At 72.1% G+C, this 82,955-nt stretch carries 66 protein-coding genes, 3 tRNA genes and 1 pseudogene; 24 read left to right on the plus strand and 46 right to left on the minus strand.

What is annotated here, in order from left to right:
• Positions 1 to 1,951 precede the first annotated feature (1,951 nt).
• The 3 genes from E6P78_RS24010 to E6P78_RS24020 all read right to left on the minus strand — a co-directional run bounded on the left by E6P78_RS24010 (position 1,952) and on the right by E6P78_RS24020 (position 2,342).
• Positions 1,952 to 2,025, minus strand: a tRNA-Ile gene (locus E6P78_RS24010).
• 166 nt (positions 2,026 to 2,191) lie between these two features.
• Positions 2,192 to 2,264: transfer RNA gene (locus tag E6P78_RS24015), tRNA-Asn, on the minus strand.
• Positions 2,265 to 2,269: 5 nt separating this feature from the next.
• Positions 2,270 to 2,342, minus strand: a tRNA-Asn gene (locus E6P78_RS24020).
• A gap of 181 nt (positions 2,343 to 2,523) precedes the next feature.
• On the opposite strand from E6P78_RS24020, the gene E6P78_RS24025 reads away from it, so the two are divergent.
• From E6P78_RS24025 to E6P78_RS24040, 4 genes are all read left to right on the plus strand, one after another.
• Entirely contained in the window at positions 2,524 to 2,823 is a 300-nt protein-coding gene (locus E6P78_RS24025) for a YtxH domain-containing protein (RefSeq protein ID WP_136205767.1), read from the plus strand.
• 68 nt (positions 2,824 to 2,891) lie between these two features.
• Positions 2,892 to 4,337 carry an FGGY family carbohydrate kinase gene (locus E6P78_RS24030; protein ID WP_136205714.1) on the plus strand — a complete coding sequence of 482 codons (1,446 nt, stop codon included), beginning with the start codon at positions 2,892 to 2,894 and terminating at the stop codon, positions 4,335 to 4,337.
• Positions 4,338 to 4,620: 283 nt separating this feature from the next.
• On the plus strand, positions 4,621 to 6,354 hold the full coding sequence (locus tag E6P78_RS24035; protein ID WP_136205715.1) for an ABC transporter ATP-binding protein: 1,734 nt from the start codon (positions 4,621 to 4,623) through the stop codon (positions 6,352 to 6,354).
• Positions 6,354 to 8,285 (plus strand): ABC transporter ATP-binding protein, encoded by a 1,932-nt coding sequence (locus tag E6P78_RS24040; RefSeq protein WP_136205716.1) that lies wholly within the window; start codon positions 6,354 to 6,356, stop codon positions 8,283 to 8,285. Before E6P78_RS24035 ends, E6P78_RS24040 begins: the two co-directional genes overlap by 1 nt.
• 46 nt (positions 8,286 to 8,331) lie before the next feature.
• Here E6P78_RS24040 and E6P78_RS24045 read toward each other — a convergent pair whose 3' ends face one another.
• The 5 genes from E6P78_RS24045 to E6P78_RS24065 form a co-directional block, all read right to left on the minus strand.
• Positions 8,332 to 9,453, minus strand: coding sequence for an RNA polymerase sigma factor (locus tag E6P78_RS24045; protein WP_136205717.1), 1,122 nt, complete (start codon positions 9,451 to 9,453; stop codon positions 8,332 to 8,334).
• Positions 9,454 to 9,643: 190 nt separating this feature from the next.
• Positions 9,644 to 11,548, minus strand: coding sequence for a DNA primase (gene dnaG, locus E6P78_RS24050; RefSeq protein ID WP_136205718.1), 1,905 nt, complete (start codon positions 11,546 to 11,548; stop codon positions 9,644 to 9,646).
• A 103-nt stretch (positions 11,549 to 11,651) separates the two neighbouring features.
• A complete protein-coding gene (locus E6P78_RS24055) occupies positions 11,652 to 12,911 on the minus strand; it encodes an FAD-dependent oxidoreductase (RefSeq protein ID WP_136205719.1) in 1,260 nt (419 codons plus the stop codon).
• 108 nt (positions 12,912 to 13,019) lie between these two features.
• Entirely contained in the window at positions 13,020 to 14,330 is a 1,311-nt protein-coding gene (locus E6P78_RS24060; RefSeq protein ID WP_136205720.1) for a deoxyguanosinetriphosphate triphosphohydrolase, read from the minus strand.
• 194 nt (positions 14,331 to 14,524) lie between these two features.
• A complete protein-coding gene (locus tag E6P78_RS24065; protein ID WP_136205768.1) occupies positions 14,525 to 15,364 on the minus strand; it encodes a Cof-type HAD-IIB family hydrolase in 840 nt (279 codons plus the stop codon).
• Positions 15,365 to 15,548: 184 nt separating this feature from the next.
• Between E6P78_RS24065 and E6P78_RS24070 the strand changes: the two are divergent.
• Positions 15,549 to 15,817, plus strand: a pseudogene (locus E6P78_RS24070) (hypothetical protein); the annotation flags it as partial.
• Between the two features lie 85 nt (positions 15,818 to 15,902).
• Here the strand turns inward: E6P78_RS24070 and cutA are convergent.
• Positions 15,903 to 16,241, minus strand: a complete 339-nt coding sequence (gene cutA, locus E6P78_RS24075) for a divalent-cation tolerance protein CutA (RefSeq protein ID WP_136205721.1) — start codon at positions 16,239 to 16,241, stop codon at positions 15,903 to 15,905.
• 69 nt (positions 16,242 to 16,310) lie between these two features.
• Positions 16,311 to 16,949: an NAD(P)H-dependent oxidoreductase gene (locus E6P78_RS24080; RefSeq protein WP_136205722.1), complete on the minus strand. Its 639-nt coding sequence runs from the start codon at positions 16,947 to 16,949 to the stop codon at positions 16,311 to 16,313.
• Positions 16,950 to 17,052: 103 nt separating this feature from the next.
• Here E6P78_RS24080 and E6P78_RS24085 point away from each other — a divergent pair, with 103 nt between their 5' ends.
• The 3 genes from E6P78_RS24085 (at position 17,053) to E6P78_RS24095 (ending at position 19,623) form a co-directional block, all read left to right on the plus strand.
• Complete coding sequence (locus tag E6P78_RS24085; RefSeq protein ID WP_136205723.1) at positions 17,053 to 17,547, plus strand: DUF5990 family protein; 495 nt, start codon at positions 17,053 to 17,055, stop codon at positions 17,545 to 17,547.
• Positions 17,548 to 17,920: 373 nt separating this feature from the next.
• A complete protein-coding gene (locus tag E6P78_RS24090; RefSeq protein ID WP_240799361.1) occupies positions 17,921 to 18,907 on the plus strand; it encodes a hypothetical protein in 987 nt (328 codons plus the stop codon).
• Positions 18,908 to 18,999: 92 nt separating this feature from the next.
• The gene (locus tag E6P78_RS24095) at positions 19,000 to 19,623 is read left to right on the plus strand and encodes a class F sortase (protein WP_136205724.1); all 624 of its coding nucleotides are present in this window, start codon (positions 19,000 to 19,002) and stop codon (positions 19,621 to 19,623) included.
• A gap of 9 nt (positions 19,624 to 19,632) precedes the next feature.
• Here the strand turns inward: E6P78_RS24095 and E6P78_RS24100 are convergent, their stop codons facing one another.
• On the minus strand, positions 19,633 to 20,421 hold the full coding sequence (locus E6P78_RS24100; RefSeq protein ID WP_136205725.1) for a TSUP family transporter: 789 nt from the start codon (positions 20,419 to 20,421) through the stop codon (positions 19,633 to 19,635).
• 254 nt (positions 20,422 to 20,675) lie between these two features.
• Here E6P78_RS24100 and E6P78_RS24105 point away from each other — a divergent pair, with 254 nt between their 5' ends.
• Positions 20,676 to 21,605: an oxidoreductase gene (locus E6P78_RS24105; protein WP_136205726.1), complete on the plus strand. Its 930-nt coding sequence runs from the start codon at positions 20,676 to 20,678 to the stop codon at positions 21,603 to 21,605.
• Between the two features lie 21 nt (positions 21,606 to 21,626).
• Here E6P78_RS24105 and E6P78_RS24110 read toward each other — a convergent pair whose 3' ends face one another.
• From E6P78_RS24110 to dusB, 4 genes are all read right to left on the minus strand, one after another.
• The gene (locus E6P78_RS24110; RefSeq protein WP_136205727.1) at positions 21,627 to 22,037 is read right to left on the minus strand and encodes a VOC family protein; all 411 of its coding nucleotides are present in this window, start codon (positions 22,035 to 22,037) and stop codon (positions 21,627 to 21,629) included.
• Between the two features lie 250 nt (positions 22,038 to 22,287).
• Entirely contained in the window at positions 22,288 to 23,292 is a 1,005-nt protein-coding gene (locus E6P78_RS24115) for a helix-turn-helix domain-containing protein (protein WP_206307895.1), read from the minus strand.
• A gap of 516 nt (positions 23,293 to 23,808) precedes the next feature.
• Positions 23,809 to 26,520: a pyruvate, phosphate dikinase gene (ppdK, locus tag E6P78_RS24120; RefSeq protein WP_136205728.1), complete on the minus strand. Its 2,712-nt coding sequence runs from the start codon at positions 26,518 to 26,520 to the stop codon at positions 23,809 to 23,811.
• A 551-nt stretch (positions 26,521 to 27,071) separates the two neighbouring features.
• Complete coding sequence (gene dusB / locus E6P78_RS24125) at positions 27,072 to 28,220, minus strand: tRNA dihydrouridine synthase DusB (protein ID WP_136205729.1); 1,149 nt, start codon at positions 28,218 to 28,220, stop codon at positions 27,072 to 27,074.
• A 140-nt stretch (positions 28,221 to 28,360) separates the two neighbouring features.
• Between dusB and bla the strand changes: the two genes are divergently transcribed.
• Positions 28,361 to 29,317, plus strand: coding sequence for a class A beta-lactamase (gene bla, locus E6P78_RS24130; protein WP_136205730.1), 957 nt, complete (start codon positions 28,361 to 28,363; stop codon positions 29,315 to 29,317).
• 15 nt (positions 29,318 to 29,332) lie between these two features.
• A complete protein-coding gene (locus E6P78_RS24135; protein ID WP_136205731.1) occupies positions 29,333 to 30,808 on the plus strand; it encodes an MFS transporter in 1,476 nt (491 codons plus the stop codon).
• Here E6P78_RS24135 and E6P78_RS24140 read toward each other — a convergent pair.
• A complete protein-coding gene (locus E6P78_RS24140; protein ID WP_206307896.1) occupies positions 30,778 to 31,659 on the minus strand; it encodes a helix-turn-helix domain-containing protein in 882 nt (293 codons plus the stop codon). The two genes, E6P78_RS24135 and E6P78_RS24140, sit on opposite strands and share 31 nt — an antisense overlap.
• Before the next feature lie 191 nt (positions 31,660 to 31,850).
• Here E6P78_RS24140 and E6P78_RS24145 point away from each other — a divergent pair, with 191 nt between their 5' ends.
• On the plus strand, positions 31,851 to 33,272 hold the full coding sequence (locus E6P78_RS24145; RefSeq protein ID WP_136205771.1) for an MFS transporter: 1,422 nt from the start codon (positions 31,851 to 31,853) through the stop codon (positions 33,270 to 33,272).
• 201 nt (positions 33,273 to 33,473) lie between these two features.
• Here the strand turns inward: E6P78_RS24145 and E6P78_RS24150 are convergent, their stop codons facing one another.
• On the minus strand, positions 33,474 to 33,734 hold the full coding sequence (locus E6P78_RS24150; protein WP_136205733.1) for a DUF6243 family protein: 261 nt from the start codon (positions 33,732 to 33,734) through the stop codon (positions 33,474 to 33,476).
• Positions 33,735 to 34,053: 319 nt separating this feature from the next.
• Between E6P78_RS24150 and E6P78_RS24155 the strand changes: the two genes are divergently transcribed.
• Complete coding sequence (locus E6P78_RS24155; RefSeq protein ID WP_136205734.1) at positions 34,054 to 35,067, plus strand: aldo/keto reductase; 1,014 nt, start codon at positions 34,054 to 34,056, stop codon at positions 35,065 to 35,067.
• Positions 35,068 to 35,156: 89 nt separating this feature from the next.
• Complete coding sequence (locus E6P78_RS24160) at positions 35,157 to 35,744, plus strand: TetR family transcriptional regulator (protein WP_136205735.1); 588 nt, start codon at positions 35,157 to 35,159, stop codon at positions 35,742 to 35,744.
• A gap of 380 nt (positions 35,745 to 36,124) precedes the next feature.
• Here the strand turns inward: E6P78_RS24160 and E6P78_RS24170 are convergent, their stop codons facing one another.
• Positions 36,125 to 37,507 carry a glycine--tRNA ligase gene (locus E6P78_RS24170; protein ID WP_136205736.1) on the minus strand — a complete coding sequence of 461 codons (1,383 nt, stop codon included), beginning with the start codon at positions 37,505 to 37,507 and terminating at the stop codon, positions 36,125 to 36,127.
• Positions 37,508 to 37,739: 232 nt separating this feature from the next.
• On the opposite strand from E6P78_RS24170, the gene E6P78_RS24175 reads away from it, so the two are divergent.
• From E6P78_RS24175 to E6P78_RS24190, 4 genes are all read left to right on the plus strand, one after another.
• A complete protein-coding gene (locus tag E6P78_RS24175; RefSeq protein ID WP_136205737.1) occupies positions 37,740 to 38,708 on the plus strand; it encodes a metal ABC transporter substrate-binding protein in 969 nt (322 codons plus the stop codon).
• Positions 38,709 to 38,761: 53 nt separating this feature from the next.
• Entirely contained in the window at positions 38,762 to 39,544 is a 783-nt protein-coding gene (locus tag E6P78_RS24180) for a metal ABC transporter ATP-binding protein (RefSeq protein ID WP_136205738.1), read from the plus strand.
• A 2-nt stretch (positions 39,545 to 39,546) separates the two neighbouring features.
• The gene (locus tag E6P78_RS24185) at positions 39,547 to 40,440 is read left to right on the plus strand and encodes a metal ABC transporter permease (RefSeq protein ID WP_136205739.1); all 894 of its coding nucleotides are present in this window, start codon (positions 39,547 to 39,549) and stop codon (positions 40,438 to 40,440) included.
• 65 nt (positions 40,441 to 40,505) lie between these two features.
• Complete coding sequence (locus tag E6P78_RS24190; RefSeq protein WP_136205740.1) at positions 40,506 to 40,940, plus strand: Fur family transcriptional regulator; 435 nt, start codon at positions 40,506 to 40,508, stop codon at positions 40,938 to 40,940.
• Between the two features lie 54 nt (positions 40,941 to 40,994).
• On the opposite strand, the gene E6P78_RS24195 is transcribed toward E6P78_RS24190, so the two are convergent.
• The 8 genes from E6P78_RS24195 to leuA all read right to left on the minus strand — a co-directional run bounded on the left by E6P78_RS24195 (position 40,995) and on the right by leuA (position 50,602).
• Positions 40,995 to 41,813, minus strand: coding sequence for an isoprenyl transferase (locus E6P78_RS24195; RefSeq protein ID WP_136205741.1), 819 nt, complete (start codon positions 41,811 to 41,813; stop codon positions 40,995 to 40,997).
• 21 nt (positions 41,814 to 41,834) lie between these two features.
• Complete coding sequence (gene recO, locus E6P78_RS24200) at positions 41,835 to 42,581, minus strand: DNA repair protein RecO (protein ID WP_136205742.1); 747 nt, start codon at positions 42,579 to 42,581, stop codon at positions 41,835 to 41,837.
• Positions 42,582 to 42,638: 57 nt separating this feature from the next.
• Positions 42,639 to 43,322 (minus strand): response regulator transcription factor, encoded by a 684-nt coding sequence (locus E6P78_RS24205; protein ID WP_136205743.1) that lies wholly within the window; start codon positions 43,320 to 43,322, stop codon positions 42,639 to 42,641.
• Positions 43,319 to 44,749, minus strand: coding sequence for a sensor histidine kinase (locus E6P78_RS24210; protein WP_240799356.1), 1,431 nt, complete (start codon positions 44,747 to 44,749; stop codon positions 43,319 to 43,321). The genes E6P78_RS24205 and E6P78_RS24210 overlap by 4 nt, the downstream gene beginning before the upstream one ends.
• A gap of 32 nt (positions 44,750 to 44,781) precedes the next feature.
• On the minus strand, positions 44,782 to 46,821 hold the full coding sequence (locus tag E6P78_RS24215) for an MMPL family transporter (protein ID WP_136205772.1): 2,040 nt from the start codon (positions 46,819 to 46,821) through the stop codon (positions 44,782 to 44,784).
• Positions 46,822 to 47,020: 199 nt separating this feature from the next.
• Entirely contained in the window at positions 47,021 to 47,818 is a 798-nt protein-coding gene (locus E6P78_RS24220) for a hypothetical protein (protein ID WP_240799357.1), read from the minus strand.
• Between the two features lie 77 nt (positions 47,819 to 47,895).
• Positions 47,896 to 48,573, minus strand: coding sequence for a TerB family tellurite resistance protein (locus E6P78_RS24225; protein WP_136205744.1), 678 nt, complete (start codon positions 48,571 to 48,573; stop codon positions 47,896 to 47,898).
• 241 nt (positions 48,574 to 48,814) lie between these two features.
• Positions 48,815 to 50,602, minus strand: coding sequence for a 2-isopropylmalate synthase (gene leuA, locus E6P78_RS24230; protein ID WP_136205745.1), 1,788 nt, complete (start codon positions 50,600 to 50,602; stop codon positions 48,815 to 48,817).
• Positions 50,603 to 50,895: 293 nt separating this feature from the next.
• Between leuA and E6P78_RS24235 the strand changes: the two genes are divergently transcribed.
• Both E6P78_RS24235 and E6P78_RS24240 read left to right on the plus strand, forming a co-directional pair.
• A complete protein-coding gene (locus E6P78_RS24235) occupies positions 50,896 to 51,972 on the plus strand; it encodes a M4 family metallopeptidase (RefSeq protein WP_136205746.1) in 1,077 nt (358 codons plus the stop codon).
• 40 nt (positions 51,973 to 52,012) lie between these two features.
• Complete coding sequence (locus E6P78_RS24240) at positions 52,013 to 52,279, plus strand: protealysin inhibitor emfourin (RefSeq protein ID WP_136205747.1); 267 nt, start codon at positions 52,013 to 52,015, stop codon at positions 52,277 to 52,279.
• Positions 52,280 to 52,496: 217 nt separating this feature from the next.
• Here E6P78_RS24240 and era read toward each other — a convergent pair whose 3' ends face one another.
• The 9 genes from era to E6P78_RS24285 all read right to left on the minus strand — a co-directional run bounded on the left by era (position 52,497) and on the right by E6P78_RS24285 (position 62,171).
• Positions 52,497 to 53,471, minus strand: a complete 975-nt coding sequence (gene era, locus E6P78_RS24245) for a GTPase Era (protein WP_206307898.1) — start codon at positions 53,469 to 53,471, stop codon at positions 52,497 to 52,499.
• Between the two features lie 61 nt (positions 53,472 to 53,532).
• Positions 53,533 to 54,477, minus strand: coding sequence for a DUF916 domain-containing protein (locus E6P78_RS24250; RefSeq protein ID WP_168712692.1), 945 nt, complete (start codon positions 54,475 to 54,477; stop codon positions 53,533 to 53,535).
• 107 nt (positions 54,478 to 54,584) lie between these two features.
• Positions 54,585 to 56,027, minus strand: coding sequence for a WxL domain-containing protein (locus E6P78_RS24255; RefSeq protein WP_240799358.1), 1,443 nt, complete (start codon positions 56,025 to 56,027; stop codon positions 54,585 to 54,587).
• A 193-nt stretch (positions 56,028 to 56,220) separates the two neighbouring features.
• A complete protein-coding gene (locus tag E6P78_RS24260; RefSeq protein WP_136205749.1) occupies positions 56,221 to 56,574 on the minus strand; it encodes a cytidine deaminase in 354 nt (117 codons plus the stop codon).
• Between the two features lie 88 nt (positions 56,575 to 56,662).
• Positions 56,663 to 57,016 (minus strand): MmcQ/YjbR family DNA-binding protein, encoded by a 354-nt coding sequence (locus E6P78_RS24265; protein WP_136205750.1) that lies wholly within the window; start codon positions 57,014 to 57,016, stop codon positions 56,663 to 56,665.
• Complete coding sequence (locus E6P78_RS24270; protein WP_136205751.1) at positions 57,013 to 58,305, minus strand: hemolysin family protein; 1,293 nt, start codon at positions 58,303 to 58,305, stop codon at positions 57,013 to 57,015. The genes E6P78_RS24265 and E6P78_RS24270 overlap by 4 nt, the downstream gene beginning before the upstream one ends.
• Complete coding sequence (ybeY, locus tag E6P78_RS24275) at positions 58,302 to 58,799, minus strand: rRNA maturation RNase YbeY (RefSeq protein ID WP_136205752.1); 498 nt, start codon at positions 58,797 to 58,799, stop codon at positions 58,302 to 58,304. The genes E6P78_RS24270 and ybeY overlap by 4 nt, the downstream gene beginning before the upstream one ends.
• Before the next feature lie 9 nt (positions 58,800 to 58,808).
• A complete protein-coding gene (locus E6P78_RS24280; RefSeq protein WP_136205753.1) occupies positions 58,809 to 60,938 on the minus strand; it encodes a PhoH family protein in 2,130 nt (709 codons plus the stop codon).
• Between the two features lie 126 nt (positions 60,939 to 61,064).
• Positions 61,065 to 62,171 (minus strand): PfkB family carbohydrate kinase, encoded by a 1,107-nt coding sequence (locus tag E6P78_RS24285; RefSeq protein ID WP_136205754.1) that lies wholly within the window; start codon positions 62,169 to 62,171, stop codon positions 61,065 to 61,067.
• A 347-nt stretch (positions 62,172 to 62,518) separates the two neighbouring features.
• Here E6P78_RS24285 and E6P78_RS24290 point away from each other — a divergent pair, with 347 nt between their 5' ends.
• Positions 62,519 to 63,874, plus strand: a complete 1,356-nt coding sequence (locus E6P78_RS24290; protein WP_136205755.1) for an MFS transporter — start codon at positions 62,519 to 62,521, stop codon at positions 63,872 to 63,874.
• Here E6P78_RS24290 and E6P78_RS24295 read toward each other — a convergent pair.
• The 9 genes from E6P78_RS24295 to hrcA all read right to left on the minus strand — a co-directional run bounded on the left by E6P78_RS24295 (position 63,838) and on the right by hrcA (position 74,464).
• Positions 63,838 to 64,830 carry an adenosine deaminase gene (locus E6P78_RS24295; RefSeq protein WP_136205756.1) on the minus strand — a complete coding sequence of 331 codons (993 nt, stop codon included), beginning with the start codon at positions 64,828 to 64,830 and terminating at the stop codon, positions 63,838 to 63,840. The genes E6P78_RS24290 and E6P78_RS24295 overlap by 37 nt on opposite strands.
• 76 nt (positions 64,831 to 64,906) lie before the next feature.
• Positions 64,907 to 65,815: a ribonuclease Z gene (locus tag E6P78_RS24300; protein WP_136205757.1), complete on the minus strand. Its 909-nt coding sequence runs from the start codon at positions 65,813 to 65,815 to the stop codon at positions 64,907 to 64,909.
• On the minus strand, positions 65,816 to 66,175 hold the full coding sequence (locus tag E6P78_RS24305; RefSeq protein WP_136205758.1) for a histidine triad nucleotide-binding protein: 360 nt from the start codon (positions 66,173 to 66,175) through the stop codon (positions 65,816 to 65,818).
• Positions 66,176 to 66,415: 240 nt separating this feature from the next.
• Positions 66,416 to 69,637, minus strand: coding sequence for a S41 family peptidase (locus E6P78_RS24310; RefSeq protein ID WP_206307899.1), 3,222 nt, complete (start codon positions 69,635 to 69,637; stop codon positions 66,416 to 66,418).
• 126 nt (positions 69,638 to 69,763) lie between these two features.
• The gene (locus tag E6P78_RS24315; RefSeq protein WP_240799359.1) at positions 69,764 to 70,309 is read right to left on the minus strand and encodes a hypothetical protein; all 546 of its coding nucleotides are present in this window, start codon (positions 70,307 to 70,309) and stop codon (positions 69,764 to 69,766) included.
• 72 nt (positions 70,310 to 70,381) lie between these two features.
• The gene (locus tag E6P78_RS24320) at positions 70,382 to 71,128 is read right to left on the minus strand and encodes a 16S rRNA (uracil(1498)-N(3))-methyltransferase (protein WP_136205759.1); all 747 of its coding nucleotides are present in this window, start codon (positions 71,126 to 71,128) and stop codon (positions 70,382 to 70,384) included.
• Positions 71,125 to 72,198: a nitronate monooxygenase gene (locus tag E6P78_RS24325; RefSeq protein WP_136205760.1), complete on the minus strand. Its 1,074-nt coding sequence runs from the start codon at positions 72,196 to 72,198 to the stop codon at positions 71,125 to 71,127. The genes E6P78_RS24320 and E6P78_RS24325 overlap by 4 nt, the downstream gene beginning before the upstream one ends.
• 112 nt (positions 72,199 to 72,310) lie before the next feature.
• Positions 72,311 to 73,447: a molecular chaperone DnaJ gene (gene dnaJ / locus E6P78_RS24330; RefSeq protein WP_136205761.1), complete on the minus strand. Its 1,137-nt coding sequence runs from the start codon at positions 73,445 to 73,447 to the stop codon at positions 72,311 to 72,313.
• A complete protein-coding gene (gene hrcA, locus E6P78_RS24335; RefSeq protein ID WP_136205762.1) occupies positions 73,448 to 74,464 on the minus strand; it encodes a heat-inducible transcriptional repressor HrcA in 1,017 nt (338 codons plus the stop codon). It lies immediately after the preceding gene.
• 184 nt (positions 74,465 to 74,648) lie between these two features.
• On the opposite strand from hrcA, the gene E6P78_RS24340 reads away from it, so the two are divergent.
• The 3 genes from E6P78_RS24340 (at position 74,649) to E6P78_RS24350 (ending at position 79,251) form a co-directional block, all read left to right on the plus strand.
• The gene (locus E6P78_RS24340) at positions 74,649 to 75,377 is read left to right on the plus strand and encodes an MBL fold metallo-hydrolase (RefSeq protein WP_136205763.1); all 729 of its coding nucleotides are present in this window, start codon (positions 74,649 to 74,651) and stop codon (positions 75,375 to 75,377) included.
• A 60-nt stretch (positions 75,378 to 75,437) separates the two neighbouring features.
• Positions 75,438 to 76,256, plus strand: a complete 819-nt coding sequence (locus E6P78_RS24345; RefSeq protein WP_136205764.1) for a DUF3097 domain-containing protein — start codon at positions 75,438 to 75,440, stop codon at positions 76,254 to 76,256.
• A 121-nt stretch (positions 76,257 to 76,377) separates the two neighbouring features.
• Positions 76,378 to 79,251, plus strand: a complete 2,874-nt coding sequence (locus E6P78_RS24350; RefSeq protein ID WP_136205765.1) for a hypothetical protein — start codon at positions 76,378 to 76,380, stop codon at positions 79,249 to 79,251.
• 15 nt (positions 79,252 to 79,266) lie between these two features.
• On the opposite strand, the gene hemW is transcribed toward E6P78_RS24350, so the two are convergent.
• Positions 79,267 to 80,508 (minus strand): radical SAM family heme chaperone HemW, encoded by a 1,242-nt coding sequence (gene hemW / locus E6P78_RS24355; RefSeq protein WP_136205766.1) that lies wholly within the window; start codon positions 80,506 to 80,508, stop codon positions 79,267 to 79,269.
• Positions 80,509 to 80,598: 90 nt separating this feature from the next.
• The gene (locus E6P78_RS24360) at positions 80,599 to 82,593 is read right to left on the minus strand and encodes an ATP-binding SpoIIE family protein phosphatase (protein WP_240799360.1); all 1,995 of its coding nucleotides are present in this window, start codon (positions 82,591 to 82,593) and stop codon (positions 80,599 to 80,601) included.
• Positions 82,594 to 82,955: the final 362 nt, after the last annotated feature.

The following is an 82,955-nucleotide window of genomic DNA, read 5'->3' on the forward strand; positions in this document are numbered from 1 at the left end:
CATCTCGGAAGTGCCTTGCTGATCGTGCGTGCTGGAAGCCTGAAGAACTCCCATCATCGCAGGTCACAAGGCACTTTCTCGTTCCAAGAAAAGTTATCCACAGGCATCGATTCGGCGGATCAAGGCTAAGTCCGTGTCCTATGTGGTGAGTCGGAGGAGTCGTTCGGTGTCGTCGGTCCTGCGGGGCCACGTTGGGCTCAGCAATGGCCGGGCCGATGTGAACGCTGCAGCACGAAACGACGGTGCCCTCCTCGTCCGAGACGAGGAGGCTCGTCGGTCCTGCAGGGCACCGGGGTCTCAAGTGGGTGTGCCGCCACATGCCGCCCTCGCCCCGAGCCCGACCGAGGCGATCGAGACTATTCAAGCCGAGGCATTCGTGATTCTCGACGACCGCCGACACGCAGCATCACTCCGGGAAGCACAAGTGACGACGTGAACGTCCAAGTCCTCACCTATCCGTTGGGGAGGCAGTTGTGGGCGCCCCCGCCCTGCCCTGGACAGTTCACGGGCAGACCGCCACACAGACCCATGAGAGCATCGACACGCTCGCCGACGAGCCGAACTGTTGGGCGAACAGGAAGCACCAGAAAGTCAGCCACCCCATCCACATCCCCTTCCGAGGCCGCCGACTCAAACGGTGCAAGCGTCCACGCAACAGTGATCACGTCAAGGTCCGCTGCCTGGGCCAGCAAGCCCACGGCTGTTCTGAAGATCTGGCAGCTCCGCCGTGGCACCAACTGCACCATCACGGTCGTGGCGGTCCAGCCCCGCGCGGAGGAGTTCGCGCGCGGTATGGAACGGGCTGCCCCACCGCGCTACGGCGCAATTGGCGGATTCAGTCGGTATTGACCTCCTGAGGCCCCGTTCCAGCCTCGGCGGGGATGGGCGCCGTCGTCGCTGCGGGCAGCTTGGCGTACTGACAGAAGTTGAAGGCGCCAGCGCCTATACGCCGCGGCCCATCCCTCCGTTTGTGCGCCCGTACTTGCTGGCTGCCGCCCCGCTGTCCGTACCGACCCTGACCGTTTCCTGCACGAACAGCTCGGCATACGGGCCCATCACGACAGCGTCGCCGCCTGCGCGTCAGTCCCCGCACCGGACTCAGGCGTTTCTACGCTGCTCTCGGGCGTTGGCGCAGGGTTGGCGCCGGTTCTGCGGGTGCGCAGCGAGTTGTGGAGCATGGTCCCGCCCACGCCAACGCCGGCGCCGATGATGGCGCCCTGTTGGCGGCCCACCATCTGACCGATCTTGATGCCCTGTTGGCGGCCCGCCAACTGGTAGGCGGCTCCCAGGGCTGCGGGGCCTGCCCCGCCTCGCGGCTTCCGCGGAGAGTTTTGCGTAGTCCCACATCTTGGGGCACCTCGGTTCGTGTCACTGGTCGGGACGGATCAATGATCTCAAGGCGGCGTGACACGGGTGGGCAAGTTCGCAACTTCTCGTCGTCGGCAGCTGCTCCCCCTACCGATGGTGATGTCGAGGTCGCGTGTGCTCCGCAAGCTGCACAGCCTGCCCCGAACGAAGACCAGCGCGCTCAGCGACCCTGCGATGAGTGGATGCGCAAGAGCGTCCAGAAGAACTGTGCCCTGGGGTGAGATGTGGACCGCGGGTGCGGCATGCACCAGGTGCGCCGCCGCATCGCACCGGGGCAAACAAGAGCCTGCCACGCCGGCCTCGCCGATGCAGACGGTGTCTCCTGACTGCCCGGACACAGCACGGAAGCAGAGACGTCATGCGATGTGGCGGAGCGCGACGCTTCCCTCGACGGCCGTGGGACCGCGCCACAACGCTCCCTCGGGCAAGCGCCGCAAAAGGCCAGGTCAGACACCTCTGAAGTGCGCTGACACGCTGCGACAACGGGTCAGTACCGCACGGTGCGCGGCTAGTACCGCACGGAAAAACGCCACCAAATCCACGTTTTCCCCAGGTCAGAACGATTCTGCCCGGGGACGCTCGGTGGGGCGGGTGGGACTCGAACCCACGGCCGACGGATTATGAGTCCGCTGCTCTAACCGGCTGAGCTACCGCCCCGTTTCGGCGTGGCGCGTACATGTGTGCGCACCGTCTGCCGCAGCATAGCCGGTCATACGATCTCCCGCTGCGGATGCCCGGCTGCTGATGACCATGAAGACGGCGCTGCTCGTCGCCCGGTTCCGGGCATACGAAAAAGGACCCCAGCGGGGCCCTCTTCCGATCGCTCCCCCGACTGGACTCGAACCAGTAACCCTCCGGTTAACAGCCGAATGCTCTGCCAATTGAGCTACAGGGGATCGCGCTCCCCCGACTGGACTCGAACCAGTAACCTGCCGGTTAACAGCCGGCTGCTCTGCCAATTGAGCTACAGGGGATTGCTGCTGTGCCTCGAAACGTACCTGCCTGGCGGATGCCGGGCGGCGCGTGCTCGCTGCGACACATACATTAGCGCAAGCAGGGGGGTGCTTCGCCAATCGGTATCGGCCGGGGTGATCTCGGGCGTCTGCGGGTAGGCGGGCAGCACACGTCGCACGGAGCGAAGGAAGGGTGGCAGCCATGCGGTACCGGCTCACGTTCATCGCCGGAGTGGCCCTCGGTTACGTGCTCGGCACGCGAGCCGGGCGCGAGCGTTACGAGCAGCTGAAGAAGTCCGCACGCCAGTTCGCCCAGAACCCGGCCGTGCGCAACACCTGCGAAACCGCGGCCCAGAGCGGCCGGGAGTTCGCGGGGAAGGCGTACCACGCGGTCGGGGAGAAGGTCGGCGACAAGGTGCCGGCGTCCGTGACGGACCGGGTGCGGTCCTTGCGCGGGCGCGGGGCGAGCGGAGCGGACGACTGGGGGACCACCAACACCTGAGTCGGCCGGAACCACGTCTGCCGCGCCACCGGTACGGGAAACCTCCGGTGGTGCGGCAGAATCTGTGTATGGGCATAGTCGCCGGCTTGGACAGTTCTTCCGCGTTCACACACATCGTGGTCTGCGATACGGACACGGGCGCCGTACTGCGGCAGGGGTACGCCGCGCATCCCGTCGAGGCGAAGGCCACCGAGGTCGACCCGCAGGCGTGGCTGCTCTCCCTCGGTGAGGCCGCCACCGGCGGGCTGCTCGAAGGGGTGCAGGCGATCGGCGTTTCCGCGCAGCAGCACGGGCTCGTCCCGCTGGACCACCAGGGCAACCTCGTGCGGCCGGCGCTGCTCGGCAACGACAAGCGGGCGCAGGCCGCGGCGGCCGATCTCATCGACGGGCTCGGCGGGCGGCAGGCCTGGGCCGAGGCGGTCGGGGCGGTGCCGCAGGCCGCGCAGCCCGTGTCGAAGCTGCGCTGGCTGGCGCGGACCGAGCCGGAGCAGGCGCAGCGGGTCGCAGCGGTGATGCAGCCGCACGACTGGCTGGTGTGGCAGCTGCTGGGCCGGCCGGCCCGGCGGACCACCGACCGGGGCGCCGCGTCCGGCACCGGGTACTGGTCGGCGGGTGCGGAGTCCTACCGGCCGGAGCTGGTGGAGCTGGCGCTCGGGCACCAGGCGGCGCTGCCGGAGGTGCTCGGGCCGTCCGAGGCCGCCGGGACGACGCCGGAGGGGCTGCTGATCTCCGCCGGGACCGGCGAGACCATGGCTGCGGCCTTCGGGCTGGGGGTCGGGGTCGGGGACGCGGTCGTCTCGCTGGGGGCCTCGGGCTCGGTGATGGCCGTGCATCACGAGGCGCTGGCCGATCCGACCGGGATGATCACCTCGTTCGCCGACGCGACGGGCATGCACCTGCCGGTGGTCCACACGTCGAACGCGGTACGCGCCCTGCGCGGCACGGCCGAGATGCTGGACGTGGAAGGGCTCGACGCGCTCTCCGCTCTGGCGCTGAAGTCGACGTCCGGCTCCTCGGGGCTCGTACTCCTGCCGTATCTGGAGGGTGAGCGCACCCCGCAGCTGCCGCACACCGCCGGGACCTTGTGCGGGCTGCGCCGGGAGTCGATGAAGCCGGAGCACCTGGCGCGGGCCGCGTTCGAGGGGATGCTCTGCTCGCTGGCCGACGCGCTCGACGTGCTGCGCGGCCGGGGTGTGGAGGTGCGGCGGGTGTTCCTGCTGGGGGCGGCGGCCGAGCTGCCGGCCGTGCGGCAGCTGGCGCCCGCGCTGCTGGGTACGCAGGTCGTCGTCCCGCAGCCCGCGCAGTACGCGGCGCTCGGCGCGGCCCGGCAGGCGGCCTGGGCGCTGGGTGTCTCGCAGGGGGCGCTCGACGGGCGCACTCCGCCGGCCTGGCAGGGCGCCGCGGCGCAGGTGCTGGAGCCGGGCGAGGAGCTGCCCGTGGGGCAGGCCGTGCGTCAGCAGTACGTCGCGACGCGGGACCAGATCCACCCGGGAGCGTTCGACCCGGCGCGGTGAACAAGGGCGCGCGGTGAGGGAGAGCGCGCGGTGAGGGAGAGCGCGCGGTGAGTGGGAGCGCGCAGCGAGCGGGAGCGCGCAGCGAGGCAGAGCGCGCGGTGAGTGGGAGCGCGCGGTGAGTGGGAGCGCGCGCGGTGAGTGAGGGCGGGGGCGCGGAATTGCGGAATTATGGACCGAGTCCGGTTTTTGACCGGGACTTGAACAAAACCGTTCGCGGTCCCGGTGAGCGGTGCCGGAAGATGGGTCGGCTGCCCCCGACCTACGCCGACTCCGAGAGACACGCGTGCTCATAAAACTCCTGCGGGCCTATCTCGCTCCGTACAAGAAACCGCTCGCGGTGCTGGTCGTCTTCCAGCTGTTGCAGACCTGCGCCACCCTCTACCTCCCGACCCTCAACGCCGACATCATCGACAACGGTGTCGTCGAGGGGGACACGGGCTACATCCTCCAGTACGGCGGCGTGATGATCGTCGTCAGCATCGCCCAGGTGGTCTGCAACATCGGGGCGGTCTACATCGGCGCCCGAACCGCCTCGGCACTCGGGCGCGATGTGCGGGCTTCGGTCTTCGACCAGGTGCAGTCGTTCTCCGCGCGCGAGGTCGGCCGGTTCGGTGCTCCCTCGCTGATCACCCGTACGACCAATGACGTCCAGCAGATCCAGATGCTGGTCCTGATGACGTTCACGCTGATGGTGTCGGCCCCGATCATGTGTGTCGGCGGCATCATCATGGCGCTCGGCCAGGACGTCCCGCTGTCGGCGGTGCTGCTCGCCGTGGTGCCGGTCCTCGGGATCGCGGTCAGCCTCATCGTGCGGAAGATGCGCCCGCTGTTCCGGCTGATGCAGAAGCGGCTCGACACGGTGAACCGGGTGCTGCGCGAGCAGATCACCGGCAACCGGGTCATCCGCGCCTTCGTCCGCGACGAGTACGAAGAGGGCCGCTTCCGGGGCGCGAACACCGAGCTGACGGACGTGGCGCTGTCCACGGGTCGGCTGATGGCCCTGATGTTCCCGACCGTGATGACCGTCGTGAACCTGTCCTCGATCGCCGTCGTCTGGTTCGGCGCGCACCGCATCGACAGCGGCGGGATGGAGATCGGCGCGCTGACCGCGTTCCTCGCCTATCTGATGCAGATCGTCATGTCGGTGATGATGGCCACCTTCATGTTCATGATGGTGCCGCGCGCCGAGGTATGCGCCGAGCGCGTCCAGGAGGTCCTGGAGACCGACTCCAGCGTCGTCCCGCCGGTCGAGCCGGTACGGGAGCTGCGCGCCCACGGACACCTGGAGGTGCGCGGCGCGGACTTCCGCTACCCGGGCGCCGAGGAGCCCGTGCTGCGGTCGGTGGACCTGGTGGCGCGGCCGGGCGAGACGACCGCGATCATCGGGTCGACGGGCAGCGGGAAGTCGACGCTGCTCGGGCTCGCACCCCGGCTGTTCGATGTGACGGACGGCCAGGTGCTGGTCGACGGGACGGACGTGCGGACGCTGGAGCCGGCGCTGCTGGCGAAGACCGTGAGCCTGGTCCCGCAGAAGCCGTACCTGTTCTCCGGGACGGTCGCGACGAATCTGCGGTACGGGAACCCGGACGCGACCGACGAGGAGCTGTGGCACGCGCTGGAGGTCGCCCAGGCCAAGGGGTTCGTCGAGGGCCTGGAGCACGGGCTCGACGCGCCGATCGCGCAGGGCGGCACCAATGTCTCCGGGGGGCAGCGGCAGCGGCTCTCGATCGCGCGGACGCTGGTGCAGCAGCCGGAGATCTACCTCTTCGACGACTCGTTCTCGGCGCTGGACTACGCCACGGACGCCGCGCTGCGTGCGGCGCTGCTGCGGGAGACCGCGCGGGCGACCGTGGTGATCGTGGCCCAGCGGGTCTCCACGATCCGCGACGCCGACCGGATCATCGTGCTGGACGAGGGGCGGGTCGTCGGAACCGGCACCCACCACGAGCTGATGGACGGCAATGACACCTACCGGGAGATCGTGCTCTCCCAGCTGACGGAAGCGGAGGCCGCGTAATGGCCGGGCCTGGCGGACGCATGATGGCGGGCAGGGCGCCGACCCAGCGGTCCATGGACTTCAAGGGGTCCTCGAAGCGGCTGCTGAAGCGTTTCGCCGTGGAGAAGAAGACGCTGTACGTGATGCTGGTGGCGGTCGCGCTGAGCGTCGCGCTCTCCGTGGTCGGCCCGAAGATCCTCGGCAAGGCCACCGACCTGGTGTTCGCCGGTGTCATCGGCCGGGGGATGGACGCGGGGACCACCAAGGAGCAGGCCGTCGAGGGCCTGCGCAGGAGCAACAGCGGCCTGGCCGACATGCTCTCGAAGGTGGACTTCATCCCCGGTCAGGGCATGGACTTCGACGCGATCGGCCGTGTGCTGCTCATGGCGCTGGCGGTGTACGTCGGTGCCGGGCTGCTGATGCTGGTGTCGACGCGGCTGTCGATCCGGGTGATCAACCGGGTCGTGTTCCAGCTGCGCGAGGACATCCAGACGAAGCTGTCGCGGCTGCCGCTGTCGTACTTCGACCGCGCCAAGCGCGGCGAGGTGCTGAGCCGGGCGACGAACGACATCGACAACATCTCGCAGACGATGCAGCAGACGATGGGCCAGCTCATCAACTCGCTGCTGACGATCGTCGGTGTGCTGGTGATGATGTTCTGGATCTCGCCGCTGCTGGCGCTGGTCGCGCTGGTGACGGTGCCGCTGTCGGTGGTCGTGGCGACGAAGGTCGGCAAGCGCTCCCAGCCGCAGTTCGTCCAGCAGTGGAAGGTGACGGGCAAGCTCAACGCCCACATCGAGGAGATGTACACCGGGCACACCCTGGTGAAGGTCTTCGGCCGGCAGGAGGAGTCCGCGCGGGACTTCGCCGAGCAGAACGAGGCGCTGTACGAGGCCGGGTTCAAGGCGCAGTTCAACAGCGGGATCATGCAGCCGCTGATGATGTTCGTGTCGAACCTGAACTACGTGCTGATCGCCGTGGTCGGCGGCCTGCGGGTCGCCTCCGGCGCGCTGTCGATCGGTGATGTGCAGGCGTTCATCCAGTACTCGCGGCAGTTCTCGATGCCGCTGACCCAAGTCGCCTCGATGGCGAACCTGGTGCAGTCGGGGGTGGCGTCGGCGGAGCGGATCTTCGAGCTGCTGGACGCCGAGGAGCAGGAGCCCGACCCGGCGAAGGGCGAGGGCGAGCACCCCGGCATCCTGCGCGGCAGCGTCGCGCTGGAGAAGGTGGCGTTCCGCTACGACCCGGAGAAGCCGCTCATCGAGGACCTGTCGCTGAACGTCGAACCGGGGCACACGGTCGCGATCGTCGGCCCGACGGGCGCCGGCAAGACGACGCTGGTCAACCTCCTGATGCGGTTCTACGAGGTGACGGGCGGCCGGATCACGCTCGACGGGGTCGACATCGCGAAGATGTCGCGGGCCGACCTGCGGTCGGGCATCGGCATGGTCCTCCAGGACACCTGGCTGTTCGGCGGGACCATCGCGGAGAACATCGCGTACGGGGCGTCGGGCGACGTCACCCGGGAGGAGATCGAGGAGGCGGCGAAGGCGGCCCACGCCGACCGCTTCATCCGTACCCTGCCGGACGGTTACGACACGGTGATCGACGACGAGGGCTCCGGGGTCAGCGCGGGCGAGAAGCAGCTGATCACCATCGCGCGGGCGTTCCTGTCCGACCCGGTGATACTGGTGCTGGACGAGGCGACCAGCTCCGTCGACACCCGTACCGAGGTGCTGATCCAGAAGGCGATGGCGGGCCTCGCGCACGGCCGTACGAGCTTCGTGATCGCGCACCGGCTCTCCACCATCCGGGACGCCGACGTCATCCTGGTCATGGAGGACGGGTCGATCGTCGAGCAGGGCACGCACGAGGAACTGCTGGCGGCCGAGGGCGCGTACGCCCGGCTGTACTCGGCGCAGTTCGCCCAGGCGATCGCCGAGGTCGACTGACCCGTACGAAGGTTCCGCGGCTGCCCCGGCCGTACGCGCGTGCGCGTCAGTCGAGGTAGCCGCGAAGCTGGTCGGCGGAGGCGTGGTCGCGCAGTTTGCCGAGGGTCCTGGACTCGATCTGGCGGATGCGTTCGCGCGTCACACCGAAGATGCGGCCGATCTCCTCCAGGGTGCGGGGCCGGCCGTCGACCAGTCCGTAGCGCAGCTGGACCACCTTGCGTTCGCGCTCGCCCAGGGTGGAGAGCACCGCTTCCAGGTGCTGGCGCAGCAGCAGGAAGGCCGCGGACTCCACGGGGGACGCGGCGTCCCCGTCCTCGATGAGGTCGCCGAGCGAGACCTCGTCCTCCTCGCCGACCGGGGCGTGCAGGGAGATGGGTTCCTGGGCGAGGCGCAGGATCTCGCCGACCCGTTCGGGGGTGAGGTCGAGGTGGGCGGCGACCTCCTCGGGCGTGGGCTCGTAGCCCCGTTCCTGGAGCATGCGGCGCTGGACCCGGACGACGCGGTTGATCAGCTCCACGACGTGGACCGGAACCCGTATGGTCCGCGCCTGGTCGGCGAGGGCGCGGGACATGGCCTGCCGTATCCACCAGGTCGCGTACGTCGAGAACTTGTAGCCGCGGGCGTAGTCGAACTTCTCCACGGCCCGGATCAGGCCGAGGTTCCCCTCCTGGACGAGGTCGAGCATGGTCAGGCCGCGGCCCACGTAGCGTTTGGCCACCGAGACCACCAGGCGCAGGTTGGCCTCGATGAGGCGGCGCTTGGCCGTCCGGCCCATGACGACGAGGCGGTCCAGGTCGACGGCGAGGCGGGTGTCGGGGTCCGGGGTGCGGGCGAGGCGTTCCTCGGCGAACAGGCCGGCCTCGACGCGGCGGGCGAGCTCGACCTCCTCGGCCGCGGTGAGCAGCGGGATGCGGCCGATCTCGCGCAGGTACTGGCGGAACAGGTCGGACGAGGGCCCGGTCTCCGGCCGGCCGCGCGGCTCCGGGGGCTCCTCCGGCTCCGCGGACTCCTCCATGACCGCCTCGGGCGGCTCGGGGCCGTCCTGCGCGTCCCGGGGCTCGGGCGCGGGTGCCGGGGGGTGCCCGCCGGCTTCGGGGTGGCGCGCGGCCCGGGCCTGCACGGGGATGGCCGGGACGCACTCGGTTTCGGTCACGGTCCGGGTCTGCACGGGGGCGACCTCCAGGTGATCGCTGCCGGACCGCGGGGATGGGGCCACCGTTCGGTGGGGCCGCGCTCCGATGACTCAGGCACCGCCATCCAGTGTGGGGTACGACACACAGCTGCCACGAGGGGCGTGCGGTGACTTTCTGCGGGCGTGCCGTGACCGGGTGGTTACGGCAGGGCGCGGGCGGCAGGTGTCAGAGGGCGCCGGCGCCCTGGTTGCGCAGGGACTGGGCGTACTGCTGGAGGACCCAGACCTCGTTCTGCGCGGCGGCCAGGTGGTCGGGGGCGACGTTGCTGCCGAGGCGGGCCAGGCTGCTCTGGACGTCGTTGATCCGGCGGTCGACGGCGCGCAGGCGGACCTTGACCAGGTGCTCGCCGGCGTAGGCCTCGTCGATGGACTTGCCGTGGAAGACCTCGACAGCGAGCTCGGTGATCAGCTTGCGGACCGTCTCGTTGGGCGTGGCGTCGAGCACCTGGACCAGGTATTCGCGGCTGTCGCCGAGGCCCAGTTCGGCGCCGCCGGCCTCCGCGATGCACTGGCGCACGGCGGCGTAGGGCGGTGCGGTGAACTCGTCGGCCCCGTAGGCGTCGAAGGCGGGCGAGACCAGCTCGGGCTTCTGCAGGGCGAGCTTGAGCAGCTCGCGCTCGGTGCGGTGGGCGGGGCTGCGGAGGTTGAGCGCGGGGCCGGAGGAGACGGGCGGGGCCTGGACCTGCTGGTGGCGGGCGCCGTTACGGGCGGGGGCGGGGCCGCGCCGGTCGCCGCCCCGGCCACGGGCCCACTGGGCGAGCTGGTTGACCCGGTGGACGACGTACTCCTGGTCCAGGATGCCGACGAAGCCGGCCAGCTGGACGGCGACCTCGCGCTGGATGCTGCCCGTCTTGATCTTGGCGACGACGGGGGCGGCCTCGTCCAGGGCGGCGGCGCGGCCCGCCGGGGTCTCCAGGTCGTAGCGGGCGACGATCTGGCGCAGCGCGAACTCGAAGAGCGGGGTGCGGGGTTCGACCAGGTCGCGGACGGCGTCGTCGCCCTTGAGCAGGCGCAGGTCGCACGGGTCCATGTTGTCCGGGGCGATGGCGATGTAGGTCTCGGCGGCGAACTTCTGGTCGTCCTCGAAGGCGCGCAGGGCGGCCTTCTGGCCGGCCGCGTCGCCGTCGAAGGTGAAGATCACGCGGGCGCTGCCGTTGTCCATGAGGAGCCGGCGCAGGATCTTGATGTGGTCGCCGCCGAACGCCGTGCCGCAGGTGGCGATGGCGGTGGTGACCCCGGCGAGGTGGCAGGCCATCACGTCGGTGTAGCCCTCGACCACGACGGCCCGGCTGGACTTCGCGATGTCCTTCTTGGCCAGGTCGATGCCGTAGAGCACCTGGGACTTCTTGTAGATCGGGGTCTCGGGGGTGTTGAGGTACTTCGGGCCGTTGTCGTCCTCGCGCAGCCTGCGGGCGCCGAAGCCGACGACGTCGCCCGCGGTGTCGCGGATCGGCCACATCAGGCGGCCCCGGAAGCGGTCGATGGGGCCGCGCCTGCCGTCCTGGGAGAGGCCGGAGGTGATCAGCTCCTTGTCGCTGAAGCCCTTGCCCCGCAGGAAGCGGGTGAGGTGGTCCCAGCCGGCCGGGCTGTAGCCGACGCCGAAGTGGGCGGCGGCAGCCTGGTCGAAGCCGCGGTCGGCGAGGAACTTCCGGCCGATCTCGGCCTCGGGGCCGTTCAGCTGGTCGACGTAGAACTGGGCGGCCACCTTGTGCGCCTCGACCAGTCTGATCCGCTCGCCGCGCTGGTGGGAGGGGTTGTAGCCGCCCTCCTCGTAGCGCAGGGTGATGCCGGCCTTGGCGGCGAGCCGCTCGACGACCTCCGCGAACGTCAGGTGGTCGATCTTCTGCACGAAGGCGATCGTGTCGCCGCCCTCCTGGCAGCCGAAGCAGTGGAAGAGACCCTTGCTCGGACTGACCTGGAAGGAGGGGGACTTCTCGTCGTGGAAGGGGCACAGGCCCTTGAGGTTCCCCCCGCCGGCGTTGCGCAGCTGGAGGTACTCGGAAACGACGGCGTCGATCGGGACCGCGTCCCGTACCGCCTTCACATCGTCGTCATTGATCCTGCCTGCCACGGGTGAAGTCTACGGGTGGGGTCGGACACGGATGGCGCGCACGGGTGCGGACCGGTGCCGGCGCGGGGGTGGATCGGGGTTCCCCGGGCCGGTCCCGGGCCGCTCAGATCAGGGATTCCAGGGGCACCGAGGGGTCGGCCAGGGCGTCGGGGTCGACCGGCCGGCCGGCCGTGATCAGCTTCTGCACGGTCTCCGTGACGTCCCACACGTTCACGTTCATCCCGGCGAGCACGGTGCGGTCCTTCAGCCAGAACGCGATGAACCGGCGCTTGCCCGCGTCGCCCCGGATGACGACCTGGTCGTAGCTGCCCGGGGGCGCCCAGCCGGAGTATTCGAGGCCGAGGTCGTACTGGTCGGAGAAGAAGTACGGCACCCGGTCGTAGCTGACGTCCTGGCCGAGCATGGCGCGGGCCGCCGCGGGGCCGCTGTTCAGCGCGTTGGCCCAGTGCTCCACGCGCAGCCGGGTGGAGAGCAGCGGATGGACGGCGCACGCCACGTCGCCGGCTGCGTGGATGTGCGGGTCGCTGGTGCGCAGCGAGGCGTCGACGGCGATGCCGCCGCCCCGCTCGCGCGGGGCGAGGTCGAGGCCGGCCGCTTCGGCGAGCGCGGTGCGGGGGGCGGCGCCGATCGCGGCGAGCACGTCGTGGGCGGGGTGCTCCTCGCCGTCGTCGGTGCGCACCGCGAGGACCATGCCGTCCTGGCCGACGATCTCGGTGAGCCGGCCGCCGAAGTGGAAGCGGACGCCGTGGTCGCTGTGCAGCTCGGTGAAGATCTGGCCGAGCTCGGGGCCGATGACCCGCAGCAGCGGGGTGGCCTCCGGTTCGACGACGGTGACCTCGGCGCCGTAGCCGCGGGCCGCCGCCGCGACCTCCAGGCCGATCCAGCCGGCCCCGGCGATCACCAGGTGGCCGTTGTCGCGGCCGAGCGCGGCCAGCACGTTGCGCAGCCGGTCGGCGTGGGCGAGGCGGCGCAGGTGGTGGACGCCGGCCAGCTCCGTGCCGGGCACGTCGAGGCGGCGCGGTTCGGCGCCGGTGGCCAGCAGCAGCTTGTCGTAGTGGATGACGGCGCCGTCGCCCAGCTCCACGGAGCGGGCCTCGCGGTTCAGCGCGGTGACGGGCTGGCCGAGGTGGAGCTCGATGTCGGCCGAGGCGTACCAGGCGGTCTCGTGGACGAAGACGCTGTCGCGGTCCTCCTTGCCGGCGAGGTACCCCTTGGACAGCGGCGGGCGTTCGTACGGATGGTCGCGCTCGTCGCCGATCAGGATGACCCGGCCGCTGAACCCCTCCGACCGGAGCGTCTGGGCTGCCTTCGCCCCGGCGAGTCCTCCGCCGACGATGACGAACGTCCGATGTGCGTCGACCACTTGATGCCTCCTCGGTGCTTGCTGCTGCGCGGCGCCAACTGCGAGCGTCCCGCACGCAGCGTAGTGGCGAAAGGGGGTGTGGCCCGATCAGGTCACACCCGGTGGCGGTCAGCCGGGGGGCGCGGTGAGCCAGCGGTGCAGGGCGCGGGCCGAGGCGTCGGTGAGGGCGGCGATCTGGTCGACGAGGACCCGCTTGCGGGCCCGGTCGTCGGGCGCCGCCTCGTACAGGGCGCGCAGCTGTGGTTCAAGGCCCTCGGGGGCGCGGGCGGTCAGCGCGGCGGCGAGCTCGGCGATGACGATCCGCTGGTCGGCGCGGATCTCCTCCTGCTCGGCGCGCTGCATGACGTAGCGGTCGGCGATCGCCTTGAGCACCGCGCACTCGTTGCGCGCGGCGCGGGGGACGACGAGCTCGGCCCCGTACCGGCCGAGGCGTCCGGTGCCGTACGCCTGGCGGGTGGCGGTCTCGGCGGCGAGGCAGAACCGGCCGATCAGCTGGCTGGTGGCGTCCTTCAGCCGGGCCTGGGCGATGGCCGACCCGTCGTAGCCGTGCGGCCACCACTCCTGGGCGATGAGCCGGTCCAGGGCTTCGGCCAGTTCCCGCGGGTCGGTGTCGGCGGGGACGTACCGTCCGATCGCGACGTCCCAGATCTCCCGGCGCTCCGGCTCGGCCTCCAGGCAGTTGGGGTCGATGTGCCCGGCGTGCAGGCCGTCCTCGAAGTCGTGGACCGAGTACGCCACGTCGTCGGACCAGTCCATGACCTGGGCCTCGAAGCACTTGCGGTGGAGCGGGGCGCCCTTGCGGAACCACTCGAAGACCGGCAGGTCGTCCTCGTAGACCCCGAATTTGGGTGAGCCGGGGTCGGTGGGGTGCGTGCCCCGGGGCCAGGGGTACTTGGTGGCGGCGTCGAGAGCGGCGCGGGTGAGGTTGAGCCCGACGCTGGCCAGGTCGCCGGTGCGGGTGGCGGGGACGAAGCGCTTGGGTTCGAGGCGGGTCAGCAACCGCAGCGACTGGGCGTTGCCCTCGAAGCCACCGCAGTCGGACGCGAAGTCGTTGAGCGCCTGCTCGCCGTTGTGGCCGAAGGGCGGGTGGCCCATGTCGTGGGAGAGGCAGGCCGCCTCGACCAGGTCGGGGTCGCAGCCGAGGGCGGCGCCGAGTTCGCGGCCGACCTGGGCGCACTCCAGGGAGTGGGTGAGCCGGGTGCGCGGGCTGGCGTCCCAAACCTGGCTGCGGGTGCCCGGGGTGACGACCTGGGTCTTCCCGGCGAGCCTGCGCAGCGCCGCGGAGTGCAGTACGCGGGCGCGGTCGCGCTGGAAGGCGGTGCGGCCGGGACGTTTGTCCGGCTCGGGGTCCCAGCGCTCGGCGTCGGCCGGGCCGTAGGGCGCCGGCCCGGGGTGCTGTGTGCCGTCCGTGCCGTTCATGGCACCGACCCTAATCGGCCGCGCCGACAGCCGTGGTCAGGCGGGGGCCGGGAAACGTGTGTTCATCGGGGTTTCATGCGCCGGTGCGCCGCCGGTGCGCGCCTGGTCGTAGCGGTGCGGGAGCAGCCTGGTGGGCGGCGCGCACCCGGGCGTACGCGCCCGGCGCACGCCCGACCCCGCCTCATGCGTCCACCTCAGGCATCCACCCCGTGCCGGTCCCGGGCGTCCACCCCGTGCCGGTCCCGGGTGGCGAACAGGTGCTCGATGACCTGGGCGACCCCGTCCTCCTCGTTGCTCCGGGCATGCGTCGGGACGGCGGCCAGCACCGCCGGGTGGGCGTTGGCCATGGCGTAGCCCGTACCGGCCCAGGCGAGGACGGTGAGGTCGTTGGGCATGTCCCCGAACGCGATGACCTCGGTGGCCTCGATGCCCCGGGCCGCGCAGAGTCCCGCGAGCGCGCCGGCCTTGGTGACCCCGGGGGCGCTGATCTCCAGCAGCCCTCGCCCGCCGGAGTGGGTCAGCTGCACCGTGTCGCCCGCGCCCTGCCGTGCGGCGGCCAGCAGGGTGTCCGCGTCGAGCCGCTCCGACCAGGCGAGCAGCTTGGTGACGGGGGCCTCGGTCAGCCACAGCTCGGCGAGCGAGGGCACGGGCAGTTCGGCGCCCGCGTCCTCGCACATGCGCAGCCGGTAGGCCGGCTCGTACAGCACCTGATTGCCCGTCTCCAGCGCGAAGCCCACCTCCGGAACGACGGCGGCGAGTGCGGTGGCGACCTGCTGGGCGACGGCCAGGGGCAGCACGTTGGAGGAGACGACGGTACGGCTCGCCATGTCGTAGACGAGCGCGCCGTTGCCGCACACCGCCGTGCCCGCGAGGCCGGTGGCCTCGGACAGACGGTCGACGAAGCGGGGCGGCCGGGCGGTCACGATGACGATCTCCGCCCCTGCCTCCTCCGCCGTGCGCAGGGCGCGCAGGGTGCGGGGCGAGAGCGTGCCGTCGCCGCGCAGCAGGGTTCCGTCGAGGTCCGAGGCGATCAACCGTGGGAGCGACATCGGTTGATGGTATGCGGTCCGTACCAGCGGGGTGGAGAACCCTTTCGGCCGTCCGCTCTTCCAGTGAGGAGGGGCGGCAGGCCACGACACGTCGCCCCGGCACAGAAAACGGGCGAGTCAGGGCAGGGACGTGGGAGCACGGAAGCGGCTGGCGTCCTGGGGCGGCCGGATGGACGGGGCCCGGCTGCGGAGAGCCGCTGCCGCGCTGCGGAGGGCCGCCGTCCGGTCGAGGCCCCGGCTGCCGCGCACCCGGCACGGGCGCCGGCGGGCCGTGCGGGGGCCGATGGCCGCCTGTGTGCTGGCGCCGGCGCCCGCGACCTGGCTGCACACGGTCGCCGATGCCCGGGTGCGGTCGGCCGGGACGTGGCGGCGCGTCAGGTCGCGGTGGTGTTCGGGGCGGGGCTGTGGGACGGGAAGCCGTCCCCGTACCTCGCGAACTACTTCCTGGGGCCCAGCGGCCGCCGCCTGGACGACGCCCTCGCGGCGGCCGCCCGGTGACGGCCGCCCCCGGGGCCCGGGGCGCTCAGACCGAGGTGACCGGGGCCGTCTCGGCGGAGACCCAGCCCAGGTAGCGGGCGCTGCCCCGGAGGATCGGCAGGGCGATGATCTCCGGGGTGTCGTAGTCGTGCGCCTCCTGGAGGTGGGCCTCCAGCTCGTCGTACCGTTCGGCCGTCGTCTTGAACAGCAGCTGCCACTCCTCGGTGGCCTCGATGGCGTTCTGCCAGCGGTAGACCGAGGTGACGGGCGCGGAGATCTGTACGCAGGCGGCGAGCCGTGCCTCGACCACTCCCCGCGCCAGGTTCCTGGCCTTCTCCTCGCTGTCCGTCGTGGTCAGTACGGTCAGCCATGCCGGTGTCGTCACTTCGCGGTCTCCTCGCAGCGGTCGGCGGGTGTGCTCCCCGATTGTCGGCCCGCGGCCTCCGCCGCGCCATCAGCCGGCGTACGGGTGGGCCTGCCTCGCGGCCCGCAGCGCCCGGCCCCACCAGACCAGCTGGTCGAGCAGCGACTTCGCGGCGGCGTCGGGCCCGGCCGGGTCGCAGTGCCTGCCCTCGTCGTCGAACTGGGCGCCGGCGTTGTGGAAGGAGACCGTGTCGCGGATCGAGACGGTGTGCAGTTCGGCGAAGACCTGCCGCAGGTGCTCGACCGCCCGCAGCCCGCCGGAGACCCCGCCGTACGAGACGAAGGCCACCGGCTTCGCCTGCCATTCGGCTCGGTACCAGTCGATGAGGTTCTTGAGGGGCGCCGGGTAGGAGTGGTTGTACTCGGGGGTGACGACGACGAAGGCGTCGGCCCTCGCCAGCCGCGCGGCGACATCGGCCACCACCTCCCGGGTGCCGGGCGCCGGGCGGTAGGAGAGGGCGGTGGGCAGGTCGAGCCCGGCGACGTCGATCACATCGGTCTCGATCGCGGGGTGGGCGTCGGAGTGGGCGAAGAACCAGTCGGCGACGACGGGCGCGAACCGGCCCTCGCGGTTGCTGGCGAGGATGACGGCCACCTTCAGCGGGGCGGTTTCGGTCAGGTCGGTTCCGGTCAGGGCGGTGGCGGTGGATTCCGCGGTGATGAGGTCCATGGCGAAGACGTTCGTGCATCAACCATGGTTGAGGTCAAGCGCGGCAGGGAAGAGGCCCGGATACCCCACCGGAGGCGGCGGCCCGGCGCGGGATCATGGCCCCATGGAGACTCCCGCTGAAGGCCCGCACCCCACACCCCTGCAGCTCCACATCGAGGCCTCACGGCTGCCCGGCCTCTCATGCCCGCCCGGCCCCGGGTTCCCCGGCCACGAGAACATCCACGTGGGCGTGCAGCGCAAGGACCGGCCCGGCGAACTCCTCGGCCTGCACCCGGGCGACGCGGCCGGCGCCCGCTGGACCCTGGACTGCACGGCGGCCCCGGAGGCGGACGGCGTCGTGGTCCGGGGGCCGTACGTGCAGAACCGGCTCGGCGGGCGCTTCGTCTACCTGTCCTGGGGCACGGTCGACGCCGACGGCCTGTTCTCCATGTTCCGGCGGGCCAAGCTGATGTTCGCCGACATCGACGCGGCCGTCCTGGAGGCGGCCGCGGGCTCCGGACACCTCACCGCACGGCTCCCGCTCTCCGACGCCGAGGGGCGGCCCCGCTGCGCCCGGGTCCGGCCGCCGGTCGTCCAGTGGTCGGCCACCGCGCCGTAAGGGGTGCCCGACGCAGTCCGCCCCCTCCGGGCCCAGGGGGGGGGAGGCCCGGAGGGGGCGGTGGCCGGGGGCGGCGGTGCGCGCCGTCCCGTGGGGGGTTGTGATGCGTGTTCCCGCCCAGAGCCGGGCCACGCATATGACGTACGCCACATTTAACGGCGGGCTCGTCACCCGATCGGCACCGGGCCGCGAAGAACCGCGCACTCTGCCCGCCGTCACCGCCGCGACCTGCGGCGATACCCCGTGGCAAGGAGGCCGCGCCGGGCCGTACGGGTGAAAGCTGACTCGGTGTCAGCAGGCATGGGCGTCCGGGCGGCTGTTGGCTCGGACCCAGGACACACCCGCCAGCGCCCCTTGCTCGGAGGAAACCCCCATGCGCCGTCCTGCCCGACTCGTGACCGGCACCGCTGCCGCGGCCCTTGCCGCCGCCGCGCTCGGCCTCAGCGCCGCCGCCCCGTCCGCGTACGGGGACGAGCCGGCACCCTTGCGGATCACCCCGGCGAGCGCCGCCCCGGGCGCCACGGTCACCGTGAACACCACCGCCTGCGGGAGCGACACCGGCGCCACCGGAGACGCGAGCGCGCTGGACGCCCCCCGCTTCCCGCTGGCGCCCGCCACGCTCAAGGAGGTGCTGGCCGGTTCGTTCCGGGTGCCCGGCAGCGTCGAACCCGGGCCGTACAGCATCGGCGTGGAGTGCGCGAACGGCAAGGAGACCACCGGCCGGATCGAGGTGAGGGCCGCGGACCGGGCGGCCGGTGACGGCGCCGACAGCGCGGCCGGCGCCTCGCGGGACGCGGCCGCCGGCCTCCCCGCCGGTTCCTCCGAGGACCCGGCCGAGATCCCCGAGGTTTCCGACACCTCCGACGCCTCCGACGCCTCCGACGCCTCCGACGCCTCCGACTACGACTTCACCGGCCCGAACGGCCTCGGCGGCCAGGCCGGGCGGGACGGTCAGGGCGGTCAGGGCGCCCTCGACGGCCTAAACGAGGCGGAGGCCGCCGGTTCCGCCCTCGTGCCGGACGCGCCCACGGACGCGGGCCGCACCACGACCACCGAGCGCCCGGCACCTTCCGGCCACCAGAGCACGCCCGGCCGGGACGAGACCGGTTCCGGGTCCGGGCGGAACGAGACCGGGTCGGGCCGGGACGAGACCGGGTCGGGCGGGCGTGAGACCCCCACCGGTCCGCACACCTCGGCCGCGCCCACCGCCCCCTCGGGGCACGTGAAGACCGGGATCGGCGGCAGCGTCGGACCGGACACCACCCAGATCGCGGCGGGAGCCGGCGTACTCGCCGCTGCCGCCGTCGGCGGAGCCTGGCTCCTGCGTCGCCGGGCGAGCGGCACGCAGGACGGCAGCTGACGGAGACATCCACCTCTCCGTCCCGCCCGGTATCCGTCCCGGTGGCCACGCGCCACCGGGACGGGACCGTTCCGTTTCCCCGGAGGACGACCGTGTCCCAGAAGGCCAAGGGCTGGCTGCTCGTCATCGCGGCGCTGGCCGGTGTCTGGCTGATCAGGAACGGCGCCGACGCCCAGCTCACCCCGCCCGGCCCCGCCGCCGCCGAAGCCTTCGCCGCCGGCCCCGCCCTGCTGCCCGGGACGCCGGTCGCCGAACCCCTGCGCCCCTCCGCCCCCGTCCGCATCAGGATTCCCGCCATCCGGGTCGACGCGCCGATGATGCGCCTCGGGCTCGGCGCGGACGGCAGCCTCGACGTACCGCCGGCCGGGAACACCGACATCGTCGGCTGGTACAAGGACGGCACCCCACCCGGCGCCAAGGGCACGGCGATCGTGGCCGGCCATGTCGACAACACCCAGGGCCCCTCCGTCTTCTACGACCTGGGCTCACTGAAGAAGGGCAGCACCGTCGAGGTGGACCGGCAGGACGGCCGTACCGCCGTCTTCACGCTCGACGCGATCGAGGTGTACGAGAGCGAGGACTTCCCCGACCGGCGGGTGTACGGCGCCTCGGAGCACGCCTCGCTGCGGCTGATCACCTGCGGCGGCGGGTTCTCCGAGTCGACGGGCTACCGGGGCAACGTGGTGGCGTACGCCCACCTCACCGGCGTGCGATGAGGACGCCGCTCAGCTCTGCCACTGGTCGAAGGCGAGCTTGGCGACCAGCGAGAAGACGACCACCAGCAGCACTCCACGCACGAACTCGCTGCCCTTGCGCAGCGCCATCCGCGCCCCGAGCAGACCGCCCGCCAGGTTGAACACCGCCATCAGCGCGGCCAGTTGCCACAGCACGTTGCCCTGATAAGCGAACATCGCCAGGGCGCCGGCGTTGGTGCAGACGTTGACGATCTTGGCGGTGGCGGAGGCCGTCAGCAGGTCGAGGTGGAGCACCGCGGTCAGGGCCAGTACCAGGAAGGTGCCCGTGCCCGGCCCGAACAGTCCGTCGTACAGGCCGATGCCGCCGCCCACCAGGACGATCGCGGTGACCGTACGGGCCCGGGTGACCAGGGGCGGGACGCCGTCCCCGGCCGCCCGGCCGAACTGGGGCCGCAGCATCACGAACGCGGCGACCGCCAGCAGCACCACCATGATCACCGGGCGCAGCACGTCACTGCTGATCCCGGCGGCGAAGAACGCGCCGGTCATCGACCCCGCCAGGGCCGCGAGCCCGATCCGTACGGCCGTGCCGACCTTCACCGGCGCCTTGCGCGCGTAGGTGACGGCGGCGCCCGAGGTGCCGACGATGGCGACCGCCTTGTTGGTGCCGAGGATCTGCGCGGCCGGCAGGTGCGGGAGCCCCAGCAGCAGCGCGGGCAGCAGGAGCAGTCCGCCGCCCCCGACCACCGCGTCGATCCAGCCTGCCGCGGCTGCGGCGAGGCAGAGCACGACGAGTGTGGTCAGGGTGATGTCCGGCATGAACGCGACCCTAAGGAGCGGACGCGTGTGCCGTCCAACCATCTCGGGGGTGCGGCCGGAAAGTTGAGCCAACTCTGAGGTTCCCGCAGCCCACGCCCCTTTTTCCCGGCCGCCGGCGGCCTCACACGCCCTCCTCGTGGGTGCTGAGCGCAAGGTTCCTCCCGGGAAACAGCCCTGTCGCACGCGCCGAGGGCCGGAGGAACCTCCGAACGGGTACTTCCGGCCATCCGGGCCCCCGGTCGTACGCTTGATCCATGAACCAGGGCTGGCACGCGCGCGACATACCCGACCAGAGCGGCCGCACGGCCGTGGTGACGGGAGCCAACAGCGGAATCGGGCTGATCACGGCGCGGGAGCTGGCCCGCAGCGGGGCCCGGGTGCTGCTCGCCTGCCGCGACGAGCGGCGCGGCAAGGAGGCGGCGGCCCGCATCCGGTACGCGGTGCGGGGCGCGGACGTGGAGTTCGCCGCACTGGATCTGGCCGATCTCTCCTCCGTACGCGAGTTCGCCGCGGACTACCGGGAGGACCGGCTCGACCTGCTGATCAACAACGCCGGTGTGATGGCCCTTCCGTACGGGCGGACCGCCGACGGTTTCGAGACCCAGTTCGGCGTCAACCACCTGGGCCACTTCGCGCTCACCGGACTGCTGCTGCCCAAGTTGCTGGCCACTCCGGGCGCCCGGGTGGTGAGCGTGTCCAGCGGGCTGCACGCACTGGCCGACATCGACATGGGCGACCTCAACAGCGAGCGAAACTACCGCCGCTGGATCGCCTACGGCCGCTCGAAGACGGCCAACCTGCTCTTCGTCCACGAGCTGGCCCGGCGGGCCACGGCGGCGGGCAGCGGCCTGGTCGCCGCCGCCGCGCATCCCGGCTACGCGTCGACCAACCTCCAGACGGCGGGCGCCCGGATGGAGAACCGCAGGACGGCGGAGCGGGTCATGGAGCTCGGCAACCGCGTCATCGCCCAGCCGGCGTCGGCCGGTGCCCTGCCCACCCTGTACGCGGCCACCGCGCCGGGGGTGCGCCCCGACTCGTTCACCGGGCCGCGGCTGCTGGGGTGGCGCGGCGCGCCCCGCCCGGCCTGGCGGGCGGGCTGGACGCGCAGCGACGTGGCGGGCGAGCGCCTGTGGGTGGCCTCGGAGCAGCTGACCGGGGTGACCTACGCGGGGCTCGGGTCCTGAGCCCCGCGCGGGCCCCGGGGCTCAGCCCTGGTCCTGGACGGCGGACGGGTCCATCCAGATGACCTCCCAGATGTGGTGGTCCGGGTCCTGGAAGGACCGGCCGTACATGAAGCCGAGGTCCTGCGGCTCGTTGGCGGGCGATCCGCCGTTGGCGAGGGCGGCGTCGGCCAGCTCGTCCACCTTCTCGCGGCTGTCGGCGCTGAGCGCGAGGATCACCTCGGTGGACGCCGAGGCGTCCGCGATCTCCTTCTTGGTGAAGTCCTTGAAGCGCTCCTCCTGGAGGAACATGGCGAAGATCGTGTCGCTGATGACGAGACAGGCGGTGCGCTCGTCGCTGAACTGCGGGTTGAAGGAGTAGCCCAGCTTGCCGAAGAAGCCCTTGGCCGTCTCCAGGTCCTTGACCGGCAGGTTCACGAAGATCATCTGAGGCATGGCCGTCTCACTCTCTCGGTGCGTGTTCCGTATGCGTCCGGCGTACGCGATGTGTGTCTATATGTGTGTCTGTGTGTGCGTCTGTGTGTGCGTCTGTCGAATACGTGTCGACAGATAGACGCCCGGGCCGCCGGAAACTCATCGGTGGCGGGCGGCAGATCCTTCCGCGCGGCCAGATCCTTCCGCGCGGCCAGATCCTTCCGGGCGGCGAATCCTTTCCGCGCGGCGCCGGACGGAAAACCTCGGGCGCTCAGGACACCGCGAGCGGCGCCCCGCCCCGCAGCAGCGAGCCGCCGAGCGGGGTCAGGGTGTGCAGGACCGAGCTGCCGTGCCGCAGTGTGTGGACGAGGCCCGCCTCGCGCAGCACGCAGGCGTGCTGGCTGGCCGAGGCGAGGGAGACCCCGGCGCGGCGGGCCAGTTCGCTGGTCGTGCAGCCGTCGCCGATGGCCCGCAGGACCGTGGAGCGGGTCTGGCCGAGTAACCGGCCGAGCCAGGGGCCCGGTTCGGCGAAGCCGGGGGCCGCGGGGTGGGCGACCGGGTAGACGAGGACGGGCGGGAGCAGCGGGTCGCGCAGGACGACGGGGGCGCCCCGGCAGAAGAACGACGGCTGGAGGAGCAGCCCGCGCCCGTCCAGGTGGAGGTCGCGGTCGACGGGGTAGTCCGCCTCCAGGACGGGCGCCCGCCAGCGGATCACCGGCGGGAGCGAGGCGAGCAGTGCGTCGCTGCCGCCGTCCAGGAGGGCACGGCCCCGGATCGCGCGGTCGGCCTCGACGGCGGACTGGATGTGCGGCCAGTACGGCTCTACGGCGGCGCGGTGGTAGTCCCGCAAAATTCCGACGAGCCGGCCCAAGTGCTCGGTACCGCCCTCGCGCAGCGGTTCGAGCCGGGCGCGCCGGGCCGTGCGCCGGGCGCCTGGCGCGCCCCGGTCGTCCACCATCGCGATCTCGGCCCGCAGACGCTCGGGCGGCGTCGCGCGCACGGCCTCCATTCCGGCGTCGGGGCCGAGCGGTTCGGCGCTTTCCTGAGAAGGCGTCAGGAAGTCGGGGAAATAACCGCGCGGCGGAACCACCGCGGACAGCAGACGCACTTCACCGCTCAACCGTGGACGGGTTTCCGCGCGCCATTTTCCGAACACCGCGGAAGCCCTCCGGTCCCTCAGCCGGTGAAAGCTGAGAATGGTCTCCCACAGCGCGTCCGGCCCGGCGGCCATCCGCACCTTGGAAAGGTCCCATCCGGAAACATGGATACGCAGCACCGAACTCCCACCCCTTGCACCTGCAATTACCCCTTCGCAAGTGTATGCGAACCGTAACAGCACGTCACCACGGGGTTTCGGCCAGAGGTGAAACGTCTCGCCCGGACCCGCCGCCGGACGAAAGGCTGTACGACGTCGGGTGCGATTCCGGAGCCACCGGAAGAGCGAGTGAAGGCCGTGGGGGGTTTTGCTCGTTCGGCGGCGGTTGGCAATGGTGCGGCTCCGCACTCGACGGGGGTAAGCCGGGTGCGGCCCGTGGGTGGGGACCCATGGGCCGCACCCTGGTCCGTTCAGGCCGACTTCTTTGCGTATTAAACGAAGCAATGTCCGCTGGTAACCTGAGCGGTTAACCGGAGTGGAATTTACCCAGACATGACAACAACTGGTGGGTGGCTACGACAAGGCGGCGGCACCCCCGCACAGGGTGCCGCCGCCTCCGGAATTCCGCGGCGGCCACCGGTTCGGTGAGGGTCGGACGAACCGGCGGCGCCTGCGGAATCAGTGGGTGGTGCCGCGTCAGCGGCTGTCGCTGCCCCGCGACTCGGCGGCCGCCCGGCCCGCTTCCAGGCGCGCCACCGGAATGCGGAACGGCGAGCAGGAGACGTAGTCGAGGCCCGCCTCGTGGAAGAAGTGCACCGACTCGGGGTCACCCCCGTGCTCGCCGCAGACGCCGAGCTTCAGGTCGGGGCGGGTGGCACGGCCGGCCGCCACGGCGCTGCGTACGAGCGAGCCGACGCCGTCCTTGTCGATCGTCTCGAACGGCGAGACCCCGAAGATGCCCTTCTCCAGGTACGCCGTGAAGAACGAGGCCTCCACGTCGTCGCGGGAGAAGCCCCACACCGTCTGGGTCAGGTCGTTGGTGCCGAAGGAGAAGAACTCCGCCGCCTCCGCGATCTGCCCCGCCGTCAGCGCGGCGCGCGGCAGCTCGATCATCGTGCCGATCTTCAGCTTGAGGTCCGTGCCGGTGGCGGCCTGCACCTCGGCGATGACCCGGTCCGCCTCCTCGCGGACGATCTCCAGCTCCTGGACCGTGCCGACGAGCGGGATCATGATCTCGGCGCGAGGGTCGCCCTTGGCGTTCCTGCGGGCGGCGGCCGCCTCGGCGATGGCCCGCACCTGCATGGCGAACAGGCCGGGGATGACCAGGCCGAGCCGGACCCCGCGCAGCCCCAGCATCGGGTTCTGCTCGTGCAGCTTGTGCACGGCCTGGAGCAGCCGCAGGTCGTTCTCGTTGGCGTCCTTGCGGGACTCCGCGAGCGCCACCCGCACCGAAAGCTCGGTGATGTCGGGCAGGAACTCGTGCAGCGGCGGGTCCAGCAGCCGTACGGTGACCGGCAGGCCGTCCATCGCCTCGAACAGCTCGATGAAGTCCGCCTTCTGGAGCGGCAGCAGCTGCTCCAGGGCCGTCTCGCGCTCCTGGTCGGTGTCGGCCAGGATCAGCTTCTCGACCATCTCGCGGCGCTCACCGAGGAACATGTGCTCGGTGCGGCACAGGCCGATGCCCTGGGCGCCGAAGCGGCGGGCCCGTAGGGCGTCCTCGGCGCTGTCGGCGTTGGCCCGCACCCGCAGCCGGCGCATCCGGTCCGCGTACGCCATGATCCGGTGCACGGCGGCGACCAGCTCGTCGGCATCGTCGGCGCCCGCGTGCATCCGGCCCTCGAAGTACTCGACGACCGGGGACGGCACGACGGGGACCTCACCGAGGTACACCTTGCCGGTGGAGCCGTCGACGGAGACGAGGTCGCCCTCCTCCACCACGGTGTCGCCGACCGTCAGCCGGCGGCGCTTGGTGTCGACCTCGATCTCCTCGGCGCCGCAGACACAGGTCTTGCCCATGCCGCGGGCGACGACGGCGGCGTGCGAGGTCTTGCCGCCGCGCGAGGTCAGGATGCCCTCGGCGGCGATCATGCCGTCCAGGTCGTCCGGGTTGGTCTCGCGGCGGATCAGGATGACCTTCTCGCCGGAGCGGGACCACTTGACGGCGGTGTACGAGTCGAAGACCGCCTTGCCGACCGCCGCGCCCGGCGAGGCCGCGATGCCCCGGCCGAGCCGCCGGGTCCTGGTGGTGTCGTCGAAGCGCGGGAACATCAGCTGCGCGAGCTGGGCGCCGGTGACCCGCTGCAGCGCCTCGGCCTCGTCGATCAGCCCCTGGTCCACCAGCTGGGTGGCGATCCGGAAGGCGGCACCGGCGGTGCGCTTGCCGACCCGGGTCTGGAGCATCCACAGGTGGCCGCGCTCGATGGTGAACTCGATGTCGCAGAGGTCCTTGTAGTGGGTCTCCAGCGTCTCCATGATCTTCAGCAGCTGGTCGTACGACTGCTTGTCGATCGTCTCCAGCTCGGCGAGCGGCACGGTGTTGCGGATGCCCGCGACGACGTCCTCGCCCTGCGCGTTCTGGAGGTAGTCGCCGTAGACGCCCTGGTGGCCGCTGGCCGGGTCACGGGTGAAGGCGACGCCCGTTCCGGAGTCGGGGCCGAGGTTGCCGAAGACCATCGAGCAGACGTTGACGGCGGTGCCGAGGTCGCCGGGGATGCGCTCCTGGCGGCGGTAGAGCTTGGCCCGGTCGGTGTTCCACGAGTCGAAGACCGCCTTTATGGCCAGGTCCATCTGCTCGCGCGCGTCCTGCGGGAAGTCGCGGCCGGCGTCGCGGGTGACGATCTTCTTGAACTGCTTGACCAGCTTCTTCAGGTCGGCCGCGTCGAGGTCCACGTCGACGGTGACGCCCTTGGCCTCCTTCGCGGCCTCCAGCGCCTCCTCGAAGAGGTCGCCGTCGACCCCGAGGACGGTCTTGCCGAACATCTGGATGAGGCGGCGGTAGGAGTCCCACGCGAACCGCTCGTCACCGGCCTGCTCGGCGAGGCCCACGACCGAGGCGTCGGAGAGGCCGATGTTGAGGACGGTGTCCATCATGCCGGGCATCGAGAACTTGGCGCCGGAGCGGACGGAGACCAGCAGCGGGTCATCGGCCTGGCCGAGCTTCTTGCCCATCCGGGTCTCCAGGGCGTCGAGGTGCGCACTCACCTCGTCGCGGAGCGCCGTCGGCTCCTCGCCGCTCTCCAGGTAGACCTTGCACGCCTCGGTGGTGATGGTGAACCCGGGAGGGACGGGGAGACCGAGGTTGGTCATCTCGGCGAGGTTGGCCCCCTTCCCGCCGAGCAGGTCCTTCAGATCCTTGTTGCCCTCGGTGAAGTCGTAGACGAACTTCTGCACATCACTGTTTTCCGACACGGGTCTCGACTCCTCGAGGACGCGGTGGCTGCCCTGACGGCGAGGAACATACCCAGATCGAAGGTGTGCCGGTACGTCCACTTGCGCGTCGTACGGCCGTAACCACCCGTCCGCCAGCAGATCGAAAGTCACCCGGTCGACGGGCCCCGTGAAGCGATGCGTTCAGGACTCGTACACAGGATTACGCAGAGCGCGCCGATACCCGCAGTTCGATGGCTGAAAGTAACCGAAGCCTCGATCGATCAAAGTGGAGCCACCTGGCACCCAGTGCCACCATTTGAGAAGTGCAGCCCCCGATTTCGCGCTCATCAGAGCGCGACCTACCTCAGAGTGGCGAGAATCACGCCGGAATGGCCGCTCAGATGTCACCATCCGGACACCCGTTTGATAACTCTAAGCGAGGCGATGATCACGCAGAGGCGCCGAGTGAGGGTCATAGGTATACACAAAGCATCGTTCCGTGGTCCGGGGGCCCGATTCGCGCCCCATGAAGCGCTCAGATGAGCAAAGGACTCGGGGGGCACCGGGTGCCCTCCCCTCACACGGCCCCCTCAGCCCCCGGAGGTGTCCAGCTCCGCGTCTGCGCCGACGCCCGCGCAGTCGTACGGGTCCTTCAGCCAACCGTCCGGGAGAGCCACCCGGTTGTTACCGGAGGTGCGTCCGCGCGGCCCGTCCGCGCCGTCCGGCCACGGCTGGTCGAGGTCCAGCTCCTGGAGCTGGGAGCCCAGCTCCTCCAGGGACGAGGTGATCGCCAGCTTCTTGCGCATCTCGGAGCCGACCGCGAAGCCCTTGAGGTACCAGGCCACGTGCTTGCGGAAGTCGATCACGCCCCGTGCCTCGTCGCCGATCCACTCCCCCAGCAGCGTCGCGTGGCGCAGCATGACGTCCGCGACGGTGCGCAGCGTGGGCGCCTGCCGCGTCCCCGTGCCCTCGAACGCGCTGACCAGGTCGCCGAAGAGCCAGGGGCGGCCCAGGCAGCCACGGCCCACGACGACGCCGTCGCAGCCGGTCTCGCGCATCATGCGCAGGGCGTCGTCCGCGCACCAGATGTCGCCGTTGCCGAGGACGGGGATCTCCGGGACGTGCTCCTTGAGGCGGGCGATGGCCTCCCAGTCGGCGGTGCCGCCGTAGTGCTGGGCGGTCGTCCGGCCGTGCATGGCGACCGCCGTGACGCCCTCCTCCACGGCGATCCGGCCGGCGTCGAGGAAGGTGAGGTGGTCGTCGTCGATGCCCTTGCGCATCTTGATGGTCACGGGCAGGTCCCCGGCCCGCGAGACGGCCTCGTGCAGGATCGCGCGCAGCAGCGGCCGCTTGTACGGGAGGGCCGAGCCGCCGCCCTTGCGGGTGACCTTGGGGACGGGGCAGCCGAAGTTCAGGTCGATGTGGTCGGCCAGGTCCTCGTCCACGATCATGCGGACCGCCTTGCCGACCGTGACCGGGTCCACTCCGTACAACTGGATGGAGCGGGGGGTCTCGCTCGCGTCGAAGTGGATGAGCTGCATGGTCTTCTCGTTGCGCTCGACCAGGGCCCTCGTCGTGATCATCTCGCTGACGAACAGCCCCTTGCCGCCGGAGAACTCCCGGCACAGCGTGCGGAAGGGGGCGTTGGTGATGCCGGCCATGGGGGCGAGGACCACCGGCGGCTGCACGGTGTGCGGGCCGATGCGGAGCAGCGGGGGCGAGGGGGCGAGCGTGGTCATGGCCCCATTGTCCCGTATCCGGGCCACTGCTCGGTGGGCGGCCGGGGCCCGCCGGGGGCGGCGAAAGGGCGGGCGTTGCCGGACCCCGGCCGTAGCGTGGGGTTTCCGGCAAGGAGCCGGCCGAGAAGGAGATGAAAGCCATGCTGCCCACTTCACGCTTGACCCTGACCGGTACGAAGCGCACCGCGGCCGCTCCCAGCCGCCGCAGGCTGCTCACGCTCGGGGGCGCGGGCGCCGCCGGGGCGCTGCTCCTCGGCGCGGGGTCCGCCCGGGCGGCGACCGCCCGCACGGCCGCCTCCACGTCGGCCCGGCTGCGCGAGCTGGAACGGGCGCACGGCGCCCGCGTCGGCGCGTTCGCGTACAACGCGGCCACCGGGGTCGCGGTCCGCCACCGGGCCGACGAGCGCTTTCCCCTGCTGTCCACCTTCAAGACGTTCGCCGCGGCGGCCGTCCTGCGGGATCTGGACCGGGAGGGCGAGGTCCTGGACAAGGTGATCCACTACACGGAGGCGGACTGCGTGTCCGATTCGCCGGTCACGGGCACCCCGGAGAACATCGCGAACGGGCTGAGCGTCGCCCGCCTGTGCGACGCGGCCATCGGTGACAGCGACAACACCGCAGGCAATCTGCTGCTGCGCGAGCTGGGCGGTCCCGGCGCGGTCACGCGTTTCGCCCGCTCGCTGGGCGACCGGGTGACCCGGCTGGACCGCTGGGAGCCCGAGCTCAACTCCGCCGAGCCGGGCCGGATCACGGACACGACGAGCCCGGCCTCGATCGCCCGCGACTACGCGCGGCTCGTGCTGGGGAGCGCGCTGGAGCCCCGGGACCGCGAGCGGCTGACCGAGTGGCTGCTGAACTGCCGGACGAGCGGCACCCGCTTCCGGGCCGGACTGCCGCCGGAGTGGACGGTCGCGGACAAGACGGGCGGCGGCCCGTACGGCTCGTGCAACGACGTGGGCATCGCCTGGACGCCGGAGGGGGCGCCGGTGGTCCTGGCGGTGCTGACGACGAAGCCCGGCGGCGATCCGGACGCGGCGGGCGACCATCCGCTGATCCGTGAGGCGGCGGGGATGCTGGCGGCGGCAGTCGTTAGTTAGCCGTACTATCGATGCATGCCCGAGCTCAGCCACCGGCGGCGGATGCTGGTGCTGGCGATCTGCTGCATGAGCCTGCTGATCGTCAGCCTCGACACCACCGCTCTGAACGTCGCCCTGCCCGCCATGCGCCGGGAACTGCACGCGAGCGTCGCGGGGATGCAGTGGACGATCGACGCGTACACGCTCGTCCTCGCCTCCCTGCTGATGCTCGCCGGTTCCACCGCCGACCGGATCGGCCGGCGCAAGGTCTTCATGGCCGGGCTCGTCCTGTTCACGCTGGGCTCGGCGCTCTGCTCGCTGGCGCCGAACCTGGAAGCGCTCATCGCGTTCCGGATGGTGCAGGCCGTCGGCGGCTCCATGCTCAACCCGGTGGCGATGTCGATCATCACCAACACCTTCACCGACCCGCGTGAGCGCGCCCGCGCGATCGGGGTCTGGGGCGGTGTCGTCGGCATCTCGATGGCGGCGGGCCCGGTGGTCGGCGGCGTCCTGGTCGACTCGGTCGGCTGGCGGTCGATCTTCTGGGTCAACCTGCCGGTCGGCATCGCCGCCCTGCTGCTGACCTGGCGTTACGTCCCCGAATCGCGCGCCCCCCGGGCCCGCCGCCCGGACCCGGTGGGGCAGCTCCTGGTGATCACGCTGCTGGGCTCGCTGACGTACGCGATCATCGAGGCGCCGCAGAAGGGCTGGGGCTCCCCCGAGATCCTGCTGTTCGCCTCGCTCGCGGCGGTCGCCCTGGCCGGCCTGCTGGTGTACGAGCCCCGGCGCGCGGACCCGCTGATCGACCTGCGGTTCTTCCACAGCGCCCCGTTCAGCGGGGCCACCGTCATCGCGGTCAGCGCCTTCGCCGCGCTGGGCGGCTTCCTCTTCCTCAACACCCTCTACCTCCAGGACGTCCGGGGGCTGAGCGCGCTGGAGGCCGGTCTGTACACGCTGCCGATGGCGGCCGTGGTCTGCGTCCTGTCGCCACTGTCGGGGCGGCTCGTGGCCAGTCGCGGGCCGCGCCTGCCGCTGCTGATCGCGGGCGGGGCGCTGGCGGTGAGCGGGCTGATGCTGGCGGCGTTCGACGCGGAGACCGGCACGGTCTCGATGTTCGCCGCCTATGTGCTGTTCGGCCTGGGCTTCGGCTCGGTGAACGCGCCCATCACCAACACCGCCGTCTCCGGCATGCCGCGCTCCCAGGCGGGCGTCGCGGCGGCCGTCGCCTCCACCAGCCGGCAGATCGGGCAGACCCTCGGCGTCGCCGTGATCGGCGCGGTCCTCGCGGCGGGCATGGCGGACCCCGGCGCGGCGGACGGCTTCGTGGCGGCGAGCAGGCCCGGCTGGTGGGTCGTGACCGGCTGCGGGCTCTGCGTCCTGCTCGTCGGGGCGCTGACCAGCGGGCGCTGGGCACGGGGCACCGCCCGCCGGACCGCCGAACGGCTGGCGGAGCCCGTGGACCCGGCCTCCGCGTCCACCGCTCAGTCCTCGGCGGCGCGCACCAGCTCCTGAAGCCGCTCCAGCCGCTCGCGGGTCTCCTCGTCGCGGGGTGCGTAGCTGACCAGCCGGGGGCCGGCCGCCGGGCCGAGCCAGAGGTCTGTGGTCTCCACGCGGAGCATCCCCACCCAGGCGTTGCGGAAGATCTTGGACCGGCTGCCGGACCCCACGACCTCGTGGCGGGCCCAGTTCTCGCGGAACTCCGGCGAGGCCGCCTCCAGGCGCCCCAGCAGCTCCTTCCAGGAGGGCTCGGCGAGGTGGTCGGCCATCGACGCCCGGAATTTGGCGGTCAGATAGCGGGCGAGCTCGGCCGTGTCCATGACCGAGGAGCGCCACTGCTCGTTCGTGTAGGCGAGCAGCATGACGTTGCGGTCCTCGGGAGCGACCGCGTCCATGTCGCAGAGCAGCCGGCCGTAGGTGCGGTTGTGGGCGAGGATGTCGTACCGGCTGTTCTGCACGCAGGCGGGGATCGGCTCCAGCTGCCGCAGCACGGTGCGCAGGGCCGAGGTGATGTGCGGGCAGTCGGTGCCGGGCGCGGGATCGACGGCGCCCGCGAGCGAGAAGAGGTGGCTGCGCTCGCTGCGGTCCAGAAGCAGGGCGCGGGCGAGCGCGTCGAGGACCTGCGGCGAGACCTGGATGTCGCGGGCCTGTTCGAGCCAGGTGTACCAGGTGACGCCGACGGCGGAGAGCTGGGCGACCTCCTCGCGGCGCAGCCCCGGTGTGCGCCGGCGGCGGCCCCGGACGAGCCCGACCTGCTCGGGGGTGATGCGTTCGCGGCGGCTGCGCAGGAAGTTCGCGAGCTCGTGCCGCCGGATCTCGGGCTCGCTCCGGCCGGGGGCGGCCGTCCGCGCGGCCGGCGTAGCCATGGTCGTCATTCCTCCAGAGTGCGGGACCGGCCGGGGCGATTCCAGGGGCCACGGGTAACGGGCGGGCTGTTCCAGGTGGTGTTTGTACCAGGATAAAGAGACTCTGGTACCAGGCTCCGAGTGGGGAGATCGTCGGTTCCGTGAGTGAATCCTCTGTACGGACGACGACGGCAGGCGCCACCACCTCACCGGTGGTGCGGCACGACCATCCCGCCCCGGTGCTCGGGGCGCTGGGACTGTTCACCGTGCTGCTGGGCGCGGCCCTTCCCCTGATCGACTTCTTCATCGTCAATGTCGCCCTGCCCACCATCGACCACGATCTGGCGGCGGGCCCCGCCCTGCTGGAACTGGTCGTCGCGGGCTACGGGCTCTCCTACGCCGTGCTGCTCGTCCTCGGCGGGCGGCTCGGCGACATGGCCGGCCGGCGCCGGCTCTTCCTGACCGGCATCGCGGCCTTCGGGCTGACCTCCCTGGCCTGCGGGCTCGCGCCGAACGCCTGGTCCCTGGTCGGGGCACGCGTGGCGCAGGGCGCGGCGGCGGCCCTGATGCTGCCGCAGGTGCTCGCCACCATCCAGGCGGCCACCTCGGGACACCGGCGGGCGCGCGCGATGAGCCTCTACGGGGCCACGGCGGGGCTCTCCATGGTCGCGGGCCAGATCCTGGGCGGTGCGCTGGTCGCCGCCGCGCCGCTGTCTTCGGTGTTCGGCGAGAGCGCGGGCTGGCGCTCGGTGTTCCTGGTCAACGTCCCGGTGGCCGCGGCCGGTCTGGTGCTGGCGGCGCGTGCGGTGCCGGAGACGCGTTCGGAGCGGCCCGCGCCCGTCGACGTACCGGGCACGCTGCTGCTCGCCGCGTCGCTGGTGACGCTGCTGGGCCCGCTGACCGAGGGCCGGGCGGCGGGCTGGCCGCTGTGGACCTGGGTGTCGCTCGCGCTGTTCCCGTTCGCGGCGGCCGCGTTCTACCGGGTGGAGCGGCGGGCGGACCGGCGCGGGCTGATCCCGCTGGTGCCGCCGACCTTGCTGCGGCTGGACTCGCTGCGGCGCGGGCTGGCGCTGGTGGCGCCGTTCTCGGTGGGCTTCGGCGGCTTCATGTTCGTCATCGCGGTGGCGCTCCAGCAGGGGCTGAAGCTGGGCCCGGCGGCGTCGGGCCTGTCGATGGCCCCGATGGCGGTGGCCTTCTTCGCGGCCTCACTGGCAGGCCCCCGGCTGGTGCGGCGTCACGGCAGCCGGGTCGTGACGGCCGGCGGGCTGATCCAGGCGGCCGGTGTCGTGGTGCTCGCGCTCACGGTGTGGCGCGGCTGGTCGGGCCTGGGGGCGGCGGGGCTGGTGCCCGGAATGGCCGTCGCCGGTTTCGGCCAGGGCCTCCAACTGCCCGTGCTGTTCCGCATCGTCCTGTCCGATGTGCCGCCGGAGCGGGCCGGGGTGGGCGGCGGGGTCATGACGACGACCCAGCAGGCCTCGCTGACGCTGGGCGTGGCGACGCTCGGTTCGCTGTTCCTGGCCCTGGTGCCGGGCTCGGGGATGCGGGACGCGCTGATCGTGACGCTGCTGGTCCAGCTGGCGGCGGTCGCCCTGACGACCCTGCTGAGCCTGCGGCTACCGCGCACGGTGGCGTGAGGGCGGGGGTTTTGACGGTGGCGTGAGGACGCGGGGGCTTTGACGGTGGCGTGAGGACGGGGGCTTTATCGGAATGCCGTGGCCCCGGCGGGCGGACGTCGGCGTGCCGAGGTCCCGGGGCGGGGGCGGGTGTCGGCGTGCCGCGGCCCCGGCGGGCGGACTGTGGCGGTCCGCCCGCCGGGGCCCGAGGTGTGGGACGGGTCAGCTCTGCGCGGCGTTCCCCTGCCGCGTCTCCTGCTGCGGGGTCTCGCCCTCCTGGGCGGTCTCCTGCTCGGCGGCCGGGGCCTCCGGCTGCTCGACACCGGTGGCGCGCTCCCGCATCTTGCGGAGCAGCTCCTGCTTCTGGTCGGCGGCCGTCCTGCGGTCGGCGTCGCGCGCGGAACCGGCGCCCTGCGCCCCGGCGCGGGACAGCTTCTTGCGCTGTCCGCCGACGCCGAGGAGGTTGTTACGGCTCTTGGCCACGGGGTTCTCCCATTTCCTGGTCTCAGTGAGGTCTGTTGCGACCTTGGGTCGATCCGAAAGGGCGGCGGGCGGTCGGGCCCGCCGCGCGCTCACTCGTAGATCTGGAAGAAGGAATACATGCGGAAGACGGTACCCATACGGGCCCCCCTCCTCACCCGGTTTTCCGCCGACGGACCGGATTCCCCCGTCTGAGGGAACGTGGACTGACAGATATTGAAAGCTGTCATCGCACATGCCATGGTTTTTGTGCGGTGCCGCAGACCTCTTCGGCATCCCACCGCGCCCTTACGCGCCCGTCCGACACCCCCAGGAGTCATCGATGACCGCCCTTCCCACCCGCGCACTCGGATCGACCGGCCCGCAGGTCTCCGCGATCGGCCTCGGCTGCATGGGCATGTCCGCGCTGTACGGCGAGAACGACCGCGCCGAGTCGATCGCCACCATCCACTCCGCGCTCGACGCCGGCATCACGCTGCTGGACACCGGCGACTTCTACGGCATGGGACACAACGAGCTGCTGATCAACGAGGCCCTGCGCACCGCCCCGGCAGCCGCTCGCGAACAGGCACTGATCAGCGTCAAGTTCGGAGCGCTGCGGACCGTCGAGGGCGGCTTCACGGGGTACGACGGCCGCCCGGCGGCCGTCCAGACCTTCGCGGCGTACTCCTTGCAGCGGCTCGGCACCGACCACATCGACGTCTACCGGATCGCCCGGGTCGACCCCGACGTCCCGATCGAGGAAACCGTCGGAGCCATCGCCGAGCTGGTCGAGGCCGGACACGTCCGCCACATCGGCCTGTCCGAAGTGGGCGCGGACACGATCCGGCGGGCGGCGGCCGTGGCCCCGATCTCGGACGTGCAGATCGAGTATTCGCTGCTCTCGCGGTCCATCGAGGCAGAGATCCTGCCCACCTGCCGCGAGCTGGGCATCGGTGTCACGGCGTACGGCGTGCTGTCGCGCGGACTGATCAGCGGCCACTTCAGCCCGGACCGCGAGCTGGCCCCGGGCGACTTCCGGTCCATGAGCCCCCGCTTCCAGGCGGAGAACCTCCGGCACAACCTGGACCTGGTCGAGGCGCTGCGCAAGATCGCCGAGCAGAAGGGGGTGACGGTGGCCCAGATCGCCATCGCCTGGGTCCTCGCCCGGGGCACGGACATCGTCCCGCTGGTCGGTGCCCGCCGCCGCGACCGGCTGACCGAGGCTCTCGGCGCCCTGGACGTCCAGCTGGACGCGGTGGCGCTCGCCGCGATCGAGGAGGCGGTCCCGGCGGGGTCGGCCGCCGGTGCCCGCTACCCGGCCGGCCAGATGGCCCACCTGGACAGTGAACGCTGACCTCCGGGTACGGTCGGCGAGGTGCGGGCCCCCACCCCCGGCCCCGGCCCCGGCCCCGCCCGACGCCCCCGAAAGGCAGCACACCCACGATGACGCCGCCCCCCGACCCGCTGACCCCCGAGCGCATCCTCGAAGCGACCGAGGAGGTCCTGCGCCGCTACGGGCCCGCCAAGGCCACCGTGGTCGACGTGGCGAGGGTGCTGGGCGTCAGCCACGGCAGTGTCTACCGCCACTTCCGGACCAAGACCGCCCTGCACGAGGCGGTGACCGGCCGCTGGCTGACCCGGACGGAGCTGGCGCTCACCGAAATCCTGGAGGCGTCCGCCCAGCCGGCCCCGGACAGGCTGCGGCAGTGGCTGGAGGCCCTGTTCGAGGCCAAGCGCCACAAGGCGGGCGACGACCCCGAGCTGTTCGCCACGTACGAGGTGCTGATGGGCGGGAGCACGGTCGTGGAGGACCACATCCGGCAGCTGGTCGGCCAGTTGCGGGAGATCATCGCGGAGGGGGTCGAGGAGGGGCGGTTCTCGGTCGACGACCCGGGGTCCGCCGCCCAGGCCGTGTTCGACGCGACGGCCCGCTTCCACGACCCGGGGTACGCCGCGGAGTGGCAGAAGCCCGCCATCGGGGCGGAGTTCGCCGCCGTCTCGGACCTGCTGCTGCGCGGCCTGCGCGCCTGATCCCGGGCCCGGACGCGCGCGTGGCCCCGGACGCGGACGCGGACGCGCGCCTGGCCCCGGACGCGGACGCGCGCCTGGCCCCGAGCGCGGACGCACGTCTGACCCCGGGCCCGGGTGCACGTCTGACCCCGGGCCCGGGTGCACGTCTGACCCCGGGCCCGGGTGCACGTCTGACCCCCGGCCCGGAAGCGGGCCACGGCCCCGGCGCGGTCCCGGTCGCGGCCCCGATCGCGCGCAGCCCCGCTCCGGACGCGGGCACGCGCAGCCTCGCCCCGGACGCGGCGGCCCCTGGCACATACTCGGCCGCGGCCCCGATCGCACGAAGCCCCCGGTTCCGCGGCGGGCGCGGAAGCGGGGGCTTCGGTCAGCGGGTGCGGCCGTCAGCAGCCGAGCAGCCGGGAGCCGAGGTAGCTCTGGATCTGGTCCAGGGAGACGCGCTCCTGCTTCATCGTGTCGCGCTCGCGAACGGTGACCGCGTTGTCGTCCAGGGTGTCGAAGTCGACGGTGACGCAGAACGGCGTGCCGATCTCGTCCTGGCGGCGGTAGCGGCGGCCGATGGCGCCCGCGTCGTCGAACTCGATGTTCCAGTTCTGCCGCAGGTCGGTGGCGAGGCCCTTGGCCTTCGGCGAGAGCTGCGGGTTGCGGGACAGCGGGAGGACCGCGACCTTGACCGGCGCCAGGCGCGGGTCGAGGCGCATCACGGCGCGCTTCTCCATGACGCCCTTGGCGTTCGGCGCCTCGTCCTCGCTGTAGGCGTCGAGGAGGAAGGCCAGCATCGCGCGGCCGACACCGGCTGCGGGCTCGATGACGTAGGGGGTGTAGCGCTCGCTCTTCTCCTGGTCGAAGAAGGACAGGTCCGTGCCGGAGGCCTTGGAGTGGGCCGTGAGGTCGTAGTCCGTGCGGTTGGCGACGCCCTCCAGCTCGCCCCACTCGCTGCCGCCGAAGCGGAAGCGGTACTCGATGTCAGCGGTGCGCTTGGAGTAGTGGGAGAGCTTCTCCTGCGGGTGCTCGAACCACCGCATGTTCTCCTCGCGCAGGCCGAGACCGGTGTACCAGTTCCAGCGCTGCTCCATCCAGTACTCCTGCCACTGCTCGTCCTCGCCCGGCTTGACGAAGAACTCCATCTCCATCTGCTCGAACTCGCGCGTGCGGAAGATGAAGTTGCCCGGAGTGATCTCGTTCCGGAAGGACTTGCCCATCTGCGCGATGCCGAACGGCGGCTTCTTGCGCGAGGTCTGCAGCACCTGGCCGAAGTTGGTGAAGATGCCCTGGGCGGTCTCGGGGCGCAGGTACGCGACGGAGCCGGAGTCCTGGGTCGGGCCGAGGTGCGTGGAGAGCAGGCCGGAGAACTGCTTGGGCTCGGTGAAGGTGCCCTTGTTGCCGCAGTTGGGGCAGTTGAGGTCGGCCAGGCCGTTGACCGGCGGCTTGCCGTGCTTCTCCTCGTACGCCTCCTCCAGGTGGTCGGCGCGGTAGCGCTTGTGGCAGGAGGTGCACTCGGTCAGCGGGTCGGAGAACGTGGCGACGTGGCCGGAGGCCGCCCACACCTCGGGGGCCAGGATGACCGACGAGTCGATGCCGACCACGTCCTCGCGGGAGGTGACCATGTAACGCCACCACTGGCGCTTGAGGTTCTCCTTGAGCTCGACACCCAGCGGCCCGTAGTCCCAGGCGGCGCGCTGACCACCGTAGATCTCACTGCAGGGGTAGACGAAGCCACGGCGCTTGCTCAGGCTGACGATGGAGTCGATCTTGTCGGCGGCCACGGTTCTCTCTTCATTACGACGACGGAACTGGACAAGGGTGGCCCGGGGCGCCTCGGTGGGGGGTGGTGGTCGGGAGACGAGCGGGCGAATGGCCCAGATTACCGGCGGCCACGCCCCTTCGATCAAATCGGTATCGGAGCCGACGCCTTCGCCCGCCGCTCAGCCCTCACCGCGCTACCCACCCCAACCCGCTTGTTGACAATCGTTTCCACTTTTGTTGAAAATGACTGTCATGAACGTACGCCGCCTCATACCCACCGCCGCCGTCGCAGGCGCAGCCGTCCTCGGCCTCACCGCCCTCTCCGCCTGCTCGACGTCCGGCACCTCCGACCACAAGAACGGCGACCGGCTGAACGTGGTGGCGTCCTTCTATCCGATGCAGTTCCTGGCCGAGCGCATAGGCGGCGACCACGTCTCCGTCTCCACCCTCACCAAGCCCGGCATGGAACCCCACGACCTGGAGCTCAGCCCCCGGCAGATCGGCGGCCTCAGCGACGCCGACTTCATCCTCTACCTCAAGGGCATCCAGCCCGCCGTGGACGACGCGATCAAGCTCTCGGAGTCCCGGAACACCCTCGACGTCACGACGCTGACGACGCTGGAGGACCACGGCACGGAGGTCGGCGGCGAGGAGCACGGTCCCGACGAGCACGAGCACGAGCACGAGGGCGATGCGGCCGGCGCCGACCCGCACATATGGCTGGACCCGGTGAAGTACACCGAGGTCGCCAAGGGCGTCGGCAAGTCCCTGGAGAAGACCGACCCGGACCACGCCGCGGACTACCGCGAGAACACCGCCGCCCTGGTCAAGGAGCTCGGCGCGCTGGACACCGCGTACCGGACCGGGCTGGAGGACACCGCGACCAAGACGTTCATCACCACCCACTCCGCCTTCGGATACCTCGCCGAGCGCTACGGCCTCACCCAGGAGGGCATTGCCGGCATCGACCCCGAGGCCGAGCCCAGCCCCGCCCGCATCAGCGCCCTGCACTCCATCGCGAAGGAGAAGAAGGTCACCACCGTCTTCTTCGAGACGCTCGCCAGCGACAAGACGGCGAAGACCGTCGCCGGCGACACCGGCCTGAAGACCGACGTCCTGGACCCGCTGGAGGGAATCACCGACACCTCCAAGGGCGATGACTACATCGAGGTCATGAAGTCCAACCTCGCCGCCCTGCGCACGGCACTCGGCGCGAAGTGAGCGACGACCGCACCGCCCCCATCGGCCCGAACCGCGCAGCACCGGAGGCGCTCATGCCCGAGCCCCAGAGCCCGACCCCCGAACCCGTGATCGTCGTCCGCGACGCCACCGCCACCCTCGGAGCACGCCCCGTGCTGCGCGGCATCGACCTGACCGTGCGCCGCGGCGAGGTCGTCGCCCTGCTCGGCGCCAACGGCTCCGGCAAGTCCACCGCCGTCCGCTCCGTCATCGGCCAGGTCCCCCTGAGCGGCGGCACCGTCGAGCTCTTCGGCACCCCGCTGCGCCGCTTCCGCGACTGGGCCCGGGTCGGCTACGTACCGCAGCGCACCACGGCCGCCGGCGGCGTGCCCGCCACGATCCGCGAGGTCGTCGCCTCCGGGCGGCTGTCCCGCACCCGGCTGGGGCTGCCCCGCAAGGCCGACCGCGCCGCCGTCGACCGGGCCATCGAGCTCGTCGGCCTCACGGACCGCGCCAAGGACTCGGTCAGCGCCCTCTCCGGCGGCCAGCACCAGCGCGTGCTGATCGCCCGCGCGCTCGCCGCCGAACCCGAACTGCTGATCATGGACGAGCCGATGGCGGGCGTCGACCTGGCCAGCCAGGAGATCCTCGCCGACACCCTGCGCGAGCAGGTCGCGGCCGACGCCACCGTGCTCCTCGTCCTGCACGAGCTGGGCCCGCTGGAGCCCCTGATCGACCGGGCGGTCGTGCTCCGCGACGGCTGTGTGATGCACGACGGGCCGCCCCCGAAGGCCGTCGGGCAGCACGCACTGCCCGGCCACGACCACGTACACCCCCACGCGGCTTCCGAGCCCGTCCGGACGGGACTACTGAGCTGACCATGGAATTCCTCAACCCTCCCTTCATGCAGCGGGCCCTGCTCGCCGCCGTACTGGTCGGCGTCATCGCGCCCGCAGTCGGCATCTACCTGGTGCAGCGCCGGCAGGCCCTGATGGGCGACGGCATCGGCCACATCGCCATGACCGGCGTCGGCCTCGGCTTCCTGCTCTCCACCAGCCCGGTCTGGATGGCCACCGCCGTCGCCGTCGCGGGCGCGGTCGTCATGGAGCTGATCCGCTGGTACGGCCGTACCCGCGGCGACATCGCGCTGGCCATGCTCTTCTACGGCGGCATGGCGGGCGGTGTCCTGCTGATCAACCTCTCCGACACCGGCTCGAACGCCAACCTCACCTCGTACCTCTTCGGCTCGCTGTCCACGGTCTCCTCCGAGGACATCACCGCGATATCGCTGCTCGCCGCGTTCGTGCTGCTGGTCACCGTGGGGCTGCGGCGGCAGCTGTTCGCCGTCAGCCAGGACGAGGAGTTCGCCCGGGTGACCGGTCTTCCGGTGCGCGTGCTGAACCTGCTGGTCGCGGTCACCGCCGCGGTGACCGTCACGGTCGCGATGCGAGTCGTCGGGCTGCTGCTGGTCAGCGCCCTGATGGTGGTCCCGGTCGCCGCCGCGCAGCAGATCACCCGGTCCTTCAAGGTGACGTTCGTGCTCTCCGTCGTCATCGGGGTCGGCGTCACCCTGGCCGGCACCGTGACCTCGTACTACCAGGACGTCCCGCCCGGCGCGACGATCGTGCTGCTGGCCATCGGTGTCTTCGTCGCCCTCACCGTGCTCGCCGCCCCGCTCGCCCGCAGTCGCGCCCGCCGCAGCGAAACCGAGGCGGAGCGGTGCACCCTGGAGGTACCGGCCGCCCGCCCGGCGCCGGACGACGTCCGCGTCTGATCCCCCAGCGGGTGCGGGCTGGCACAATGGCCCGACAGATGTACGGGCGACACGAGGAGGCTCCTGTGGCGACGGCGCCGATCAGTGGAACGAACGCGGTTCCGGTCCGAGGCCGGTCGACCCGGCAGCGGGCAGCCGTGGCGGCGGCGCTCGACGAGGTGGACGAGTTCCGCAGCGCCCAGGAGCTGCACGACGTCCTCAAGCACCGCGGGGACTCGGTCGGGCTGACGACGGTCTACCGCACCCTGCAGTCCCTCGCCGACGCCGGCGAGGTGGACGTCCTGCGCACCACGGAGGGCGAGTCCGTCTACCGGCGCTGCTCGACGGGCGACCACCACCACCATCTGGTCTGCCGGATGTGCGGCAAGGCGGTCGAGGTCGAGGGCCCGGTGGTCGAGCAGTGGGCGGAGACCATCGCGACACAGCACGGCTTCGTGAACGTGGCGCACACGGTCGAGGTCTTCGGCACGTGCGCGGACTGCGCGAGCGGCGAGAAGTGAAGTGATCCGGGCCCGGCGGGGGCGTACAGCACCTACCCCCGCCGGGCCCGCCGCTCAGCTCCCGGAGGCCGCGACCTCTTCGGCGCCGCCGAACCGGCGGTCACGCTGGGCGAACTCCAGGCAGGCCCGCCACAGGTCGCGGCGGTCGAAGTCCGGCCACAGCACGTCCTGGAAGACCATCTCGGCGTACGCGCTCTGCCAGATCAGGTAGTTCGAGGTGCGCTGCTCGCCGCTGGGCCGCACGAACAGGTCGACGTCCGGCATGTCCGGGTAGTAGATGTACTTCGCGAACGTCTTCTCGTTGACCTTCGACGGGTCGAGCCGCCCGGCGGCGACGTCCTGCGCGATCCGCTGCGCGGCGTCCGCGATCTCGGCCCGGCCGCCGTAGTTGACGCAGAAGTACAGCGTCATCCTGTCGTTGTCCTTGGTCTGCTCCTGGGCGACCTGGAGTTCCTGGACGACGGACTTCCACAGCTTGGGCATGCGGCCCACCCAGCGGATACGGATGCCCAGCTCGTCCATCTCGTCACGGCGGCGGCGGATGACGTCTCGGTTGAAGTTCATGAGGAACTTCACCTCCTCCGGGGACCGCTTCCAGTTCTCCGTGGAGAACGCGTACAGCGAGAGGTTCTTGACGCCCATCTCGATGCACCCCTTGAGCACGTCCATGACGACGCCCTCGCCGACCTTGTGCCCCTCGGTGCGCGGCAGGCCCCGCTCCTTGGCCCAGCGGCCGTTGCCGTCCATCACCACGGCCACGTGCTCGGGCACCAGCTCGCCGGGGATCTTCGGGGGCGTGGCACCGGACGGGTGCGGCTCCGGGGTCTTGTAGTCGCGCCGGTTACGGCCGCCGAGCATCCCGCGTACTGCCATGAGCTTCTCAGTCTCCCTGTGTCACTTCTCTACATACCGCAGTGAACGCAGCCCGCGCTCCAGATGCCAGTGCAGATAGGCGGACACCAGCCCGCTCCCCTCCCTGACATGACGCGCCTCGCACGAGTCCGCCGTCTCCCAGTCGCCGGTGAGCAGGGCGCTCAGCAGGGCGACGGCCTCCGCCGAGGGTACGACGCTGCCGGGCACCCGGCAGTCGCCGCATATGACGCCACCCGCCGCGACGGAGAAGAAACGGTTCGGGCCGGGCAGCCCGCAGCGCGCGCAGTCGTCGAAGCTCGGGGCGTAACCGTTGACGGCGAGGGAACGCAGCAGGAAGGCGTCCAGGATCAGGTGCGGCTCGTGCTCGCCCCGGGCCAGGGTGCGCAGCCCGCCCACCAGCAGCAGGTACTGCTGGACCGCGGGTTCGCCCTCGTGGTCGGTGAAGCGCTCGGCGGTCTCCAGCATCGCGGTGCCCGCGGTGTAGCGCCCGTAGTCGGTGACGATTCCGCCGCCGTACGGGGCGATCGTCTCGCTCTGGGTGCAGAGCGGCAGCCCGCGCCCGACCAGTTCGCTGCCGCGCGCGAAGAACTGCACGTCCACGTGGGAGAACGGCTCCAGCCGGGCCCCGAACTTGGACTTGGTGCGCCGCACACCGCGCGCGACGGCCCGCACCCGGCCGTGGCCCCGGGTCAGTATCGTGATGATCCGGTCGGCCTCGCCCAGCTTCTGCGTGCGCAGCACCACGCCGTCGTCCCGGAACAAGCTCATGCGTCCATTGTCCGGTACGCCACCGACACGCGGGGCCCGCCCCTGTCCCCGGCCCGGTCAGTGCCCGGCCGCGCCGCCGCCCGCGGGCACGACCAGCCCCGACTCGTAGGCGACGATCACCAGCTGGGCGCGGTCGCGGGCGCCGAGCTTGCCCATGATCCGGCTGACGTGGGTCTTGGCGGTGAGCGGGCTGAGGCCGAGGTTCTCGGCGATCCCGGTGTTGTTGAGGCCGCGCGCGACCAGGGCGAGGACCTGGCGCTCACGCTCGGACAGCATGCCCAGGGCGCCGGGGCCCGGACCGGCGGGGGCACGGGGGGTGCTGAGGACCCGGGCGATGAGGCGGGCGGTCGGGCCGGGCGAGAGCAGCGACTCACCCGCGGCCACGGTCCTGATCGCGGCGAGCAGGCCGGCGGGCCGGGTGTCCTTGACCAGGAAGCCGGAGGCGCCGGCGCGCAGCGCCTCGACGATGTGGTCGTCGGTGTCGTAGGTGGTCAGAACCAGTACCTTCACCCCGGCCAGGTCCTCGTCGGCGGCGATGCGGCGGGTCGCCTCGATGCCGTCGAGTTCGGGCATCCGGACGTCCATGACGACGAGGTCGGCGCGCGCCGAGCGGGCGAGCGCGACCGCTTCGAGGCCGGTGGCGGCCTCCCCGACCACCTCCATCTCCGGGTCGGAGCCGATGAGCATCGCGAACGCCGCCCGGACGAGCGTCTGGTCGTCGGCGAGCAGTACCCGGATCATGAGGTGGTCTCCGCTTCCCGTTCCGGTGCGTGTTCACGCGCGGCTTCACTCGTGGCTTCATGCGCGGCTTCGTGCATGGCTTGCTTGGCTTCATGCGTGGCTTCGTGCGTGTGTGCGGGTGGGTGTTCCGGCTGCGTTTGTGCGGGTGGGTGTTCCAGCTGGTTCCCGGACTCGGTTCCCGGCTGGTTTCCCGGGGTCGGGGGCGGGAACGGCAGCAGGGCCGAGACCTCGAAGCCGCCACCGGGGCGGGGTCCTGCGGACAGGGTGCCGCCGGTGCTGCGGGCGCGTTCCCGCATTCCGACGATCCCGAACCCCGGTGCGGTGCCGTTGTCCACCGGTCCGGTGCCGTCGTCGGTGACCGTGACCCGCAGGGCCTCGGCGGCGGGCTCCACGACGACGCGGATGCGGACCCCGGCGCCCGCGTGCCGTACCGCGTTCGTCAGGGACTCCTGGACGATCCGGTAGGCGGCGGCCCCGGTCGCCGGGGCGAGGCGGCCGGCCGGGGTGCGGACCTGGAGGTCGACCCGCGCCCCGGACGCCTCGGCGGCCCGTACGAGCCCGGGCAGGGCGGCCAGGTCGGGCAGCGGGCCCTCCGGGTCCGTACCGCCCCCGCCCTCCTGCCCGGTGCCGCGCAGCACCTGCAAGGTGGTCCGGAGCTCGGCCCTGGCCTCCCGGCAGGTCTCGGCGATGTCGTCCAGCGAGGCCGCGACGGCCTGCCGGTCCAGCCGTTGCGGGTCGACGGTCAGGATGTGCGAGGCGACCGCGGTCTGCACCCCGATGAGGGTGATGCTGTGCGCGAGGAGGTCGTGCAGGTCGCGGGCGATCCGCAGCCGCTCCTCGGCGACCCGCCGCCCGGCCTCCTCCTCCCGGGTCCGTTCGGCGCGCTCGGCGCGCTCCAGCACCGAGGCGACGTACTGGCGGTAGATGCGTACGTCCACCCCACAGAACAGCACCGCGACGATCCACCCGGAGATCCGCAGCAGTTCGAGCCCGTCGTGAGCGCTGAGCACGAGCACCACCGTCACCGTCACGGAGGTGACGCCGATGCCGACGAGCAGGGTGCGCAGCGGGCGGCCGGTCACGGCCACCGTGTAGAGCGCGATCCAGGTCTGCGGCATCGGGGCGGAGTGGAGGTTGTCGGTGCCGTGGTAGAGCGCCAGCATCGGCACCATGGCGAGCAGGACCAGCACCGGGCCCCGCCGCCGCCGGACGAGCGGTACGGCGCTGCCCAGCAGCAGGACCCAGCCCAGCGCGCCGAGTGCGTGGGCGCCGCCCGCGAACAGCGCGATGACCGCGGAGAGCGCGCCGGCGCCCGCGGCGATCAGGGCGTCGTTGCGCCCGCGGTGCGGCGCCTGCATGGGCTCGCGGTTGACGACGGCCAGGATGCGGTCACGGCGGCTCGTGGCTGGGGCTCGGGCTGGGGGCACGTCGCCATCCTCCGGTACGGGGCGGGCCGTTGTCAGGGGGCTTTGACGAGTTCCGGTGCGCGGGGCGCGGACGCGCCGGGGGTGCGGCTGAGCGCGCCCGGCCACCAGATCCTGCGCTGCAGGGCCACGCTCGCCGATGTCACCAGGTAGGTGCGGACGAGGAAGGTGTCCAGAAGGACGCCGACGGCGATCACGAAGCCCATTTCGACGAGGGCGGCCAGCGGCATGTTCGTCAGGACGACGAACGTGGCGGCGAGGACGAGCCCGGCCGATGCGATGACCCCGCCGGTGGTACGCAGGGCGGTCAGCGCGGCCTCGGTGGGTTCGGCGCCGCGCCGGGCCTCTTCGCGGACCCGGTGCATCAGGAAGATGCCGTAGTCGACGCCGAGGGCGACCAGGAAGACGAAGGAGAGCAGGGGCAGTCCGGGGTCGGTGCCCTTGAGCCCGAGGAGCGGTTCGAAGAGGAGTCCGCCGATGCCGAGGGATGCGCCCCAGACCGCGACGACGGCGGCGACGAGCAGCAGGGGCGCGACGAGGCTGCGCAGCAGGGCGATCAGGACGAGGAGGACGGAGAGCAGTACGAGCGGGACGACGACCTTCAGGTCCCGGGAGCCGGCCGTCTCCAGGTCCATCTGCTGGGCGGTCGGGCCGCCGACGTGGCTGCCGGGCAGCCGTTCGCGCAGGGCCAGGACGGTGGCCTTCTCACCCGCGGACTCGGGTGCGGCCGAGGTGGTGACGGACAGTTCGGTCCAGCCGCCGCCGCTGCGGCCCCGCTCGGCGGCGACGCCCTCGGTGGCCCGGGCCTTCGCCAGCGTCTCGGCGGCCCGTTCGGTGGGGGTGGTCACGGTGACCGGCCGGCTGGAGCGGCCGGGGTAGGCGTCGGCGAGGGTCGCCATGGCCACGACCGAGTCCGGCTCGGTGGTGAAGGAGTCCTCCTGCTTGAGGTCGCCGGGCAGGTTGAGGACCCCGAGCGACAGCGCGCCCAGCAGGGCCCCGCCGGTGACGAGGACGGCGACGGGCCGGCGCCCGGCGGAGCCGCCCATGGCGGCGAACAGCGAGCGGCGGCGACGCGGCTCGGAGCCGTACACGGGCACGAGCGGCCAGAACACCCGGCGGCCCAGCAGGACCAGGACGGCAGGCAGCAGGGTCAGCATCGCCAGGAGCGCGCACAGCACGCCGACGGCGGCGATGGGGCCCATGCCCCGGCTGCTGCTGAGATCGGCGGCCAGCAGGCACAGGAGGCCCGCCGCGACCGTCCCGGACGAGGCAAGGACGGCGGGCCCGCAGCCGCGCAGCGCCGCCGCCATCGCCTCGTGGGGGCGTTCGGCGCGGGTCAGTTCCTCGCGGTAGCGGGAGACGAGCAGCAGTGCGTAGTCGGTGCCCGCGCCGAAGACGAGGATGGTCATCACGGCGGAGCTCTGGCCGGTGACGGTGACGTCGAAGCCCCGGTTGAGGCCGTGGACGACACCCATCGACAGGGCGTCGGCGACGCCCGCGACGACGAGCGGCACCAGCCACAGCAGTGGGCTGCGGTAGATGAGGATCAGCAGGACCGCGACGACGGCGACGGTCGTGTAGAGCAGCGGTCCGCCGAGCGAGCCGTAGACCTTCTGGGCGTCCACGGTCAACGCCCCGGGCCCGCCGACCTCGGCGGCCAGTCCGTCGCCGCCCCGCACGGTCTCGCGGACATCGTCGACGAAGGCGGTGCGGGCCTCGTCGTCCTGTCCGGGCTCCGTCGTGGAGACCGGGTACATCAGCGTGGTGCCGTCCTTCGACGGGACGGCGCGCGGGGGCGCGGCAAGGGTGTGGCCGCTCGCCACCTCGGCGGTCTGCCGGTCCGCGAGGGCCCGGTCCGCGGCGGTCAGCCCGCTGTCGCGGTGGTAGACGAGCACGAGGTCGGTGGACTCGCCGCCGGGCAGCGCGTCCTGGACCTTCGCGACCTGCGTGGAGTCGGCGCTCGTCGGGAGGTAGTCGACGGCCCGGTTCTGCTGTACGTCGGCCAGCTTGCCCGCCAGCGGTCCGGCGATCGCGAGCGCGGCGACCCAGAGGGCGACGATCGCCCAGGGCAGCATGCGCCACCGGCTGTGCGCCCGCGCCCGCTCGTCGGCGTCCTGTGCGCTCTCGCCCGCGTTCTGTGCGGTTCTCATGGGAGGCCCCCTTTTTCGTCCGTCCGGGTGTCCGGTCCTGTCCAGACTTCCGTCGGGGCGGGGGCGACGCGTCGCGCCGGGGGCCGACTTCGCGGCTACTTCCGGGGAGGGTGCGCCGCTCCGGTTACTCCCCGGGGAGTACGGGGGCGGAGGAGGCCTGCGGCCGGGCGGGCCCGTCGGGGAGGCGGCCCCAGCGGGGGTCGTCCCAGCGGTCGGCGGCGAGGCCGAGCAGCCGTATCCGGTCGATGAGTTCCGCCGGTGCGCCGTGGGCGCGGAGCCGGGCGGGGGCGTACCGGACGAGCCAGGCGGTGAGCGTGGCCCGGATCTCGTCCTCGTCGTCCCAGGCGGTCCAGGGCAGTTGGTCCCCGAGCAGCTCCCACTCCCACGCGGCGACCAGGCCGGCCAGATGACCGTCCGCCGGGGGCCCGGTCAGCGCCTCCCAGGCGGCGAGCCAGGGCCCGGCGGTGGCGGATGCCTCGATGACCGTCGTCAGGACGTCGTGCACAGGCACCACCGGATGCGGCTCGCTCAGGGTGGACGCCCACCAGGCGTGCAGGAACTCCCGGACCGCCGCGGCCTGCGCGTCGGGCCACTCCTGCCAGCGGCCCAGGGAGAACGAGCGCCCGACGTCCGCCGGCCAGGCGTCGTCGAGACCGCCGGCGAGGGCGCGGGCGAACTGCGGCAGGATGCGGCGCAGCACGGCGCCGTGGTCGGTCCAGTCCGTGGCCTGCCAGCTGCGCCGCAGCAGGTCGGGGTCCAGCGCGGTGTCCGGCGTCTTGAGCTGCGCCAGCTCCTCGGGACCGCCCCAGTGGCACTCGCAGTTGTGCTCGTCGGGGTGGGCGGTCATGCCGGCGAAGGTGACGCTCAGGTGGTCCAGCGCGGCGGCAAGGCGCAGGCGTGCGCCGGTCTGCTCGGGGCTCATCGGGGAGCTCGCAATCGGGGCTCCGGGGGCTTGCGCCGTCCGAAGAGACCCAATCTACCGGGGCGCCGTCCGGAGGGTCAGGAGGGCGTACGCGCCGCCGCGGCGAGGAGACGGGCGGTGTCCTCGGCGCGGAGCCGCAGCGCCCCGCCGACCGTGGCCAGCACCTCGCGTTCGGCCGGGCTGTACGCCCCGTCGGCGAGGGCGATCCGGGCGCCCTGAAGCAGAATCGATTCGCGTCCGGCGGGGGCGAGGTGCGGGGCGAGCGGTTCCAGCGCCTCGTGGAGCTCGATCGCGAGGGCCGCCCCGCAGGCCTCGGCCGCGGGGTCGAACGCGGAACCGTGGCCGATGTCGGCGGACAGGACCTCCACGACGGTGGCAAGCTGCTCCGACGTGCAGTCGTCGAAGCCGGCGCCGCGCACGGTCTCGACCGCGGTCTCCAGGACCGTACGGGAGGTGCTGCCGCCCGCCGCGAGGACGCCGAGGGCCACGGTGTGCACAGCGTCCCTGAGCATCGCGGAGAACCGGGTGGTGGTGGGGTGGTCGAGCGCCTCCGGGTCGAAGTGCTGGTGGCAGGCGGCGCATTCGACGACCGGGCCCGCGGTGCCGCGCCGCAGCAGCGGCACACCGAGCACGGTGAAGCGGCGACGGCCGGTGAGACGGCGGTAGTTGCGGTCGCCTCCGCAGCCGGGGCAGAAGAACTCCCCGTCGCCCACGGCGTCCCACAGCGTGCGGGTGCCGCAGATACGCAGCTTCATGGCGCGTTGTCCCAGGGCTGACCGCACGTCGCACACCTCCGTAACTCCCCCGTGCCCCCAAGGGCGCGGGAGGTACCCCTCGGCATCATTGCCGTGTGAACGTGATGTTAACCACATCCCCGTGGCGCCGTCAGTACCTCGCCTGTCACAACCGCCCGGAGATGGCCGAACCCCGCCCCCCGGAAGCGGGTGGGGCGGGGTTCGTCGGACCGTACGGCTCCGGGCCCTTTCGGGCGCCGGATCAGCGGGTGGCGCGGTTGACGGCCGAGACGACCGCCTTCAGGGAGGCCCGGGTGGTGTTGGCGTCGATACCGATGCCCCACAGGACCTTTCCGTCGATGGCGCACTCGATGTACGAGGCGGCCTGTGCGCTCGCGCCCTCGCTCATGGTGTGCTCGGTGTAGTCCAGCAGCCGGGCGTCGATGCCGATGGCCTGCAGCGCTTCGAAGAACGCGGAGATCGGGCCGTTGCCGGTGCCGGTCAGCACGGTGTCCGCGCCGTCCACGGTCGCCTCGACGGTGATCGTGTCGCGGCCGTCGGAACCGGTCGTGCTCTGGCCGGAGCGGATCTGTACGCGGCCCCAGGCGTTGTCCGGGTTGGGCAGGTACTCGTCCTGGAACACGGTCCAGATCTGCGCCGGCGTGACCTCGCCGCCCTCGGCGTCGGTCTTGGCCTGAATGATCCGGGAGAACTCGATCTGCATCCGGCGCGGCAGGTCCAGCTTGTGGTCGTTCTTCAGGACGTACGCGATGCCGCCCTTGCCGGACTGCGAGTTGACCCGGATGACCGCCTCGTAGGAGCGGCCGACGTCCTTCGGGTCGATCGGCAGGTACGGCACGGCCCACTCGATGTCGTCCACCGTCCTGCCCTGGGCGGCCGCGTCGGTCTCCATGGCGTCGAAGCCCTTCTTGATGGCGTCCTGGTGGGAGCCGGAGAAGGCGGTGTAGACCAGGTCGCCCGCGTAGGGGTGGCGCGGGTGGACCTCCATCTGGTTGCAGTACTCGCTGGTGCGGCGGATCTCGTCGATCTGAGAGAAGTCGATCTGCGGGTCCACGCCCTGTGAGAACAGGTTCATGCCCAGCGTCACCAGGTCGACGTTGCCGGTGCGCTCGCCCTGGCCGAACAGGCAGCCTTCGATCCGGTCCGCCCCCGCCATCAGGGCCAGTTCGGCGGCGGCGACGGCGGTGCCGCGGTCGTTGTGCGGGTGGACGGACAGGCAGACGAACTCGCGGCGCGACAGGTTGCGCGACATCCACTCGAACCGGTCCGCGTGCGTGGACGGCGTCGAACGCTCCACGGTGGCGGGCAGGTTGAGGATGATCTCGCGGCCCTCCTCGGGCTGCCAGACGTCACAGACCGCCTCGCAGACCTCCAGGGCGAAGTCCAGCTCGGTGTCGGTGAAGATCTCGGGGCTGTACTGGTAGCCGAAGATCGTCTCCTCGCCCAGGATCTTCTCGGCGTACTCCATGACCAGCCGGGTGCCGTCCACGGCGATCTGCTTGACCTCGTCCCGGGTGCCTCGGAAGACCACGCGGCGGAAGGTGGGGGCGGTCGCGTTGTACAGGTGGACGGTGGCGCGGTGGGCGCCGCGCAGTGACTCGACGGTGCGCTCGATCAGTTCCTCGCGGGCCTGCGTCAGGACGGAGATCGTCACGTCCTCGGGGATCGCGCCCTCTTCGATGATGGAGCGGACGAACGCGAAGTCGGTCTCACCGGAGGACGGGAAGCCGACCTCGATCTCCTTGTAGCCCATGCGTACGAGCAGGTCGAACATCTCGCGCTTGCGGGCCGGCGACATCGGGTCGATCAGGGCCTGGTTGCCGTCGCGCAGGTCGGTGGAGAGCCAGCGGGGAGCCTTGGTGATCCGCTTCTCGGGCCAGGTGCGGTCGGGGATGTCGACGGCCTCGTAGCGGCCGTACTTGTGGACCGGCATCCCGGACGGCTTCTGCAGCACCGTCGCGTTGGTGATCGGCGTGGGGCGGCCGACGGCGTTCGAGGCGGGGGGCTGCGCGGGATTCACTGCGGTCATGGCGTAGGGCTCCTCGGGGTCCTTCTACGGGACGGCCGACTGTGTCACTGCAACACCAGACTCCGCGGGGAGGGGGTCGGCCTACGACTACAGGCCCTCGCCGCGGCAGCTAAGAAGAAGCAGCCCGAAACGCATGATGCGTCGAGACTAGCCGAGGGGCGCCCGAGACGTCGGTGCTGTATCAGTATGCGGGACCGAGCGGCTGAAACACCCAACGGTGGCCAATCACTCTATTTCGTCAATCACGGTTGCAACCAGTGACTTCGCGCTTACGCACTGCCACAGTCGTGTGTATGCAGCCTCGATTCCAGCAGGGGTTCCACCCCGTCTTCTGCACCATCGTCCCGCCCCACCTCCTCGACAAACTGTCCCAGTCCGACGACCCCGTCCTCGCGGGCCGGGCCCGCCGCACCCTGCAGTCCGACGCCGCCCGGCGCACCCGGCGGCACATGACCACCGTCGCCCGGCCCACCGCCGCACCCGAGCCGGACGACGACCGGTCCGCCAAACCCGACCGCACGCTCTACGACTGCCGCCACGGCACGGACCTGCCGGGCACCAAGGTCCGCGCCGAGGGCGAGGACCCCACGTCCGACGCCAGCGTCAACCGCGCGTACGCGGGCCTCGGCGCCACCTTCGAACTGCTGCTCAGCGCCTACGGCCGACGCTCCATCGACGGCCACGGCCTGCCGCTGATCGGCTCCGTCCACTACGACGAGAAGTACAACAACGCCTTCTTCGACGGCGAGCAGATGGTCTTCGGTGACGGGGACGGCGAGATCTTCCTCGACTTCACCGTCGCCATCGACGTGATCGCCCACGAACTGACGCACGGCCTCACGCAGTACACGGCCAACCTGAGCTACTACGGCCAGTCCGGCGCGCTCAACGAGTCGGTCTCGGACGTCTTCGGCTCCCTCGTCAAGCAGCACTCGCTGGGCCAGACCGCCGCGCAGGCCGACTGGCTCATCGGCGAGGGTCTGCTGGCCCCAGGGGTCCAGGGCGTGGCGCTGCGCTCGATGAAGGCACCCGGCACGGCGTACGACGACGACGTGCTCGGCAAGGACCCGCAGCCCGCCTCCATGGACGACTACGTCCACACCGGCGACGACAACGGCGGGGTGCACCTCAACTCCGGAATCCCCAACCGCGCGTTCTACCTCCTGGCGACCGCGCTCGGCGGCAGTTCCTGGGAGCGGGCGGGCCAGCTCTGGTTCGATGTGCTCACAGGTGGTGAACTGGCGGTGGACGCGGACTTCGCGGCCTTCGCCCGCCTGACCGTGGCGGCGGCGCGCAACCGCTTCGGCGACGGCGACGAGGTCGAGGCGGTCCTCAAGGCCTGGTCGGAGGTGGGCGTTCCGACCAGTTAGGCAGACACCGACCGGCCCGTCCGGCGTGGAAGGACAGCACATGCGGATTCAGGTGAGCAGGACCGGCGGCTTCGCCGGTATCGCGCGCCACCGCGAGATCGACACATCCGGACGGGCCGACGCCCAGGAGTGGGAGGCCCTGGCGGGCTCAGCACTCGCCGAGGGCCAGGACGCCGCGCCCGGGGGCGTCCCGGACGGCTTCAGCTACCGGATAACGGTCGACGGCCGGACCGTGCACTGCGCGGACCCGCGCCTCACCGACGCCCAGCGCGCCCTGATCTCACGCATCCTGAAGGAGGGCGCGTGAGATGGGCGGGCGGTGAGACGGGCGGGTGACGCGGGCGGGCGGGTGACGCGGGCGGGCCCGTAAGACGGGGCCCGGCTGGCGCCGCTCAGAACCCCAGCTTGCGCAATTGCTTGGGGGCCCACTCCCACGGCCGCCCTCGCACCCCCCTCGGCCCCAGGGGGCCTCAGCGGCTTCGCACGGCTGCGCCGGCCTCCGGCCGCCGGGTTCCTGGCGCCGCTCAGAAACCCAGCTTGCGCAACTGCTTGGGATCGCGCTGCCAGTCCTTGGCGACCTTCACGTGCAGGTCGAGGAAGACCGGGGTGCCGAGCAGGGCCTCGATGTGCTTGCGGGACTTGGTGCCGACGTCCTTCAGGCGCTTGCCCTTGGGGCCGATGATGATGCCCTTCTGGCTGGGGCGTTCGATGTAGACGTTGGCGTGGATGTCCAGCAGCGGCTTGTCCGCCGGCCGGTCCTCGCGCGGCAGCATCTCCTCGACGACCACCGCGATGGAGTGCGGCAACTCGTCGCGTACGCCTTCGAGCGCGGCCTCGCGGATCAGCTCCGCGACCATGACCATCTCCGGCTCGTCGGTGAGGTCGCCCTCGGGGTAGAGCGGCGGGCTCTTGGGCAGGAGGGGGGCGATCAGGTCGGCCAGCAGCTCGACCTGCTGGTCCTTGACGGCCGAGACCGGGACGATCTCCGCCCACTCGAAGCCGAGCTCCTCGCCGAGCCGGGAGACGGCCAGCAGCTGTTCGGCGAGCTGCTTGGAGTCGACCAGGTCGGTCTTGGTGATGATCGCGATCTTGGGCGTCTTCCTGATGCCCGCGAGTTCCTTGACGATGTACTTGTCGCCGGGGCCGAGCTTCTGGTCGGCGGGCAGGCAGAAGCCGATGACGTCGACCTCGGCCCAGGTGGTGCGCACGATGTCGTTGAGCCGCTCCCCCAGCAGGGTGCGCGGCTTGTGGAGGCCGGGGGTGTCGACCAGGATCAGCTGGGCGTCCGGCCGGTGCACGATCCCGCGCACGGTGTGCCGGGTCGTCTGCGGCCGGTTGGACGTGATGGCCACCTTCCGGCCGACCAGAGCGTTCGTCAGGGTGGACTTGCCCGCGTTGGGACGTCCCACGAAGCAGGCGAAACCGGCCCGGTGGGGGGCGGTGTTCTCAGCCTGCCGCGCAGCGGCTTCAGGGTTAGGTCGAGCGCTCATGGCGCCCATTGTCCCCGATCGCGGGGACCGCGGGGCACCGAGGCGCCCGCCACGGCCCCCGGGCCCCGCTTCAGGCGGCGCGGCGGCGCCTGCGCCGGGCACGTACCCACAGCGCCGTGCCCCCGGCCAGCGCGGCCACGAGCACGCTCGCGACCAGCCAGGGCAGCGCGAAGTAGGAGACGGAGGCGGAGTCGCGGGTGTCGCGGGCGGTCGCGGTGAGTTTGATCTCGCCCCACTCCAGCTGCGGCGCGCCCGCCCACTCCTCGGTGAGCCGGACCTCCTGGTGCGGCAGCAGCTCCGAGGGAACGCGCTTGAGGTCTCGGGCGAGCAGGGTGCGGCCGAAGATCCCCTCCGCCTTGAGGGCGACCTCGGGGTTGAGCGTGACGTTGCCCCGGTTGTGCAGGGTGTACGAGATGACGGCCCGGGACGTGCCGGTGCCCGGGATCAGGGGCTGGGTGTGCTCGACCTTCACGTCGTCCACGGAGAGCGCGGGCATCGTCGGGCCGTTGACCCGCAGGTAGATCCGGGCGCCGACGGCCTTCTGGATGCCCACGGCGACGGCGCCCGCGTCGGCCGGGTCGATGCGCTCGTCCAGGGCGACGAGGGCGCCGGGGTGGTCACCCGGTTCGGCGTCCTCGGGGACGCGGATGGTGACGGGCACGGTGACCGAGCCGTGCGGCTTCACGGTGACCCGGTCGCGGCCCGCCTTCGCCCAGGCGCCGACGGCACGCTGTTTCTCGGTGCGCGCGCGGACCGCGAAGCCGCCGTCGCGCGCGGTGTTGTAGGCGTCGGCCGCGTACAGCCGGAAGGTCAGGGGCGTGCCGGTCTTGTTGGTGACGGTCACCTGGTCGGTGAGGGCGGCGCCGGGGTCGGCGGACAGGTAGAAGTACGGGCGCCCGCCCGCGTCGGCGGTGGCCGGGAAGACCGACCAGCTGCCGTTGTCGGCGGCGCCGGCGGCAGGGGCGCCGAGCAGGATCAGGGCCCCGGTCAGCAGGGCCGGCAGAAGGACGGACAGCTTGGAACGCACGGTGCGGGCCCCCAGGGTGCACGCTCGGGCGGGATGGGCCGGCCGGGTGCGCGCCCGGCCCACCGGTTGATCGGTGAGACACACCCGAGGGGTGCTCAGGTGAGGGTGAGGGTGAGCACCCCGGTGTACGCGCCGGGGGCGGAGAAGGCGGGTACGTCCAGCGACAGCCGGGCGTCCACGGTGAACTCGCCTCCGGTGAACGTGCCGTCCGGCGTGGAGGCCAGGGTGGCTCCCGCGCTGCCGACCGTTCCCTTCGACCCGGCCGCGCAGGTGCTGGGGCTGCCGGACTTGGTCGCGCAGGCCGGGTTCCAACCGAGCGCCGAGGCGCCGATCGTGGCCCCGCCCGGACCCGTGAAGTCGGTGACCTTGCCGGTCAGGGACCAGCCCGCGGGCCCGCCGCGGAAGTCCTTGACGGTCACCGTGTTCAGGGCGCCCGTGGAGGCGCCGCCCTGCCCGAAGTCGACCGCCGACAGGGCGACCGAGTCCCCGGCCTGGGCCATGGAGAGCGTGCCCGCCTTGACGGAGGAGGTCAGCCGCTGGCTGCCGTCCGGGATCTCGCCGCCGCCCTGGGTGACGGTGTATGCCCGCGGCCCGGCTCCCTTGGCGGCGTCCCAGCCGGTGCCCTCGTAGGCGACGACGCCGGTGGTGGCGGGGTCGTTGACGGTGAGCTGCCCGCTGAAGGAGCCCGAACCGTCCGCCTTGACCGTCGCGGTGTCGCCGGTCTGCGCGTCCCCGGCCCGGCCGGCGAGCGTGACGGAGGCGCCCGCGGTGAACTTCGACCCGGTCACGGTGACCGGGGCGCCTGCCTTGCCGGAGGCCGCGCCGAGCCGGATGGACCGTTCGTTGACCTGGCCGCCGCCATCGGTGGCGATGATCTTCTGGGAGACGGGGGCGGGCGGATCGGTGACCGTGCAGGGCGTGTCCAGCTCCATGATGTAGCTGGTGTGGATGTTGTAGTCGCCGGGCGAGAGGGTGATCTCGCCGGGAGCGGTGACCGTGAAGGCGCCGGTCATCGAGAACGACGGGAAGGCGCCCTTGCCGGGCACCGGGCCGTTCTTCTTCGGGCCCGTCACCGTGACGTCCTCGGACTGCGCACCCCCGACGGTGACCTTGCCGGTCGGCGTCATGATGTCGGCGGGCAGGGCGAGATCGACCGGGTTGCTCGCGGCCGGTTCGACGACGGTGTACGTCACCGTGACCGTGTCGCCCACCTTCGGGGCGGCGTTGTCTACGGTGATCTGGGCCGAGGTCGTCCCGTCGATCGGCGGGATGCCGGCGATGGCGGGCGGGATGCAGTGGGTCGGGAAGTCCACCGCGACCGAGGCCGTCGCCATGGCCTGCGCGGGCCCGGCGAGCAGCCCTCCCCCGGCGACGACGAGCGCCCCGGCGCCCAGCACGGCGGCCCAGCGCCGGCCGCGGCGGCGGACCGCCCGGCCGCCGGACCACCGGGCATCGGACCACCGGGCACCGGACCTTCGCTCGCCGGTTCTTCGGATGCCGGTTCTTCGGATGTCGATACGTCGACTGGCTGGACGCATGAAGCCCCCTCCCGCGGAATCCGGCGCGACGGCTCATCCGCGCCGGGCAGGGGGCCATTGATGGCTCCGGCCGAAAAGAAGTCAATGCAATCCGGCCGCGCCGACTGATGGGCCATCAGATGGTGTCAAGATCCGCTCGCACGGACGCCCCGCATCCCACGTGCGGGATGGGGGGCGTCCGTGCGTACGGAGGTCAGCCGGCCGTGACGCTGAGCCGCAGCTGCCCGTCCGGCCCGGCGAGCAGCACGGGCGTGTCGGCGCCGCCCAGGTCCCGTACGGCGGCCCGGTCCTCGTCCGAGGGGGCCTCGGCCTCGGAGACGACCGCGGCGGCCTCCAGGGACGTCGCCCCGCTGGCCACCGCCATCGCGACGGCCGTCCGCAGCGCGCTGAGCTTCAGCGACTCCAGCTCGACGGTCCCCGCCACATACGTACGTCCGGTCTCGTCCCGCACGGCCGCACCTTCCGGCACACCGTTGCGGGCGCGGGCGCTGCGCGCCAGGGTGACGATCTTGCGGTCCTCGGCGCCGAGGTCGGTGCTCTCAGTCATGTGCCGAGCATACGAAGCCCGGCGCGGCCCCGGGCAAGCGGGAGCCCGGCCGGCGGGATTTCCGGAACACGCCCTACGACAACAGGCCCTACGGCCGGTCCAGCCGCAGCCGCTCCGCCTTCGGCAGGCCGGCCACCACCAGGTCGTAGCTGTCCTCGATCAGCTCGCGCAGCTTCGCGTCGGGCAGGCCGGACACCGTGACGGTGTTCCAGTGCCGCTTGTTCATGTGCCACCCGGGCGCCACCGCCTCGTACTCCTCGCGGAGCCGCACGGCCTCGTCGGGGTCGCACTTGAGGTTCACCGTCAGCGGCCGTGCGTCCAGCGCGCTCAGCGCGAACATCTTGCCGAGCACCTTGAAGACGGACGTCTCCGGGCCGAACGGGAACTCCTCGACGCTCTCGTTGAAGTCCAGGCAGAAGGCCCTGAGCCGCTGCGGTGTCACTCCGGGGTCCCCTCCTCGGGAGCCACCGGCTCCACCAGCACCGTGACGATCTTGTTCCGGCGGCCCGCCGGGGACTCGGCGGTCAGCCGCAGCCGCCGCCCGTCGGGGAGTTCGACCTCCGAGGACGCGCCGGCGATCGGAACCCGCCCCAGCGCCTTGGCCAGGAGTCCGCCGACCGTCTCCACGTCCTCGTCGTCGTACTCGTCGAGCCCGAACAGGTCGCCGAGGTCGCCGATGTCGAGCCGGGCGGTCACCCGGAAGCAGCCGTTCTCCAGCGCCTGGACGGGCGGCAGTTCGCGGTCGTACTCGTCGGTGATCTCGCCGACGATCTCCTCCAGGATGTCCTCGATGGTGACGACGCCCGCCGTGCCGCCGTACTCGTCGATGACGACGGCGACGTGGCTGCGCTCCTGCTGCATCTCGCGCAGCAGGTCACCGGCGTTCTTCGTGTCGGGCACGAACGTCGCCGGGCGCATCGCCGTGGAGACCGGATCGGCCTCCGACTCCCGGTTGATGTGCGTCTTGCGGACCAGGTCCTTGAGATAGACCATCCCGACGATGTCGTCCTCGTTCTCGCCGGTGACCGGAATCCGCGAGAAACCGGACCGCAGCGCGAGGGTGAGCGCCTGGCGGATCGTCTTGTAGCGCTCGATGCAGACGAGGTCGGTGCGCGGCACCATCACCTCGCGCACGAGCGTGTCGCCGAGCTCGAAGACGGAGTGCACCATGCGGCGCTCCTCGTCCTCGATCAGCGACTCCTGCTCGGCGAGGTCCACCATGGCCCGCAGCTCGGCCTCACTGGCGAACGGGCCCTTGCGGAACCCCTTGCCGGGGGTCAGGGCGTTGCCGATGAGGATCAGCAGCTGCGGCACGGGGCCCATGACCCTGGCGAGCGGCAGCAGGACGTACGACGCGGCGGTGGCCGTGTTCAGCGGGTGCTGGCGGCCGATGGTGCGCGGCGAGACGCCGATCGCGACGTAGGAGACGAGGACCATCACGCCGATGGCGACGGCCAGCGCCACCCAGGTCTCCGGGAACTCCTTCAGGCAGGCGTACGTGACGAGCACCCCGGCGGCCATCTCGCAGGCGACCCGCACCAGCAGGGCCACGTTGAGGTAGCGCGTCGGATCGGCCGCGACCTGTTCCAGCTTGCCGCTGCCTCGCCGGCCCGAGCGGACCGCCTCGGCGGCCCGGAAGCTGGACGTACGGGCGATACCGGCCTCGGCGCAGGCCGCCAGCCAGCCGACGACGACCAGCAGGACCACGCCGAGGATCAGGGGCAGGCTCACGAGACGGTCGGGGCGGGGGACGGGCCGGTCAGCCCGTGCTCACCGCGCCAGCCGTCCACGATGGCCGCCTGGAGACCGAACATCTCGGCCTTCTCGTCCGGCTCCTCGTGGTCGTAGCCCAGCAGGTGCAGCACCCCGTGGACGGTGAGGAGCTGAAGCTCCTCGTCCATGGAGTGCTGCGTCTCGGCTTCCTCGCCCTGCCTCTTGGCGACCTCGGGGCAGAGCACGATGTCACCGAGGAGCCCCTGCGGGGGCTCGTCGTCGTCCTTGGCCGGCGGACGCAGTTCGTCCATCGGGAAGGACATGACATCGGTCGGGCCCGGCAGGTCCATCCACTGGATGTGCAGCTGCTCCATCGCGGCGCTGTCCACCACGATCACCGAGAGCTCGGAGAGCGGGTGAATCCGCATGCGCGCGAGCGCGTAGCGGGCGATGTCGAGGATCGCCTGCTCGTCGACCTCGGTTCCGGACTCGTTGTTGACGTCGATCGACATGGTGCGCTGCTACTGCTTCCCGTTGTGGCGGCCCCGGCTCTTGCCGCCGCTGCCGTCCTGGTCGCCCTTGCTGTCGTACTTCTCGTACGCGTCGACGATACGGCCGACCAGCTTGTGCCGGACGACATCCTGGGAGGTGAGCCGGGAGAAGTGCACGTCGTCGATGCCCTCCAGGATGTCCTGCACCTGGCGCAGACCGCTCTTGGTCCCGGTCGGCAGGTCGACCTGGGTGACGTCACCGGTGACGACGATCTTCGAGTCGAAGCCGAGCCGGGTCAGGAACATCTTCATCTGCTCGGCGCTGGTGTTCTGCGCCTCGTCCAGGATGATGAAGGCGTCGTTGAGGGTGTTGTGCGTCAGCAGGTGGCCCTGGGTGACGTACAGCGAGTCCTCGGCTGCGACCTGGATGCACACGGCTTCCTCTCGGCCCGCCGGTTCGATGCTGTCGATGAAACGCGTCGGACGACCGCCGCCGCCTGCCGCCCGGTACTTCTCTGCCTTTCGGGCAAGGCGGAAAGGTTCGATGCCCTCGGGAAGACGGATGTCGACGACGTGCGCGTCGTAGCGGTGCTGGGCCTCGCGCCCCTTCGCCACCCCCGGTGCACGGCCTTCAGCGGCCCTGTGCCGTGTGTACGCGACGCCACCGAGTGACTGCACGAGGGCGATCACGTCATCGCGCAGCATGATCGATGCCGTCGTGTACTGGACGCGACAAGTGCGGTCCGTTCGGGTGACCGGGCCTCCGTCCGCGTCGAGCAGTCCTTGAAGGACCGCGAGACGGACGTCGGCGGAGTTGAAGAGGTACGCGTCCGGCACGAACCTGGAGTGGGAACGCGTGCCCACCAGGTCGAGTTCACGCAGCGCACGAGTGACCGCGTCCTCCAGCGTGACCACGTCGCCCGGAGCCTTCACCCGGTTCAGGACATGGTCGACCCCGCCCTTGTGGCGTACGGAAACGCCTGGGAGCGAGCCTTCCAGTGCCTCGGCCAGTTCAGCGTCCTCGGTGGCGAACGATGGGGTCGTCGCGCCGGTCAGGCAGCCGTCCCCCAGCAACAGCCCCAACGCATACGCGTCCATCGGGACCTCACGCTCGGGGAAGCTGACCGGCGCGGTGAGCATCGGCAGTTCGTAACGGCGCGCATGTGCCGCGCGGACGTTGCCGATCATCTCCTTGGTCTCCAGGACCCTCCACGGCTCGTCCCTGCGCTTGTCCGACGCCGTCCGAACGGTCCACAGGTGGTCACCGCAACACAGGGTCCAGGACCCGTCCTGAGCGCTGACACGGTAGATGTCCTTCTCGCCCTGCGGATAGACGCCGAGCACGGGCGTGGGCGCGCCATCGGAGCCGATGACCAAGTCGCCCACCTCAAGAGCGCCGATGGGGCGCCAGCCGTCCGGCGTCAGCACATTGGTGAAGACCGGCTGGGCGCGGCCGCGCATGTACGCCAGGGGTGCGACCTCGATCGTGCCCGCCGCCATCAGGCGCGGGATCGAGTCGGGGTCGAGCATGTCGTGCAGGGCGTCGTAGAGCGGGCGCAGATACGGGTCGATCTTGTCGAAGAGCGTGCCCGGCAGGAAGCCGAGCCGTTCGCCCGCCTCGACGGCCGGGCGGGTCAGGATGATCCGGCTGACCTGCTTGGACTGCAGGGCCTGGACCGCCTTGGCCATGGCGAGGTAGGTCTTGCCGGTACCGGCGGGGCCGATGCCGAAGACGATCGTGTGCTGGTCGATCGCGTCGACGTACCGCTTCTGGTTGAGCGTCTTGGGGCGGATCGTGCGGCCGCGGCTGGAGAGGATGTTCTGCGTGAGCACCTCGGCCGGGGTCTCGGTGCCGTCCGCCTGGCCGTTGTCGCTGGCCTTGAGCATCGCGATCGACCGTTCCACAGCGTCCTCCGTCATCGGCTGACCGGTGCGGAGCACCAGCACCATCTCGTCGAACAGGCGCTGGATCAGGGCGATGTCCGCCGCGTCGCCCGTCGCGGTTATGTCATTGCCCCGGACGTGGATGTCGGCCGCCGGGAACGCCGCTTCGATCACGCGCAGCAGCGAGTCGCCCGCTCCCAGCAGCATCACCATGGGGTGAGCGGCCGGGATGCTGATGTGGGCACGCGCCTGCGGCTGTGTGGGTGACTGAGTCATGGGCCGGCCCTCGGGCCTGCGCATACCTCCCGTTGCAGGGTTCTCGCTGCTCGAAAACCTCTTCTGCACCAAGCCTACGACTCCGCACGGACAACACCAGGGGTTTTCGCGGGCGGTACCCGCCGGCTACGGGCGGAATCCGATCGTGGGTACGGCCCGGCGCAGCGGCCAGGGGCGGGCGGCGGCCGGCAGCAGGTCCTGGAGGAAGGCGTACCGCTGGAGCGCCGCCGGGTCCTGGTCGGCGCAGGTGCGCACCCGCTGCCACCAGGCGGCGATCTCCGCCCAGCCGGGGGCCGACAGCGAGCCGCCGAACTCCTGGACCGAGAGGGCCGCGGTCAGCCCGGCGAAGGCGAGGCGGTCGGCGAGGGGCCAGCCGGCCAGCGTCCCGGTGACGAAGCCCGCCACGAAGACGTCGCCCGCTCCGGTCGGGTCCAGGGCCTCGACCTCGATGGCCGGCACCTCGGCGGCGGTGCCGGTGGCGGCGTCGACCGCGTACGCGCCCTCGGAGCCGAGGGTGACGACGGCGAGCGGTACGCGTTCGGCGAGGGCGTGCGCGGCGGCGCGGGGGCAGGTGGTACGGGTGTAGCGCATCGCCTCCTGCGCGTTGGGGAGGAAGGCGTGGCAGTGCTCCAGGCCGTTCAGGGCGTCCAGGTCCCAGCGCCCGGTGTCGTCCCAGCCGACGTCGCCGAAGATCAGGGCCCCCTGGCGGGCGGCGTCGGCGACCCAGGGCTCGGTGCGGCCGGGGACGAGCGAGGTGACGGCGGCCCGGGCCCTGGGCGGGCAGCGGGGGAAGGCGGGGGCCTCCGGGGAGGCGGTGGTGGGCAGGGCCGGGGCCTCGTGGCCGTGCGAGACCATCGTCCGCTCGCCCTCGTACGCCATCGAGACGGTCACCGGGGAGTGCCAGCCGCGGACCGTGTGCGACCTCGACAGGTCGATGCCCTCGCCCTGTTCGAGCGCGTCCCAGCAGTACTCGCCGTAGTGGTCGTCGCCGAACGCGGCGGCCAGGGAGGTGTGCAGGCCGAGGCGGGCCAGAGCGGTGGCCATGTTGGCGACCCCGCCGGGGCTGGAGCCCATGCCGCGCGCCCAGGACTCGGTACCGCGCACGGGGGCGCTGTCCAGGCCGGTGAAGATGATGTCGAGGAAGACCGTGCCGGTGAGGAAGACGTCGCAGTCGGGGTCCTGCGGTGCGCGCAGCCCGTCCAGCGGGTCGAGGTCCGAAACGTCAGCGCTCACCTTGCACTCCCCGGTCGTGGCGGTTGCGGCCAGTGTGCCCGATTTCCGGCCGCGTCGGCCGGGTGCGCGCCGGACTCACGTTCACTGGCGCTGACCTGCGTAAACACGAGCGGCTACCCAACCGAAAACAACGTAAACGCGAATGTGGCCCAGATCACAGCAGGTCGCCTTTCGGCGCGCCGGGGACACTTGATACAAATTGGCCCGCGAGCACCGTTGGCGACGTACCCGACGGAAGCGCCGATTTCGCCGTATCTTCGCATTACCTCATTACCTCTCTTCGCCTCACCCTTCTTCGCACCACCCCCCTGCCTTCCGCCTCCTCTGGCATGTCTTCAGGAACGCCCATGTCCTCGCGCCCTCGCGCCGCGTGGCCCCTGGTCGCCGTGTTCACCGCCGGTTACCTCGCCTCCTATCTCCTCCCCACCATCGTGGGACGGCTCTCCGTCTACCTGGGCCTCAGCACGGCCCAGGGCGGGCTGGTCGGCAGCGCCCTGCTGCTGAGTTCGGCCTGCGCCGGCTTCAGCCTGGCCGGACGCGTGGAGACGTACGGGCCGTGCCGACCGGCGCGGGCCGGACTGATCCTGTGTGCGGTGGGGTACGGCTGCGCGGCGCTGGCCGGGTCCGTGCCGCTGGTGGTCACCGGCGCGATGATCGGCGGCTTCGGCTCCGGTACGGCGACCGCCGTCGCGGCGGCGGGCATCGCCGCCCAGCGCGACCCGCACCGCACCTCGTCCCTGGGGCTGTTGAGCGTCTCGGCGACCGCGGGCGCCCTGTACCTGACGATCCCGCACCTGGGCGGCGGCCACCGGCTGCCGTTCGCCGCGATCGCCCTGGTCGCGCTGCTCGTCTGGCCGGCCACCTCCCGGCTCGGTGGCTCCGCCCCGGCGGGCCCGGCCGTCCCCGCGGCCGGCCGGCTGCCGCACCGGCGCTCCGGCCTGGTCCTCGCGGGCGGCATGCTCGTCTGGTCGATGGCGCAGAACGCGCTGTGGGGCGTCAGCAGCCGGATCGGCGTGGTCCAGGTCGGGCTGTCCGAGGTGACCATCGGCGCGGTGTTCGCCGCCGCCCTCGGCGCCGGGCTGCTCGGCGTGATGGGCGCCGGGATGCTCGGCTCCAAGCTCGGGCGCGCGGTGCCGATCGGGGTGGGTACCGCGGTCATCGCGGGGAGCATCGTGCTCAGCTCGTCGGCCGGGAGCCTCCGCTCCTTCGCGACCGGCGAGATCCTGTGGAACACCGTCTACCCGGTGGTCCTGTCGTACCTGATCGGCCTCGCCGCCTCCCTAGACGTGCGCGGCCGCTGGGCGGTCCTGGCGGGCTCGGCCTCATCGGTCGGCGTGGCCTGCGGGCCGGTCCTCGGCAGTGTGCTGTCGGAGGAGGTCGGCTACACCGGGATGGGGCTGGTCCTGGGCGCGGCGACCCTGCTGGTCGCGGCCCCGGTGACCGCCGTCGCGCTGCACACCGGTGGCCGTCCGCTGGTGCCGGGATCGGTGCGCCGCAGGGGTGGCGCGCCGGCGGCCCTGCTCGCGGTCACCACGGGTGCGGTGCCCGGCGCGGTGCCGAAGGTGGGCGCGCCCGAGCAGGCCGTCACGGAGATCAGCATCCCGGCCCTGCGCCGCAGGCGGCTGGGCAGGAGCGCGTTCCGGACGGCCGGCCCGGCGGGCGGCGGTCAGTCGAACGCGTACGCCTCGACCTCCGACAGGTAGCGCGCCCTGCGCTCCTCGTCGTGGTCGAGGAAGGCCGCCTCGAAGGAGTTGCGGGCCAGGGTGCGCAGCTGCTCGCGGTCCAGGCCGAGGGCTTCGTGGACGGCGTGGAAGGTGTCTCCCACGTACCCGCCGAAGTAGGCGGGGTCGTCGGAGTTGACCGTGCAGAGGAGCCCGGCGTCCATCATGGCGGGCAGCGGGTGCTGCTCCAGGGTGTCGATGGCGCGCAGCCGTACGTTGGACAGCGGGCAGAGCGTGAGCGGCACCCGGTCGGCGACCAGCCGCTTCACGAGGTCGGGGTCCTCCAGGCACCGCAGTCCGTGGTCGATGCGTTCCACGCCCAGGACGTCGAGCGCCTCGCGGATGTAGCCGGGCGGCCCCTCCTCCCCCGCGTGGGCGACCTTGCGCAGCCCGAGCGCCCCGGCCGCCTCGTACACCTCGCGGAACTTCGCGGGCGGGTGGCCGACCTCGGCGGAGTCCAGGCCGACGGCGCTGATCCGGTGCAGGTGCGGCCTGGCCGCCTCCAGGGTCTCCAGGGCCGATTCGGCGGACTGGTCGCGCAGGAAGCACATGATCAGCTGGGTGGAGACGCCGTGCTTCTCCTCGCTGCGCTCCAGCGCACGGCCCAGGCCCTCCACGACGGTCCCGATGGGCACGCCGCGTGCGGTGTGGGCCTGCGGGTCGAAGAAGATCTCCGCGTGGCGCACGCCCTGGGCGGCGGCGCGGGTGAGGTAGGCGTCGGCGAGTTCGGCGAAGTCGTCCTCGGTCCGCAGCACCGCCATCAGCGCGTAGTAGAGGTCCAGGAAGCTCTGAAGGTCCTCGAAGAGGTAGGCGGTGCGCAGGGCCTCGGTGTCCGCGTGGGGCAGGGTCACGCCGTTGCGCGCGGCGAGCGCGAAGGCCAGTTCGGGTTCGAGGGTTCCCTCGATGTGGAGGTGGAGTTCCGCTTTGGGGAGGTGCACGGTGTTTCTCGCTAACGCAGGTGGTGCTGTGTGCTGTGTGGTTCCGCTGTGTGTTCTGTGGTTCCGCTGGGTGGCTCTACGGGTGACGGCTCGGCACCGCTACCCGCGTCAGATCCTGGGCCACGCTCAGCTCGCCCTCGTACCCGGCCCCCCTCGCCTCGGCCTCGAAGGCCTCCGGCTCCGGGTAGCGCTGGGAGAAGTGCGTGAGGACGAGATGCCGTACGCCCGCCTCGCGCGCGACCCGGGCCGCCTGCCCCGCGGTCAGGTGGCCGTGGTCGGCGGCGAGTTTCCGGTCCTCGTCGAGGAAGGTCGACTCGATGACCAGCATGTCGCACCCTTCCGCGAGTGCGTACACGCCGTCGCAGAGCCTGGTGTCCATGATGAACGCGAACCGCTGTCCGCGCCTGTGCTCGGAGACCTGGTCGAGCGTGACACCGCCGAGGGCGCCCTCGCGCTGGACGCGTCCGACGTCCGGACCCGCGATGCCGTGCTCGGCGAGCTTCGCGGGCAGCATCCGCCGCCCGTCGGGCTCGGTGAGCCGGTAGCCGTACGACTCGACGGGGTGCGAGAGCCGGTGGCTGTCGAGCGTGTACGCGGCGGTGGTGGCCAGCGGTCCGTCGGCGGCGACCGGGGCCTCGGTCAGCTCGACGGACTCGCGGTAGGCGGTGGCGTACCGCAGCCGGTCGAAGAAGTGCTGTCCGCTCGCCGGGTAGTGGGCGGTCACGGGGTGCGGGACCTGGTCGAGGTTGATCCGCTGGATCACCCCGGCCAGGCCCAGCGAGTGGTCTCCGTGGAAGTGCGTGACGCAGATCCGGTTGATGTCGTGGGCGGCGACACCGGCCCGCAGCATCTGACGCTGGGTGCCCTCGCCGGGGTCGAAGAGGATGCCCTCGCCGTCCCAGCGCAGCAGGTAGCCGTTGTGGTTGCGGTGCCGTGTCGGGACCTGGCTGGCGGTCCCGAGGACGACGAGTTCACGTGCGGACATCTATCCGGGAGGCCACTGCAGGCCCCGGCCGCCCAGGACGTGGGCGTGCGCGTGGAAGACGGTCTGGCCGGCGCCGACCCCGGTGTTGAACACGACCCGGTACCCGGTCCCATCGATCTTCTCGTCGGCGGCCACGTTCCCCGCCTCGCACAGCACGTCGGCGAGCACCTGCGGTTCGGCGGCGCCGAGGGAGGCGGCGTCGGGGTGGTGGAGGCGCGGGATGACGAGGACGTGGGTGGGGGCCTGGGGGTTGATGTCGCGGAAGGCGACGGTGGTGTCGGTCTCGCGGACGATGGTGGCCGGGATCTCCCCCGAGACGATCTTGCAGAACAGGCAGTCGGGCTGCGGTTCTCCTGCCATTGCTTGCGCGCTCCTCTGTCTCGGGGTGATCCGTTACGGGGCAGCCTATCGGGGCGGGCGCGGGACCGACCGCCTTCGGGGGCGCTGCCCCCGGACCCCCGCGTCGACGGGCAAGATCCAGCCCCGCCGGCGTTTGAGGCGCGGGGCCCGGGGCAGCGCCCCGGTTACGGGAAAGGGCGGGTAGGGGAACAGGCCCGCCGCAGGCGCGGCACGCCCGCACCGCCCACCCCGCCCCTCACCTCACTCCGAGAGCCCCGGCAACCCCGGCGCCACCTTCGCCGGCACCCGCGTCAGCGACTCCAGTGCGATCCGGATCGCCTCGTCCAGCTGCGGGTCGCGGCCCTCCGCATGGTCCCGCGGCGTCATGACGACCTCCACGTCCGGGTCGACGCCGTGGTTCTCGACGCCCCACCCGTAGCCCTCCAGCCAGAACGCGTACTTCGGCTGCGTGACCAGCGTGCCGTCGACGAGCCGGTAGCGGCTGTCGATGCCGACGACGCCGCCCCAGGTCCGCGTCCCGACCACGGGCCCGATGTCCAGGGCCTTGATCGCCGCGTTCACGATGTCGCCGTCCGAGCCGGAGAACTCGTTGGCGACGGCCACGACGGGCCCGCGCGGCGCGTCGCCCGGGTAGCTGGTGGGGCGCATGCCGCGCGGCAGGTCCCAGCCGACGATGCGGCGGGCCAGCTTCTCCACGACGAGCTGCGAGGTGTGGCCGCCCCGGTTCTCCCGTACGTCCACGACCAGGCCCTCGCGCGCCACCTCGGTACGCAGGTCGCGGTGGATCTGGGCCCAGCCGGAGCCGACCATGTCGGGGACGTGGAGGTAGCCAAGGCGCCCGCCGGACCGCTCGTGCACGTACGCGCGCCGGTCGGCGACCCACGCGTGGTAGCGCAGCGCCTCCTCGTCGGCGACGGGGACCACGACGACATGGCGCCGATCGCCCCCGTCGGCCGGCGAGACGGTCAGCTCGACGGGCTTGCCGGCCGAGCCGGTGAGCAGGGGAGCGGGGCCGGTGAGCGGGTCGACGGGGTGGCCGTCGACGGCCAGGATCGCGTCCCCGGGCCGGACGGCGACACCGGGGGCGGCGAGCGGCGAGCCGGCCGCCGGGTCGGAGGTCTCGGACGGCAGGATGCGGTCGATGCGCCAGCTGCCGTCCTCCGCGCGCGAGACGTCCGCGCCGAGCAGCCCCTGCCGGGCCGAATCGTCGCGCCACCCGCCGGGCGGGGTCACGTAGGCGTGGGAGGTGCCCAGCTCGCCCTGGACCTCCCAGAGCAGGTCGATGAGGTCGTCGTGGGTCGCGACGCGCTCCAGCACCGGCCGGTAGCGGTCCAGGACCCCGTCCCAGTCGACGCCGCCCATGTCGGGGCGCCAGAAGTTGTCCCGCATGATGCGGCCGGCCTCGTCGTACATCTGGCGCCACTCGGCGGCCGGGTCGAGCATGCGGCGGATGCGGGAGAGATCGACGGTGACGGCGTCGTCGTGGTCGTCGTCGGAGCCCGCGGGCACCCGGCTGTCGGACGGGACGACGGACAGCTTGCCGTGGCTGACGAGCGCCAGCCGCTTCCCGTCGCCGCTGACCGCGAAACGGCTGACGTCGGAGGTGAGTTCCTCGCAGCGCAGCTTCTCCAGGTCGTACCGCTCCAGGACGGTGTCGGGGCGGCGGGCGGCGGGGCCCGCCCCGCTCGTGCCGAGGACCCCGGTGACCGGGTGGCGCAGCCAGAGCAGCCCGTCCCGGGCGGCCCGCAGCGAGGAGTAGACGGCGGCCTCGACGGGAAGCGGCACGATCCGGTCGGCCAGGCCGTCCAGGTCGATGCGGGTGATGGGCAGGGCGGTGGGGTTGTCCTCGCCGTCGCCGCCCTTCTCCTTCTCGGTCGGCCGGCCGTGCAGTTGCGGTCCGAACGGGGAAGGGGTGGTCGCGGCGAGCGTCAGCAGGTGCGGCCGGCAGGAGCCGATGAACGCCATGTCGAAGACGTGCGCGTCGTAGATCGGGTCGAAGGCCCGCTCGGAGAGGAAGGCCAGGTGCTTTCCGTCGGCGGTGAAGGCGGGCGCGAAGTCCCGGAACCGCAGCGGGGTGGCCTCGGAGACCGAGAGGTCGGCGATGTGGGCCAGCTTGAGCTGGCTGAGCGGTTCGGGGCCGGGGTGCGACCAGGCGAGCCAGGCGGAGTCGGGCGACCAGGCGAGCCCGGAGACGTCACCGTTCTCGCTGCGGTCCACCTCGTGGATCTCGCCGCTCTCCCGCTCGACGATCAGGACCCGGCCGTCGTGGGCGGCGACCGCGAACCGGCTGCCGTCGGGGGCGGGGGCCAGGTCGAGGACGCGGCCGAGCCGGCCGGCCGCCAGGCGGCGGGGTACGGCGCCGGGTGCGGTACCGGCGGCGGGGGCGCACTCCAGCGCGTCGTCGCCCTCGGCGTCGGTGACCCAGACGACGTGCTGGTCGCCGTCGGCCTGGAACGTGCGGGGCAGCCTGGCCCGTACGCCGGGTTCGGCGGCGAGCGCGCGGGCGGGGCCCTCGCGGTGGGTGACCCAGTGGATGGCGCCCCGGGTGCAGACCGCGCTGCCGCGTCCGGTGCGGTCCGGCGACGCGCTGGTCAGGTGGCTGTCGGCGTGCAGCGGGTAGGGCTGGAGGTCGGCGCGCTGGCCGCCGAGCCGGATCTCGACGCGGCGGGGCGCGTCGCTCTCCAGGCTGTCCAGGAGCCGGAGTTCACCGGCCGAGGCGTAGGCGACCCGGGTGCCGTCGGTGGTGGCGTGCCGGGCGTAGAAGCCGTCGGTGCCGGTGTGCCGGCGCAGGTCGCCGCCGTCGGGCAGGGAGGAGTAGAGGGCGCCGACGCCTTCGTGGTCGGAGAGGAACGCGATGCGCTCCCCCACCCACATCGGGCACTCGATGTTGCCGTCGATGTCCTCGTGGAGCCGGGCGAACTCCTGCGGGTCGTCCTCGGCCGCGATCCAGAGCTTGCCGGCCGTGCCGCCCCGGTAGCGCTTCCAGGTGGCGGCCTCGCGCCCCATGGTGGCCGAGAGCAGCAGGACCCGTCCGCCGGGACCGTACGCGAGGGAGCCGACCGGCCCGTACGGGAGGGTCCGCGCGGGACCGCCGTCGACCGGGACGGCCCGCGCCCAGCTGCGGCGCAGCGAGACCTGGCCCTGGGTGCTGGTGACCAGTACGTCCCCTTCGGGGGTCCAACCGCGCACGGTGGTGCGGGCGTCGCCCCAGTGGGTGAGCCGCCGCGAGGGGCCGCCGTCGGCGGGGGCGAGGTGCACCTCGGGCGCCCCGTCGCGGGTGGAGGTCCAGGCGACGAGGGTGCCGTCGGGAGATATGCGCGGCTGGGTGACGGGACGGTTGTCGGCGCTGACCCGCCACGCCCGTCCGCCGTCGAGCGGGGCGAGCCAGACGTCGTCCTCGGCGGTGAAGGCGATCAAGTCACCCTGGACATGGGGGTACCGGAGGTAGGAAGGCTGTGTCACACGGATCAGCCTAGGCCGCGGACGTGCCAGGTGGCACGGGGTTGGCCGGAGTCCGTCGTGCGCCGGCGCCGGTCGGGCGCGTATGCCCCCGGAATATGCGGGCCCGCCGCCCTGCCTCCGTGGCGCTCACTTGCCGGGGTACGCGGTGACCGTCACCGTCACGGTGGCCGTCGGGCCGTTGCCCTGCCCGGGGTCTCCGGCGGGCGGTGCGGTCGTGGCCGGGGCGGCGCAGTCGCCGAGCAGGGTGGCCCGGAAAACGGCGCGCCCGCCGGTCCTGGCGGTCATGTCGCCGCGTACGCACCGGCCGTTGACCGCGTGCGTCACCTGGCCGTCGAGCGTGATGTCCTGGCCGTCCTTCGTCTTGCCGTCGCAGTGGACGTCGGCCACCTGACGCGCGGAGGCGGTGGGTGCTCCGGAGCGGGTGGCGGAGGTCTTCGCGTCGTTCTTGCCGAGGCCGGCCGTGCAGCTCAGCCAGCGCACGTCGACGCCTTCGTGCTCCAGCGCGCGGGTGGCGGTCCGGTCGGTGGTCACGGCGACGGCCGCGGTGTTCAGCGTGTCGAGGCCGTCGGCCGGGTCACAGGCGGTGAGGCCGGTGACGGCTGCGGCGGCGAGGCAGAGTGCGGCCGGAAAGCGACGGGCCGCGCACCGGCCCCATGCCCTTGATGTCCCCATAAGGGCAGCTTCCCACCACTCCTGACGGTGCGGTAGACCGCTTGTGGCCACAACCACCCCATGGAGGCCGGGTTACGACCAGCGCCCCGTGCGCCCCAGCAGCAGGGCGGTCGCCGCGGTGCCCGCGGTGGAGGTGCGCAGGACGGTCGGGCCGAGCCGGCAGACGCGGGCCCCGGCGGCTGTGAACGCGGTCAGCTCCTCCGGTGACACGCCTCCCTCGGGGCCGACGATCAGCACGATCTCACCGGCCTCGGGCAGCGCGACGGTGGCCAGCGGCTCGCTGTCGTGGTCGCGGTCCTCGTGCAGGACGGCCGCGAAGTCCGCCGTGGCCACCAGCGCGGCGACCTGCTTGGTGGTCATCGCGTCCGCCACGTCCGGGAACCGCACCCGGCGGGACTGCTTGCCGGCCTCCCGGGCCGTGTTGCGCCATTTCGCGAGGGACTTGAGGCCCCGGTCGCCCTTCCACTGGGTGATGCAGCGTGCGGCCTGCCACGGCACGATCGCGTCGACCCCGGTCTCGGTCATCGTCTCGACGGCGACCTCGCCCCGGTCCCCCTTGGGCAGGGCCTGCACGACGGTGATCCGGGCGGCCGGGCGGGGCTCCTCGTGGACCGGGTCCAGGCCGTCCACCACCAGCCGGTCCTTGCCCTCGGCGGCCTTCACGACGCCCTGCGCCCAGCTTCCGCGGCCGTCGGTCAGAACGACCTCCTCACCGGCGCGCAGGCGCTTCACCGAGACGGCGTGCCGCCCCTCCGGCCCGTCGAGGACGAACTCGGGCCCGGCGGGCAGCTGTTCGACGACGAAGACGGGTGCCGTCACTGTGTACTCCTTGTGCTCACTGCCGTCCGTGCGGCGTCCAGTTCCTCGGCGAGCAGCCGGACCAGCCGGCCGGCGGGCAGCTCGCGGGCCATCCGGTGGCCCTGCCCCGCCCACAGCGCCATGCCCTGCGCGTCCCCGGCCCGGGCCGCCGCCTTGCGCAGCACGGAGGTCATGTGGTGGACCTGGGGGTAGGCGGCGGGGGCGTACGGTCCGTGCTCGCGCACGAAGCGGTTGACCAGGCCGCGGGCCGGGCGTCCGGAGAACGCCCGGGTCAGGGTGGTGCGGACGAACAGCGGGTTGGTCAGGGCCTGTTTGTGCAGCAGGTGGGCGCCGGACTCCGGGCAGACCAGGAACGCCGTGCCGAGCTGGGCGGCGTCGGCGCCCGCAGCGAGCACCCCGGCGATCTGCGCGCCGCGCATCAGCCCGCCCGCGGCGATGACCGGTATCTGCACGGTCTCGCGCACCTGGGTCACCAGGCACAGCAGCCCGGTCCCGCCGCCGTCGGTCTCGGGGTCGTCGCGGAACGTGGAGCGGTGGCCGCCCGCCTCGGTGCCCTGGGCGCAGACGGCGTCGGCACCGGCCCACTGCGCCGCCTGTGCCTCCTCGGGCGAGGTGACCGTGACGACGGTGTACGTACCGGCCGCGGCGAACGCGTCGAGGGTGTCGCGCGAGGGGCAGCCGAAGGTGAAGGAGACGACCGGGACCGGGTCCTCCAGCAGGATGGCGAGCTTGGCCTCGTAGCCGTCGTCACCGCAGGCATCGGTGTCACCGAGGGGCGTCTCGTACCAGGAGGACTCGCCCGCGAGCTGGTGGCGGTAGACCTCGAGCGCGCCGGGGTCGGTGAGGTTCTGCTGCGGCATGAAGAGGTTGACGCCGAAGGGCTGTCCGGTCAGCCCGCGCACCTGCTTGATCTCCTGGTACATACCGTCCGCCGTCTTGTACCCGGCGGCCAGGAAACCGAGCCCGCCCGCCTCGGCGACGGCTGCGACCAGCTGCGGGCAGGAGGGACCACCCGCCATCGGGGCCTGCACGATCGGATACCGGCAGAGATCGGTCAACGCGGAGGACATGACCGCATCGTGTCATGTCCTTCCTGTCCCGTGATGCCCGCCCCACGGCAGCGTTTTGTCCGCATGCGGTACGGGCCCGGAGGCAGGGCCCGTACCGGACGGACGGGTGCCGTCAGCGGCCGTTGAACGCGTCCTTCAGGCGCGAGAACAGGCCCTGCTGACCGGGCTGGAACTGGCCGGTGGGCCGCTCCTCGCCGCGCAGCTTGGCCAGTTCGCGCAGGAGGCGTTCCTGCTCGGGGTCCATCTTGACCGGGGTGGTGACCTCGACGTGCACGATGAGATCGCCGCGCCCGCCACCCCGCAGGTGGGTGATGCCGCGGCCGTGCAGCGGGACGGACTGGCCGGACTGGGTGCCCGGCCGGATGTCGACCTCCTCCAGGCCGTCGAGCGTCTCCAGCGGCACCTTGGTGCCGAGGGCCGCCGCCGTCATGGGGATGGTGACCGTGCAGTGCAGGTCGTCGCCGCGGCGCTGGAACACCGCGTGCGGCAGCTCGTGGATCTCGACGTAGAGGTCGCCGGCGGGGCCGCCGCCGGGGCCGACCTCGCCCTCGCCCGCGAGCTGGATGCGGGTGCCGTTGTCGACACCGGCGGGGATCTTCACGGTCAGCGTGCGCCGCGAGCGGATGCGGCCGTCGCCGGCGCACTCCGGGCACGGGGTCGGCACGACCGTACCGAAGCCCTGGCACTGCGGGCAGGGCCGCGAGGTCATGACCTGGCCGAGGAAGGACCGGGTGACCTGGGAGACCTCACCGCGGCCGCGGCACATGTCGCAGGTCTGGGCGGAGGTGCCGGGGGCCGCGCCCTCGCCGCTGCACGTCGTGCAGACGACGGCCGTGTCGACCTGGATGTCCTTGGTCGTGCCGAAGGCCGCCTCGGAGAGGTCGATCTCCAGCCGGATCATGGCGTCCTGGCCGCGCCGGGTGCGCGAACGGGGTCCGCGCTGCGACGACGCGCCGAAGAACGCGTCCATGATGTCCGAGAAGTTGCCGAAGCCGCCCTGGCCGAAACCGCCCGCGCCGCCGCCCCCCGACTGGGAGAGCGGGTCGCCGCCGAGGTCGTAGACCTGCTTCTTCTGAGCGTCCGACAGGACCTCGTAAGCGGCGTTGATCTCCTTGAACCGCTCCTGGGTCTTCGGATCGGGGTTCACATCCGGGTGCAGCTCGCGGGCGAGCCTCCGGAAGGCCTTCTTGATCTCGTCCTGAGAGGCGTCGCGGCGCACGCCGAGTACGGCGTAGTAGTCCGTGGCCACTTACGACTCCGCCAGGATCTGTCCGACGTAACGTGCCACTGCGCGTACCGCTCCCATCGTTCCGGGGTAGTCCATGCGGGTCGGTCCGACCACGCCGAGTTTGGCGACTGCCTCGTCGCCCGAACCGTAGCCGACCGCGACGACGGACGTGGAGTTGAGCCCCTCGTGGGCGTTCTCGTGCCCGATACGTACGGTCATGCCCGAGTCCGTGGCCTCGCCGAGCAGCTTCAGCAGCACGACCTGCTCCTCCAGTGCCTCAAGCACCGGCCGGATCATCACCGGGAAGTCGTGTCCGAAGCGGGTGAGGTTGGAGGTGCCGCCGATCATCAGCCGCTCCTCCGTCTCCTCGACGAGGGTTTCGAGCAGGATCGAGAGCACGGTGGACACGGTTCCCCGGTCCTCGCTCTCGAAGGATTCCGGCAGGTCCTGCACCAGCTGCGGGACGTCCGTGAAACGGCGTCCCACCACCCGGCTGTTGAGCCGGGCCCGCAGATCGGCGAGAGACGTCTCACCGAACGGCGCCGGGCAGTCGACCAGCCTCTGTTCAACCCGGCCGGTGTCCGTGATCAGCACGAGCATCAGCCGCGCCGGAGCCAGGGACAGCAGTTCCACGTGCCGCACCGTCGAACGGGTCAGCGAGGGGTACTGCACGACGGCGACCTGCCGGGTCAGCTGCGCGAGCAGCCGTACGGTCCGGCCCACGACGTCGTCGAGGTCGACCGCGCCGTCGAGGAAGTTCTGAATGGCGCGGCGCTCCGGCGACGAGAGGGGCTTGACGCCCGCGAGCTTGTCGACGAAGAGCCGGTAGCCCTTGTCCGTCGGAATGCGGCCCGCGCTGGTGTGGGGCTGGGCGATGAAGCCCTCGTCCTCCAGCACCGCCATGTCGTTGCGGACGGTGGCCGGGGAGACCCCCAGCTTGTGCCGCTCCGTGAGCGCCTTGGAGCCGACGGGCTCCTCGGTCCCGACGTAGTCCTGGACGATGGCGCGCAGCACTTCGAGTCTGCGTTCGCTGAGCATCGCGCACACCTCCAGCTGTCCATCTCGGTGGTTCTCGGGCCGTTCCCGGGATTCCTCCTGGCACTCTGTGCGTACGAGTGCCAGCGATCCCCGGCCAGTGTACGGCGACGGGGTGGCTCCCTAGCAAGGGCGACCGGCCACGCTACCGCGAGACCGCGCAGGTCGCTGCCGATAGCGTCGCCGCATGGACGTCTCTTGGGAAGAGCTGGGCTGGGAGCGACTGGGTCACGGAGTGGGCCGCAGACGCCTTCCGGTCTGGGACGCGACGGCTCTGCTGGTGGTGGGACCGGACGCGGTGCTGCTCTGTGACACCGGTTCGTCACTCCGCGAAGGGGCCGGGCTGCGCGTTCAGGCCCAGTCGCTGCTCGGCCGGCGGGTGACGCACATCGCACTCAGCCACCCCCATTTCGATCATGTACTGGGCACGGCCGCCTTCGCCGAGGCGCGGGTGTACGGCGCGGCGGGCACGGCGGAGCTGCTGCGGCACGGCGCGGACGAGCTGTACGCGGACGCGGTGCGGCACGGCCTGCCCGAGCCGGACGCGGCGGAGTCCGCCGATGTGCTGGTGGCCCCGCGCCACGAGGTGCACGGGGAGCGGACGCTCGATCTGGGCGGCGGCCGGAAGGTGCTGCTGGTGAATCTGGGCCGGGCGCACAGCGGCCACGACCTCGCGGTGCTGGTCCCGGGCTCCCCCGGCTCCCCCGCGATCGTGTTCTGCGGCGACCTGGTCGAGGAGTCCGGCGAACCGCAGGCGGGCCCGGACGCCCACCCCACCCGCTGGCCGTGTGCGCTGGACCGGCTGCTGGCGCTGGGTGGCGAGGACGCGCTGTACGTGCCGGGGCACGGGGCGGTGGTGGACGCGGGGTTCGTCCGGGCGCAACGCGACCGGCTGGCCGGCCTCCCCACAGCCTGAAGGGCATGGGAGGCATCCCCTCCGGCGTGTCGTAGCCCTTCCCCCGCTTATCGTCGTGCGATGCGCAGCTACCAGCCGGATCTGACCCCGCCGTGGAAGAAGTCCGCCCCCGTCCCCGAGGTGCCCGCCGAGCCCGATCTCGTCGTGGAGGACGTCGCCACCGGCTTCTGCGGTGCGGTGGTCCGGTGCGAGAAGACCGCCGAGGGGCCGACGGTGACCCTGGAGGACCGCTTCGGCAAGCACCGGGTCTTCCCGATGGCGCCGCGCGGCTTCCTGCTGGAGGGGCGGGTCGTGACGCTGGTGCGCCCGTCGGCCGGCGGCCCGGTGCGGCCCGCGCGTACGGCCTCCGGATCGGTGGCGGTGCCCGGGGCGCGGGCGCGGGTGGCGCGGGCCGGGCGGATCTACGTGGAGGGGCGGCACGACGCGGAGCTGGTCGAGCGGGTCTGGGGCGACGACCTGCGGATCGAGGGCGTGGTGGTCGAGTACCTGGAGGGCGTCGACGACCTGCCGGCGATCGTGCGGGAGTTCTCGCCGGCTCCGGACGCGCGGCTCGGGGTGCTGGTCGACCATCTCGTGCCCGGTTCCAAGGAGTCCCGGATCGCGGCGCAGGTCTCGGACGGCGACGTCCTGGTGGTCGGCCATCCGTACATCGACGTGTGGGAGGCCGTGAAGCCGTCCTCGGTGGGGATCGCCGGCTGGCCGGTGGTGCCGCGCGGCCAGGATTGGAAGACCGGCGTGTGCCGGGCGCTGGGCTGGCCGGAGAACACCGGGGCGGCCTGGCAGCGCATCCTCTCCTCGGTCCACTCCTACCGGGATCTTCAGCCCGAACTCCTGGGCCGCGTAGAGGAATTGATTGATTTCGTCACCCTTCCGGCCTGATGTCCGGCGGGTCTTCCCGCCGATCCCGCACCGATCCGGAGGATTCCCTGCGCCTCACACGCATCATCGGTTATTGAGTGGTGCCAGGCTCTTTTCGCGAGGGAAGGCACGGGGGCGGGCGATGGCGCGCGAGGTATGGCGGGACAGTGCGGAGAACGAGGCGGCCTCCGCCGTCTTCCACTTCGTGCAGCAGCTCATCGACCGCTACCGCGACAACCGGCCGGTGATGCCGCTGGTGGTCCTCCAGGCCGCCGACGCCGATGTGCCGGCCGCCGTGGACGCCAGGGTCGAGCAGATCGTGCGCCAGATCCACCGGGCCAACCTGCCGCGCCGGGTTCCCCTGAAGCTGCTCGAAGGGCGCGGCGAGACACCGTACGACGCCGCCCTGGACCTGGTCCGGACGCTGACCGAGAAGCCGTGGGAGACCCGGGGCGGCTCGCAGTACAAGCCGTTCGCCTTTCCCCGCTCCCGGCTGCTCGGCGCCATCGAGCAGGCCACCACCGCCGTGCTCCGGGACCCGGACCCGGCCGGCTCGCGGGACCAGCGCGACGAACGGATTCTGCAGGAGCTGAGCACCCTGCGCTGGCGGGCCGGGCGGCGCGGGCCCGGCACCTGGTGGGGCGCGTTCCGGGAGTCGGTGCGGCCCGAGACGTTCGTCGGGGCCGTGGTCATCGCGGTCCTGGGTGTGCTGCTCGGCGAGATCGGCTGGCTGCCGACCACGCTGGTGGCCGTGGGGGCGGTCCTCGGGCTCGCCGTCGTCCGGCTGCTGACGACGTCGGCGCCGCCGCTGCTGTGGCTGCGCCGGGCCAGCAGGTGGTTCGCCACCACCTCGTCGCTGGCCGCCGCCAGTACCGGCTATCCGTCGGACGGCTGGTCGCGGTTCTCGCCCAGCGGTTCGTGGCGGGTGATCCGGGCGCGGGCGGCGGTGGTCGCGGGGCGGGTGGCCGACGCGGCGGCGGGCGACGAGCGCTCCCGCCAGTTCCACCTGGAGCTGCGGGTGCAGGCGCTGCTGGAGGACCTGCGCAACAACTACCGCCCGCACGCGCCGGACTGGCGGCGCGGCAAGCGCACCGTACCGCCGGTGGTCTTCCTGCCGACGGCCGTGCAGGACAACGGCGGCATCCAGCTGATCAACGCCATCAACAACGTCCGCTCCCGGCGCAGCGAGGTCGACCCGCTGCTGCTCCTGGCGTCCCTGCCGGCGGCGGAGATCCTGCGGCACACCCCGCCGCTGCCGCCCGATCCGCTGCCCACGCACAGCGGCGCGGCGCGCGCCCGTTACGAGGACTGGGTCAGCCATCTCAGCGTCGGCCAGTCCCCCTCGGCCGCCGCCACGCTCGCCTGGGTGCTGCGGCTGCCGCTGTCGACCGAGCAGCTGACCCATGAGCACGGGCACGCGCAGCTGGTCACGGAGCGGGTGCGCAGGACGTGGGTGTGGTGGGTCATGTCGCGGACGACGGTCGCCTGTCTACTGGCGGGCGCCCTGCTCGGGACGCTGCTGGTCAGCAACCACCTGGCGGACCGCTACTGCCACGGGCCGCTCACCGACGTCAACACGGACTCGGTGCGGCTGCCCGCCCCGGGCGGCGGGGACAAGGAGTGCATCGGCGTGGCGACGACCACACGGGTGCGCTTCGCGGCGGGCAACGAGCTGGAGCTGGACGGGGCCGGCGAGGGCGTCACCTTCGACCGGATCGAGCGGGCCGTGTCCGAGGAGAACGCCTCGATCGAGCCGGGCGACAAGTACGTGACCCTGATCTACGCGGGTCCGTTCACCGCCCCTTCCCCGGCGGGCACCCGCAAGGCCCTGGAGGAGCTGACCGGCGTCTACCTCTACCAGCACCACACCAACACGCTCGACTTCTCCGTCAAGCTGCGGGTGCTCACCGCCAACGGCGGGCAGGACATGCTCCAGCAGATCCCCGCCGTGAAGAAGATCATCGAGGTGGCCGAAAGAGACCCCTCGGTCGTCGGAGTCGTCGGGCTCGGGCGCGACACGACCGACAGCCCGAAGGCCACCGAGCTGTTGCAGCAGGCCGGTCTGCCCATCGTGGACACCACCAATTCCGGCGGCTATCTGGCGACGGACTACTCCAACTACTTCGGCATTGCGGCGACCGACCAGGAGCAGGCGGACACCCTCGGGCTGGTGGCGAAGCAGGTGGCCGCGCGGGTGGCCGGGAAGCGCAAGCCCCGGGCCCTGGTCCTGTCGCGCAAGCTCGGCAACAACGACAAGGACCGCTACACGCTGGAGCAGCGCGAGGTGGGCCGCACGATGCTGGACAAGGCGGGGTTCAAGCGCTCCCCGCAGGTGGACTACGGACTCGGCCGCCGCAGCAGCGCCGACCTGGACAAGCCGGTGCAGCAGATCTGCGGGGCGGACCAGGCCCCGGACGCCCTGTACTTCGCGGGCCGGGTCGAGGACGTCGCCAACCTGATGAGCCGGCTCGCGCACAGCTGCTCCCGCCGCCCCATCACCGTCTTCACGGGCGACGACCTGACCAAGGCGCGGCTCGACGCGAGCACGGACACCACGAAGAACGTCACGCTCTACCACACGGCGCTCGCCCCGATGAGCCGCGGCCGGGCCGACGGCTTCTACACGGAGTCGCACCGGGCGCTGGAGAAGCTGCTGCCCGAGGGCGGGACGCTGCCCCGGCTGCCGGCCACCAAGGCGTACGAGGACCCGCTGTTCGCCAGCGGCCAATCGGTGATCTCCTACAGCGCCACGGCCGCCCTCTACGACGCGGCGAGCCACGGCGACGCGGTGAACAGCGCGGCGGAGACCTGGTCGAACCTGTACGCGGTGAAGCTGCGGACCATGCCCACGGGCACGATCACCTTCCGCGGCTTCATCCCGTACGAGAAGCAGGCGGGCCACGGTCTCGACGTCGTCCAGGTCACCTACCCGGACGGCCGCAGCCACGCCCGGATCATCTGCGGCCGCGCGGCCGGGGGACGCGCCCTCACCCCGCCGGGCTGTCCGCTGGAGTGAGCGCGCGCCCGCACCTCAGTCCACGAGGTCGCGCACCACGGCGTCGGCCAGCAGGCGTCCGCGCAGGGTGAGCACGGCCCGCCCGTCGTCGAACGGCGCCGGCTCCAGGAGCCCGTCGTCCACCGCCCGGCGGGCCGCCGCGAGCCCGGCGGGGGCCAGCAGGGACAGCGGGCAGCCGTCGACCAGGCGCAGCTCCAGCAGGATGCGCTCGACGCGGCGGTCCTCGGCGGAAAGGATCTCGCGCCCGGCCCCCGGCGACCGCCCCTCGGCGAGCGCCTGGGCGTACGCACCGGGGTGCTTCACGTTCCACCAGCGCACGCCCCCGACGTGGCTGTGCGCGCCGGGTCCGGCGCCCCACCAGTCGGCCCCGCGCCAGTACAGCTCGTTGTGCAGGCAGCGGCCCTCGGGCGTGCGGGCCCAGTTCGACACCTCGTACCAGGAGTAACCGGCGGCGGCCATCGCCTCGTCCGCGATGAGGTACCGGTCGGCGTGCGCGTCGTCGTCCGTCATCGGGATCTCGCCGCGCTTGATCCGGCGGGCGAGCCCGGTGCCCTCCTCGACGATCAGCGCGTACGCGGAGACGTGGTCGGGTCCGGCGCCGATCGCCGCGTCCAGGGAGGCGCGCCAGTCGTCGTCGGACTCGCCGGGGGTGCCGTAGATCAGGTCGAGGTTGACGTGCTCGAAACCGGCCGCCCGCGCCTCGGCGACACAGGCCTCGGGCCTGCCGGGGGTGTGGGCGCGGTCGAGGATCTTCAGGACGTGCTGCCGGGCGCTCTGCATGCCGAAGGAGATCCGGTTGAAGCCGCCCTCGCGCAGCTCGGCCAGGTAGGCGGGGCCGACGGACTCGGGGTTGGCCTCGGTGGTGATCTCGGCGTCGTCCGCGAGCCCGAACTCCTCGCGGACCGCGGCCAGCATCCGGACCAGGTCGGCTGCCGCCAGCAGGGTCGGTGTGCCGCCGCCGACGAAGACCGTGCGCACCGGGCGGGGGTCGTCGCCGAGCACCTTGCGGGCCTGGCGGATCTCGCCGACGAGGTGCGAGGCGTAGTTGTCGCGGGAGGCGAGCGCACCGCCGGAGCCGCGCAGCTCGGTCGCGGTGTAGGTGTTGAAGTCGCAGTAGCCGCAGCGGGTCGCGCAGTACGGGACGTGCAGGTAGAAGCCGAGCGGGCGGCCGGCTGCGCCTTCCAGGGCATGGCGGGGCAGCGCCCCGTCGTCGGGCACGGGTTCACCATCGGGCAGTACGGAAGGCATACCGCCCATTGTCGCGCGCCGCCCGGCAACCGGACGCCACTGCTCCCGTAGGGCCTGTCAGGTCTCCTCGGCCTGCTCGGTCTATTCGGCCTGTTCGGTCTATTCGGTCTGTTCGGTCCGCCCTGTTTGTTCGGTCTGTTCGGCCCGCTCTGTCTGCTCGGTCTGTTCGGCCCGCTCTGTCTGCTCGGTCTGTTCGGCTTGGAGCACCAGCAGCGCCAGGTCGTCGTCCGGCGGGCGCTCGGCGAAGGCGTGCACGGCGTGCTTGATGCGGTCCGCGATCCCCTCGGCGCTCAGCCCCGCGCAGCCGGACAGGGCCCGGGCGAGCCCGTCGCCGTCGTCGAACATCAGCGGGCCCGAGCGCCGCTCGGTGACCCCGTCGGTGACGCAGAGCAGGCTGTCGCCGGGGGCCAGGTCGAAGCTCTGGGTCTCGTAGACGGCGTCGTCCATGAGGCCGAGCAGCAGTTGCGGCTCGGCGGCGGGCCGCACGGTGCCGTCGGGGCGCAGCAGCAGCGGCAGCGGGTGGCCCGCGCTGGCCAGGGTGCAGCGGGCGCCGCCGCCGGGCAGCGGCACCAGCTCCCCGTACAGCAGGGACAGGAAGCGGGACTGTCCGCTGTCCGCGGAGTGCTGGCCGCCGGCGGCGGCGACCATGAGCGCGGCGGCCTCGGCGGCCTCCATCGCGTCGTCCAGGAGCAGCCGGTTGAGGCGGACCAGGACCTCGTCGGCCTGGAAGCCCTCGCGGGCCAGCAGCCGCAGCCAGGGGCGGGCGAGCCCGGTGACGACGGCGGCCTCGGGGCCGCTGCCCTGGACGTCGCCGAGGACGAAGCACCAGCGGTCGCCGGGGCACGGGAAGATGTCGTAGAAGTCGCCGCCGACGACCCCGTCGTCGCTCGGCTCGTAGACCAGGGAGCTGGCGACGCCCGGTATCCGGGCGACCTTGCTGGGCAGCAGTCCGCGTTGCAGGATGCGGCTGATGGTGGCCTGGCGGGTGTAGGCGCGGGCCGCGCCGACGGCGAGGCCGACCCTGCGGACGAAGTCCTCGATGAGGGCGGTGAGCTCGTCGGGAACGCGCGCGGTGGACTCGCGGCCCAGGAGTACGGCTCCGAGGGTGCGGCCGCCCGAGGTGATCCGGTAGGCGAGCGCGACGCCCTCGGCCTCCGCCCCGTCCTTCTCCGGCGTCTCGCCGTCCTCGGCGCCCCCGGGCCACGGCATGGAGACGGCGCCGGTGCCGACCCGCTCGGGGAGCCGGAGCGGGTCCCCTTCCAGGAGGGCGCGCAGCGGCGGGATGCGGTCCTCGTCCACGTGCCAGACCTTGGCGAGGCGGGGGACGGCCGAGGGGCCGCCGCTCTCGGGCTCCAGCCAGATCGCGCACCAGTCGGCGAGCCGGGGGACGAGTAACTGTCCGGCGAGCGCCGCCACGATGTCCTCGTCCAGCTGTCCGGCCAGCAGATCGGAGGCCTCGGCGAGGAACGAGAGCGCGCCGCGCCCGGCCCAGTCCCCGTCGTCGCGCAGGGCGCGCCGGGCGGTGGGGGCGAGGAGTTCCGCGGCGCGCAGTCCGCGTTCGAAGCCGGGCTCGCCGCGGGCGTCGGGGAAGGGGTTCCAGTCGTCGACGGGGAGGCGGGCCCAGACGGTCTTGAGGCCGGTGCGGTAGGTGATCCCCCAGCGTTCGGCGAGGGTGGCGACGAGCTCCAGGCCGCGCCCGTAGTCGGCGGGCTCGTTCGCGCCCTCGGCGCCGTGTCCGTGGTCGCCGCGCACCGTGCGGGCCGGGTGGTGGTCGGAGACCTCCAGGACCAGGGCGGACGCCTCCTCCTCGGTTGCCTCCTCCAGCCGGAAGAGCAGTTCGACGTTGGTGCCCGCGTGGACGACGGCGTTGGTGACCAGCTCACTGACGATCACCGCCGCGTCGTCGGTCAGCCGGTCGCTGAACCCCACGGCGGCGGGCAGCCCGAGCCCGCTCCACTCGGCGAGCGCGGCGGTGACGAACCGCCGGGCCGCGGAGGGCGCGAGGAGGTTCCCGGGCAGGCTGGTCCGGGCGACCGGCTGTGTACCGGTGGAAGCGGCGGTGGTTCCGGGACGCTGCACGATGTCCCGCTGCAAGGGAATGGACCCCACAGGGCGGCTCCTGACCTGTTCTCGCTCTGCCTGTTCTCCGTTATGCGCCGCTGACGACACGGACAGAGTGACAGATCGGACCTTCCCATATGCGCCGAGTTACCGAAGTGGGTGGTGAAGACAGCGCGGCCGGAACGCGCCGGCCCCCCGCGCCGGAGTGCGCGGGGGGCTTTCGGGGGGCGTACGAGGATGGGGCGGGCGCCGGGCTACGGCAGGGCCCAGGGCCTGTCTTCAAACTGCCGTCGTCGCCCGAAGGGCGGCCGGGCGGCGTCAGGTGCTTCCCCAAGTTCTCGGCTTCGCTCGAACAGGGGAGACCCCACTCCTCGGCGTGCCGGCCCCAGGCCCCT

The organism is Streptomyces sp. A0958 (assembly GCF_004795035.1).
Taxonomy (GTDB): domain Bacteria; phylum Actinomycetota; class Actinomycetes; order Streptomycetales; family Streptomycetaceae; genus Streptomyces.

What these genes read in the sequence shown, in the direction of transcription:
- E6P78_RS24025 (WP_136205767.1), top strand. Translation starts at nt 2,524, where the DNA reads ATGCGGTACCGGCTCACGTTCATCGCCGGAGTGGCCCTCGGTTACGTG.
- E6P78_RS24030 (WP_136205714.1), top strand. Translation starts at nt 2,892, where the DNA reads ATGGGCATAGTCGCCGGCTTGGACAGTTCTTCCGCGTTCACACACATC.
- E6P78_RS24040 (WP_136205716.1), top strand. Translation starts at nt 6,354, where the DNA reads ATGGCCGGGCCTGGCGGACGCATGATGGCGGGCAGGGCGCCGACCCAG.
- E6P78_RS24060 (WP_136205720.1), bottom strand. Translation starts at nt 14,330, where the DNA reads ATGAACGGCACGGACGGCACACAGCACCCCGGGCCGGCGCCCTACGGC.
- E6P78_RS24080 (WP_136205722.1), bottom strand. Translation starts at nt 16,949, where the DNA reads ATGGACCTCATCACCGCGGAATCCACCGCCACCGCCCTGACCGGAACC.
- E6P78_RS24085 (WP_136205723.1), top strand. Translation starts at nt 17,053, where the DNA reads ATGGAGACTCCCGCTGAAGGCCCGCACCCCACACCCCTGCAGCTCCAC.
- E6P78_RS24090 (WP_240799361.1), top strand. Translation starts at nt 17,921, where the DNA reads ATGCGCCGTCCTGCCCGACTCGTGACCGGCACCGCTGCCGCGGCCCTT.
- E6P78_RS24100 (WP_136205725.1), bottom strand. Translation starts at nt 20,421, where the DNA reads ATGCCGGACATCACCCTGACCACACTCGTCGTGCTCTGCCTCGCCGCA.
- E6P78_RS24105 (WP_136205726.1), top strand. Translation starts at nt 20,676, where the DNA reads ATGAACCAGGGCTGGCACGCGCGCGACATACCCGACCAGAGCGGCCGC.
- E6P78_RS24110 (WP_136205727.1), bottom strand. Translation starts at nt 22,037, where the DNA reads ATGCCTCAGATGATCTTCGTGAACCTGCCGGTCAAGGACCTGGAGACG.
- dusB (WP_136205729.1), bottom strand. Translation starts at nt 28,220, where the DNA reads ATGACCACGCTCGCCCCCTCGCCCCCGCTGCTCCGCATCGGCCCGCAC.
- bla (WP_136205730.1), top strand. Translation starts at nt 28,361, where the DNA reads ATGCTGCCCACTTCACGCTTGACCCTGACCGGTACGAAGCGCACCGCG.
- E6P78_RS24135 (WP_136205731.1), top strand. Translation starts at nt 29,333, where the DNA reads ATGCCCGAGCTCAGCCACCGGCGGCGGATGCTGGTGCTGGCGATCTGC.
- E6P78_RS24140 (WP_206307896.1), bottom strand. Translation starts at nt 31,659, where the DNA reads ATGGCTACGCCGGCCGCGCGGACGGCCGCCCCCGGCCGGAGCGAGCCC.
- E6P78_RS24155 (WP_136205734.1), top strand. Translation starts at nt 34,054, where the DNA reads ATGACCGCCCTTCCCACCCGCGCACTCGGATCGACCGGCCCGCAGGTC.
- E6P78_RS24160 (WP_136205735.1), top strand. Translation starts at nt 35,157, where the DNA reads ATGACGCCGCCCCCCGACCCGCTGACCCCCGAGCGCATCCTCGAAGCG.
- E6P78_RS24175 (WP_136205737.1), top strand. Translation starts at nt 37,740, where the DNA reads ATGAACGTACGCCGCCTCATACCCACCGCCGCCGTCGCAGGCGCAGCC.
- E6P78_RS24180 (WP_136205738.1), top strand. Translation starts at nt 38,762, where the DNA reads ATGCCCGAGCCCCAGAGCCCGACCCCCGAACCCGTGATCGTCGTCCGC.
- E6P78_RS24185 (WP_136205739.1), top strand. Translation starts at nt 39,547, where the DNA reads ATGGAATTCCTCAACCCTCCCTTCATGCAGCGGGCCCTGCTCGCCGCC.
- E6P78_RS24195 (WP_136205741.1), bottom strand. Translation starts at nt 41,813, where the DNA reads ATGGCAGTACGCGGGATGCTCGGCGGCCGTAACCGGCGCGACTACAAG.
- recO (WP_136205742.1), bottom strand. Translation starts at nt 42,581, where the DNA reads ATGAGCTTGTTCCGGGACGACGGCGTGGTGCTGCGCACGCAGAAGCTG.
- E6P78_RS24205 (WP_136205743.1), bottom strand. Translation starts at nt 43,322, where the DNA reads ATGATCCGGGTACTGCTCGCCGACGACCAGACGCTCGTCCGGGCGGCG.
- E6P78_RS24215 (WP_136205772.1), bottom strand. Translation starts at nt 46,821, where the DNA reads ATGCTGCCCTGGGCGATCGTCGCCCTCTGGGTCGCCGCGCTCGCGATC.
- E6P78_RS24220 (WP_240799357.1), bottom strand. Translation starts at nt 47,818, where the DNA reads ATGAGCCCCGAGCAGACCGGCGCACGCCTGCGCCTTGCCGCCGCGCTG.
- E6P78_RS24225 (WP_136205744.1), bottom strand. Translation starts at nt 48,573, where the DNA reads ATGAAGCTGCGTATCTGCGGCACCCGCACGCTGTGGGACGCCGTGGGC.
- leuA (WP_136205745.1), bottom strand. Translation starts at nt 50,602, where the DNA reads ATGACCGCAGTGAATCCCGCGCAGCCCCCCGCCTCGAACGCCGTCGGC.
- E6P78_RS24235 (WP_136205746.1), top strand. Translation starts at nt 50,896, where the DNA reads ATGCAGCCTCGATTCCAGCAGGGGTTCCACCCCGTCTTCTGCACCATC.
- E6P78_RS24240 (WP_136205747.1), top strand. Translation starts at nt 52,013, where the DNA reads ATGCGGATTCAGGTGAGCAGGACCGGCGGCTTCGCCGGTATCGCGCGC.
- era (WP_206307898.1), bottom strand. Translation starts at nt 53,471, where the DNA reads ATGGGCGCCATGAGCGCTCGACCTAACCCTGAAGCCGCTGCGCGGCAG.
- E6P78_RS24255 (WP_240799358.1), bottom strand. Translation starts at nt 56,027, where the DNA reads ATGCGTCCAGCCAGTCGACGTATCGACATCCGAAGAACCGGCATCCGA.
- E6P78_RS24260 (WP_136205749.1), bottom strand. Translation starts at nt 56,574, where the DNA reads ATGACTGAGAGCACCGACCTCGGCGCCGAGGACCGCAAGATCGTCACC.
- ybeY (WP_136205752.1), bottom strand. Translation starts at nt 58,799, where the DNA reads ATGTCGATCGACGTCAACAACGAGTCCGGAACCGAGGTCGACGAGCAG.
- E6P78_RS24280 (WP_136205753.1), bottom strand. Translation starts at nt 60,938, where the DNA reads ATGACTCAGTCACCCACACAGCCGCAGGCGCGTGCCCACATCAGCATC.
- E6P78_RS24290 (WP_136205755.1), top strand. Translation starts at nt 62,519, where the DNA reads ATGTCCTCGCGCCCTCGCGCCGCGTGGCCCCTGGTCGCCGTGTTCACC.
- E6P78_RS24300 (WP_136205757.1), bottom strand. Translation starts at nt 65,815, where the DNA reads ATGTCCGCACGTGAACTCGTCGTCCTCGGGACCGCCAGCCAGGTCCCG.
- E6P78_RS24305 (WP_136205758.1), bottom strand. Translation starts at nt 66,175, where the DNA reads ATGGCAGGAGAACCGCAGCCCGACTGCCTGTTCTGCAAGATCGTCTCG.
- E6P78_RS24315 (WP_240799359.1), bottom strand. Translation starts at nt 70,309, where the DNA reads ATGGGGACATCAAGGGCATGGGGCCGGTGCGCGGCCCGTCGCTTTCCG.
- E6P78_RS24325 (WP_136205760.1), bottom strand. Translation starts at nt 72,198, where the DNA reads ATGTCCTCCGCGTTGACCGATCTCTGCCGGTATCCGATCGTGCAGGCC.
- hrcA (WP_136205762.1), bottom strand. Translation starts at nt 74,464, where the DNA reads ATGCTCAGCGAACGCAGACTCGAAGTGCTGCGCGCCATCGTCCAGGAC.
- E6P78_RS24340 (WP_136205763.1), top strand. Translation starts at nt 74,649, where the DNA reads ATGGACGTCTCTTGGGAAGAGCTGGGCTGGGAGCGACTGGGTCACGGA.
- E6P78_RS24345 (WP_136205764.1), top strand. Translation starts at nt 75,438, where the DNA reads ATGCGCAGCTACCAGCCGGATCTGACCCCGCCGTGGAAGAAGTCCGCC.
- E6P78_RS24350 (WP_136205765.1), top strand. Translation starts at nt 76,378, where the DNA reads ATGGCGCGCGAGGTATGGCGGGACAGTGCGGAGAACGAGGCGGCCTCC.
- hemW (WP_136205766.1), bottom strand. Translation starts at nt 80,508, where the DNA reads ATGGGCGGTATGCCTTCCGTACTGCCCGATGGTGAACCCGTGCCCGAC.